108 protein-coding genes and 7 tRNA genes (2 of these 115 cut by a window edge) are annotated in these 113,234 nt (G+C 65.1%); 61 read left to right on the top strand and 54 right to left on the bottom strand.

Annotation, left to right across the window (positions count from 1 at the left end; all coding sequences use genetic code 11):
* On the top strand, positions 1–648 hold the 3' portion of the coding sequence (locus U5782_RS23375) for a CobD/CbiB family protein (RefSeq protein ID WP_322046244.1). It extends 291 nt beyond the left edge of the window; only the last 648 of its 939 coding nucleotides appear in the window; the start codon falls outside the window, past its left edge; its stop codon occupies positions 646–648.
* Positions 649–719: 71 nt separating this feature from the next.
* Here the strand turns inward: U5782_RS23375 and U5782_RS23370 are convergent, their stop codons facing one another.
* From U5782_RS23370 to U5782_RS23360, 3 genes are read right to left on the bottom strand one after another with little or no spacing between them, the layout of a single operon-like run.
* Positions 720–1,040: a DUF2007 domain-containing protein gene (locus tag U5782_RS23370; protein ID WP_322046274.1), complete on the bottom strand. Its 321-nt coding sequence runs from the start codon at positions 1,038–1,040 to the stop codon at positions 720–722.
* Between the two features lie 37 nt (positions 1,041–1,077).
* Positions 1,078–2,049, bottom strand: a complete 972-nt coding sequence (rsgA, locus tag U5782_RS23365) for a ribosome small subunit-dependent GTPase A (protein ID WP_322046243.1) — start codon at positions 2,047–2,049, stop codon at positions 1,078–1,080.
* Positions 2,046–3,317 (bottom strand): M48 family metallopeptidase, encoded by a 1,272-nt coding sequence (locus U5782_RS23360; protein WP_322046242.1) that lies wholly within the window; start codon positions 3,315–3,317, stop codon positions 2,046–2,048. The genes rsgA and U5782_RS23360 overlap by 4 nt, the downstream gene beginning before the upstream one ends.
* Before the next feature lie 120 nt (positions 3,318–3,437).
* Between U5782_RS23360 and orn the strand changes: the two genes are divergently transcribed.
* Positions 3,438–4,082, top strand: coding sequence for an oligoribonuclease (gene orn, locus U5782_RS23355; RefSeq protein ID WP_322046241.1), 645 nt, complete (start codon positions 3,438–3,440; stop codon positions 4,080–4,082).
* Between the two features lie 118 nt (positions 4,083–4,200).
* Here the strand turns inward: orn and mog are convergent, their stop codons facing one another.
* Positions 4,201–4,824, bottom strand: a complete 624-nt coding sequence (gene mog / locus U5782_RS23350) for a molybdopterin adenylyltransferase (protein WP_322046240.1) — start codon at positions 4,822–4,824, stop codon at positions 4,201–4,203.
* The gene (gene yjgA, locus U5782_RS23345) at positions 4,811–5,425 is read right to left on the bottom strand and encodes a ribosome biogenesis factor YjgA (RefSeq protein ID WP_322046239.1); all 615 of its coding nucleotides are present in this window, start codon (positions 5,423–5,425) and stop codon (positions 4,811–4,813) included. Before yjgA ends, mog begins: the two co-directional genes overlap by 14 nt.
* Positions 5,426–5,679: 254 nt before the next feature.
* On the opposite strand from yjgA, the gene pmbA reads away from it, so the two are divergent.
* Positions 5,680–7,050: a metalloprotease PmbA gene (gene pmbA, locus U5782_RS23340; protein WP_322046238.1), complete on the top strand. Its 1,371-nt coding sequence runs from the start codon at positions 5,680–5,682 to the stop codon at positions 7,048–7,050.
* 98 nt (positions 7,051–7,148) lie between these two features.
* Here pmbA and U5782_RS23335 read toward each other — a convergent pair whose 3' ends face one another.
* The 9 genes from U5782_RS23335 to U5782_RS23295 all read right to left on the bottom strand — a co-directional run bounded on the left by U5782_RS23335 (position 7,149) and on the right by U5782_RS23295 (position 16,050).
* Positions 7,149–7,646, bottom strand: coding sequence for a dihydrofolate reductase (locus U5782_RS23335; protein WP_322046237.1), 498 nt, complete (start codon positions 7,644–7,646; stop codon positions 7,149–7,151).
* A 163-nt stretch (positions 7,647–7,809) separates the two neighbouring features.
* Entirely contained in the window at positions 7,810–9,231 is a 1,422-nt protein-coding gene (locus U5782_RS23330; protein WP_415914394.1) for a sigma 54-interacting transcriptional regulator, read from the bottom strand.
* 266 nt (positions 9,232–9,497) lie between these two features.
* Positions 9,498–10,982, bottom strand: coding sequence for a hypothetical protein (locus tag U5782_RS23325; RefSeq protein ID WP_322046236.1), 1,485 nt, complete (start codon positions 10,980–10,982; stop codon positions 9,498–9,500).
* A gap of 180 nt (positions 10,983–11,162) precedes the next feature.
* The gene (locus tag U5782_RS23320) at positions 11,163–12,002 is read right to left on the bottom strand and encodes a peptidase C39 (RefSeq protein WP_322046235.1); all 840 of its coding nucleotides are present in this window, start codon (positions 12,000–12,002) and stop codon (positions 11,163–11,165) included.
* A gap of 14 nt (positions 12,003–12,016) precedes the next feature.
* The gene (locus U5782_RS23315) at positions 12,017–12,736 is read right to left on the bottom strand and encodes a C39 family peptidase (RefSeq protein ID WP_322046234.1); all 720 of its coding nucleotides are present in this window, start codon (positions 12,734–12,736) and stop codon (positions 12,017–12,019) included.
* Positions 12,737–12,812: 76 nt separating this feature from the next.
* A complete protein-coding gene (locus tag U5782_RS23310) occupies positions 12,813–14,210 on the bottom strand; it encodes a hypothetical protein (protein ID WP_322046233.1) in 1,398 nt (465 codons plus the stop codon).
* A 27-nt stretch (positions 14,211–14,237) separates the two neighbouring features.
* Positions 14,238–14,885 (bottom strand): hypothetical protein, encoded by a 648-nt coding sequence (locus U5782_RS23305; RefSeq protein WP_322046232.1) that lies wholly within the window; start codon positions 14,883–14,885, stop codon positions 14,238–14,240.
* Positions 14,882–15,376, bottom strand: a complete 495-nt coding sequence (locus U5782_RS23300) for a hypothetical protein (RefSeq protein WP_322046231.1) — start codon at positions 15,374–15,376, stop codon at positions 14,882–14,884. The genes U5782_RS23305 and U5782_RS23300 overlap by 4 nt, the downstream gene beginning before the upstream one ends.
* A gap of 128 nt (positions 15,377–15,504) precedes the next feature.
* A complete protein-coding gene (locus U5782_RS23295) occupies positions 15,505–16,050 on the bottom strand; it encodes a hypothetical protein (RefSeq protein ID WP_322046230.1) in 546 nt (181 codons plus the stop codon).
* Between the two features lie 583 nt (positions 16,051–16,633).
* Here U5782_RS23295 and U5782_RS23290 point away from each other — a divergent pair.
* Entirely contained in the window at positions 16,634–18,025 is a 1,392-nt protein-coding gene (locus U5782_RS23290; RefSeq protein ID WP_322046229.1) for a sigma-54 dependent transcriptional regulator, read from the top strand.
* A gap of 750 nt (positions 18,026–18,775) precedes the next feature.
* Positions 18,776–19,747, top strand: coding sequence for a thymidylate synthase (locus U5782_RS23285; RefSeq protein ID WP_322046228.1), 972 nt, complete (start codon positions 18,776–18,778; stop codon positions 19,745–19,747).
* Between the two features lie 80 nt (positions 19,748–19,827).
* Here the strand turns inward: U5782_RS23285 and U5782_RS23280 are convergent, their stop codons facing one another.
* On the bottom strand, positions 19,828–22,347 hold the full coding sequence (locus U5782_RS23280; RefSeq protein ID WP_322046227.1) for a DUF6600 domain-containing protein: 2,520 nt from the start codon (positions 22,345–22,347) through the stop codon (positions 19,828–19,830).
* 197 nt (positions 22,348–22,544) lie between these two features.
* Entirely contained in the window at positions 22,545–23,258 is a 714-nt protein-coding gene (locus tag U5782_RS23275; protein ID WP_322046226.1) for a helix-turn-helix transcriptional regulator, read from the bottom strand.
* A gap of 197 nt (positions 23,259–23,455) precedes the next feature.
* Here U5782_RS23275 and U5782_RS23270 point away from each other — a divergent pair, with 197 nt between their 5' ends.
* From U5782_RS23270 to U5782_RS23260, 3 genes are all read left to right on the top strand, one after another.
* The gene (locus U5782_RS23270; RefSeq protein WP_322046225.1) at positions 23,456–23,590 is read left to right on the top strand and encodes a hypothetical protein; all 135 of its coding nucleotides are present in this window, start codon (positions 23,456–23,458) and stop codon (positions 23,588–23,590) included.
* Positions 23,591–23,710: 120 nt separating this feature from the next.
* Positions 23,711–24,766: a GlxA family transcriptional regulator gene (locus tag U5782_RS23265; RefSeq protein ID WP_322046224.1), complete on the top strand. Its 1,056-nt coding sequence runs from the start codon at positions 23,711–23,713 to the stop codon at positions 24,764–24,766.
* Positions 24,767–24,913: 147 nt separating this feature from the next.
* Positions 24,914–25,417: an acyl-CoA thioesterase gene (locus U5782_RS23260; RefSeq protein WP_322046223.1), complete on the top strand. Its 504-nt coding sequence runs from the start codon at positions 24,914–24,916 to the stop codon at positions 25,415–25,417.
* Positions 25,418–25,527: 110 nt separating this feature from the next.
* Here U5782_RS23260 and fumC read toward each other — a convergent pair whose 3' ends face one another.
* Both fumC and U5782_RS23250 read right to left on the bottom strand, forming a co-directional pair.
* Complete coding sequence (gene fumC, locus U5782_RS23255) at positions 25,528–26,907, bottom strand: class II fumarate hydratase (protein WP_322046222.1); 1,380 nt, start codon at positions 26,905–26,907, stop codon at positions 25,528–25,530.
* A 250-nt stretch (positions 26,908–27,157) separates the two neighbouring features.
* Positions 27,158–28,822, bottom strand: coding sequence for a phospholipase D-like domain-containing protein (locus tag U5782_RS23250; RefSeq protein WP_415914387.1), 1,665 nt, complete (start codon positions 28,820–28,822; stop codon positions 27,158–27,160).
* A 280-nt stretch (positions 28,823–29,102) separates the two neighbouring features.
* Between U5782_RS23250 and U5782_RS23245 the strand changes: the two genes are divergently transcribed.
* Positions 29,103–29,471, top strand: a complete 369-nt coding sequence (locus U5782_RS23245; RefSeq protein WP_322046221.1) for a DUF2917 domain-containing protein — start codon at positions 29,103–29,105, stop codon at positions 29,469–29,471.
* Positions 29,472–29,490: 19 nt separating this feature from the next.
* Here U5782_RS23245 and panS read toward each other — a convergent pair whose 3' ends face one another.
* The 3 genes from panS to U5782_RS23230 form a co-directional block, all read right to left on the bottom strand.
* Complete coding sequence (gene panS / locus U5782_RS23240) at positions 29,491–30,459, bottom strand: ketopantoate/pantoate/pantothenate transporter PanS (protein ID WP_322046220.1); 969 nt, start codon at positions 30,457–30,459, stop codon at positions 29,491–29,493.
* A gap of 232 nt (positions 30,460–30,691) precedes the next feature.
* Entirely contained in the window at positions 30,692–32,110 is a 1,419-nt protein-coding gene (locus U5782_RS23235) for an MATE family efflux transporter (protein ID WP_322046219.1), read from the bottom strand.
* Between the two features lie 191 nt (positions 32,111–32,301).
* Positions 32,302–32,523, bottom strand: coding sequence for an RNA-binding S4 domain-containing protein (locus U5782_RS23230; protein WP_322046218.1), 222 nt, complete (start codon positions 32,521–32,523; stop codon positions 32,302–32,304).
* A 303-nt stretch (positions 32,524–32,826) separates the two neighbouring features.
* Between U5782_RS23230 and U5782_RS23225 the strand changes: the two genes are divergently transcribed.
* Positions 32,827–33,276 (top strand): hypothetical protein, encoded by a 450-nt coding sequence (locus tag U5782_RS23225; RefSeq protein ID WP_322046217.1) that lies wholly within the window; start codon positions 32,827–32,829, stop codon positions 33,274–33,276.
* Positions 33,277–33,439: 163 nt separating this feature from the next.
* Positions 33,440–35,641, top strand: coding sequence for an ATP-dependent helicase (locus tag U5782_RS23220; RefSeq protein WP_322046216.1), 2,202 nt, complete (start codon positions 33,440–33,442; stop codon positions 35,639–35,641).
* 78 nt (positions 35,642–35,719) lie between these two features.
* Here U5782_RS23220 and U5782_RS23215 read toward each other — a convergent pair whose 3' ends face one another.
* The 10 genes from U5782_RS23215 to fdxA all read right to left on the bottom strand — a co-directional run bounded on the left by U5782_RS23215 (position 35,720) and on the right by fdxA (position 40,817).
* Positions 35,720–36,469, bottom strand: coding sequence for a DUF4088 family protein (locus U5782_RS23215; protein ID WP_322046215.1), 750 nt, complete (start codon positions 36,467–36,469; stop codon positions 35,720–35,722).
* A 156-nt stretch (positions 36,470–36,625) separates the two neighbouring features.
* Positions 36,626–36,949, bottom strand: coding sequence for an AzlD domain-containing protein (locus tag U5782_RS23210; protein ID WP_322046214.1), 324 nt, complete (start codon positions 36,947–36,949; stop codon positions 36,626–36,628).
* A 20-nt stretch (positions 36,950–36,969) separates the two neighbouring features.
* The gene (locus U5782_RS23205; RefSeq protein ID WP_322046271.1) at positions 36,970–37,737 is read right to left on the bottom strand and encodes an AzlC family ABC transporter permease; all 768 of its coding nucleotides are present in this window, start codon (positions 37,735–37,737) and stop codon (positions 36,970–36,972) included.
* 133 nt (positions 37,738–37,870) lie between these two features.
* Positions 37,871–38,755: an AraC family transcriptional regulator gene (locus U5782_RS23200; RefSeq protein WP_322046213.1), complete on the bottom strand. Its 885-nt coding sequence runs from the start codon at positions 38,753–38,755 to the stop codon at positions 37,871–37,873.
* Between the two features lie 29 nt (positions 38,756–38,784).
* Positions 38,785–39,276 (bottom strand): CreA family protein, encoded by a 492-nt coding sequence (locus tag U5782_RS23195; protein ID WP_322046212.1) that lies wholly within the window; start codon positions 39,274–39,276, stop codon positions 38,785–38,787.
* Positions 39,277–39,333: 57 nt separating this feature from the next.
* Complete coding sequence (locus U5782_RS23190; RefSeq protein ID WP_322046211.1) at positions 39,334–39,675, bottom strand: type II toxin-antitoxin system RelE/ParE family toxin; 342 nt, start codon at positions 39,673–39,675, stop codon at positions 39,334–39,336.
* Positions 39,672–40,097 (bottom strand): type II toxin-antitoxin system ParD family antitoxin, encoded by a 426-nt coding sequence (locus U5782_RS23185; protein ID WP_322046210.1) that lies wholly within the window; start codon positions 40,095–40,097, stop codon positions 39,672–39,674. Before U5782_RS23185 ends, U5782_RS23190 begins: the two co-directional genes overlap by 4 nt.
* Before the next feature lie 12 nt (positions 40,098–40,109).
* Positions 40,110–40,185: transfer RNA gene (locus U5782_RS23180), tRNA-Asn, on the bottom strand.
* Positions 40,186–40,255: 70 nt separating this feature from the next.
* Positions 40,256–40,331 (bottom strand) — tRNA-Asn (locus U5782_RS23175).
* A gap of 162 nt (positions 40,332–40,493) precedes the next feature.
* Positions 40,494–40,817, bottom strand: a complete 324-nt coding sequence (gene fdxA / locus U5782_RS23170) for a ferredoxin FdxA (protein ID WP_205984216.1) — start codon at positions 40,815–40,817, stop codon at positions 40,494–40,496.
* A 399-nt stretch (positions 40,818–41,216) separates the two neighbouring features.
* Here fdxA and pncB point away from each other — a divergent pair, with 399 nt between their 5' ends.
* The 5 genes from pncB (at position 41,217) to U5782_RS23145 (ending at position 47,224) form a co-directional block, all read left to right on the top strand.
* Entirely contained in the window at positions 41,217–42,419 is a 1,203-nt protein-coding gene (gene pncB / locus U5782_RS23165) for a nicotinate phosphoribosyltransferase (RefSeq protein WP_322046209.1), read from the top strand.
* Between the two features lie 94 nt (positions 42,420–42,513).
* Complete coding sequence (locus tag U5782_RS23160; protein ID WP_322046208.1) at positions 42,514–43,176, top strand: lactate utilization protein C; 663 nt, start codon at positions 42,514–42,516, stop codon at positions 43,174–43,176.
* A 28-nt stretch (positions 43,177–43,204) separates the two neighbouring features.
* Entirely contained in the window at positions 43,205–44,626 is a 1,422-nt protein-coding gene (locus U5782_RS23155) for a sodium:proton antiporter (protein ID WP_415914386.1), read from the top strand.
* An 82-nt stretch (positions 44,627–44,708) separates the two neighbouring features.
* Positions 44,709–45,698: a D-glycerate dehydrogenase gene (locus U5782_RS23150; RefSeq protein ID WP_322046206.1), complete on the top strand. Its 990-nt coding sequence runs from the start codon at positions 44,709–44,711 to the stop codon at positions 45,696–45,698.
* A 14-nt stretch (positions 45,699–45,712) separates the two neighbouring features.
* The gene (locus U5782_RS23145; RefSeq protein WP_415914393.1) at positions 45,713–47,224 is read left to right on the top strand and encodes a DNA recombination protein RmuC; all 1,512 of its coding nucleotides are present in this window, start codon (positions 45,713–45,715) and stop codon (positions 47,222–47,224) included.
* 69 nt (positions 47,225–47,293) lie between these two features.
* Here the strand turns inward: U5782_RS23145 and U5782_RS23140 are convergent, their stop codons facing one another.
* The 7 genes from U5782_RS23140 to U5782_RS23110 all read right to left on the bottom strand — a co-directional run bounded on the left by U5782_RS23140 (position 47,294) and on the right by U5782_RS23110 (position 56,051).
* Entirely contained in the window at positions 47,294–47,791 is a 498-nt protein-coding gene (locus U5782_RS23140; RefSeq protein ID WP_322046204.1) for a GNAT family N-acetyltransferase, read from the bottom strand.
* Positions 47,791–48,066, bottom strand: coding sequence for a hypothetical protein (locus U5782_RS23135; RefSeq protein ID WP_027817320.1), 276 nt, complete (start codon positions 48,064–48,066; stop codon positions 47,791–47,793). The genes U5782_RS23140 and U5782_RS23135 overlap by 1 nt, the downstream gene beginning before the upstream one ends.
* Positions 48,067–48,153: 87 nt before the next feature.
* Positions 48,154–49,476 (bottom strand): gephyrin-like molybdotransferase Glp, encoded by a 1,323-nt coding sequence (glp, locus tag U5782_RS23130; RefSeq protein WP_322046203.1) that lies wholly within the window; start codon positions 49,474–49,476, stop codon positions 48,154–48,156.
* A gap of 159 nt (positions 49,477–49,635) precedes the next feature.
* A complete protein-coding gene (mobA, locus tag U5782_RS23125) occupies positions 49,636–50,274 on the bottom strand; it encodes a molybdenum cofactor guanylyltransferase MobA (RefSeq protein WP_322046202.1) in 639 nt (212 codons plus the stop codon).
* Positions 50,275–50,341: 67 nt separating this feature from the next.
* Entirely contained in the window at positions 50,342–51,460 is a 1,119-nt protein-coding gene (gene moaA / locus U5782_RS23120) for a GTP 3',8-cyclase MoaA (RefSeq protein ID WP_322046201.1), read from the bottom strand.
* Positions 51,461–51,680: 220 nt separating this feature from the next.
* A complete protein-coding gene (locus U5782_RS23115) occupies positions 51,681–55,052 on the bottom strand; it encodes an Rne/Rng family ribonuclease (RefSeq protein WP_322046200.1) in 3,372 nt (1,123 codons plus the stop codon).
* A gap of 870 nt (positions 55,053–55,922) precedes the next feature.
* Entirely contained in the window at positions 55,923–56,051 is a 129-nt protein-coding gene (locus tag U5782_RS23110) for a hypothetical protein (protein ID WP_322046280.1), read from the bottom strand.
* Here U5782_RS23110 and U5782_RS23105 point away from each other — a divergent pair.
* From U5782_RS23105 to U5782_RS23090, 4 genes are all read left to right on the top strand, one after another.
* Positions 56,004–56,948 (top strand): RluA family pseudouridine synthase, encoded by a 945-nt coding sequence (locus U5782_RS23105; protein ID WP_322046270.1) that lies wholly within the window; start codon positions 56,004–56,006, stop codon positions 56,946–56,948. The two genes, U5782_RS23110 and U5782_RS23105, sit on opposite strands and share 48 nt — an antisense overlap.
* A gap of 143 nt (positions 56,949–57,091) precedes the next feature.
* A complete protein-coding gene (locus U5782_RS23100; protein WP_322046199.1) occupies positions 57,092–57,751 on the top strand; it encodes an HAD-IA family hydrolase in 660 nt (219 codons plus the stop codon).
* A complete protein-coding gene (locus tag U5782_RS23095; RefSeq protein WP_322046198.1) occupies positions 57,748–58,140 on the top strand; it encodes a Rieske (2Fe-2S) protein in 393 nt (130 codons plus the stop codon). The genes U5782_RS23100 and U5782_RS23095 overlap by 4 nt, the downstream gene beginning before the upstream one ends.
* Before the next feature lie 15 nt (positions 58,141–58,155).
* Positions 58,156–59,163: a S49 family peptidase gene (locus U5782_RS23090; RefSeq protein ID WP_322046197.1), complete on the top strand. Its 1,008-nt coding sequence runs from the start codon at positions 58,156–58,158 to the stop codon at positions 59,161–59,163.
* A gap of 81 nt (positions 59,164–59,244) precedes the next feature.
* Here the strand turns inward: U5782_RS23090 and U5782_RS23085 are convergent, their stop codons facing one another.
* Positions 59,245–59,967, bottom strand: coding sequence for an SAM-dependent methyltransferase (locus tag U5782_RS23085; protein WP_322046196.1), 723 nt, complete (start codon positions 59,965–59,967; stop codon positions 59,245–59,247).
* Positions 59,964–60,614, bottom strand: a complete 651-nt coding sequence (locus tag U5782_RS23080) for a Maf-like protein (RefSeq protein ID WP_322046195.1) — start codon at positions 60,612–60,614, stop codon at positions 59,964–59,966. Before U5782_RS23080 ends, U5782_RS23085 begins: the two co-directional genes overlap by 4 nt.
* 429 nt (positions 60,615–61,043) lie before the next feature.
* Here U5782_RS23080 and U5782_RS23075 point away from each other — a divergent pair, with 429 nt between their 5' ends.
* The 22 genes from U5782_RS23075 to nagZ all read left to right on the top strand — a co-directional run bounded on the left by U5782_RS23075 (position 61,044) and on the right by nagZ (position 81,688).
* Complete coding sequence (locus tag U5782_RS23075) at positions 61,044–61,661, top strand: DUF177 domain-containing protein (RefSeq protein ID WP_322046194.1); 618 nt, start codon at positions 61,044–61,046, stop codon at positions 61,659–61,661.
* Between the two features lie 141 nt (positions 61,662–61,802).
* Positions 61,803–61,982: a 50S ribosomal protein L32 gene (gene rpmF / locus U5782_RS23070; protein WP_018441573.1), complete on the top strand. Its 180-nt coding sequence runs from the start codon at positions 61,803–61,805 to the stop codon at positions 61,980–61,982.
* 153 nt (positions 61,983–62,135) lie between these two features.
* Positions 62,136–63,308, top strand: a complete 1,173-nt coding sequence (gene plsX, locus U5782_RS23065; protein WP_322046193.1) for a phosphate acyltransferase PlsX — start codon at positions 62,136–62,138, stop codon at positions 63,306–63,308.
* The gene (locus U5782_RS23060; RefSeq protein WP_322046192.1) at positions 63,308–64,297 is read left to right on the top strand and encodes a beta-ketoacyl-ACP synthase III; all 990 of its coding nucleotides are present in this window, start codon (positions 63,308–63,310) and stop codon (positions 64,295–64,297) included. Before plsX ends, U5782_RS23060 begins: the two co-directional genes overlap by 1 nt.
* Before the next feature lie 153 nt (positions 64,298–64,450).
* Complete coding sequence (fabD, locus tag U5782_RS23055; RefSeq protein ID WP_322046191.1) at positions 64,451–65,389, top strand: ACP S-malonyltransferase; 939 nt, start codon at positions 64,451–64,453, stop codon at positions 65,387–65,389.
* Positions 65,390–65,419: 30 nt separating this feature from the next.
* Positions 65,420–66,169: a 3-oxoacyl-ACP reductase FabG gene (gene fabG, locus U5782_RS23050; protein ID WP_167058998.1), complete on the top strand. Its 750-nt coding sequence runs from the start codon at positions 65,420–65,422 to the stop codon at positions 66,167–66,169.
* A gap of 169 nt (positions 66,170–66,338) precedes the next feature.
* Positions 66,339–66,578 carry an acyl carrier protein gene (acpP, locus tag U5782_RS23045; RefSeq protein WP_014897657.1) on the top strand — a complete coding sequence of 80 codons (240 nt, stop codon included), beginning with the start codon at positions 66,339–66,341 and terminating at the stop codon, positions 66,576–66,578.
* Positions 66,579–66,768: 190 nt separating this feature from the next.
* Positions 66,769–68,010 carry a beta-ketoacyl-ACP synthase II gene (gene fabF, locus U5782_RS23040; protein ID WP_321843203.1) on the top strand — a complete coding sequence of 414 codons (1,242 nt, stop codon included), beginning with the start codon at positions 66,769–66,771 and terminating at the stop codon, positions 68,008–68,010.
* A gap of 150 nt (positions 68,011–68,160) precedes the next feature.
* Positions 68,161–68,532 carry a hypothetical protein gene (locus U5782_RS23035; protein WP_415914385.1) on the top strand — a complete coding sequence of 124 codons (372 nt, stop codon included), beginning with the start codon at positions 68,161–68,163 and terminating at the stop codon, positions 68,530–68,532.
* 224 nt (positions 68,533–68,756) lie between these two features.
* Positions 68,757–69,356: an RNA polymerase sigma factor RpoE gene (gene rpoE, locus U5782_RS23030; RefSeq protein WP_027795258.1), complete on the top strand. Its 600-nt coding sequence runs from the start codon at positions 68,757–68,759 to the stop codon at positions 69,354–69,356.
* Between the two features lie 85 nt (positions 69,357–69,441).
* Positions 69,442–70,101, top strand: a complete 660-nt coding sequence (locus U5782_RS23025) for a sigma-E factor negative regulatory protein (RefSeq protein ID WP_322046189.1) — start codon at positions 69,442–69,444, stop codon at positions 70,099–70,101.
* A 5-nt stretch (positions 70,102–70,106) separates the two neighbouring features.
* Positions 70,107–71,177: a MucB/RseB C-terminal domain-containing protein gene (locus U5782_RS23020; RefSeq protein ID WP_322046188.1), complete on the top strand. Its 1,071-nt coding sequence runs from the start codon at positions 70,107–70,109 to the stop codon at positions 71,175–71,177.
* A gap of 20 nt (positions 71,178–71,197) precedes the next feature.
* On the top strand, positions 71,198–72,727 hold the full coding sequence (locus U5782_RS23015) for a DegQ family serine endoprotease (protein WP_322046187.1): 1,530 nt from the start codon (positions 71,198–71,200) through the stop codon (positions 72,725–72,727).
* Between the two features lie 36 nt (positions 72,728–72,763).
* Positions 72,764–73,090 (top strand): glutaredoxin family protein, encoded by a 327-nt coding sequence (locus U5782_RS23010; RefSeq protein ID WP_322046269.1) that lies wholly within the window; start codon positions 72,764–72,766, stop codon positions 73,088–73,090.
* 209 nt (positions 73,091–73,299) lie between these two features.
* A complete protein-coding gene (gene lepA / locus U5782_RS23005; protein WP_322046186.1) occupies positions 73,300–75,093 on the top strand; it encodes a translation elongation factor 4 in 1,794 nt (597 codons plus the stop codon).
* A 21-nt stretch (positions 75,094–75,114) separates the two neighbouring features.
* Positions 75,115–76,011 carry a signal peptidase I gene (lepB, locus tag U5782_RS23000; protein ID WP_322046185.1) on the top strand — a complete coding sequence of 299 codons (897 nt, stop codon included), beginning with the start codon at positions 75,115–75,117 and terminating at the stop codon, positions 76,009–76,011.
* Positions 76,012–76,164: 153 nt separating this feature from the next.
* On the top strand, positions 76,165–77,316 hold the full coding sequence (gene rnc / locus U5782_RS22995; RefSeq protein ID WP_322046184.1) for a ribonuclease III: 1,152 nt from the start codon (positions 76,165–76,167) through the stop codon (positions 77,314–77,316).
* A 54-nt stretch (positions 77,317–77,370) separates the two neighbouring features.
* On the top strand, positions 77,371–78,276 hold the full coding sequence (gene era / locus U5782_RS22990) for a GTPase Era (protein WP_322046183.1): 906 nt from the start codon (positions 77,371–77,373) through the stop codon (positions 78,274–78,276).
* A gap of 43 nt (positions 78,277–78,319) precedes the next feature.
* Positions 78,320–79,345: a DNA repair protein RecO gene (gene recO / locus U5782_RS22985; protein WP_322046182.1), complete on the top strand. Its 1,026-nt coding sequence runs from the start codon at positions 78,320–78,322 to the stop codon at positions 79,343–79,345.
* Positions 79,342–80,109, top strand: coding sequence for a pyridoxine 5'-phosphate synthase (gene pdxJ, locus U5782_RS22980; protein ID WP_322046181.1), 768 nt, complete (start codon positions 79,342–79,344; stop codon positions 80,107–80,109). Before recO ends, pdxJ begins: the two co-directional genes overlap by 4 nt.
* A gap of 58 nt (positions 80,110–80,167) precedes the next feature.
* Complete coding sequence (acpS, locus tag U5782_RS22975; protein WP_322046180.1) at positions 80,168–80,575, top strand: holo-ACP synthase; 408 nt, start codon at positions 80,168–80,170, stop codon at positions 80,573–80,575.
* Between the two features lie 72 nt (positions 80,576–80,647).
* The gene (gene nagZ / locus U5782_RS22970; protein ID WP_322046179.1) at positions 80,648–81,688 is read left to right on the top strand and encodes a beta-N-acetylhexosaminidase; all 1,041 of its coding nucleotides are present in this window, start codon (positions 80,648–80,650) and stop codon (positions 81,686–81,688) included.
* A 102-nt stretch (positions 81,689–81,790) separates the two neighbouring features.
* On the opposite strand, the gene U5782_RS22965 is transcribed toward nagZ, so the two are convergent.
* The 4 genes from U5782_RS22965 to earP all read right to left on the bottom strand — a co-directional run bounded on the left by U5782_RS22965 (position 81,791) and on the right by earP (position 86,086).
* Complete coding sequence (locus U5782_RS22965) at positions 81,791–83,176, bottom strand: sigma-54 dependent transcriptional regulator (RefSeq protein ID WP_322046178.1); 1,386 nt, start codon at positions 83,174–83,176, stop codon at positions 81,791–81,793.
* A gap of 405 nt (positions 83,177–83,581) precedes the next feature.
* Complete coding sequence (locus U5782_RS22960) at positions 83,582–83,794, bottom strand: CsbD family protein (RefSeq protein WP_322046177.1); 213 nt, start codon at positions 83,792–83,794, stop codon at positions 83,582–83,584.
* A gap of 284 nt (positions 83,795–84,078) precedes the next feature.
* Entirely contained in the window at positions 84,079–84,636 is a 558-nt protein-coding gene (efp, locus tag U5782_RS22955) for an elongation factor P (RefSeq protein WP_322046176.1), read from the bottom strand.
* 151 nt (positions 84,637–84,787) lie between these two features.
* Positions 84,788–86,086: an elongation factor P maturation arginine rhamnosyltransferase EarP gene (earP, locus tag U5782_RS22950; RefSeq protein ID WP_322046175.1), complete on the bottom strand. Its 1,299-nt coding sequence runs from the start codon at positions 86,084–86,086 to the stop codon at positions 84,788–84,790.
* A 205-nt stretch (positions 86,087–86,291) separates the two neighbouring features.
* Between earP and uvrC the strand changes: the two genes are divergently transcribed.
* From uvrC to U5782_RS22920, 6 genes are all read left to right on the top strand, one after another.
* On the top strand, positions 86,292–88,538 hold the full coding sequence (gene uvrC, locus U5782_RS22945) for an excinuclease ABC subunit UvrC (RefSeq protein WP_322046174.1): 2,247 nt from the start codon (positions 86,292–86,294) through the stop codon (positions 88,536–88,538).
* A gap of 126 nt (positions 88,539–88,664) precedes the next feature.
* Positions 88,665–89,255 (top strand): CDP-diacylglycerol--glycerol-3-phosphate 3-phosphatidyltransferase, encoded by a 591-nt coding sequence (pgsA, locus tag U5782_RS22940; protein ID WP_322046173.1) that lies wholly within the window; start codon positions 88,665–88,667, stop codon positions 89,253–89,255.
* A gap of 173 nt (positions 89,256–89,428) precedes the next feature.
* Positions 89,429–89,504 (top strand) — tRNA-Gly (locus U5782_RS22935).
* 72 nt (positions 89,505–89,576) lie between these two features.
* Positions 89,577–89,652, top strand: a tRNA-Gly gene (locus U5782_RS22930).
* 73 nt (positions 89,653–89,725) lie between these two features.
* A tRNA-Gly gene (locus U5782_RS22925) sits at positions 89,726–89,801 on the top strand.
* A 131-nt stretch (positions 89,802–89,932) separates the two neighbouring features.
* Positions 89,933–90,006, top strand: a tRNA-Cys gene (locus U5782_RS22920).
* Positions 90,007–90,100: 94 nt separating this feature from the next.
* Here the strand turns inward: U5782_RS22920 and U5782_RS22915 are convergent.
* Both U5782_RS22915 and U5782_RS22910 read right to left on the bottom strand, forming a co-directional pair.
* A complete protein-coding gene (locus tag U5782_RS22915) occupies positions 90,101–90,445 on the bottom strand; it encodes a type II toxin-antitoxin system PemK/MazF family toxin (RefSeq protein WP_322046172.1) in 345 nt (114 codons plus the stop codon).
* Positions 90,446–90,453: 8 nt separating this feature from the next.
* Positions 90,454–90,726, bottom strand: coding sequence for an AbrB/MazE/SpoVT family DNA-binding domain-containing protein (locus U5782_RS22910; protein WP_322046171.1), 273 nt, complete (start codon positions 90,724–90,726; stop codon positions 90,454–90,456).
* A 257-nt stretch (positions 90,727–90,983) separates the two neighbouring features.
* Between U5782_RS22910 and U5782_RS22905 the strand changes: the two genes are divergently transcribed.
* Both U5782_RS22905 and U5782_RS22900 read left to right on the top strand, forming a co-directional pair.
* The gene (locus tag U5782_RS22905) at positions 90,984–91,256 is read left to right on the top strand and encodes a DUF2164 domain-containing protein (protein WP_322046170.1); all 273 of its coding nucleotides are present in this window, start codon (positions 90,984–90,986) and stop codon (positions 91,254–91,256) included.
* Between the two features lie 88 nt (positions 91,257–91,344).
* On the top strand, positions 91,345–91,875 hold the full coding sequence (locus U5782_RS22900) for a GNAT family N-acetyltransferase (protein WP_415914384.1): 531 nt from the start codon (positions 91,345–91,347) through the stop codon (positions 91,873–91,875).
* A gap of 32 nt (positions 91,876–91,907) precedes the next feature.
* On the opposite strand, the gene U5782_RS22895 is transcribed toward U5782_RS22900, so the two are convergent.
* Genes U5782_RS22895 through U5782_RS22885 form a run of 3 tightly spaced genes read right to left on the bottom strand, consistent with a single transcriptional unit; the run spans position 91,908 to position 93,959 of the window.
* Positions 91,908–92,789 (bottom strand): cytochrome c oxidase assembly protein, encoded by an 882-nt coding sequence (locus tag U5782_RS22895; protein WP_322046169.1) that lies wholly within the window; start codon positions 92,787–92,789, stop codon positions 91,908–91,910.
* 30 nt (positions 92,790–92,819) lie between these two features.
* Positions 92,820–93,281 carry a copper chaperone PCu(A)C gene (locus tag U5782_RS22890; protein WP_322046168.1) on the bottom strand — a complete coding sequence of 154 codons (462 nt, stop codon included), beginning with the start codon at positions 93,279–93,281 and terminating at the stop codon, positions 92,820–92,822.
* 30 nt (positions 93,282–93,311) lie between these two features.
* Positions 93,312–93,959 carry an SCO family protein gene (locus U5782_RS22885; RefSeq protein WP_415914392.1) on the bottom strand — a complete coding sequence of 216 codons (648 nt, stop codon included), beginning with the start codon at positions 93,957–93,959 and terminating at the stop codon, positions 93,312–93,314.
* A 356-nt stretch (positions 93,960–94,315) separates the two neighbouring features.
* On the opposite strand from U5782_RS22885, the gene otsB reads away from it, so the two are divergent.
* Positions 94,316–95,062 (top strand): trehalose-phosphatase, encoded by a 747-nt coding sequence (otsB, locus tag U5782_RS22880; RefSeq protein WP_322046167.1) that lies wholly within the window; start codon positions 94,316–94,318, stop codon positions 95,060–95,062.
* A gap of 98 nt (positions 95,063–95,160) precedes the next feature.
* Complete coding sequence (otsA, locus tag U5782_RS22875) at positions 95,161–96,555, top strand: alpha,alpha-trehalose-phosphate synthase (UDP-forming) (RefSeq protein ID WP_322046166.1); 1,395 nt, start codon at positions 95,161–95,163, stop codon at positions 96,553–96,555.
* A 90-nt stretch (positions 96,556–96,645) separates the two neighbouring features.
* On the opposite strand, the gene U5782_RS22870 is transcribed toward otsA, so the two are convergent.
* Entirely contained in the window at positions 96,646–98,481 is a 1,836-nt protein-coding gene (locus U5782_RS22870) for an ABC transporter ATP-binding protein (RefSeq protein WP_322046165.1), read from the bottom strand.
* Positions 98,482–99,192: 711 nt separating this feature from the next.
* On the opposite strand from U5782_RS22870, the gene U5782_RS22865 reads away from it, so the two are divergent.
* The 3 genes from U5782_RS22865 to U5782_RS22855 all read left to right on the top strand — a co-directional run bounded on the left by U5782_RS22865 (position 99,193) and on the right by U5782_RS22855 (position 102,087).
* The gene (locus U5782_RS22865) at positions 99,193–100,257 is read left to right on the top strand and encodes a glycosyltransferase family 4 protein (RefSeq protein ID WP_322046164.1); all 1,065 of its coding nucleotides are present in this window, start codon (positions 99,193–99,195) and stop codon (positions 100,255–100,257) included.
* Between the two features lie 285 nt (positions 100,258–100,542).
* Positions 100,543–101,499: a hypothetical protein gene (locus tag U5782_RS22860; protein WP_322046163.1), complete on the top strand. Its 957-nt coding sequence runs from the start codon at positions 100,543–100,545 to the stop codon at positions 101,497–101,499.
* 123 nt (positions 101,500–101,622) lie between these two features.
* Positions 101,623–102,087: a DUF2214 family protein gene (locus U5782_RS22855; protein WP_322046162.1), complete on the top strand. Its 465-nt coding sequence runs from the start codon at positions 101,623–101,625 to the stop codon at positions 102,085–102,087.
* A gap of 116 nt (positions 102,088–102,203) precedes the next feature.
* On the opposite strand, the gene U5782_RS22850 is transcribed toward U5782_RS22855, so the two are convergent.
* The 4 genes from U5782_RS22850 to U5782_RS22835 all read right to left on the bottom strand — a co-directional run bounded on the left by U5782_RS22850 (position 102,204) and on the right by U5782_RS22835 (position 104,400).
* Positions 102,204–102,278 (bottom strand) — tRNA-Val (locus U5782_RS22850).
* A gap of 49 nt (positions 102,279–102,327) precedes the next feature.
* The gene (gene dnaQ, locus U5782_RS22845) at positions 102,328–103,074 is read right to left on the bottom strand and encodes a DNA polymerase III subunit epsilon (RefSeq protein WP_322046161.1); all 747 of its coding nucleotides are present in this window, start codon (positions 103,072–103,074) and stop codon (positions 102,328–102,330) included.
* 58 nt (positions 103,075–103,132) lie between these two features.
* Entirely contained in the window at positions 103,133–103,582 is a 450-nt protein-coding gene (gene rnhA, locus U5782_RS22840) for a ribonuclease HI (protein ID WP_322046160.1), read from the bottom strand.
* Positions 103,579–104,400 (bottom strand): class I SAM-dependent methyltransferase, encoded by an 822-nt coding sequence (locus tag U5782_RS22835; RefSeq protein ID WP_322046159.1) that lies wholly within the window; start codon positions 104,398–104,400, stop codon positions 103,579–103,581. Before U5782_RS22835 ends, rnhA begins: the two co-directional genes overlap by 4 nt.
* 20 nt (positions 104,401–104,420) lie before the next feature.
* Here U5782_RS22835 and gloB point away from each other — a divergent pair, with 20 nt between their 5' ends.
* From gloB to U5782_RS22805, 6 genes are all read left to right on the top strand, one after another.
* Positions 104,421–105,275 (top strand): hydroxyacylglutathione hydrolase, encoded by an 855-nt coding sequence (gloB, locus tag U5782_RS22830; RefSeq protein WP_322046158.1) that lies wholly within the window; start codon positions 104,421–104,423, stop codon positions 105,273–105,275.
* Positions 105,276–105,429: 154 nt separating this feature from the next.
* The gene (locus U5782_RS22825) at positions 105,430–107,082 is read left to right on the top strand and encodes a transglycosylase SLT domain-containing protein (RefSeq protein ID WP_322046157.1); all 1,653 of its coding nucleotides are present in this window, start codon (positions 105,430–105,432) and stop codon (positions 107,080–107,082) included.
* Between the two features lie 628 nt (positions 107,083–107,710).
* Positions 107,711–108,853, top strand: coding sequence for a glutamine-hydrolyzing carbamoyl-phosphate synthase small subunit (gene carA / locus U5782_RS22820; protein ID WP_322046156.1), 1,143 nt, complete (start codon positions 107,711–107,713; stop codon positions 108,851–108,853).
* A gap of 151 nt (positions 108,854–109,004) precedes the next feature.
* Complete coding sequence (gene carB / locus U5782_RS22815; protein WP_322046155.1) at positions 109,005–112,259, top strand: carbamoyl-phosphate synthase large subunit; 3,255 nt, start codon at positions 109,005–109,007, stop codon at positions 112,257–112,259.
* A 208-nt stretch (positions 112,260–112,467) separates the two neighbouring features.
* Complete coding sequence (gene greA / locus U5782_RS22810) at positions 112,468–112,944, top strand: transcription elongation factor GreA (protein WP_322046154.1); 477 nt, start codon at positions 112,468–112,470, stop codon at positions 112,942–112,944.
* A gap of 78 nt (positions 112,945–113,022) precedes the next feature.
* A protein-coding gene (locus tag U5782_RS22805; RefSeq protein WP_322046266.1) for a DUF4149 domain-containing protein crosses the window boundary here: on the top strand, positions 113,023–113,234 show its 5' portion. Its footprint extends 247 nt past the window's final position; 212 of the gene's 459 nt are visible here — the first part of the coding sequence; its start codon is at positions 113,023–113,025; its stop codon lies beyond the right edge, outside the window.

The following is a 113,234-nucleotide window of genomic DNA, read 5'->3' as shown; positions in this document are numbered from 1 at the left end:
TTCACCGACATCCACCTCGCGCTCAATAACGACGACGTGCCGCGCGCGCGCGAAGTGCTCACCGAATGGACCGGCATCGACGCCGTGGACATGCCCGTGAGCGAGATCGTGCGCCATACGCTCATTCATGCCGTGGTGGCCTCGCATCGTCACGTGTTTGGCGTGTTCTTCTGGTTCCTCGTGCCGATCGGCCCGGCGGGCGCGGTGCTGTACCGAATCTCCGAATACCTCGCGCGTGAGTGGGCGCGTCCCGCAGAGGATCGCACCGAAGCCTTCTCGAACTTCGCGCAGCATGTGTTTTTCGTGATCGACTGGATTCCGGCGCGCCTGACGTCGATGGGCTTTGCCATCGTCGGCAATTTCGAGGACGCGATCTACGCCTGGCGCAATCATGCGAACCAGTGGCCCGATACCAACGAAGGCGTGCTGCTGGCCGCTGGCAGCGGCGCACTGGGTGCGCGCCTGTCGGGGCCGCTCGCCGAGCAGTCGAGCGTCGATGCGATCGCCCAGCCGGGCGAGGGTGGTCCCTACACGGTCGGCGACGACTGCACGCCGCGCACGCTGCAATCGGCTGTGGGCCTCGTCTGGCGCGCTGTGATCCTGTGGATGATCCTGCTGCTGATGCTGACGATCGCCGTCTGGGTTTAAGGCTCCGCGCGATTTCGCCCAAAGCAAACGGCCCGCTTCGAAGCGGGCCGTTTGCATTTCAGAGGGGGCTTTCAGTCGTCGCGTGGATCGCGCTCGCGTCCACACTGCCAGCAGACCGTGAATTGCGGCTCCAGCGTCTCGCCGCACTGCGGGCAGCGCCACGAAGGCGTGCCGGGCGCGGGGCCACGGGTTGCGTCGGCGATCAGCCTGCGCGCCAGTGCTTCGTCGCGCTCGTCGACGAGCCAGATCTCGGGCGCGCACTGCTCGGCCGGAATCTCGCCCATCGCACCGCTCAGATAGCGGTTGTGCAACTCGCTCGCCACGCCCGCCGTGGCCAGGATGTTCATCCAATGCTGGGCGATGACCACATTGGGCGCGCGCACGAGCTTGATCATGGGAGGCCGGGAGGATGCCGCCAAGGCGCGCGCGTCAGCGCACGACCTGGCTGATTTCGTGCACGAGCTGCGCATAGAGCGCGTGACGCTCCTCGGCGATACGGCCGTCCTCGACCGCTTCGAGCACCGCGCAGCCCGGCTCGTGCAGGTGATGGCAGTTGTAGAAGCGGCAATGCGCGAGCAGCGGCCGGAACTCGGGGAAGGCGCGCTCGAGCGTGCCTTCGGTGAGGTGATAGAGGCCGAATTCCTGGAAGCCCGGCGAATCGATCAGCGCGCCGCCTGCCGCCCCCACGCCCGGCAACTTGTAGAGCCGCGTGAAAGTGGTCGTATGCCGGCCGCTATTGAGCGCCGTGGAGATTTCGCGCGTGGCGGCTTCGGCGTCGGGAATCAGGAGATTCACGAGCGTCGATTTACCCATGCCCGACTGGCCGAGCAGGATGGTCTGATGGCCGTTCAGATGTTCGCTGAGGATCGCGCGCGCCTCCTCGGGATGTTTCTTCTCCGACACTTCCAGCACCGTATAGCCCAGCGCGCGATAGCGCTCGAGCCGCTGGCGCGCGAGCGGCAGCATGGCTTCCAGATCGATCTTGTTGAGCAGGATGATCGGTTTCAGGCCGTTGGCTTCGGCCGCCACCAGCGCGCGCCCGAGCAGATCCTCGCTGAAGTGCGGCTCGGTGGCGAGCACGATCAGCAACTGGTCGAGATTGGCCGCGAAGAGCTTCGACTTGTATTGATCCGAGCGATAGAGCAGGTTGCGCCGCTCGCCGATCGCGACGATCACGCCCTGGTCGGCCGAAGTCGATTGATAGTCCACGCGGTCGCCCACGGCGACCTCGCTCTTCTTGCCGCGCGGGAAGCACTGGAGCGGCACGCCGCCGTCATCCGGCGCGACCAGGTAGTGACGGCCGTGCGCGGCGATCACGACGCCGTGCAGCGTCGCGTTGCTTGCATTCGCTGCGCCCGTTTGCCCGGCTGCGCCGGCGCCCTTCGATGCGCGCCGGTTCATGCGTGCGCGAGCAGTTTGTCGATCCGCTGCGAAGCCGGCGGATGCGAGTAGTAGAACGCGGTGTAGAGCGGGTCGGGCGTGAGCGTCGACGCGTTGTCCTCATACAGTTTCACGAGCGCATTGACGAGCTGCTGCGCGTCGGTCTGGGTGGCGGCGAAGGCGTCGGCTTCGAACTCGTGTTTGCGCGAGCTCAGGCTGTTAAACGGCGTGATGAAGAACAGGAACACCGGCACGGCGAGGAAGAACAGCACGAGCGCGAGGCCCTCGTTGCCGCCGAGCAGCGACGGACGCACGCCCAGCCCCTCGTAGAACCACACGCGCTGCGTGAGCCAGCCGAGCAGACCGAGCAGCACGAGGCTGATCAGGAACGTGACGACCATGCGCTTGATGACGTGACGACGCTTGAAGTGGCCGAGTTCGTGCGCGAGCACAGCCTCGATCTCGCTGCCCGAGAGGCGCGCGAGCAGCGTGTCGAAGAAGACGATGCGCTTGGCCGCGCCAAAGCCCGTGAAATACGCATTGCCGTGTGCGGAGCGGCGGCTGCCGTCCATCACGAAGAGCCCCTTGGCCGCGAAGCCGCAGCGTTGCATCAGCGCTTCGATGCGCGAGCGCAGCGCTTCGTCCTTGAGCGGTTCGAACTTGTTGAAGAGCGGCGCGATGAAGGTGGGGTAGAGGATCAGCACGAGCATCTGGAAGCCGACCCACACCACCCAGGTCCACAGCCACCAGAGGCCGCCGGCCTGCTTCATGAGCCAGAGCACGACGAACAGCAGCGGAATGCCAAACGCGGCGCCGATCACGAGTCCCTTGATGCGGTCCATGAAGAAGATGCGCTTCGTCATGCGGTTGAAGCCGAAGCGCTCTTCGACCACGAACTGACGGTAGTAGTCGAGCGGCAACTCGATGATGCCGCTCACGGCAAGCACCGCGCCGATCAGCGCAATCTGGCCGACGTAGCCGCGCCCGAGCAGGTCGGAGACGCCCAGATCGAGCGCCTGCACGCCGCCAAGCAGCGTGAGTGCGATCAGCACGACAGCCGACAGCACGATCTCGACCATGCCGAGGCGGGTGCGCGCGACGGTGTAGTCGGCGGCACGCTGGTGGGCCGTGAGCGCAATGGTGGCCGCGAACTGGGCGGGCACCGCGTCGCGATGGGCCGCGACGAAGCGGGTTTGGCGCGACGCCAGCCAGAGTTTGGTCGCGACCATCGCGAGGACGGCGACCATGAAAAGCGCGCTGAAACTCAACGCAGGGGACAAGTTAGGCATCCGGGAAGTCCGTGGTATCTATGCGACAATTATATGTTCTCGGCGGCCCGGCCATCGCATCCCGATTCCGGGGTTGCGCAGGCCCTGCGCGCCGCCATCCTACCGTTTCAGGCGACCTTCATGACTGACATCACTTCTGCCGACCCGGCGGGCCAGGCGACTCCGGCAATGGAGCGCACCGACATGAACCTGATCTGGCTCGATATGGAGATGACGGGTCTCGACCCCGATAATGACCGGATCATCGAGATCGCCGTGGTGGTGACCAACTCCACGCTCGACAAGCTGATCGAAGGCCCGGTGCTGGCGATCCATCAGCCGGAAGCCGTGCTCGACCGCATGGACGAGTGGAACCGCAACACGCATGGCCGCTCGGGCCTGACCGAGCGCGTGCGCGCCTCGACGGTGACCGAAGAAAGCGCCACCGAACAGATCATGGCGTTCCTCGCCCAGTACGTGCCGCCGGGCAAGTCGCCGATGTGCGGCAATTCGATCTGCCAGGATCGCCGCTTCATGGCGCGCTGGATGCCGACGCTCGAGCGCTTCTTCCACTACCGCAACCTCGACGTGAGCACGCTCAAGGAGCTGTGCCGCCGCTGGCAGCCTGCCATCTACAAGGGCTTCCAGAAGCGCGCGATGCACACGGCGCTGGCCGACATCCACGAGTCGATCGACGAACTCAAGTACTACCGCGAGCATTTCCTGATTCCGTCGGCGCCGGCTGCCGATGCGATGCAGCCGCCTGCGGGCGACGCCGCGAAGTAAGGCGCGCGAGCCACACCGGGGCGCGGCTTGCCCCATGAAAGACGGCGCCCTCGGGCGCCGTTTTACGTTGCGGGGCGGCCGAACGTGGCCTGCCTGGCGTTTATGGTCCTTCTGGTGCTCAGGCGCGCGGCGGACGCTGTGCGTTCTTCGGCCGGAATGCCGCCACGACGGCGGGATCGGTCTCGATATACGGGCCGCCGATCAGGTCGATGCAGTAGGGCACCGCCGCGAAGATGCCGGGCACAGTGCTTTTGCCGTTCTCGTCGCGCAGCCCTTCCAGCGTTTCCTTGATCGATTTCGGCTGGCCGGGCAGGTTGATGATGAGCGCGGCGTGGTCGTCGGTTTCGCGAATTACCGCGACCTGGCGCGAGAGGATTGCCGTCGGCACGAAATTCAGGCTGATCTGGCGCATCTGCTCGCCAAAACCCGGCATTTCCTTCGTGGCGACGGCCAGCGTCGCTTCGGGTGTGACGTCGCGGCGCGCGGGGCCGGTGCCGCCCGTCGTGAGCACAAGGTCGCAGCCAAGGCCATCGACGAGCGCCGTGAGCGTGGCCGAGATAGTCGCCGCATCGTCGTGGATCAGGCGCGTTTCGGCGCGCCACGGCGATTTCAGCGCCGCGCCGAGCCACTCCATCAGCGACGGAATGCCCTTGTCCTCGTAGACGCCCGCGGTGGCGCGGTCGCTGACCGACACGAGGCCGATCACGAGTTCCTCAGGCTGGCGACGCTCAGGCTTCGTCATCTTCCTCGTCCTCGCCCGCGTGGTGCTTCGCGGGCGCGTCGGCCTCCTCGTTGCCCTGGCTGCTCACGTCCTTGATCCACTGGAACAGTTCGCGGAAGTACTTGGGCGGCTTGGCCTGCTGCTGCTCGCGGCGCGCGTTGCGGATCAGCGTGCGGCCTTCCTGCGGGTCGGCAGCCGGATACTCGCGGATAAAGGCGGTGAGCGCATCGTCGTTGGCCAGCAGCTTGTCGCGCGTGCGCTCGATCCAGTGCAGGCGCGCCGTGGCGGCCTTGTTCACGCCGCGATGCTCGTCCAGCGCCGTGCGCAGGGCGGCGACTTCGGCTTCGGTCAGACCGCGCATCATGCGGCCCACATACTGGAGCTGACGGCGACGGCCTTCGTGGTCGGTGATGCGGCGCGCTTCGCGCACGGCGTCGGCGACGTCTTCCGTCATCGGCATGCGTTTGAGCGCGTCCTTGGGCAGCTCGACGAGCGCGATGCCCAGCTGCTGGAGGGCTTCCATCTCGCGCTTGAGCTGCGATTTGCTCGGGCGATCGTAACCGTTGTCGTCGACTTCGGCGACAGCGTCGTTCATGGGTTGAATGCGGGTTTTGCGTTTCATGACGCATATTGTAGCGTGCGCGCGCGAGCCGGTCGGGCTGGAAGCCGGCGACCAGGGGCGGAAAGTGCGCGTCATGCGGCATTGCGGCACGCTCGCCCTCGGTGCGCGTTCGCATACCTTGCTATGATCGCGAAACGCGTCAAACGTCACGGCGCCACGCGCATCACTTGCGCAGCAAGCGCGCGACGCATCACGCGACACCTCCGACACACGACAAGCGGGCCGCACCGGCCCGAAACCGGACCGTAACGACAATGGCTGCAGACCTCGAAGCCCGGCAACGTTTTTTCCCGCACACCCAGGACGAACTGAAGGAGATCGCGTCGGACATCCTCCGCCACGCGAAGACCCTCGGCGCAAGCGACGCCGCGACCGAGATCTCCGAAGGCGATGGTCTTTCGGTGTCCGTGCGACGCGGTGAAGTCGAGACCATCGAGCACAACCGCGACAAGATGGTCGGTGTGACCGTCTATATCGGCAAGAAGCGCGGCAACGCGAGCACCTCGGACTTTTCCGCGCAGGCGCTCAAGGACACCGTGGCGGCCGCCTACAACATCGCGCGCTTCACCGCCGACGACGACTGCGCCGGCCTCGCCGAGCGCGAGTTGCTGGAAAACGCGCCGCGCGACCTCGATCTCTATCACCCCTGGAGCGTGACGGCCGACGAAGCCGTCGAGATCGCGCGCCGCGCCGAAGACGCCGCATTCGCCACCGACCGCCGCGTGACCAATTCCGAAGGCGCGAGCGTCTCGGCGCAGCACTCGCAATTCGTGCTGGCCACCTCCGGTGGTTTCATGCACGGCTATCCGTACTCGCGCCACTACGTGGCCTGCGCACCCATCGCGGGCACGGGCCGCAGCATGCAGCGCGACGACTGGTACACCTCGCGGCGCAACGCGAGCGAACTGGCTTCGCCCGAAGCGGTGGGTCGTTACGCCGCGGAGCGCGCGCTCTCGCGCCTGAACGCACGCGGCCTCGACACCCGCAAGGTGCCGGTGCTGTTCGAGGCGCCGCTGGCGGCCGGTCTGCTCGGCGCGTTCGTGCAGGCCACGAGCGGCGGCGCGCTCTATCGCAAGACCTCGTTCCTCGTCGATAGTCTCGGCAAGCCGGTGTTCGCGCCGCATATCCAGATCGTCGAAGATCCGCACGTGCCGCGCGCCGCGGGCAGCGCGCCGTTCGACGAAGAAGGCGTGCGCACGCAACGTCGCGAAGTCGTCAAGGACGGCGTGGTGCAGGGCTACTTCCTCTCGTCGTATTCGGCGCGCAAGCTCGGCATGCAGACGACCGGCAATGCGGGCGGCTCGCACAACCTGCAACTGCAAAGCTCGCTGACGAACCCCGAAGACGACTTCGAGGCCATGCTCAAAAAGCTCGGCACGGGTCTGCTGCTCACCGAATTGATGGGGCAGGGCGTGAACTTCGTGACGGGCGACTATTCGCGCGGTGCGTCGGGCTTCTGGGTCGAGAACGGCAAGATCCAGTATCCGGTCGAGGAAATCACGGTGGCGTCCACGCTGCAGGAGATGTTCCGCCATATCGTCGCGGTGGGCGCGGATACGCTCGCACGCGGCACGCGTCAAACCGGCTCGGTGCTGATCGAGCGCATGACGGTGGCGGGGCAGTAAAGCTTGCGCGCTTAACGCGTTAGCGGAAATGAAAACGGCACGCCCTGGCGTGCCGTTTTTTTTGAGCGCTTCGAGCGTGCTCGTGCGCAGCGATCGGCTCAATCCCGCCGCTCGTACGTCACAAACGCGAAATCGAAGTTATTGGGCGCGTTCGCGTGCAAGGTCTCGCGTGCCGTCTCGCGCCAGATCGCCGTGTCCGGCGCGGGGAAATGCGCGTCGCCGTCGAAATCGGCGGCGATCTCCGTGACGATGAGTTTCTGCGCGAGCCCGATGCCCTCGGCATAGAGTTGCGCACCGCCGATCAGGAACGCTTCGGGTGCCTGGTCCTCGCCCGCGAGCGCAAGCGCCGCTTCGAGGCTCGTCACCGTATCGCAGCCGGCAAAGCGCTTCGTGGCGTCGCGCGTGACGACGATGTTGCGCCGTCCGGGCAGTGCGCGGCCGATCGATTCGTGGGTCTTGCGGCCCATCACGATGGGCGCGCCCATGGTGGTGCGCTTGAAGAAAGCGAGGTCTTCGGGCAGCCGCCAGGGCAGCTCGTTGTCGCGGCCGATCACGCCGTTTTGGGCGCGAGCGACGATCAGGGTGAGCGTCGTCATCGAGAGGGTCGGAGAGAGTCGAATTGCGAAGGAATTGAAAGGTCGATCGCAGCGATTCTACCCGACGGCGCTTCGAACACCCGTTGCCCGTCCTGAGCCACTTGCGCCCGAACGCGCCGCCGCGGTCACACCTGGCCGCATCGGCGCGTCGGCCGCCATCCTCTCAAGCTTCGGGATCAGGCAGCGGACCCGTCACGGCCGCCAGGTTCTCGGCCTGATTTTCGGCTTCCGCGCCGAAGATGCTCTTTTCGTCGCGCAGCCCATGCGTGCCCATCAGCCGATAGAGCGTCACCCGCGAGATGCCGAGATCGGCCGCCGCTTCGGTCAGGCGGTGGCGGTGGCGCAGCAACGCCGCCTCGATCGCGCGCTTCTCGGCCGCTTCGCGCGCCTGCGCGAGCGTGACCGTCTGCTGCTCGGTGAACTGGCCGAGGTCGAGATCGTCCGCCGAGAGCAGCTTGCTTTCGGCCATCACGATCGCGCGCCGCACGCGGTTGATGAGTTCGCGCACGTTGCCGGGCCAGTTGTAGTTGTACATGGCCTCGATGGCGTCGGGCGTGAAGCCGCGGATCTTGCGCGCGCTGTCCATCTTGAACTTGTGCAGCACGTGATGCGCGAGGATCTCGATGTCCTTGCCGCGCGCGCGCAGCGGCGGTTCGTCCACGCGCAGCACGCACAGGCGGTGAAAGAGGTCCGCGCGAAAGCGCCCGTCGCGCATCGCCGCTTCGAGATCGACGTGGGTGGCCGAAATGATGCGCACGTCCACGGGAATCTGTTCGTGTCCGCCCAGGCGCTCGATCTTGCCCTCCTGCAGAAAACGCAGCAGGCTTGCCTGGCTTTCCATCGGCAGATCGCCGATTTCGTCGAGGAACAGCGTGCCGCCGTTGGCGGACTCGACGCGGCCGATCTTGCGCTGGTTCGCCCCCGTGAAGGCGCCACGCTCATAGCCGAATAGTTCGGATTGCAGAAGATGGTGCGGAATCGCGCCGCAGTTGATCGGCACGAACGCCGCCTTGCGGCGTGGCGAGCGTTCGTGGATCGCGAGCGCGGTGAGTTCCTTGCCGGTGCCGGACTCGCCCGAGATGAACACCGTCGCATCCGTGTTCGCTACCTTGCGGATGGTGCGAAAGAGTTGTTGCATCGCTTCGCAGGTGCCCACCATCTCGTCTTCGTCCTGGCTCGTCGCCGAGGCCGGGGCGTCGTCGAAGTCGCACAGCGTGACCATGCCGAAGGCGTGGCCCACGAGATAGTCGAGCGTCGCGGGCGCGACCGGCAGGTGCACGTAGTCGAAGCAGTAGTGGCGGATCAGGCGGCGCACTTCGGGGTCGGTCAGGCGCTGCGCGTCGGTGAGCGCGATCCAGCCTACCTGCTGTAGCCGCAGCGCGGCTTCGAGCCCGGCCAGATCGCGCGGCGCGAAGCCGGTCAGGTCGACGATGCCCGCGCAGGTCGGCTCCTGTTTGACGAGGCGCGTGGCTTCGTGCGCGGTCTTGGCGGTGGCGACTTCCCAGCCGCGGCTCTTCAGATACGCGCCGAGCTGGGCGTCCGGGGTGCGGGCGACGTAGAGCAGCATCCGGTCGATGTCCGCAATCGGCCTGCCGTCGCTCGCGCGTCCCGCCGCGCGCGGCGCGCTCGATGCCGCATCCGCCGACGTTGCGGACCTGGCCACGTCCGGCGCGTCGAGCCCGCGCGCCGTGGTGTCCGCTTTGCCTTCGGTCGCGCCATGCGTCGCGCCGTTTTCCGCATACGTGGCATGCGGCGGCTGTCCGACCACGGCGAGCCGCTGGCTCGCCCCGGCGAACGACGTTACGTTGGCGCTCAGATGTGAGGATTCGCGCACGATCAACCTCGCATTCATCAGAAGGTATAGGGGAACCGCACGCCGACAACGAAATTCGGCGCATCGGGCGTGAGACCGATCGCAACGGCGCCGTTGATCGTCAGGTGCTTGTTGACCACATGATTGAGCCCGAAGTTGAGCACCGAGGCAGTCGTTTCGCTGCCCGGCACGCCGGTCCAGCTGCCGCCGGGCGCCTTGGTCTTCGACTGCGGCTCGATGGCCATCGTGTAGGAGATGCTGGCCGAATCCTTGTCGGAGAAGGCGAGCGCGACGCCGCCTCCGAACTGCACGATGTCGCCGAGCTTCACGTCCGCAGGCTCGGTTTGCCCGACGACCGACGAGATGTCGGCGAACGAGCGCGAAATGTTGTACGTGTACGAGAGGCTGCCGAACAGCACGACCGGATCGTAGGTCTTGAGCACCGACAGACCCGCCGTGACATTCCAGAAGCCGGTGCCGGTGGGCAGCTTGCTCGGCGCGACGAGGTTGGTGTTGTCCTGCGTGAGTTGCTGCACCTTGATGCCGAAGGGCGAGGTGCCGGTCGGCGTCTTCACGCGCAGGCTGCCGACCACGTCGGGCAGGTTGTTGGTTTCCTTCAGGAACTGGTAGTAGATCCCGAAGTTCACATCGCCGATGGCGTTCGAGTTCACCGACGCATCGGACAGCGAACTCGCCGCGCCGCCCGCGCCGCCCACGATGAAGCTGCTGTGGCGGTAGATGTAGGGCACGTCGACGTCGATGCTCATGCGGTCGGTGATGCCGTACCGCGTGTCGAGATCGGCCATGATCTGGTGCGACTTGGTTTCGCCCAGATTGATGTTGCCGAGGAAAATCGCGTCCAGCGCAAGGAAACCCGAGAGCTGTAGCTGACGACGATCGTAGTACGTGTCGCTGATACCCCAGTCAAGCGTGAGCTTGTGGTCGAAGAGTGGCGCATGCTCGCGCTCCACGACGGCCTGCTCGGCCTGGGTGCGCTCGGGTGCGGCGTTCTTCTGGGTTTCGCCCACGGTCGGGCTGGCCGGATTCACGCCGACGGGCGCGCCCTGCTGCGGGCCGCTCGCCGCCGATGTGCCCGTCGCGGCGCCAGCCGTGCCGGCGTCGGGCGAGGGCGGATTCACCGGCACGCCGGTGGCGGTGCCCGTGAGGGCGCCGGGCGCATTGGCGCCAGGCAGCGCCTGCGCGAGCGGCGGCAGCGGGACGGGCAGGCCGTCCGCGCCGGGCTGTTCGGCGACGCTCGTGCCGGAAGAGGCGTCGGGCGCACCGGCGCCCGGCACGCCACGTCCGCGCTCGGACATTTCCAGGTTGGTCACCTGGCGCTCGAGAGACTGGATCTGGCGTTGCTGCTCGTCGACCACACGCATGAGCGTGTTGACCCGGTCTTCGAGCGATTGGCCTTGCAGCGCCTGCGCATGAGCGGTTTGCGCGAGCGTGAAAAGCAGGACTGCTGCTGGAATAGCACCCAGCCGCAATTGCGGCGCTGCCGTCTTGAATATCGTGTTCATTCTTCTTCCCCCGGATCGAAAGCGGGCGGATGACAGAACCCCCTGGTTCCGTGCCCGCGCACGTCGATGCATCTCCTCAATACGTCGCGCAGCACCTGCTCCTGCGCGTACGGCTCCTTCGGTCTCCTCTGTTTTCAGCCGCCCCTGGCGGAGGGCGGCGTGTCGTTGGCGGTTGGGTTGTCAGCGGATGTTGCGCAGAGCTTGTAGTACGCCGGTCTGCCGGATCATTTGCGCAGTCAGCTGCTGCGTTTGCAGACTGAGTTGCAACTGATTGGCGACCTGCTGGTTATTACCCGCGATCTGGAGCAGCTGGGCGATCGAGCCCGCCTGCGCCGTGTTGCTCGGCATGATGTTTTGCGTCGCCCTGCCGGCGGGTGTTTGCAACGTGACGTTGATACCGTTGTTGCCGAAGGCGATCCCGGCCGTGATGGTGCCGTTGGCGTTCGAGGCCGAGGCGCTCGGCGAATTCGCGCCCGTGAGTTGCTGCGTGGCGCTGTTGTTGTAGTCGATGGTCGCCGAGTTCATGCCGATGTTGCTGTTGCCGGCGACCTGGGTGACTTGCGAGACGCCGTTGACGGCCACGTTCTGTCCGCCCGAGACCGACGTATCCGGCGTGGCGCCGCTGTTGCGCCTCGTCGTGCCGCCCGGGACGGGGTCGGTGACCTTGGCGCTCGTCTGAACGCTCGCGCTCAGCTGATTGGACGTACTCTGCTCGACCGTGAGCGTGCCCTGGGCCGCGGCGGTGGCGCCGTTGGGCAGCTGCCATTGCGACAGCACGTTGAGAACCATGCCGGAAATCATGTCGTTGCCGGCGTATTTACCCGTTTGATGCGCAAGCACGTCGTCGTCGACGGCTTCGATCTGCACGGGGTGTGCGTCGGCGCCGCCCGCGGCGAGAAACGCGGGCGTGGCGGGTTGCGTGTCGGCAAGGCTCTCGGCGGCGCTTGCTCCGCTCGAATAAGCGCAGGCGAGCGCGCAGATCCCTGCTGCGATGCCAGTTTGTGAGAGGTTGCGATTCATGACTCTTGTGTACTTCAGAACATGACGGCCTTATCGAGGCCGTATTCGAAGAAGGGAGTCGCGGCCGTGCCGTTCAGCAGGGCGTTTTCGCGCATCTTCAACGCGATCGACTCGTTGTTCTGCAACAGCGGAGAGTCCTCCAGGAACGGTTTGCCGAGCACTGCGAAGACGAGTCCGTTCCAGGTCTTCGCGAAATCGTCCTCAGCGACGATTCGATTGCCGAGCGCGGGGTCCGCAATGAAGACGCGGCCGTTCTCGGCGTGCTTGACGATCACGAAGTGCTCATAGCCATCGATGTTCATCAGCACGAGCACGGGAATCTGCAAGTGGTACAGGGCGTCGGTGTTGACGCGGAAGCCGCGCCCGCGCAGGCCGATCGTTTCGACGAACTTCTTCATGTCGAGCATGGAGAAGCCGTTCTTCACGACGACATCGGGCGTGGAGAAGACCATCATTCGGCGGATCATTTCCGGTTCGGGAATGTCGATGCCATAGCCGTACTTGAGCAGCGTGGCGAGCGCGGCGGCGCCGCAGCTGTAGTCGTACTGCTGGCTGACGATGTTGCCGTAGCGAATGTCCCGCATCGAGTGGAGCGGTAACTTGATCGGCACGCCCACGAGATGGGTCGCATCGATACTCGACTGAGCACGGCAAGGCACAAAAGCCGCGGTGACGGCGAGCGTCAGCGCGACACAACACAGCCTTGACGCCGGGGACAAAACGGTCCCGGACATGGTGGTCTCCTGCTGTTAATCGCGCCGGCGGTTGCAGAAGCCGCCGGCGCGTGCACTACCCTTCGAACGGAGCAGATTACTTGCCGACTACCGGCACGCTCATGGCCGCGATGGCGAGGCCGTTGTGCTGCACGTTGCCGACGCCGCCGGCGATGTTCACGCCGATGTTGCCGGTTGCGCCAGCGAGCGCACCTTGACCGAGCATTGCCGTGCCACCGAAGCTGCCGGTGAACGACGTGTCAGCCTTCTGGCTGGTCTGATCGGTCGCGACCATCGCCCAGCTGTTGGCGCTGTCGCCACTCGTCGTGGTCGAAGCGGCCAGGCTGTTGTTCTGCGCGTTGCCCACGCCCGAGGCCACGTTCACGCCGATGTTGCCGGTTGCGCCCTTGAGCGCGTCCGTACCGACGCTCGCGTTGAGCATGTAGTTGTTGACCTTCACGTTGCCGCCAGCACTTTGCACGTTGAAGATCTGGGCATTGCCGAACACGTTGCCTGCGTCGACGGCGGCAAGCGAGGCGTCATTGCTTTGTGCGTTGTTCACGCCTTGGGCAATGTTCACGCCGATGTTGCCGGAAGCACCGCTGAGCGCGCTGCTGCCCGTGGTGGCCGTGAGGGTGGTGGCAGGCTGATTGTTATAGTGCTGCGTGATCGAGCCCGTTACCGTCACGTCGGTCTTGTCGAGCGTCGAGTCGAAGCCCCACTTGGCGGAGAAGCCGTTGTTGGTCTTCGAAGACGACGATTCGTAGCCCGAAGATTGTTCGGCAAACGCGCCATAGCCCGACCCTTCGGAAGCCTGATAGCCCCATTCCTTGCCCTGGCCAGAGCCTTGCGTCGCTTCGAAGTAGCCGCCGATGCCCGAGCCCTTTGCATAGCTCGATTCGTTGTAGCCAGCCGAGAAGCCGCCTTGCGCGTGGAACGCGTCGATGCCGGCGTGCGGGCCATTGAACGAGATATATTCGAGCGAGCCGCCGGCGTGGCCGCCTGCCGAGATATGTGCACCCTGGCTTTGCTGCGTGTTGTAGAAGTAGCCGCCGATGCCGGAGCTTTGCTGGCTATATTCATAGCCGCCGCCCTGGACTTGCGCGCTTTGCTGGCCATAGACATAGCCGCCCGAGGCCTCGTAGCCTTGTGCGCTATGCGACTTCGACGAACTCCACGTGGACAGATCGGCGTATGCCGAGCCGCCGCCCTTCACTGAGGAATACGAATTATTGAAGTGCGTGGTGACGGATCCGCTCGTGTAGTTGGAGGGGTTCGGGTTCAACGTGACATACGAGGTCACCGTCTGCGTGTTGTTCACGACGGCGCCTGCGGTGCTGCTGACACCCACGCAGCCGAACAGTGAGACCCAACCGACGATGCCCACTTGTTCTCCGACGATCGTGGCATTGAAGATGTACGGGTCAACCGGGCCATTGGCGAGGGCGCTGCCCGAGGCGGCGAGAACAGCTGCAGCAATGAGAGTGCGCTTCATGATTTCGCTCCGATACAGATCGTTCAGTTAGAAAAGAGTGCCCGCCGGGGGACGGAGCACAAAACTGTTTGCCGTAGCGTTACCGGCGCCAGCGGTCTGGTTCACCTGCACAAGACCCGTTGCATTCCTGAAAGCCGAGTTACTGATACTTGCCTCACGAATGCCACTGGTCTGCACCGTTTGACCCCTACCACCGTTCGTTGCAGCCGTCGCGGACAGGACGTTATCCGAGACGGTTTCAACACCCACCGCAGCAGTGCTGATTTGTGCACTGTTGCTCTGGAGATTGCCTACGCCCGCGGACTGGTTCACCATCACCGCTCCGGACGTATTCGCAAAGGCGTTGTCGCCGATGCCCGCAATGGCGCCCCGCAGCCGTGCGGCGGCGTTGGCCCCTTGCGAAATGAGGTTGTCGGTGCCGACCGTCGTGCCGCCGGTCGCGATCGACAACTGATTGGACTGCGCGTTATTCAGGCCCGCTGTTTCATTCACCGTCAGCGCGCCGCTCACGCCGGCGCCGGCGCCAGGGGCGATCACGGAGATGCCGCTCACCGCTGCCTGGGCGTGCGCCGCGCCGCTGGCGGCGAGGGTTGCGCACAGCGCGAGCGCCGCGGGCAGATGGCGCATCGCGGGCGCACGGCGGTTCTGGCCGCGCAACACGACGAACGTGCTCATTTGAGGGCTCCCAGTGCGCCCGTGAGTGGCGCGAGCGCGCCAGTCACGGAAGACGAGATCGTGGCGCCGATGCCGCCGGCGCTTTGCGCGCTACCGCCCATCGCGACGTTGCTGCCGGTCTGGCTGCCCGCGAGGATGCGCGTGACCGCCTGCAGGCCGGCAGCCGAGCCGTTGAGCACGCCGCCTGTGTTCACGCCGCTCGAGCCGTGCGCGTTGGTGAGGTCGGTGTCGGTGACGAGCTGGGCGATAGCCGGATCGAAACTGTTCTTCGGGAACGTCGTCGCACGCACCGAGACCGGATCCTGACTGGTCGGCACGGCGCTGAAGGCGCTGCGCGGGGTAATGTCACGCTCGACGATGATGTCGCCGGGGTTGCTGACCTGCTGGGCGCCAATGCCTGCCGAAAGTGTCGCTGCGAGTGCGCCGCAGACTGCGGCCGCGCACCGGCTGTAACGCCGGCGCGAGCCAGGCGTCAAAAGGCGAACTGTCATGTTGGTCTCCATTTCTTCCCCGGGGCGGCGTGTTTCCTGCGCTGCTCCCGAACCACACCGCGTGCGGCGCGGATCCTGTGTCTCTATGTCCCTTACTGCCTGTGTGCGGTCCCCCTCATCGGGGCGGCCTACTTTCTGATATAGCTGGCGATGTTGCTGCCCTGCGCCGCCTGGCCGGCGTCGACCGGAATCGGCAACGGGGTGGGCGGGGCGATTTCGTCCCAGAGGGTCACGCTGCCGCCGCGCATGAGCTGCGGGGTGGCCGCGACCATCAACATGCCCACGGCGCCGCCACGTTGGCGCGACATGGTCTGGTCGTCGATCGAGCCAACCCCGGCGATCAGCGGTTCGTCGCCGGCCGGGCCCGGATCGGCGGCGAGCGGCGCGGCACTCAAGTTGCCGCCGCTCGTGCCGTTGTCCACATTGGGCGCCGCGCTCGCGTCGAGCGCCGGTGCCGCGATGGCGGATTCAGCCGTGAGCGTGGCGGAAGTTGTTGCAGGAACGACATCGGCGTTCACGCTCGCCACCACCATCGGGGCGCTCGCCGCTTCATTGGCGGTTTGCGCGTACACCGACGGCGCGACGGCGAGGAGCGCAGCGGGAATCAGCACGGCCGCGAGAGCGCTGGCGTTGCCGATTCCACTGAGCCTGACGTTCGAAGGGATGAGTCGCATGGCTTGTCTCCTGGTGAGGGGACATTTAGCGAAACGTGTGCCATGTCTCGCAATCCATTGATACGCCGTGGGTCGGGATATTTTCTGCGGATTTTGAATTGCGGTTTTTCGCGAAAATGTTTCAGCGCTGAAACGTCGGCCTCTTTAAACCCCTGGAAATCGTTCAGGAGTTTCAACGGAGAACGTTTGCGCGATTTTTTGTGTTACGTAATGACGTTACGTAATGACCGGGAGCGGGAACGTGGGGAATGGAAACATTCGGAATAAATTTCCTCTTATGATTCAGTGCGCTGGGTAATGGAAACCTTTCCATCGCGCCCTTATCTATTCACGCCGCATATTTCCTATCCAACTCCCCGGTGCATATAGTAAGCTTCAGAAAAACGCGTAAAGCTCAAAAGAAAAAGCCCAGCCATGGGTAGGTTGTTGACTACACACGTCGCAGCTCGGGGATTCACAGTCAGCAAAAGCCCTTTTGTCGTCTGGTCCGTTGGTGCCGGACGCACGGTGCGTTTGCTGCGTGTCTGTACATCAGGAGCGTGCCGTCATTCCGCAACGATGTGTTGGCAAAAGGATCTGAATAATGGAATCCGCAACGCGGCAGTTGGTTTACGTGACGCGCAGTCCCAACGAAGCGCTGAACGAGCGGTTCCACGAGCGCGGCTGGCAGGTGGAGATCGTGGGCAACGCCCGGGACGCCCGGCGCGCGCTGCGCGCAGGGCTGCCTGCGGGCGGCCTGCTCGACCTGTCGAGCCAGTTCCATCTGCATGAAATCGGGGCCTTCGAGCCCTGCCTGACGTTGCCCAATGTGGGCTGGGTCGCTGCAACCACCACGGGCCAGTTGCAGGACGCGAATCTGCGCCGGCTGGTGCGCGACTACTGTTTCGACTACGTAACGGTGCCGTGGAGCGGCGAGCGCATCGTCGATTCCGTCGGTCACGCCTATGGCATGGTGTCGCTCGTCGAAGCCGCCTCCAACGACACCACGGGCGGCGCCGAAGGCGAAATGGTGGGCTCGTGCGAGGCGATGCTCGCGCTGTTCCGCTCGATCCGCAAGGTCGCGATGACCGACGCGCCGGTGTTCATTTCGGGCGAGTCGGGCACGGGCAAGGAACTCACCGCCGTCGCCATCCACGAACGTTCGTCGCGCCGTAATGCGCCGTTCGTGCCGATCAACTGCGGGGCGATTCCGCCGCATCTGCTGCAATCCGAACTGTTCGGCTATGAGCGCGGCGCCTTTACCGGCGCGAGCCAGCGCAAGATCGGCCGCGTCGAAGCGGCCAACGGCGGCACGCTGTTCCTCGACGAAATCGGCGATCTGCCGATGGAAAGCCAGGCGAGCCTGCTGCGCTTCCTTCAGGAAGGCAAGATCGAGCGCCTGGGCGGCCACCAGTCGATGCCGGTCGATGTGCGCATCATCTCCGCGACGCACGTGGACATGCGCGCGGCCATGGTGGAAGGGCGCTTCCGTCAGGATCTGTATCACCGCCTGTGCGTGCTGCAGATCGACGAGCCGCCGCTGCGCGCGCGCGGCAAGGACATCGAACTGCTTGCCCGGCACATGCTCGAACGTTTCAAGAAAGACGGTGCGCGCCGTCTGCGCGGCTTCTCGCCCGACGCCATCGCCGCGCTGCACAACTACAGCTGGCCCGGCAACGTGCGCGAACTGATCAACCGCGTGCGCCGTGCCATCGTCATGTCGGAAGGGCGCGCGATCACGGCGCGCGATCTGGAGCTAGGTGATTACGTCGAGGTGGTGCCGGTCTCGCTCGCGCAGGCGCGCGAGGCGGCGGAGCGCCAGGCGATCGAACTGGCGCTGCTGCGCCATCGCGGCCGTCTGGGCGATGCGGCGCAGGAACTGGGCATTTCGCGTGTGACCTTGTATCGGTTGCTGTGCGCGCACGGCATGCGGCATATGGAAAGTGATCCGCTCGCGCCTCATCCGGGCGGCATGGTGTCGGGGGGTGGGGCCTGAGTCGGCCTCATGGTGGGGACCAGATAGCGGCCGCGCACGATCGCCCAATCGTTGCACTCTGGCCGGATAAGCGCTGTTGAAGCGCCTTAAGAGGCAATGAGAGTGTCAGGGGTGCAAGCGGGTTTGCGCGGGGGCGCGGACTCGCGCGGATGGCGGCTCGCGCATGCGGGCCGCCTTGTCCGCGACACCTTCCCGATTTGGCCGCCGACGATGAACAACGACAACGCGGCTTTCTGTGGATTTTTCCCGCGTTTCTGCCGCTTTTTTCTCGCATATCTCTCCCCATTCCGCCGCTAGCTTCGCGCTTTCTCCTCTGTCGTTCGCGCATTCCGATCATTGCGATAATCCGGATTAAAAATGTGCCCTGCGCGTGTCACGCGCAATCGCTTTTATTTCACGTGTAATTTTTCACGCTATTTGATTCGCTGTCTCACATGGTGTTTTTGCTGCGCTGCGCGGGTTTTTGCGGATTATCGACATGGGAGTTGTCGGCATTATTTTCCGCTTTGTCATGCTAATGCGCTTGTGCGCAAATGACGCTCCTGTGTCGGTCAGTGTTTTCGCCAGGTTTCATAACATCGGATGAATGGATTCGCCGCGCGCCGCTCTGTGGCACGCCAGTATTTCAGGCGATACGACCGTTGTCGCGCGCAAGTCTGAAATCGGCCTCGATCAGCGATCGGCCGCTTGCTATAGAATCTCGCTTTTGAAGCCGCACGGGGCGTTGGCGCCCCCGTTCAGGAACTCCGCATGAAACAGTATCTCGAGCTCGTTCGCTCGATTCTCGACACCGGCAGCTGGCAGGAAAACCGCACGGGTATCCGCACGATCAGCATGCCCGGCGCGATGTTGCGCTTCGACCTCCAGCAGGGCTTCCCGGCTGTCACAACCAAAAAACTCGCGTTCAAGTCGGCCGTGGGCGAACTGATCGGCTTCATGCGCGCCTCGCGCAGCGCGGCCGATTTCCGCGCGCTCGGCTGCAAGGTCTGGGACGCCAACGCCAACGATAACGCCCAGTGGCTCGCCAACCCGTATCGCCAGGGCACCGACGATCTCGGCGATGTCTACGGCGTGCAGTGGCGTCAATGGCCGGCCTACAAGGTGCTCGACGCGCACGCGAGCGAGCAGATCGCCGATGCGCAGTCGCGCGGCTATGCGCGCGTGACGGAATTCACCGAGGACGGACAGCCCAAAGTGCTGCTCTACAAGGCGATTGACCAGCTGCGCCAGTGCCTCGACACCATCATGAGCAATCCCGCCGATCGACGGATTCTGTTTCATGCGTGGAACCCGGCCGTGCTCGAAGAGATCGCGCTGCCTGCCTGCCATCTGCTTTATCAGTTCCTGCCGAACGCATCGAAGCGCGAAATCTCGCTTTGCCTGTACATCCGCAGCAACGATGTGGGCCTTGGCACGCCGTTCAATCTGACCGAAGGCGCGGTGCTGCTGCACCTCGTTGCGCGTCTGACGGGCTATACGCCGCGCTGGTTTACGTATTTCATCGGCGATGCGCATATCTACGAGAACCAGCTCGACATGCTCAACGAGCAATTGCGCCGTGAGCCGTTCGAAAGCCCGCGTCTGGAGATCGCCGATCGCGTGCCGGACTACGCGAAGACCGGTGTCTACGAGCCCGAATGGCTGGAGAAGGTCGAGCCGTCGGACTTCTCGCTGGAAGGCTATCGACATCACCAGCCGCTGACGGCGCCGATGGCGGTGTAACGTTTTTGCTGCTCTGAATGAAAAAGCCCGCGAACGGTGACGTTCGCGGGCTTTTTTACGTGGGTGCGGCGTTGAGCGCGTTAGCCGTGACGGCGATCGTCGTGGCCGCCGCCGGCATGCTCCTGCTGATGTTGCTGAGGTTGCGGCTGCGGACGCGGTTCGGCGTGCTGTTGCGGCTGGGGCTGCGGGCGGGGTTCCGCGCGCGGCTGGGGTTGTGGCTGCGGGTGGAACTCCTGACGCGGCTGGGGTTGCGGCTGCGGATGAAATTCCGCACGCGCCTGCTGCTGGGGTTGCGGGCGGGGCTCGGGGCGCGGTTGGGCTTGCGGCTGCGGGTGGAATGCCTCGCGCGGCTGTGGCTGCTGGGCCGGTTGTTGCGGACGGACATCCGCATGAACTTGCGGCTGAGCCTCAGGGCGTTGCTCGGGGCGCTGTTCAGGCCGCGCCTGGGCTTCGGGGCCATGTTGCGGCTGGACGGCCTGCGCCTGCGGAGCGTGCTCAGGTGAGTGCTCAGGCGAACGGTCGGGCGCGCCTTCATGCGCCTGCTGCATCGCGAATGCCTGCTGGCGGCCAGCTTCGTTCGCGCCGGGCTGGCCGCGCATCGCCATCGGCGCATGCGGCTGGGTCCACGCCGGCTGATGGGCTTCGCCCTGGGAACCTGCGACCGGCGCATGACCAACGTTCATTGCAGCCTGCGGCTGACCGGCTTCCGGGCGGCCGCCGCCACTGAACTGCGGCGGGTGCGGCACGCCGTGCGCTTCGTTCGGCTGCGCGGCGGCAGGTGCATGGCCGTTGTTCGTCATCGCGGGCGCGAAATTCGGCTGGCCATGCGGGGCCATTGCCTCGTTCGGGCCGTGCGGCGCGTTCTGCATCGCCATGCCCGGCGTGCCGTTCGGCCGTCCCTCGGCACCGATCTGCGGCGAGTGCGGCGGCACGACGCGAACGTTCTGCTGCGGCCAGCCGCCATGCGACGCGGTCGAGAAGGGCGCGAACGACGCATGCGCGGGCGCCGACACCCGCACGACCGGCGCACCGGCGCCCGGCACCGTGCCGCCGCCGTGCGCAAAACGTTGCGCGAGGTTGTCATGGAACGCGGGCGGCGCGACCGGCGCGCGCGTCGCCACGACCTGGCGCTGGTTGAGCGAGGCGGGCGGACGATAGTCGGCGCGGCGCATATTCGCGCCGAAGCTGCCCTGGACCGGCGCGATGCCCGGCGTGCCCGGCTGGATGCGTGCGTTCTGCCATTGGCGCGGATCGACGTGCTGTGCGAAGCGCCCCGTCGGCTGACCATGCACGAAGGCCGTCGCCGGCACGGCGGTCACGGCGCCCGGCACACGGTAGTTCACATACGTGTTGTGAACGTTGATGTTCGTGATGTTGACGTTCTGGCGATAGTTATTGACGACCACCGTCTGGTTGACGCGCTGATAGTAGTGCGGGCTCCAGCCGCCCCAGCCCGGATGCCAGGCTTCGCCCGGCCCGAGCGCGAACCACGCGACACCTGCTGCCGCCGCGCCGCCGATGGCGAGATTCACCCCCCAGTCGCTGCCACCGCCACCGCCGCCGCCCACGAACGCGACCAGCGCCGGCGCGTAGACGGGCGGCGCGTCCTCGACCATCGGGCCGGGCACCCACGCCCACGAATCGTCGACGTGCGCCCAGCGGCCATAGTGATAGGGCGCGAAGCCCCAAGGGGCGTCATCCACCCATGTCCAGCCCCAAGGCGCCTGCCAGACCCAGTGACCGTCGTGGTAGGGCGCCCAGCCCGCCGGTTCGGCGTTCGGCACCCACACCTCGCCGTATTGCGGGCTCTCGCGCCACGTGCCGTTGGCGTCCAGATCCTGATAACCGGGTATGTCGCGCGACACGTAGCGCGCCGAGACCGAGCGGTCTTCGGCGTTGTCGCGTGCGAGCGCCCACTGGTCGAAGGCGTCGGGCGGCGGCGCGGCGTCGCTCGCGACCTGCTGCAAGGCCGTGCCCGTGAAACGGATCTGCTGACCCGCCTGCATCGGCATCTGGCCGTTCTCGCCGTAGACGGTCACGCTGCCGCTGCGCACGGTGACGGTGGTGGCGCTGCCATCGGGCGCGACATCCACGCGATAGTCGCCCGGGCCGTTCAGGCCGAGGGCGAGATTGGGTGTATCGATTTCGTACGAGGTCCCGGCGGGCAACGCGCGCACGCGCGTCGAGAGCGTGCCCTGCGCGACCTTGAGCTGGGTGCTCGCATCGTCGAGATTGAGCACGTTGAGGCTCGTCTGCGGACCCATGCGCACGGCCGTCGAGCCGATGTGCAGCTCCGAGCGCGCATTGGCGTCGTTCCAGAGCTGGTCGCCGGTCGTGAGCGGACGGTTGACCTGGGCGTAGGACCAGTCGCTTGCGCCGGCCGGCTCGGTCGTGACGTCGCCGGCCATGTAGTCGAGACGCGCGACACGCGCAGGCGGGTCGCCGGCCGGCGCTGTCGTCTGGGCGATGGCGCCGGTGCTGGCGAGATTGAACGCGAAGGCGGCGAACACGGCGCCGGCGATGAGCGTGCGGCGCGTGATGATGGATCTGCGGACGAAGCTGCGTGCGTCGTAGCGCTGGAATGTTTTGGGTGTTTTCATGGTGTCTCTCCACGGCACCTCGAAGAGATTTCGGGATGCCATGTGGCGCACTGTATCCGCCGAGGGTGTTTCCATGCGCTCGGATTTGTTAAGGCATATGCACGAGATGTAACAGAACGTGTGATAGCGACCCTAAACGCCGGATTTAGGGAGGTTTTAAATGAATTTGTCGGCTATTTGTCAGGAGGTTGACCGCTTTAGCCACGCTCGAAGGCGTCGAATTCACGCTGCCCAAGTGGCGTGATCCGCAGCACGCGCGGGCGGCTCGTGCGCTCGACCCAGCCATTCGAGGTGAAACGTTCGAGCAGCGCTGCGCCGAGCGCACCGCCCAGGTGCGAACGCCGTTCGCTCCAGTCGAGGCAGGTACAGGCAAAGCGGCGCCGGCGCGTGCGCAGCGCGCCGAGGTCGACGCCCCAACCGCCAAGTCGGGCGACGCCCGCTTCGGTGGGTTCCAGATCGTCGCCATGCAACACGAGCAGGCCGCCTGCGACAAGCCGGTCGAACACGCGCACCGCGACCTCGCCAGCCATATGGTCGTAACAGGTGCGCGCGTGGCGCATCTCCACGGGCACTGTGCGGGCCGGCCGCGGCACCGGTTGCACCGGCGCGGCGGCGTGCGCGACATTCATGAGCGCCTCGATGGTCTGGGCGATTTCCGGCGTGGCGATGCGGTAGTAACGGTGCCGGCCGCGCACCTCGGGCGCGAGCAGGCCGCCTTCCGCGAGCCGCGCGAGATGGGCGCTGGCGGCGGACGGCGAGAGGCCCGCGATCAGCGTGAGTTCGCCCGCCGGCCGGGCACTGCCGTCCATGAGCGCCCACAGCATAGCGGCGCGGCCCGGATCGGCGAGCAGCGCGGCGACGCGCGCGAGGCCGGGGAAATGGCGGGATTCGTCGGCGGTGGGCAGGGGCATGATCGGCTCTCTCGGTCGTGGCGGCGGCCGGCGCGCGGCGCGGCAGCCCATGTGTCTACTCTAGCGAAACGCGGCATTCGACGTTTCAGGCTGCCGTGAAATATCGCATGCAAAGGACTGCCCGGCCTGCGCCCGAATCCGTGACGCGCCAGGCCACCGGGCTAGAATGGGGCTCTTTCTGAAGTCAGCAGGTAGTCATGAAACGCATTCTGGCCCTAGCAGCCGTCGCGCTGCTCTGCGCGGCCTGCGCTGGCGGTACGCCGCCGTCGAGCAGTTCGAGCGGCATCACCATGTACGGCACCCTCGACGAAGGCATTACGTTCCACAAGTGAGCGTCAATGAGGCCATGCGGATGTGTGGCAGAAATTGAAGGTCGAATGACGAGACTGCCGGTCACGCGCATGCGATGATGGTCTGTCTCGTCCCGAAGGCCGTCACCGCCTGCCGCTTCCATGTCTGCCAGTCAGTCCAACGCACCCGACGCACCCATTGCCCGCCACGTGGTCTTCGCGGTCGCGCCTGATCTCGTGTTGCTCGACGCCTGTGGTCCGATGGAGGCGTTCTGGCGCGCCGAACTCACGATGCGGACGAGGGCGCTGGCATCGTCGAATTCTTCCGCTCCGCTTGACCCCTGCGCCTATCGCATCACCCTCGCTTCGATCGAAGGCGGCGTGTTGCCGACGTTCGCCGGCCTGCCCGTGGTCGCCGAGCGGCTCGATGCGCTCGATCCCGCCACCATCGACACGTTGATCGTCCCGGGCGTCCCCATCGACGATCACACCGTCCTGCAGCCCGAACTGGTCGCGTGGATCGCGGCCCACGCGCCACGCGTGCGGCGCGTCGCCTCGGTCTGCACCGGCGCGTTCTATCTCGCCGCCGCGGGCTGGCTCGATGGCCGCCGCGCCGCGACGCACTGGCGCAACGCGGCGCAGCTTGCACGGCGCTTCCCGCAAGTCGACGTCGACGACGAACCGATCTTCGTGCGCGACGAGCGCGACGGCCGCGTGGTCTGGACCTCGGCGGGCGTGACGGCCGGCATCGACCTCGCGCTCGCGCTGATCGAGGAGGATTGCGGCCACGCGGTCGCGATGCAGGCGGCGCGCCGCCTCGTGGTGTTCATGAAGCGCCCGGGCGGCCAGGCGCAGTTCAGCGAGGCGCTTGAGGCGCAGAGCGCGGCGGGCGGCGCGTTCGACGCGCTGCACGGCTGGATGGCCGCGAACCTGCATGCCGAGCTGAGCGTCGAGCGCCTCGCCGAAGCCGCGTGCATGAGCCCGCGCACCTTCGCGCGGCGCTACGTGGAAGCGATGGGGCGTACGCCCGCGCGCACGGTCGCGGCCATGCGCGTCGAGGCCGCCGCGCACGCGCTTGCGCAGTCGCGCCTGCCGGTCAAACGTATCGCCGCCGACTGCGGTTTTGGCACCGAGCAGAATCTGCGACGTGCGTTCGAGCGGCGCTATGGCGTCTTGCCCGGCGACTATCGCGCCCGCTTCAGCGCGATGAGCGCTTGATACGGTCGCGATGACAGCTTGATGGCAGTGAAAGCGGTGCGGGGGCGGCGCTGTGATTGACATTTGGCGCTCGTATAATCGACGGCACCTAGAACAGTGACCGCGCGCGTGAGCGCGAGGCGCACAACCCCACGAACCGGAGCCGATATGAGTACGCCTTCCCAGCCACTGGACCGTTCGGAAACGACGTTCCGCTTCCTCGCCGAGCCGACTTCGGTGAACTTCGGCGGCAAAGTTCACGGCGGCGCGTTGATGAAGTGGATCGACGAAACGGCCTACGCGTGCGCCGCCGTCTGGTCGGGCCGCTATTGCGTGACCGTGAGCGTGGGCAACATCCGCTTTCGCCGGCCAATCCTCGTCGGCAACATGGTCGAGCTGCGCGCGCGCGTGGTCGCCACGGGCCGCACCTCGATGCATATCCACATCACCGTGCATGCGGGTGACCCGAAGAGCGGCCAGTTGCGTCTCACGACCGATTGCCTGATCGTGTTCGTGGCCGTCGACGAAAACGGCAATCCGATTCCCGTGCCCACGTTCGTGCCCGAGACGGACGAGCAGAAGCGCCTCGCGAAATACGCGCTCGACGTGAAGGAAGCGCTCGACGCGATCGTCGAACTCAAACCCGAAGAAGTGGCGAAGGGCCAGGTCTGACGCCTTCACGGTCAACGTGGCCAGCATGAAAAACGGGCGGCGAGGCATCCATCCTCGCCGCCCGTTTTTGCGTTTTAGCCCTTCAGCAACGATGTTTTATTTCGGCATGATTACTTCGCATTGCCGACCATCTCGCCAGGCTTCACCCATTCGTCGAACTGCTGCTCGGTCACATGGCCGAGCGCGAGCGCGGCCGCCTTGAGCGTCGTGCCTTCCTTGTGCGCCTTCTTGGCGATCTGCGCGGCCTTGTCGTAGCCGATGTGCGGATTGAGCGCCGTCACCAGCATCAGCGATTCGTTGAGCAGCGTCTCGATACGCGAATGATTCGGCTCGATGCCCACGGCGCAGTGATCGTTGAACGAGAGCGCGCCATCGGCGAGCAGGCGGATCGATTGCAGCACGTTGTGCGCGATCATCGGGCGGAACACGTTCAGCTCGAAGTTGCCGCTCGCGCCGCCCATGTTCACGGCCACATCGTTGCCGAACACCTGGCAGCAGAGCATTGTGACTGCTTCGGACTGCGTGGGATTGACCTTGCCCGGCATGATCGAGCTGCCCGGCTCGTTCTCGGGAATCGACAGCTCGCCCAGACCGCAGCGCGGGCCGCTCGCGAGCCAGCGCACGTCGTTGGCGATCTTCATGAGGCTCGCGGCCACGGTCTTGAGCGCGCCGTGCGCGAACACGAGCGCGTCGGCGGCGGCCATCACCTCGAACTTGTTGGGCGCGGTCACGAACGGCACGCCCGTGAGCTTCGCGATGGTTTCGGCCACCTTCTGCGCGAACTGCGGATGCGCGTTCAGACCCGTGCCGACCGCCGTGCCGCCCTGGGCCAGTTCATAGAGATGCGGCAGCGACGATTCCACATGCTTGATGCCGTGATCGAGCTGCGCGACATAGCCCGAGAACTCCTGGCCGAGCGTGAGCGGCGTGGCGTCCTGCAGGTGGGTGCGGCCGATCTTGACGATGCCCGCGAACTGCTTCGACTTGTCGGCGAGCGTGTCGCGCAGCGTCTTCAGCGCGGGCAGCAGATGCTTGACGATGCCGTAGGCGACAGCCACGTGCATGGCGGTCGGAAACACGTCGTTGGACGACTGGCCGCGATTGACGTCGTCGTTCGGGTGGATCTTGCGCGACTCGCCGCGCTCGCCGCCCAGAATTTCGCTCGCACGGTTCGCGATCACCTCGTTGAGGTTCATGTTGGTCTGCGTGCCGGAGCCGGTCTGCCAGACCGCGAGCGGGAATTCGCCCGCATGCTTGCCTTCGACGATCTCGTCGGCGGCCTGGACGATGGCGCGCGCCTTGGCTTCGTCGAGCACGCCGAGCTGCTGGTTCACCTCGGCGGCCGCGCGCTTGATCCACGCGAGCGCGGTGATCAGCTCGGGCGACTGCTTCTCGGACGAGATGCGGAAGTTCTGCAGCGAACGCTGTGTCTGCGCGCCCCATAGCTGGGCGGCCGGCACGGCGATCTCGCCGAACGTGTCGCGTTCCATTCTGACATTCTCATTGCTGGCGGTCATGTTGACACTCCGATGTTGAAGGCGGCGCCGGTGTATCGGCGCGGCGCCGCGTATGACGGGTCGGGTCCGCGTGGTGGCTGGGGGCAGCGGCGCAGCGAGGCAGCGCCTGCGTGAGCGCCGCAAACGGGCTTCACGCCTGGCTAGAACGGCGGACGATCAGGTTGCTCTTGCCGACGGCGCAGCGCAGGAAGCGACGCGAGCAGGGCTCGCATTCATCGCTTGATCACAGCTGGCTGTCGACCGGCAACAGCAAGAATAGCCCGGTTAGCAGATTCCGGTAAAAACCCGCACCAGGATCGAGGTTGTAGGTGCGGATCATGCCGTCTTCCTCATCGGTCCAGATAAGCGGCGAGTTGGTCACGGTGCCGCGCTGCTGCGCGAGTTGGGCGGGCGTCGCGAGCGTCACGCGGTAGCTCGTTTTGGGCGATGTCGCATAGGCGAAATAGACGGCGACTTCGTGGGCGATGGGCGGGCTGTCGATGGTCAGCGCGAGTTCCGTGTTCAGGCGCGCGGAGCGGGGATCGAGATTGAGCGAGCCGATCACGAGCGTCTTTTCGTCGATCACATAGGCCTTCGCGTGCAGGCTCGCGCGGGAGCGCGAGCCCGTGATGCCGAAGTGGCGCGAGTCGCCGCCCGAATCCTGGGTGGGCTTGAACTCATAGAGATCGGCGCCGGCTTCGAGCATCGGCACGCGATAGGGGCTGTAGCCCGCCTGCACGGCGACGGCGTCGGTGGCCGCGAGCGAGTTGGTGAGGATCGCCACGCGCACGCCGTGCGCAGTGAGCGTGCGGATGGTCTGCACGCCCGCATCGTGCGGCACGAAGTACGGCGAGAACACCAGCACGCTGCTTTGCGCGGCCTGGATCCGGTCGAGCAGCGAGCGCATCGCGTCGCCCAGTTCGCCTTGCTGCGGGCCGCCGATCTTGCCCGGCGAATCGGCCACGAACTGGCACTTCGCCCACACGAGCCCGAGTTCGTTGCGCGTGATCTGCTGCGCGAGCGGCGTGGCGTTGAGCGGCTTGGCGTTATAGGGATCGGCGGTCTTGCGCCAATGCTCGCGCAGATCGTCGCGCGCGACGTCGAGATCGTGGGCGTCGAAGGTCTGATGATTGAGCACGTGAAGCGGGTACGACACGCTGCTGTTCCAGTATTCGTCGAAGCTCGCCGACACGCTCGCCGCGACCGGGCCCGCGCCGAGCACGTCGAGATCGCGGAACTGCAGCGTCGGGCTCGCGCTGAAATATTCGTCGCCCAGATTGCGTCCGCCTACGATCACGAGTTCGTTGTCCACGATCGTCGACTTGTTGTGCATGCGGCGCGTGAACTGATCGACGTTCGAGAAGAAGTTGCGCGTGCGCGTGAACATGCCTTCGCCCGCGCTGCCATACGGATTGAACACGCGGATCTGGATATTCGGATGGCTGTTGAGCGCGGCCATCAGGCGGTCGATGTCGTGGAAGTTCAGGTCGTCCACCAGCATGCGCACGCGCACGCCGCGATCGGCGGCGTAAAGCGCCGCGCCGAGCAGGAGCTTGCCGGTCGTGTCCTCGTTGGCGATGTAGTACTGCATGTCGAGTGTCTTCGTCGCCGCGCGGGCGAGCGCGACGCGCATCTGCAGCGAGTCGGTGCCGGTGGCGAGCAGGCGAAAGCCCGACTCGCCCGGATGCGCGGCTTCAGGCGCGGCGAGCGCGGCGCCAAGCGCCGTGGCGCTGGCTTGCGACGTGGGCAGCGCGGCGCTGTCCTCGCGCGGGTAGTCGGTCGCGGGCGGGCGCGTGGCGCAGGCCGCGAGGAGCGTCACGCACAGGAGCGCGAGGCTCGCGCGCTGGAGGCGTGGGCGGATGTGCGGGCCGGTGCGGCGGGACACGTTCAGAGCGGTAGGGGCGTGCAAGCGGATTCTCCTCGGCATTCGGCGCGGGGCGTCCCCGGGGCGTTCCCCATACCTGTCGTTCGCTGGGTCCGTCAGCAGAATCCGTTCCCGTGCTTCGCTTACGTTGCGCGCCGTCTACGGCCGATTCTATCGGCAAGCGGTGCAATGCGATCGGCTACGTGATGGCCGGACGATCTGCTCAGCGGCCGCGGTGATCGCTGGCGTCGTTTCACTTCGGGCGGAAACGTCGCGGGTATCGCCAGCGCGAAACTGCTTCCATCGTCAACGATGGGAGAACGCGATGAAGCCGACGACGCGAGTGGAACTAACGCAAGAGCAAGAGATTGGCGTGCCCAGAGGCGCCTGCCGACGGCTAAGGCGCGCACAGGGCGGCGTGGTGCGAGTGCTGGAAGGACGCGTGCTGATGACGGTCGAGGGCGATGCGCAGGATTACTGGCTCGCACCCGGCGAAGCGCTGCCGTTCGCGCCGGGCGAGCGGGTGTGGATCGGCGGATGGGACGAGGCCGTGCGCTGCGCGGTGAGCGTGCCGCAAGCGCCGTGGTCAGACTCCCGCCTTCTTGCGTGGCGCGCCTGGCTCGCGCGCTGGGCGGCGGCCCTGCTCAGACGGCCCGCGCGCATGCGAATGCGGTTGCGCGGGTTGCGAGGCTGACCCAGCGTGCCCGGCGCGCTTATCCGCGCGGGGTGGACGACGTAGCGGCGCGCGCTTCGTCGGCGTCGCGCTCGCTGCCGCGCGCGGGCTTGCCGGCCCAGTAGCCCGCGAGCAGCGATCCCGACAGGTTGTGCCACACCGAGAACAGCGCGCCCGGCAGGGCCGCGAGCGGCGAGAAGTAGAGCTTGCCGAGCGTCGCGGCCAGCCCCGAATTCTGCATGCCGACTTCGATGGCGAGCGTGCGGCAGACCGACTCGTCGAAGCCCAGCAGGCGCCCGCCCCAGTAGCCGCCCAGCAGGCCGATGCCGTTGTGCAGCACCACGCCCAGCGCCACGATCGGGCCGACCGTTGCGATGCTCGCGTGCGTGCCGCCCACCACGGCGGCGATGATTGCGAGGATCGACACCATCGACACGAGCGGCAGGATCGGCTCGACGCGCCGCACGAGGCCGCCCGCGAGGCGGTTGACGATCAGGCCGACCACGATCGGCAGTGCGACGATCTGCACGATGCTCATGAGCATGCCGTGTACGTCGACGACGATCGAGGCGTCCACGTAAAGGCGCGTGAGCAGCGGCGTCGCGAACACGCCCACGAGCGTGGAGAGCGCGCTGATCGTCACCGACAGCGCCACGTCGCCGCGCGCCAGATAGATCATCACGTTCGAGGCCGTGCCGCTCGCCACGCTGCCGACCAGCACCATGCCGGCGGTGAGATCGGCGCTCATGTGCAGCGCGTGCGCGATGGCCCACGCGGCCAGCGGCATCACCAGATAGTGCAGGACGATGCCGGCCAGCACCGGCGCGGGGCGCGTGAAGACACGCTGGAAATCGGCGAACGAGAGCGTCACGCCCATCGCGAGCATGATGATCGTGAGCAGCGTCGTGACGTGCGGCGTGATGGGCGTGACGGCGCCTGGATTGAAATAGGCGAAGAGCGAAACGAGGACGGCCCAGAGCGGGAACAGTCGGGTGATCGGGGCGAGCATGAGGGCGAGGGTCCGTGAGCGGGGAGGTTCGGGTACGAGCAGGTTTGTTTTGGAGGACGAACCGGAGCGGCCGTGCGCGGCCGGGGTGGCCGGCGGTGCGCATGGCGTGAGTCTCCGTTTTGCTGCTATGGAGTGCCCTCGTGGGACGGCTGGCGGGCAGACGCCAGCCGCGTATTCTAACCGCTCGCTCTCACGCGCCCGGACGGGCGCCGGGAGATGGGGCTGCGCGCGTTCAGCCCGCGTGCGTGGCGGCTTCGCGCTGCACGCGCCGGCTGATGCGATGGAAGCGCCAGGTCATGAGCGCGGCCACGCTCGCGAGCCCCGCCGCGAGCCCCCACCAGAGGCCGAGCGCGCCCAGCCCGAAGTGGAACGCGAGCGCGTAGCCGATCGGAAAGCCGATGCCCCAGTAGCCGAGCGTGGCGGCCAGCATCGGAATGCGCGTGTCCTTGAGGCCGCGCAGGCAGCCCGAGCCCACCGTCTGCATGCCGTCGACGATCTGGAAGATCGCCGCCACGCCCAGCAGCGAGGCTGCGAGCGCGACGGTCTGCGCGTTGGCAGGGTCGTCGAGCCGCAAATACAGGCCGACGATCCAGTGCGGCGCGAGCACCATCACGAGCGCCGACATCGACATGAAGCCCACGCCCAGACCCAGCGCGACGAAGCCCGCGTGGCGCGCCGCGCCCGGCTGGCCCGCGCCGATCCAGTAGCCCACGCGTACGTTGGCCGCCTGGCCGATCGAGAGCGGCACCATGAACATCACCGAAGCCACGTTCAGCGCGATCTGGTGTGCGGCCAGCGGCATCGAACCGAGCAGGCCCATGACGAGGCCGGTGGCGAGAAAGAGCGTCGCCTCGACCGCGTAGGTGATCGCCACAGGCCAGCCGACCGCGAACAGTTCGCCCATCATCGGCGCGGTGGGGCGGCGTGCGACCACGAAGTGCTGGTGCGAGGGCCGCAGATGCAGCAGGGCCATCAGCAAGAGCGTGGTTAGCCAGATGGTCACGGTGGTCGCCGCTGCCGAGCCGAGAAAGCCCAGGCGCGGCAGACCCCAGACGCCGTGGATCAGTCCGTAGTTGAGAAAGCCGTTGAAGAACACGCTGCCAATCGACACCCAGAGCAGCCGCCTGGCCGCGCCGATGGCGGGCAGGAACGCGCGCATCAGCCCGACGCCAATCAGGCTCGCGGGTGCGCCCCAACGCAGCACGGCCGCGTATTCGCCGACCTGATGGGCGAGCACGGACGGCTCGCCGAGCGCAACGAGCACGGGCGTGGCGAACGACAGCAGGAGGAACGCGGGCACGGCCAGCAGCAGCGAGAGCGCGAAACCGGTCCAGTAGATGTGCGGCACGCGGTGCAGATCGTCGGCGCCGCGCGCCTGCGCGACGCTCACGCTCACCGAGGTCAGCACGCCTTGCAACACCGTCACCACGACGAAGAACAGATTGGCGCCCAGGCCGCCCGCTGCGAGCGCACCCGCGCCCAGCGAGCCGAGCAGGACGGTGTCGGTCACGCTCATCGCCATCTGCGAAAGCTGGGCGATGGCGAGCGGCGCGGCGAGGCGCGCGGTGTCGGCGGCGTGGCGGCGCAGCGAGGGCGGGGCGATGGCGCGGCGCGCATCGTGGGCGCGCGTGGGGGCGGTGGATCGGGTCATGAAAGCAGACGCGGCGCGAATAATCGCGCCGCGTGTCCTGTGTGTGCGTTCGTGTCGGGGCTGAAAGCTTATGGCGAGATTACCCTGCTTTCGGACAAAAAGCACTTATCTGGTGCATTTGCTTTCGGAAGCGTTTCGGTAGAGCTTCGTCCGCGCTTCGCCGCCACCGGGGCCGAACGTGCCGGCGCGGGCTAATCCGCCTCCTGGATCGCGATGCGCGTATCCCCCAGCAGTACCGATTGACCCGCGCGGATCTTGCAGGTCTTGCGCAGCTCGACTTCGCCGTCCACCTTGACGGCGCCCGAGGCGACGATCTGCTTGGCCGAGCCGCCGCTATCGGCGAGACCCGTGATCTTCAGAAGGTTGTGGAGTTCGACGTAGTCGCCGGTCAGGGTGAAAGCGAGATTGGGCATGGCGTATCGGGAATCAGGAGCGCGCCGCGCGGGCGCGCGAAGGGTGAGCATCATAAGCGATCCCACGCTGGCGAGCGGTGGATACATCTCGGGGCCAGATGTTATGAAATCGTCAGAAAGTGAAACGGTGAGTAACGCTGCGGGACTTGGCAGGCTTCCTCAGACAAAAATGGATTCACCCCAGCCGGGAACGCTGCCTCACACCAGCATCACGTGAGGCAGCGGCTTTATCGAGCAAGACCGCGCCGCATGGGCACGCCCATTGCGGACCGGTCACTGGAACTACTGCAAAGAGGATATGCCATGACCCAGATTCGCAAGCTGCTTACCGCTACTGCTATCGCCACTGCTGCCGTCTTTGCGCAGAGCGCCTTCGCCCAGACCGCGGCGCAAGCAGGTGTCGAAGCACCGTCTGCCGCACCCAGCCAGGCACCGGCTGCCAACGGCATCGCGCAACCCGCGCCCGCCCCGCAGAACCTGACCGCGCCGCAATCGAATGATCCGCTGGTGCAAAAGCGTAGTGCCAACGCGCAGGCCAACGCGGAATACCGCAGCGCCAAGAAGTCGGCCAATGCCGAGTACAGCGACGCGAAGAAGCAAGCCAAGTCGCAGTACAAGTCGCAGGTCAAGGACGCGAAGATCAACCACAAGGCCGATCGTCAGGCCAATGATTCGGAAATGAAGGATCAGATGAACGGCCAGTCGGCCCAGCAGGCGGGCGCCCAGCAACAGGGCGGTACGGCCCAGCCGTAAGGCTCGTTTTTTTCGACTGCTTGAAGCGGCGGCGCCCGGAAACGGGCGTCGCCGTTTTTACATGGGTACGATGTTCAGGGGCTGATCGCGACGTTCGCATATAAATATCGCCAGATCACGGCAAGATCGACGCTTGCCGGGGTGAGGTGTATGGATATACAGTATGCGTCGCCGCGTCTCGTATAAGACGCGCTTCCATCTCTTGTCATCTGCTGCCGTGTCCACCGTCTCTCTCGCCGATTCCTCCCGCGCCGAAACGGGGTTGCCCGACGTGGCAGCCTACCTCGCGAAGCTTAACGACGCCCAGCGCGCCGCAGTCGAGCACGGCGGCCCGCAGGCCTTCGCGCCGGGTGCCGTACTGCCCGAGCCGCTGCTCGTGATCGCCGGGGCGGGGTCAGGCAAGACGAATACGCTGGCGCATCGCGTCGCGCATCTGGTCGTCAATGGCGCCGATCCACATCGCATCTTGCTGCTAACGTTCTCGCGCCGTGCGGCGCAGGAGATGACCCGGCGCGTCTCGCGCATCGCAGCGGGCGTGTCGGGCGCTGCCGCCACGCTCTCGCAAGGGCTCACCTGGGCAGGCACGTTTCACGGCGTTGGCGCGCGGTTGTTGCGCGAATACGCGGAGCAAATCGGCCTTTCGCCAGCGTTCACGATCAACGACCGCGAAGATTCCGCCGATCTCATGAACTTGGTGCGTCATGAGTTAGGATTGTCGGCGAAAGAGAAGCGATTTCCCGCTAAATCGACGTGTCTGGCGATCTACTCGCGCGTCGTCAACACCGGCGACTCGCTCGCGAACGTGCTTGCGCGCTCGTTCTCCTGGTGTCTCGAATGGGAGCCGCAACTGCGTGCCTTGTTCGCGGCGTATACCGAGGCCAAGCAGAAGCAGAACGTCCTCGATTACGACGATCTGTTGCTATATTGGGCGCATATGGCGGCAGAACCGGCTATCGCCGCCGATCTCGCCGCACGCTTCGATCACATTCTGGTGGACGAGTATCAGGACACCAACCGCCTGCAAGCGTCGATCCTGCTCGCGCTCAAGCCCGATGGCCGCGGCCTCACCGTGGTCGGCGACGATGCCCAGTCGATCTACGCGTTTCGTGGCGCAACGGTGCGCAACATCCTCGATTTCCCCGCGCATTTCGATCCGCCCGCGCGACAGGTGACGCTCGAACGCAACTACCGCTCGACCGAACCGATCCTCGCCGCGTCGAACGCGGTGATGGATGCCGCCACCGAGCGCTACACCAAGAACCTCTGGACCGACCGCGCCTCGCAGCAGCGTCCGCGTCTCGTTACCGTCGCCGATGAAGCTACCCAGGCGCGCTACGTGGTCGAGCAGATTCTCGAAGCGCGCGAGGGCGGCATGAGGCTCAAGCAGCAGGCCGTGCTGTTTCGCGCCGCGCACCACAGTGCGACGCTCGAAATCGAACTCGCGCGTCGCAACATCCCGTTCGTGAAGTTCGGCGGGCTGCGTTTTCTGGACGCCGCGCACGTCAAGGACGTGCTGGCGGTGCTGCGCTGGGCGGAGAATCCGCTCGACCGCGTGGCGGGCTTTCGCGTGACGCAACTGATGCCCGGCGTCGGGCCGGCCACGGCCGCGCGGCTGCTCGATCAGGTTGCAGCGTGCACGGGGGCTTACCGCGCCGCCCAGGCGCTCGCCGCCTTCGCGCCGCCGCCGCGCGCGGCCGAGGACTGGCCTGCGTTCACTTCGCTCATCGACACGCTCGGCGCGCGCGCCACGCCCTGGCCTGGCGAATTCGAGCGGGTGCGGCGCTGGTACGAGCCGCATCTGAAGCGCAATCACGAAGACGCTCAGGTGCGTCTGGCCGATCTTCTGCAGATGGAGAGCATCGCGAGCACCTATGCTTCGCGCGAGCGCTTCCTGACCGAACTCACACTCGATCCGCCCGACGCGACCAGCGCTGAATCGGCCGATCCGCTGCTCGACGAGGACTACCTGATTCTCTCGACGATCCACTCGGCCAAAGGCCAGGAGTGGCGCAACGTGTTCGTGCTCAACGGTGTGGATGGCTGCATTCCGTCCGATCTGGGCGCGGGCAGCGACGAGGAACTGGAGGAGGAGCGCCGCCTGCTCTACGTGGCGATGACGCGCGCGAAAGAGGATCTGCACATCGTCGTGCCGCAGCGCTTTTATGTGCACAACCAGGTGGCGTCGGGCGATCGCCACGTGTGGGCGTCGCGTACGCGCTTTATCGGCGCGCAGATGCTGCCGCTGTTCGAATCGTGCGCCTGGCCGCCCCCGCCCGTGATCAGCGCGCCGAGCGCCGCGGGGCTGGCCGCCGCGGCAAAAGCGAAGGTCGAGATCGGCGCGAAGCTGCGCAAGATGTGGGAGTAGGCGGGCGCCGCCCAAGACAAGCAAGACGCGGCGCGGCCGGGGCAGGCCGCGCCTGGGGCTTCGATGATGCGCCGACGCTCAGCGCGTCTGGTTTCGCGGCGGCGGCACGAAGAAGTTGCGCAGCCACGCGGCGAGGCGCGTGAATACGTCGTCGGGTTCCTCGACGAAGATTTCCGGCTTCAGCAGACGCAGATATTCCATGATCTGCTGCGCTTCCTGCTTCTGGAACGTGCCGTGCGTGATGCCCATGCGCAACAGGCCGCGCAGCTCGCCCAGACGCTCGCGCGCGAGACTGCCGGTCGCCTGTTCGCAGCCGATCTTCGCTTCGTAGACGCGCTGTCGCAGCGACTCCGCGAGACGCCAGGAGGGCGTCTGCATCTTTTCCTCCAGCGCCTGGATGTCCTGCACGCCCGACTTGATCTGCGCGGCGAGCGGGTCGATCAGCGTTTCTTCGCCCTGCGCCTCGTGCACGATCGCGGCAGCCCATTCGCGGCATTGCTTCGCCAGCTCCTCGGGCGTCCATTCGGAGCGCGCAGCAAAGCCGAAGCCGAACTCGCCGGCATGGCGCATCAGCATCGAAACGACTTCCGGAAACTCCTTGTCGAGCGTGCGCTTGGCCCACGCGTACTGGCCGCCCTGCAAGAGACGTTGCACGGCCTGCTCGGTGAGCGGCGTCATGTTGTCCAGCAGTTTCGCGCGCAGGAAGTCCTCAAACGACGGCGTCAGAAACTGCGGGTCGAGCTTGAGCGAGACGCGCAAAAACGCGTCGAAATCCTTGCGCAGCGACGCAAGCGTTTCTTCCTTGAGATTGAGGGTGATGTGCCCCATTGTGGTTGCCCCGGTGTATTCCTGGCGGTGCCTGGCTTCGCTTGGCCCGATGGCGCCAAAGCAGGCCTCGACGGTTTAACGGCGCATGGGGGCGAAACTTGAGCCTGGCGGGCCGAGGACCCGCTCGAAAGTGCCCGCAGGCGGGGCGCCCGGCGCTCAGCGCAGCACCACGCCCTGCCAGAAAAAGAACGCACCCAACCCGACGGCGATGGTGAGGAGCGGCCGCTTCGTGAGTGCGCTCACGCCAATGGCCGCGAGCGCGCCGACGAGCTGCGGATTGCGCCACGTCAGCTCGGCATTCTGGCCATGTGGCGAGACGGCCATCGGCACGATGATCGCCGTGAGCACCGTGACCGGCACGAAGCCGAGCGCCGTGCGCACGAGCGGCGGGAACACGAGACGCTCGCCCAGCACGAAGACGGCGGTGCGTACGACCCAGGTGATGAGGGCCATGCCGAGAATCAGGACGACGTAGTTCATGGCGTTGCTTGTCGCGTTGTTCATTGGCGGCCTGCGGCGATGGCGTGTTGATCGAGTTGATTCTGGCGAGGCTGGCGAGGCCTGTCCGGGGGCGTGGCGCTTGCGTTGGCCTCGCTGCGTTCAGCGGGGGCATCGTCTGCATCGAGTGGCTTGCGCGGCCGTGACAGTGCGACACCGACGGCCACACCCACGAGCACCGCGCCAAGCAGCCCGAGCTTGTACGGCCAGCCCTGCCAGAAGAAGGCAAGCGCGCCCGCCGTGAGGGCGGCGGCCAGATAGCGCACGGCAACGAGCTGCGGAACGACGATGGCGATGAAGGTGGCGACCATCGCGAAGTCGAGACCGAGCGACTGGAGCCCCGGAAACGCCGCGCCGAACAGCAGGCCGAGCGCCGTCCAGAGCTGCCAGTTCAGGTACATCGAGAGGCCCGAGCCGAGGAAGTGCCACGGCGACACGTCGCCGGGCGCGTGACGGCGGAAGTAAGCCCAGGCGACGGCGAACACCTCGTCGGTGAGCAGGCCGCCGAGCGCGAGGCGCCAGCGCAGCGGCAGATGCGAGACATAGGGCGCGAGCGTCGCGCTATAGAGCACGTGACGCAGATTGACGATGAGTGTGGTCGCCCAGATCACGGCGAAGCTCGCGTGCGAGGCGATCAGCCCGAGCGCGATGAACTGCGCAGAACCTGCGAACACGGCGAGCGACATCAACTGGCCGTGCCAGAGCGCAAGCGGCCCGGTGGCGACGAGCGTGCCGAAAATCATGCCGAAGGGCGCGGCGCCGACCATCATCGGCAGGGTGTCGCGCGCGCCCGCGACGAATTCCTTGAAACGGTGGGGATGCGTGGTCAAGCTGGTCTCCTCATACGGAAATCCAGCATAGCGAGCGGCCGCGCGCGTGGCTTGTACGATCTTGCGGTGAGGTTCAGGCCGTCTGCCAGCGTCCCGGCGGTACGCCGAACATGCGGCGAAAGTGCCGTGTGAAGTGGCTCTGGTCGGTAAAGCCCTGAGCGGCGGCCACATCGGCCACTGCGGCACCCGCGCGCAAGGGTGCGAGCGCGCGTTGCAGGCGCAACTGCGTGCGCCACGCATGCGGCGGCAGGCCGGTGGACTGGGTAAAGAGGCGCGTCGCGTGGAACGGCGAAAGGCCGACGGCCTGCGCGAGATCGGCCACACGCAGTGGCGTGGCGAGATCGGCGGCGAGCAGGGCTTTCATGGACTCGACGCGCGGCTCATTCGGCGCGGTGGCGAGTGGTGCCGCACGGGTGCGGGCATGACGGGTGAGAAGCGTCGACAGGGCGTCGATCAGGGCGTCTTCGGCCGTGAGCAAGTCGCTAGACGCGGGTGTCGGGTGGGTTTGCGCGCCGCTCGCTTGCCTGCGCGAGCGGTCGGTGGCCGTTTCCATCAGCTGATGTGCGCGGGAGAGGCGGCGCGCCAGATCGAGATCGCGGATCACCTCGGCGTCGAACCACGGCAGCGGCTGCGGGCAGCCCGCGATTTCGCCCGCGAGCGCCTGCAAATAGTCCACCGGCACGTACATCACGCGATAGCGCCAGCCTTCGTCGACGGCACGCGCGCCGGTATGAAGTTCGCCCGGGTTGATCACGGGCACGCTGCCCGCTTCCGCGACGTGGTGCGACCCGCTGTAGCGATAGCATTCGGCGCCTTCCTCGATCACGGGGACCGTGTAGGCGTCGTGCCAGTGAGGCGTGAACTCGTGATCGTGATACTCGGCCGTGAGCAACTCCGCGCCGGGCAGGAGCGGCGAGCGCCAGTAACGGGCGGAATCGCGAAAACGGGAGAGGGTCATGGCACGGGTCCGGCGGCGACCCTTGCAGTTTAGCGCACCGGGATGGTCGTGCCGGCCGGCATCGGAACGGCGGTGACGCTGTTCTTGGCGCTGCCGCTCACGACGCGGTCGCTGTAGGTCAGGTAGACGAGCGCGTTGCGCTTCGTATCGACCACACGGACCACGTGCAACGTCTTGAAGAGGAACGACATGCGCTCGTTGAAGACATCGGCTTGCTGTTTGAGCGGCGCGGCGAAGCTGATCGGCCCGACCTGGCGGCAGGCGATGGAGGCTTCGGTCGGATCTTCGGCAATGCCGAGCGTGCCTTTCACGCCACCGGTGCGCGCGCGCGAGACATAGCAGGTGACGCCTTGCACGGCGGGGTCGTCGTAGGCCTCGACGACGACCTTGTCGGAGCCGGTCACGCGGAAGTTGGTGTTCACGCTGCCGATCTGCTCGGCGTGGGCCGCGCTCACGAGGAGCGTGCTCGCGCAAACGGCCAGCGCGAGGCGCAGGCAGGCGGCGTAGCGGGTCGATTTCATGCGGATTCCCGAGAATGGTGAAGCCGTATTATCGGGCAGGGTGGGTGAGGATAACGGCTAAACGTGGATCGTCAGATCCATTGCATCGTGCAGGATGCGGAGCACGTCGATACTTCGCGATTCTTCGGAGAAGACGCGAAACATGACAAAGTGCCGCCCTTTGCGTCGATTGCGAGCGACGTGCAAGGTCATGAGGCCTCTGGCGATCTCGTCACGCCTGCGAACGCCGGGCAGATTCGGACCAGACGTCAGATCCTGCAATGTGCTCGAGAGCGTGCGCGCGTAGTCCTGCGCCTGGGCAGTGCCAAATTGTTCGGCCGTCCAACGCACGATGCTGCGGAAATCGTTCACGGCGAGGTCTGCAAGCCGGACGTGCCAATCGCCTTTGCGGGCAGTCATTGCGAGCGTTTTGCCGCGCTTGCAGGTGTGAGCACATCTTCGGTAATGGCATCGAGATATTCGGCCAACGCTTCGGAGGATGAAAAACTCTTCAGGCGTCCGGCGTCGGCGTCGGCAATACCCGCGTGAGCGGCGTCGCGCAACGTTTCAAGCTTCTCGTGCATTTCCACTTCTTCACGCTCGATCAAACGCAAGCCTGCGCGTAGCACTTCGCTTGCATTCTGAAATCGGCCCGAGTTGACGAGCGAGTCAACCAGGTGAGCCTGACGTTCGGTGAGTACGACGTTGCGAGTAGGCATGGCGGCAACCTTCGGCACAGTGCATATTGGCAGATTATGCCACTCGGACCCGGAAGCACTCGAAAGCGCGCCATAAAAATTTGCGCTGCGCCAAAAGAAAAAGCCGTTGCGTGATTCACGCAACGGCTTCGATTTTGGCTCCTCGACCTGGGCTCGAACCAGGGACCTACGGATTAACAGTCCGGCGCTCTACCGACTGAGCTATCGAGGAACAGCAGTACAACTTACAGCTATTAACTTCTTCAAAAAGCCCGTTTTGATTAACGGGCCTTTGCTAATTCTGGCTCCCCGACCTGGGCTCGAACCAGGGACCTACGGATTAACAGTCCGGCGCTCTACCGACTGAGCTATCGGGGATCTGCAAAAGCAGAGAACGAAATTCTATGGTGTCTGGAGCAGTCTGTCAACACCTGATCGTCATCTTATTTTAATTCCCGTCGAAAAATCGTTCGAGGGAGGGATGACGAGGCCGCAGCCGCTGCCCCAGACGCACGGGTTACCCGTGCGAGAGGCCTGCTATCAACGTGCGAGAAGCGCGAGCTTGTCCTTCACGTCCTTGAATTCTTCGGCTTCCGGCAGCGCGGGCTTGGTCTTGGTGATGCTCGGCCAGCTCTTCGCCAGTTCGGCATTCAGTTCGGTGAAGTGTTGCTGGTCGCCAGGCACGTCTTCTTCAGCGTAAATGGCGTTCACCGGGCATTCGGCGACGCAAACAGCGCAGTCGATGCACTCGTCCGGATCAATCGCGAGGAAGTTGGGACCTTCGCGAAAGCAGTCCACCGGGCACACATCGACGCAGTCGGTATAGCGGCACTTGATGCAGCTTTCGGTCACAACGTGGGTCATTCAGGCAGCTCCTGCATGCTTTGTATCGTGGGTTGGCGCGGGGATGGCCGGGGTTGGCCATTCGCCAAAAGCGGTATTGTAACTTAATGCGTTTTTTCCTAACCAGACGCCCGCAACGCTTCTTAGATCGTTTCGTGATTAGTTTATGCGCTGGGCGCGCGAGCAACCGGCGCGCGATTTTCGCGCGAATTTTGCGCGAGGTCCATGCATTTGGCCCTGGCGCCGACAGGGGCGTGCTGCATTGCCGGCTGCCGCCGCGCGGCTTCGGGTAACATGGGCGCACCGTCGGCGCACGCCGCCCGCAGCGCCGCAACCGCCTTATCTGCCTCACGAAGGCGAGGGCGCCGCGAGCGGGAGAGACAGGCGCGCGCCCTCCGATTGCAGTCCGGCTGGCCCATCATGATCATTACTTCGCTGCTCGATACCGATCTGTACAAATTCACGATGATGCAGGTGGTGCTGCATCATTTCCCCGCGGCCAATGTGGAATATCGCTTCCGCTGCCGCACGCCCGACGTCGATCTCGTGCCGTATGTCGACGAGATCCGCAGCGAGATCCAGAAGCTCTGCCGCCTGCGCTTTGCCGAGCCCGAGCTCGAGTATCTGCGCAAGATGCGCTTCATCAAGGGCGATTTCATCGACTTTCTCGCGCTGTTCCATCTGAACGAGAAGTACATCACGGTGACGCCTTCGGCCAAGGGCAATGGCGAGATCGACATCGAGATCAAGGGGCCGTGGCTGCACACGATCCTGTTCGAGATCCCGGTGCTGGCGATCGTCAACGAAGTCTATTTCCGCAACACACAGCATCATCCGCAGTACGACGAGGGCCGCGAGCGCCTGCGCCGCAAGATCGAGCTGCTCGGCGCGAGACCTGAGTTCGCCGACTGCAAGATCGCCGACTACGGCACGCGCCGCCGCTTCTCCAAGCGCTGGCACGAAGAGGTGATTCTCACACTCAAGGAAGATCTGGGCGAGCAGTTCACGGGCACGAGCAACGTGTACTACGCGATGAAGCACAACCTCACGCCGCTCGGCACGATGGCGCATGAGTATCTTCAGGCCTGCCAGGCACTCGGCCCGCGTCTGCGCGATTCGCAGATCTACGGCTTCGAGATGTGGGCGAAGGAGTATCGCGGCGACCTCGGCATCGCGCTCTCGGACGTCTACGGCATGCAGGCTTTCCTGCGCGACTTCGACATGTACTTCTGCAAGCTCTTCGACGGTGCGCGCCACGATTCGGGCGATCCGTTCGACTGGGGCGAGCGCCTGCTCAAGCACTACGAGGACAACCGCGTCGACGCCCGCACGAAGACCATGATCTTCTCGGACGCGCTCGATATTCCGAAGGTGCTGAGTCTCTACGAGCGCTTCAAGGATCGCTGCCGTCTCGCCTTTGGCGTGGGCACCAATCTGACCAACGACCTCGGCTACCAGCCGTTGCAGATCGTCATCAAGATGGTTCGCTGCAACGGCCAGCCCGTGGCCAAGCTGTCCGATTCTCCGGGCAAGAACATGTGCGACGACAAGGCCTATCTCGCCTATCTGCGCCAGGTGTTCGGCATCGAGCAACCCACGGAAGAGGAGAGCGCGGGCAAGTAATGGCCACGCCACCAGCCTCCTCCAGGCGGTAAGACACAAGGCGACGCGCCGTTATAATCGGCGCGTCGCCTTTCTTCATTTGACGAGGATGTTCATGGACACCACGGCCGCCCGCCGCAGCATACTCGCGCGCATCCGCGCGGCCCAGGGTCGCGATGCGACACCCACGCCGCACGAGCGGGAAGCCGTCGCCGACTACCTCGCGCGTCATCCCCAGGGGCCGCGCCCGCCGCTCGAAGGCGACCTCGTCGCGCGCTTCGTCGAACAGGCGAAGAGCATGGCCACCACCGTCGATGAAGTCGCGCAACTGGCCGATGTGCCGGCCGCCGCGGCGCGCTATCTGGCTTCGCTCGGATTGCCGACGCAGGCTGTTGCCTGGCAGACGCTCGAATCGTTCGACTGGAGCGGCGCGGGCCTGAGCGTCGAATTCCGCAAGCCCGAGGATCGCGATCTGGTCGGCCTCACGGGCTGCTTCTGCGCGACGGCTGAAACGGGCACGCTGGTGCTGCTGTCCGGCCCGCAGACCTGGGCCTCGGGCGCGCTGCTGCCCGAGACGCACATCGCCGTGGTGCCGGCCTCGCGCATCGTGGCGGGTCATGAGGATGCCTTCGCACTCATGCGTGCCGAGCGCGGCGAGCTGCCGCGCGCGGTCAATTTCGTGTCGGGGCCCTCGCGCACCGGCGATATCGAACAAACCATCGTGCTCGGCGCGCATGGGCCGTATCGCGTGCATGTCATCGTCGTACATGGCGCGTGACGTTCGCCAGTTGGCCGTGAAGATTGACGTGAAGCGCAACGCAGTGCGTGGCGCGATCACGGTGCTGGCAGCCTGTGCCGCCCCCGGCGCTCACGCAGCCGCCGTGAACGGCGCCACGCTCTCCGCGACCTGGGGCCTGCCATTCGCGTTGATGCTGTTGTCGATCGCGCTCTTTCCGATGTTCGCGGCCAGTTTCTGGCATCACCATTTCGGCAAGATATCGGCGGCCTGGGCGCTCGCGTTCCTGCTGCCGTTCGCGGCCACGCACGGTTTTTCGGCGACGTATCCGCTCTTCCTGCATGCGCTCGTCGACGAATACGTGCCGTTCATCGTGCTCCTCGGCGCCCTCTATACGATCGCGGGCGGGATCTGCATCTACGGCAATCTGCGCGGCTCGCCGCGCACCAATACGATCATCCTGCTGCTGGGCGCCGCGCTCGCGAGTGTGATGGGTACGACCGGCGCGGCGATGCTGCTGATCCGCCCGCTGTTGCGCGCCAACGACAACCGCCGCCACAACGTCCACGTGGTGGTGTTCTTCATCTTTCTCGTCGCCAACGCGGGCGGCTCGCTCACGCCGCTCGGCGATCCGCCACTTTTCCTCGGCTTTCTCAACGGCGTGAGTTTCTTCTGGACCACGCGACATCTCGCCGTGCCGATGCTGTTCGTCTGCGCCGTGCTGCTCGTCGTGTTCTGGCTGCTCGATACGTGGTACTTCCGGCGCGAAGGCGAAGCACGCGCGGCCGTGCTCGACCCGACGCCCGATACGGGGCGGCTCGCCATCGGCGGCAAGTTCAACTTCGTGCTGCTCGCGGGCGTGATCGCGCTCGTGCTGATGAGCGGCGTCTGGAAGCCGGGTATCGGCTTCGACATGCCGGGCGCGCGGCTCGAATTGCAGAACCTCGTGCGCGACGCGGGTCTCGTCGTGCTGGCAGCGATCTCGCTCTTTTGCACTTCGCGCACGGCACGCGCCGACAACGGTTTCGACTGGGCGCCGATCGCCGAGGTGGCGAAGCTTTTCGCGGGCATTTTCGTGACGATCACGCCGGTGATCGCGATGCTGCGCGCGGGCGAGGCAGGCGCATTCGCCTCGCTGATCCAGTTCGTGAACGACGCGCCGGGCCGTCCCAACGACGCGCTCTTTTTCTGGGCGACAGGGCTCCTGTCGTCCTTCCTCGACAACGCGCCCACCTGGCTCGTGTTCTTCAATCTCGCGGGCGGCGACGCGCCCACGCTCATGACGAGCGGCGCGCGCACGTTGGCGGCGATCTCGGCGGGCTCGGTGTGGATGGGCGCGATGACCTATATCGGCAATGCGCCGAACTTCATGGTCAAGGCCATCGCTCAGCAGCGCGGCGTGCGCATGCCGGGATTCTTCGGCTATCTTGGCTGGTCGTGCGTGGTGCTCACGCCCGTGTTCGTCGTGGCGACCTGGCTGTTCTTCGTCTAGTCTCGCGTCGCCTCGCGCGTTGAGGGAAAGCACGCGCGAGCGACAATGTAGCGAATCAACCTCAGAAGTGTGGAGAGCAACGATGCAAAAGATTCTCGTGGCGCGCCCGATCTTTCCGGAAGTGATCGACCGGCTCAAGCAGTATTTCGACGTCGACTGGAACAACGGCGAGACCTTGTCCGCCGACGCGCTCAAGGCGCGGCTCGCCGACAAGGACGGCGCGCTCACGATGGGCGATCCGGTCGACGCGGCGGTGCTCGCGGCCGCGCCGCGTCTGCGCGTGGTCTCGAACATGGCGGTGGGCTACAACAACTTCGACATGGCGGCCTTCAACGCGTCCAACGTGCTCGGCACCAACACGCCCGACGTGCTCAACGAAACCACGGCCGACTTCGGCTGGGCGCTGATGATGGCGGCCGCGCGCCGCGTGACCGAATCGGAACACTATCTGCGTGCGGGCAAATGGCAGAAGTGGTCGTTCGATATGTTCCTCGGCGCCGATATTCATGGCGCGACGCTCGGCGTGATCGGCATGGGTCGCATCGGCCAGGCGCTCGCGCGACGCGCGCTCGGTTTCAACATGCGCGTGATCTATCACAACCGCTCGCGCGTCGCGCCCGAGATCGAGCGCGAGCTGAACGCCGAATACCGCTCGAAGGCCGATCTGCTCAAGGAAGCTGATCACGTCGTGCTGGTGCTGCCGTACACGCCCGAGAACCATCACACGATCGGCGCGGCGGAACTCGCGCTGATGAAGCCCACGGCCACGCTCACGAACATCGCGCGCGGCGGCATCGTCGACGACGCCGCGCTTGCCGAGGCGCTGCGCACGCGTCGCATCGCTTCTGCAGGCCTCGATGTGTTCGAGGGCGAGCCCGCCGTGCATCCCGCTCTGCTCGAAGTCGACAACGTCGTGCTCACGCCGCATATCGCGAGCGCGAGCGAGGCCACGCGCCGCGCGATGGCGAATCTCGCCGCCGACAATCTGATCGCGGCACTGGGCGAAGGCCCGCGCGCAGGTCAGCCGGCCAATCCGATCAACCCCGACGTGCTGGGGAAAGCGCGTTCATGAGCGTCGAGTCGTTGATGGCGATCGCGTTACTGGTGCTGGCGATCGCGCTGGCCGTGTCGATCGTCGCGCTGCTACGCGCGCGACAGGGCGCACACGGCGATGAACACGCCGACGCCACGCTCGACGCGCTCGATCAGCTGAGCGATCGCCTGAGCGGTGCGAGCGAGACGCAGGCGCGCGCGGCCGAGCGCATCGAGCGCGAGTTGCGCAACGAAATCGCGCGCACGGCGCAGGCCTCGCGCAGCGAGTTCGGCGGCGGCTTCGCGCAAGTGCAGCAAGCGCTCGCGGCGCATCTCACGAGCATCGCGACCGTGCAGAACGGCCAGCTTGACAGCTTCGCACAGCAACTCGCGAAGCTCACCGAAAGCAACGCGCAACAGCTCGATGCCGTGCGCCAGAGCCAGCAGGTGCAGGCGCAGCAGGCGCGCGACGAACAGGGCGCCGCGCTGCGTCACTTCGGCACCTTGCTCGGTCAACAGGTCGCGCAACTGATCGAGGCGAACGATCGTCGCCTGAGCGAGGTGCGCGCGACGCTCGAACAGCGGCTCAAGGACATCGAGGCGAACAACGCGGCCAAGCTCGAAGAGATGCGCCGCACGGTCGACGAAAAACTCCACGCGACGCTGGAGCAGCGTCTGGGCGAATCGTTCAAGCTGGTCTCGGATCGCCTGGAGCAGGTGCATCGAGGCTTGGGCGAGATGCAGACGCTGGCGGCGGGTGTCGGCGATCTGAAAAAGGTGCTGACCAACGTGAAGACGCGCGGCACCTGGGGCGAAGTGCAGCTCGAAGCGTTGCTGGAGCAGATGCTCACGCCCGAGCAGTTCGCGAAGAACGTGGCGACCGTGCCCGGCAGCAGCGAGCGCGTGGAGTTCGCGATCCGCCTGCCGGGGCGCGGCATCACGGCGGGCCAGGCGGGTGGTGCGGACGCACCGGTCTGGCTGCCCGTCGACGCCAAGTTTCCGCGCGAGGACTACGAGCGGCTGATCGATGCGCAGGAGCGTGCGGATCTGGCGGGGATCGAGGAAGCGGGGCGGGCGCTGGAAGCGCGCGTGCGCGCCGAAGCCCGCACCATCGCCGAGAAGTACGTGGCGCCGCCGCATACCACCGATTTCGCGCTGCTGTTCCTGCCCACCGAAGGGCTCTACGCCGAGATCCTGCGCCGGCCCGGTCTCACCGATCTGTTGCAGCGCGACTATCGCGTGAGCATCACGGGGCCGACCACGCTGACGGCCCTGCTCAACAGTCTGCAAATGGGTTTTCGCACGCTCGCCATCGAGAAGCGCTCGAGCGAGGTCTGGCAGGTGTTGGGGGCAGTGAAGACGGAGTTCGGCAAGTTCGGCGACGTGCTCGCGCGCACGAAGTCGCAACTGGAGACGGTGACGCGCTCGATCGAAGCCGCCGAGGTGCGCACGCGCGTCATGAATCGCAAGCTGCGCGATGTGGAGGCGCTACCGGGCGAAGAGGCCACGAACCTGCTCGGCGAGGCGCTGCGCAACGGCGATGAGCTATCCAGCCGCGACGAGTAGTGCAAGCGTCGGCATCAAGAAAAACGGGACGCTCCAGGCGTCCCGTTTCTATTTGTGGCTCTGGACGGCTTAACCGATCGCCGGTTCAACGGGCGCGGCGAGTTTGTCGAGTGCGTCGCCCGTCACGCGCACGATGCGCCAGTCGGAATAGACCGTCGCGCCCATCTTCTCGTAGAAGCGGATGGCCGGTTCGTTCCAGTCGAGCACGCTCCACTCGAAGCGCGCGCAGTTGCGTTCGACGGCGATGGCCGCGAGCGCGCGCAGCATGGCGGTCCCGAGACCCGTGCCGCGCTGCGTCGGCTGCACGTAGAGGTCTTCGAGATACAGCCCGCGCCGCCCGAGGAAGGTCGAGTAGTTATGGAAGAACACCGCATAGCTGACGATCTTGCCGGCGTCCTCGGCCACCAGGGCTTCGGCGGCGGGATGCGCGCCGAACAGGGCGTCGGTGAGCAACTCCGGCGTGCCGGTGAACAGGTGCGTGAGCTTCTCGAAGTCAGCGAGCTCGTACATCAGCGCGTGGATCGCGCCGACGTCGGCGGGCGTGGCCGCGCGGATGGTCGCAGCCATCACGCTTCCTCGGGGACGTCGGAGAGATGGATCTCGATGCCCCCGAAGCGCGAGGCGACCCAGTTGTACAGATGGCAGGCGATCCACAGCAGCACGAAGCCGACGATCGCGTTGAGGATCAGCGCGCTGAACACGGTGCCCAGTTCGAAGGTGCCGTAGCGGAAGAACGCGACCACGGCGACGAGCAGCACCACCGGCACGCTGAAGGTGAGGTACACGAGGATGAGCGCCTTGGCGGTCTGCCCCGCGGCAATGAACGAGATCTGTTTTTTCATGTGAGTCGGTCCGTAGGTCGAGTGGACGTAGCGTAGCGTTGTCTGGTTAATAAGGCGAAACGGTGAAGGGCTCGTCGGCGCGGTGCGCTAGACGAGTCCGTCAAAAAGCATGATGTCGACGGCGTCCCCGGCATCGAGATCGGCGGCGTCATGGGCGAGCACGATAAAGCAGTTTGCCTCGCTCATGGTGCTAAGCGCGCCAGAACTTTGCGAACCGGTCGGGGTGACGCGCCACTGGCCTTGCGCGTCGCGTTCGGCGATGCCGCGCTGGAATTCGGTGCGGCCCGCGCGTTTGCGGATCGGGGCGTCGCAGCACGCCGGGATCAGCGGCATGGGTTGCGGCGTCGCGCCCGACATGGCGATCAGCGCGGGGCGCACGATCTGGTAGAAGCTGACCATCGTCGCGACCGGGTTGCCAGGCAGGCCGAACAACAGCGCCGCGCGGCCGGCTCCCGGGCGGCCGCCCGACCAGATGCGGCCGAACGCGAGCGGGCGGCCCGGGCGCATCGCGAGGCCCCAGAAGCTCACATCGCCGAGCGTTTGCAACTGGCTGCGCGTGAAGTCGGCCTCGCCGACCGAGACGCCGCCCGAGGTCAGTACGACATCGGCGCTTTCGGCGGCTTGCAGCAGCGTGGCGGTCAGCGCTTCGGGATCGTCGCGCACGACGCCGAGGTCGATCGGCTCGACGTTCAGGCGTTGTAGCATCGCGCCGAGCGTGTAGCGGTTGCTGTCGTAGATGCTGCCCGCGTCGAGCGGCTGGCCGGGCGAGCGCAATTCGTCGCCGGTCGAGAAGTACGCCACGCGCAGACGTCGTTTCACCCTGACATCGACGAGGCCGAGCGAGGCCATCAAGCCGATGTCGCTTGCGCGCAGCACGCGGCCCGCACGCAGCGCCACGCCACCGCGCGCGAGGTCTTCGCCCTGGCGGCGGCGGTTCGCGCCGGGCGCGACGGCGTTGGCAGCGAAGGAGATCGTTGCGGGGGCATCGGTTTCGCAGGCGTCGATCGTCACGCGCTCCTGCGGCACGATGGTGTCGCAGCCCACGGGAATCGGCGCGCCGGTCATGATGCGCACGCAACGATCTGACGCGACCGCATCGGTGTACGGATGACCCGCGAAGGCCTTGCCCGCCACCGTCAGCGTGAGCGTCTGCGCCGGGCGAGCCAGTGCGGCGCTGTCGAACGCATAGCCATCCATCGCCGAGTTGTCGTGCGCGGGCACGTCGATCGGCGAGATCACGTCAGCGGCGAGCACGCGCGCGAGCGCGTCGCGCAACGGCACGCGTTCGCCTTGTGCGAGCGGCGTCACCCACTGGAGCACGATGGCCTGGGCGGCACTGACGGGCAAGGCTTGGGGATCGAACTGGCTGAGGCTTCCGGCGATTGCGGGGAACGTGTTGGGCGTGGTCATGGGGTGGAGAAGCGTCGCGTCCGCACACTTTCGCACAATGGGTGCGGCGATCGTCCTGGCGAGGTGCCCGAGGCCGGCAGCATGCGGTGAGGCGGGTGACACAGGGGCTTTCGATCGCCTGGATCGCCTTTCACATCAAGCGGCGCTCGGCCGGGCCCGTCAGGCACGGTCGAAGTCGGCGAGTTCCTGTAGGGAGTTGACATTGTAAAACGCGCCTTCATCGGCAAAGTCGACTTCGGCCGCCGTGTGGCGTGCGTACCACGCGCGCACCTTGCGCTCGCCCGCGTCCAGAAAGGCCGCGAGATCGTCGGCGAGCGACGTGTGCAGCAGCGCGAAAACCGGGTGCAGGCTGACTTCGCCCGCAGCGTTCGTCGTCGTGGCTGTGGCGATGGCGGCGCCGTTCGCCACGGCGGCTTCGGCGAGTCGCAGTCCGAGGTCGGCGGGCAGCCACGGCGAATCGCAAGGCGCGCTCAGGAGCCACGGCGTGCGTGCGGCGCGCAGTCCGGCGAGCAGGCCCGCAAGCGGGCCGGGATAGTCGGGCAGCGTATCGGCGAGCACTTGCGCCTGCCACGGCGCGCCAAGCGACGCATACACATCATGATTACGGTTTGCGCTGATCACGAGCGTGCCGACCTGGGGTGCGAGACGGGCGAGCACGTGGGCGGCGAGCGGCTGGCCGTGCAGCCGTTGCAGGCCTTTGTCCGCGCCGCCCATGCGTTGACCGCGACCGCCCGCAAGTACGAGGCCGGTGAGGTCGGCAGCGGGGATGAAGGGGATGACGGGAGCGGTATCGGGCATCGGCGGGGACGGCGTGCGCGTGATGAAGGTGGAGCGTGTGGCGCTCCGGCTTGAAGCGGATGGCGGGTCAACCGCCGATATACGACATCTCGATGCGCCGCTCTTCGCTCGCGACTGGCGCCGCGTTGCTGCCGCGCAATTGCGAGTAACGGTCGGCGCGCTGTTCCCAGATCTGCGCGATGGCGGCGGAGATCGCCGCGTCGCTTGCCTCGCCGCGCACGAGCGAGCGCAGGTCGTAGCCCATCGAGGCGAACAGGCACAGGTACAGCTTGCCTTCGGTCGAGAGACGCGCGCGCGTGCAGTCGCCGCAGAAGGCGCGCGTGACGCTGGAAATCACGCCGATCTCGCCGGCTCCATCCGCATAGCCCCAGCGCTGCGCCGTTTCGGCTGCGTTGTGCGCTTCGAGCGGCACGAGCGGGAAGTGCTCGGCGATGCGCGCGACGACGTCGGCGGAGGGCAGCACTTCAGCCATATTCCAGCCGTTGGTCGCGCCCACATCCATGTACTCGATGAAGCGCAGTACCACGCCCGAGCCGCGGAAGTGGCGCGCGAGCGGCACGATCTCGCTGTCGTTGGTGCCGCGCTTGACGACCATGTTGACCTTGAGCGGCGCGAGGCCGACCGCCTGCGCGGCGGCGATGCCGTCGAGCACGTCGCCCACCGAGAAGTCGGCGTCGTTCATGCGGCGAAACAGCGAGTCGTCGAGCGCGTCGAGGCTCACGGTGACGCGCGTGAGCCCCGCGTCGCGCAGCGAGCGCGCCTTGCGGGCCAGCAGCGAGCCATTGGTCGTGAGCGTGAGGTCGAGTGGCGTGCCCTCGGGCGTGCGCAGCGCTGCGAGCCGCTCGATCAGGAATTCGATGTTTTTGCGCAGCAGCGGCTCGCCGCCCGTGAGGCGAATCTTGCTGACGCCGTGCGCGACAAAAAGCCGCGCGAGACGCTCGATTTCTTCGAGCGTGAGCAGGTCGGAATGCGGCAGGAACGGGTAGTCCTTGTCGAAGACCGCGCGAGGCATGCAGTAGACACAGCGGAAATTGCAGCGATCCGTCACCGAGATGCGCAGGTCGCGTAGCGGCCGCGCGAGCGCGTCGAACACCTCGCCGGACGGCGCGCGCAGGCTCGCTGCCACGGGCTTGAGGCTCGGCGGCAGGGTGCGGGCATCGGCAACGGGGATGATGCGTCGGGACATGGTTTCCAGGTTCGGCGTCTGACTTCTCGCGATATGTTGATTTTAGCCGAAGCACCTGGCACTCACCGACGAGAGTGGGGGCTGATATATCAAAAAAAAGCCCACCGATATGGTGGGCTTTTTTGCTGCACTGCGGTGATCCGCGCGGTTTTCGGTGCGCACCGGGAACGCCCGTAAGGGTGTTATCCAGTGCGCACCGAACCGCGTGGCCGCGTCAGGCTCAGGCCTGACGGGTCGTTTCGACCTGCTGCATCGGCGCGGCGTCGGACGCCGGCAACACCTTGCGCTCGCGGGGCACGCGCGCGGGCTTGATCACCTGGGCCGCCGCTTCCTGCGCAGCGCGCAGTTTGGCGGAGTCGGTGTTCACCCACACGAGGCCAGCCGATTCGAGCATCGGTGCCAGTGCCGCGCCCGTGGCTGCTGCCGGTGCAGCAACTACCGGAGCCGGTGCTGCCGGTGCTGCGGCAGCCGGCGCTGCGGTTTCCACCTGAGCGAGTGCTGCCACCGGTGCCGGCGCGACTTCAGCCGCTTCGACACGCGTTTCGACCGGTGCGGGCTGCGCGATGGCGGCCGGATCAACCGCTTCCGTGTGCGCTGCTTCGACGCGATCTTCACGCGCCGGAATTTCAGCAACGGGAGCTTCGATGGGCGCTGCCGGCGCTTCTGCGACCGGCGTTGCGACCGCGGGGACAGCTTCGACCGGTGCGACCGGTGCGACCGGTGCGACCGGCTCGACTGCCGGAGCAACGGCTTCAACCGGGGCAACCGGCGCGACGGTTTCAACCGGCGCAGCAGGTTCCACAGCAACCGGAGCCGCGGTTTCGACCGGTGTCGCGATTTCGACCGGCGTTGCGACTTCGACCGGTGTCGCGGGTGCAACCGGCGTTTCCGTGACTTGTGCGGGTTGGGCCGTTTGCGTGGCCTCGACCGCTGCGGCGGCAGCCGCAACCGGCAGCGCCGTCACGACGACCGCTTCTGCGACGGAGGTCTGCACCACAGCTTCCGACGCACGGGCTTCCGGTGCACGAACTTCGGCTTGCGCCTGAGCGTGTGCTTCGGTCGCTGCCGCTTCGCCAGCATTGTCGCCAGCCACTTCGCCTTCAGCACCTTCGAACGCTGCCGTACCTTCCGCATCGCGCTCGCGACGACCGCCACGGCGGCCGCGACGGCGACGACGACGCTCTTCACCTTGCGGCGATGCACCGTCTTCATCGAAACCGGCCTGGTTCACGCCATCGGTGAGGGCGGCCTGGGCGGCGTCGGCGGTTTGCGCATCGGCGTCGGCGCTGGCGGCTTCGAGGCGGGCTTCCTGAGCCTCGGCCTCGGCCGGCTGCTGACGACGGCGCTCACCACGTTCCGCACGCTCCTGACGCTCGCCACGTTCACGGCGTTCGCCACGTTCCTGACGCTCACCGCGCGGTGCAGCTTCCGCTGCCTCGTTGCGATCCTGACCACGCTCGACACGTTCGACGCGCTGTTCACGCGGCTCGCGCGGTTCACGCTCGGCACGCACTTCACGGCCTTCGCGTGCTTCACGCGGTTCGCGTTGCTCGCGCGGTGCGCGCGGTTCACGCGGCTCGCGTGCTTCGCGGGGCTCACGGCCTTCACGGGCTTCACGCGGTTCACGTTGCTCGCGCGGTTCGCGTTCCGCACGTCCCGGCTGAGCGGCGCGCGTGCCGGTCGCGGCTTCGCCACGGCCTGCTGCATCGCGCCCGCCGGTGCGGCGGTTGCGGTTACGGTCGCCCGAAGCGGCCTTGTCGCCGCGCTCCGTGCGCTCGCCACGCTCGGCGCGTGCCGGACGTGCTGCCTTGTCCTGCTGGGCAACCGGTGCCGGTGCGGGTGCCGCAGCCGGTGCGCCGCCGAACAGGCGCTTGATGAAGCCGAAGAAACCACCACCGGCGGGCGTTGCCGCGACCGGTGCGGCCACGGGTGCGGCCTCGACGGGCGGCTTGACCGGTGCCGACGGCGCCGGACGCTCCGGCGTGATGCCCTTCACCGCGGCTTCCTGCTTCGGCTTGGCTTCGGCGGTGCGCTTGCTGTAACCGGTTTCCGATTCCAGTTCGCGTGCCGCTTCCTCGGCCATCTTCCACGAGGCACGCGGATCGTCCAGACGTGCGTCGTCGTGGCGCAGGCGCTCGAGCTTGTAGTGCGGCGTTTCGAGATGCTTGTTCGGGATCAGCACGACGCCGACCTTGAAGCGCGACTCGATCTTGTTGATTTCCGAACGCTTTTCGTTGAGCAGGAAGGCGGTCACTTCGACCGGCACCTGGCAATGGATTGCCGCGGTGTTTTCCTTCATCGCTTCTTCCTGGATGATGCGCAGGACCTGAAGCGCCGACGATTCCGTATCGCGGATATGACCCGTGCCGTTACAGCGCGGGCAGGTGACGTGGCTGCCTTCCGAGAGGGCCGGGCGCAGACGCTGGCGCGACAGCTCCATCAGGCCGAAGCGCGAAATCTTGCCCATCTGCACGCGCGCGCGGTCGTGGCGCAGCGCGTCCTTCAGGCGCTGCTCGACTTCGCGCTGGCTCTTGGCCGACTCCATGTCGATAAAGTCGATCACGATCAGGCCGCCGAGGTCGCGCAGACGCAACTGGCGCGCCACTTCGTCGGCGGCTTCCAGGTTGGTGCGTGCGGCGGTTTCCTCGATGTCGGCGCCCTTGGTGGCGCGCGCCGAGTTCACGTCGATGGCAACCAGTGCTTCGGTGTGGTCGATCACGATCGCGCCGCCCGAGGGCAGCGGGACGGTACGCGAGTACGCCGTCTCGATCTGGTGCTCGATCTGGAAGCGCGAGAACAGCGGCACATCGTCGTGATACCGCTTCACCTTGTTGACATTATCCGGCATCACGATATCCATGAAGGCGCGTGCCTGGTCATAGATCTCGGTGGTGTCGATGAGGATTTCGCCGATGTCGGGCTGGAAGTAGTCGCGGATCGCGCGGATCACGAGGCTCGATTCCAGATAGATCAGCATCGGCTGACCCGACGTGCCGGCCTTCGAGGCGGCTTCGATCGCGTGCCACAGTTGCAGCAGGTAGTTCAGGTCCCACTGGAGCTCTTCGGCGGAGCGGCCGATGCCGGCCGTGCGCGCGATGATGCTCATGCCTTCCGGCAGTTCGAGCTGCGCCATGGTTTCGCGCAGTTCCTGACGGTCGTCACCCTCGATGCGGCGCGAGACGCCGCCGCCGCGCGGGTTGTTCGGCATGAGGACGAGGTAGCGGCCGGCGAGCGAGATGAACGTGGTCAGGGCCGCGCCCTTGTTGCCGCGCTCTTCCTTCTCGACCTGGACGATGAGCTCCTGGCCTTCGCGCAGGGCGTCCTGGATACGCGCGCCGCGCATGTCCACGCCGTCGCGGAAGTATTGGCGAGCGACTTCCTTGAACGGCAGGAAGCCGTGGCGGTCTTCGCCGTAGTTCACGAAGCACGCTTCGAGCGAGGGCTCGATGCGGGTGACGATCCCCTTGTAGATGTTGCCTTTGCGCTGTTCGCGACCGGCGGTTTCGATGTCGATGTCAATCAGCTTCTGTCCATCGACGATAGCGACGCGCAGTTCTTCCTGCTGCGTCGCGTTGAACAGCATTCGTTTCATTGAACGACTCCAGTGCGGCTTCGCGCGCCACCCTTGAAGGCGCCCGGCGCTTCGCCGGGCAGCACAGGGGCGGGCAGCGGCAAGCCGCGCCTTATTGTGTTTTCACAAGCACGCTGGAGCAGGAACGATGGCGGGGAGAATTGCCTTGAGGGCGACCGGTTTGGCGTTGCGTTGCCAGGGACGGGCCGCGTGGGCACATGCGAAATACGTCTTCAAGAAGCGAAGAGACGTGCCGCCGGGGCACGGTTTTTCCTGCGCCTCCCATCCGCCTGTTGCGTGCGCCGGCGGCAAACTGCGCCACGCACGACCGCAACAGGACAAAAACCGCAGCCGCGAACTACGCGCGCTGCTGGCTGGATCTGCTTCGCGGCCTTCGCCATCTGCTGAAGTGCCGCGTACGGGAAGCTATCAGGAAAGCCCGTCTTCCCCCTCGGGTGTCTCGCCACCTTTGACGTCGCCATGTCCCGCACGTTGCCGGGACGATTCGGGCGCTCGCCGTATTTTCGCCACCGTCGCGTCGTGTCGCGGCCGCTTCGTATCGATTCGGGCGCGCGGCGCGACGCGCCGGATCAATTCTTTATACCAATGTTCCGTTACCGTCGGAGCCCGGTGCGACCGAACGTGCCTGTGGGCGCCGTCCCTGCCGTCGGGTGTTCCGTGCGTGCAACTCGTTGCTTCTCTTAAGACAGGGTGAGCAACCAGCCCCGGGCACAAGTAAAATAACCGTTTATCGCTTGCCGCCTGCGCATGCCGCAAGGGTTAAGTTCCGGAAGAATGCCCTTGGATATCCATCGGGCGGATCGGGAACTATTTGGCCGTTGGGCCGACCGTTGCGTCAACGCTGGCCAAATTATATTCAGAATGAAAGGGTTAGGCAAAATATCCCAGAATCAGGTCGCAAGTGACCAGGTTTCGTTCGTCGAAATCGACGACGGCGCCGCTGGTCAGCGCATCGACAATTTCCTCCTGCGCGTCTGCAAAGGCGTGCCGAAGAGCCACATCTATCGCATTTTGCGCAGCGGCGAAGTCCGCGTGAATAAGGGCCGGGTCGATGCGCAGTACCGGCTCGAACTCGGCGACCTCGTGCGCGTGCCGCCCATCCGCATCGCCGAAAAAACCACGCCCGAAGCGGCGCCGGTCCCTGCCGCGCATTTCACCGTGCTCTACGAGGACGATGCGATGCTGGTGATCGACAAGCCCGCCGGCGTGGCCGTGCATGGCGGCAGCGGTGTGGCGTTCGGCGTGATCGAGCAGATGCGTCAGGCGCGTCCGCAGGGCAAGTTCCTCGAACTCGTGCACCGCCTCGACCGCGAGACCTCGGGCGTGCTGATGCTGGCGAAAAAGCGTGCGGCGCTGGTCGGCCTGCACGAGCAGATTCGCGACAACAAGACTGACAAGCGCTACTACGCGTGCGTCCACGGTGATTGGGCGAGCGACTGGGGCCGCCGTCGCGCGGTCAAGGAGCCGCTGCACAAGTATCTGACCCCGGAAGGCGAGCGCCGCGTGCGCGTGCAGCCGGACGGCATGCCGTCGCATACGGTGTTCAATCTCGTCGAGCGCTGGCCGGAGTACGCGCTGCTCGAGGCCGAACTCAAGACCGGCCGCACGCACCAGATTCGCGTGCATTTGGCGCATCTCGGCTTGCCGATCGTCGGGGACGCGAAGTACGGCGACTTCGCGCTCAACAAGGCGCTGGCGCGCACCGGCGCGAAGCCCGGCGTGAAGCGCATGTTCCTGCACGCTTACCGGCTCAAGCTCACGCATCCGATCACGGGCGTGCCGTTGCAGTTCGAGGCGCCTTTGCCGCCGGAACTGCGCAGCTTCGTCACCGAGTTGCGCGCGCAGTGCGAGTCGGCGGGCGAGGGCGAGAGTTCCGCCGCCGCGCAACCCGAGTGAGAATGCGATCCGGTCGAGGCGCGTGGGGGAGATGACGCCGCGGCCGCATTGTTCTGCCCGTTTGCACAATACGGGCACAATGGGCCGCAATACACCGGAAATGAAGCTGGACTCAAGAACAACAGTGTTTGGAGAAGGACCGTATGGCCCGAGAGCAATTTGACCTGATTGTGTTCGACTGGGACGGCACCCTGATGGACTCGACCGCCCACATCACGCGCAGCATCCAGGCCGCCTGCCGCGACCTGAGCCTGCCCGTGCCCGGCGACGAGGCCGCAAGCTACGTGATCGGTCTCGGCCTGCGCGAGGCGCTGCAAATCGCCGCGCCCACGCTCGACCCGGCTGACTACCCGCGTCTCGTGGAGCGCTATCGCATCCACTACCTTTTGAAGGATCAGGAAACCGAGCTGTTCGCAGGCGTGCGTGAGATGCTGACCGAGTTGCGCGACACGGGCTATCTGCTCGGCGTGGCGACCGGCAAGAGCCGCGTGGGCCTGAATCGCGCGCTCGCGGACGCGAACCTCACGAGTCTCTTCGACGGCACGCGCTGCGCCGACGAAACGTTTTCGAAACCGCATCCCGCGATGCTCCACGAGCTGACCCGCGAACTGGGGCAGGATCTGGGGCGCACGGTCATGATCGGCGACACCACCCACGACCTGCAGATGGCCGCCAACGCTGGTGCCGCAGGCGTGGGCGTGGGCTACGGCGCGCACTCGGCGGCGGCGCTGGAGGCGCTCGCACCCCAGTTCATCGCTTCGGATGTCGCGGCGCTGGCCGCCTGGCTGCGGGAGCACGCATGAGCGAGACCCGCCACGCCCCGGTGCGCGTGTGCGCGGCCGACGAGCTCGCCGACGGCGGCGCGGGCCAGCGCATGAACGCGACCTACGCGGGCGGCGACGCCGTGGTGTTCTTCGTGCGCTTCGGCGGCGACGTCTTTGGTTACCTGAACCGTTGCGCGCACGTGCCAATGGAGCTCGACTGGGTCGAAGGGCAGTTCTTCGAGTCGTCGGGACTCTATTTGATGTGCGCGACGCACGGCGCGATTTACCAGCCGGAGACGGGCAAGTGCGTAGGCGGCCCTTGCCGCGGCGGCCGACTGCGCCCGGTGCGCGTCGAGGAACGCGACACCCCCGATGGCCGTGCGGTATTCTGGCTGCCGGACGACGATCTGCTTCCGACCCCAACCTGATTTCATCGCTCACGCATGTCAGACAATCTAACCCCAGATTCGAACGAGCCGCCGCGCCCCATGCATTCGGGCAAGGTGGAGGCTGGCAATGGCGGCTGGGAGCGCGAAGCGCTCGAGCGCATCGCCATGGCCGCGATCACTGAGCAGCGCGCGGCGCGGCGCTGGAAGATCTTCTTCCGCTTCGCGTTCCTCGCGGTGCTGGTGCTGATTGCCTGGAGCGTGTTCGATTTTTCCGGTGCGCGCGTCGAGGGCGGCGGCCGTCACACGGCGCTGGTCTCGCTCGACGGCGAGATTTCGTCGGATACGCCCGCCAACGCGGAAGACATCAACAGCGCTCTCGACAGCGCCTTCGATGATGACGGCACGGCCGGCGTGATCCTGCACATCGACAGCCCCGGCGGCTCGCCGGTGCAAGCGGGCATCATCAACGACGAGATCCACCGGCTGCGCGCGAAGTATCCGGCTATCCCGCTGTACGTGGTGGTGGGCGATATGTGCGCGTCGGGCGGCTACTACGTCGCCGCGGCTGCCGACAAGATCTACGTGAACAAGGCCAGCATCGTCGGCTCGATCGGCGTGCTGATGGACAGCTTCGGCTTCACGGGCCTGATGGACAAGCTCGGCGTCGAGCGCCGCCTGCGCACTTCGGGTGAAAACAAGGGCTTTTTCGACCCGTTCTCGCCCGATACGCCGAAGATGGACGCGCATGCGCAGGACATGCTCGACCAGATCCACCAGCAGTTCATCGACGCCGTGAAGGCGGGTCGCGGCCAGCGTCTGAAGGATTCGCCCGATATCTTCTCGGGCCTGTTCTGGACCGGTCAGAAGAGCGTGGAACTGGGTCTCGCCGACGGTTATGGCGATACGGATTACGTGGCGCGCGAAATCATCAAGGCGCCGGACGTGGTCGACTACACGGTCAAGCAGAGCATCTCCGACCGCGTGGCGAAGCGCTTTGGCGCGAGCATCGGCTCGGCGGCCGTGCACTCGCTGATCTCGGGCGCGAAGCTTTCGGTGCGTTAATCAGTCGCACTGCGCCAGGTAAAAAGCCGCTGCGTGTCGCGCAGCGGCTTTTTGCATTTCTGCGTACTTGCCGCCAGGCCGTCAGTTCGCCAGCAGCAGGAAGATCGCGGGGCGCTTATGCAGATCCGGCACCGGCTTCTTCTTCCAGTCCGATACCGCGCGGCTCAGGATCGTCTCCGTCGGCAGCGTGAGATCGGCGGCCACGCACACGAGCGTCGAGGGCGCGCAGTTCGAGAGCAGCGTGTCGAGCATCGACTTGTTGCGATAGGGCGTCTCGATGAAGATCTGCGTCTGCTTCGCCTTGCGCGAGGTCTGTTCGAGCTCGCGCAGCTTCTTGGTGCGCTCGTTCGCATCAACGGGCAAGTAGCCGTGGAAGGCAAAGCTCTGGCCGTTCAGGCCCGAGGCCATCAGCGCGAGCAGGATCGAGCTCGGCCCCACCAGCGGCACGACCTTGATGCCGCGCTCGTGCGCGCGGCGCACCAGCAGCGCGCCGGGGTCCGCCACCGCGGGCACGCCGGCTTCCGACACCAGCCCCGTATCGATGCCGGCCAGCAGCGGCGCGAGCAGCTTGTCGACTTCGCCCGCGGGCGTGTTGACATTGAGTTCGCGGATCTCGATTTCCTGGATTGGCCGCGTGGTGCCGACGCGCTTGAGGAACGCGCGCGTAGTCTTGGCGTTTTCGCCGATGTAGCTCGCGAGCGTCCCTGCGCGCTCGCGCACGGGTGCGGGCAGGACATAGGCCAGTGCGGCTTCGTCGCCGTCGCCGAGCGTGTTCGGGATCAGATAGAGGGTGCCCTTGCTCACGATTGCGCCTCCAGCAGCGGATAGCCCGCGGCCAGCAGCATGCGCGTGAGCGCGATGAGCGGCAGGCCGATCAGGGCGGTGGGGTCGTCCGATTCGATGGCGTCGAGCAGCGCGATGCCGAGCCCCTCGGACTTGGCGCTGCCCGCGCAATCGTAGGGTTCTTCGGCGCGCAGATAAGCGTCGAGCGCGGCGTCGGACAGATCGCGAAAGCGCACTTTCGTCACGACATCGACGCTAGCCGTTTGGCCAGTCGACGTGTCGAGCAGGCTGAGTGCACTATGAAACAGGACTTCGCGCCCGCGCATGGCCTGCAACTGTTCGAGCGCGCGTTCGTGCGTGCCCGGCTTGCCGATCTGGCGGCCGTCGAACGTGGCGACCTGATCGGAGCCGATCACGAGCGTGCGGCCCGTACTGGCGGGCAGGGCGGCCGCGACCGCGCGGGCCTTTTCTTCGGCGAGGCGCAGCGCCGTGGCCTCGGGCGTTTCGCCGGGTTGGGGCGTTTCGTCGATGGCGGGCACAGCGGTGTCGAACGGAATGCGCAGACGCTCGAGCAGTTCGCGGCGGTAGCGCGAACTGGACGCGAGGATCAGCGCGGGGCGGCCCAGGGCTTGGGCGCTCGCTTGGGCGGGCGAAGAGTCAGGCTGCATGATCGGATGGTTGAGCTAAAACACTGAATAGGAGGCGGTTGCGGGCGCGGCCGCAGGAAACGGCAAAAAGAGGGGCGGATTTTGTCGCGGACCCTCGAAAAATGCCAGTCGTACCGCTGCTTGTGAGCGTGAGCTTAAGTGTTTGACTCACAAAGATAAAGGCGATATGATTTTGGGCTTTTCATCGGTACGTTCGCCTTGCACGCCCACTGCGGCGCAGATGCGTCACCCAAAAATGCGGCGTGAAAGCAGGCGAGGTCTGGGCGCTTTAGCCCAGCGCGCAAGTGTACGCGTCAGGCGCAACTATGCGACAGGCGACACGTGTGTGTGCGTAGCCGATGCAGTGGGATCAAGCAGCAGGATCGGGGCCGCTCAAGTCGACCGCCTTGCATCGCTTGCAGGTCGCATGTCTGAAGCAGGAGAGTTCACATGGCCGAACAGCTTAACCCACGCGATATCGATATTTTTGAATTCGCGCGCAGCGCTCGCGATGCCGCCGGCACGGTTCGCATCTCGCAGCTGCCGCGCATATTGAATGAAGTCCCGGCCGACTCGCCCGATCGCGATACCGCGTTCACATGGCAGGCCGAAGGCTTTACGCAGCCGGAATTGCAGGATGATGGCACCCATGCTCCGCAGCCGTATCTGCGGCTCGTGGTCCACGGCGGCGCCTGGCTCTCGTGTCAGCGGTGCCTCGCTCCCTACGAGCAGGCCTTCAATGCGGATGCGGTCTTCCGTATCGTCCAGACGGAAGAAGAGGCGGACGAGTTTCCGCTCGACGACGATGAAGTCGAAGTGATCGTAGGCTCGCGCCATTTCGATCTCGTCGACTTGATCGAAGAGGAGTTGTTGCTCGCCTTGCCGCTCGTGCCGAAGCACGAAGTCTGTCCGGAAATTCACGAAAGCCTCGCCTCGGGTCCCGATGGCGCGGACGGCGTGGACTCCGTGGACGACGTGCCGGAGCAGGAGATCGAGACGGAAGAGCGCATCAACCCTTTTGCGGCGCTCGAATCGCTCAAGAAGGACGGTCCCGGCAGCAAGCACTGAGCGCCAGTTTCTGGCAATCAGGCGGCCGCAGGGTCAGCAGTATCAGATACGTGGGCCTGAGCCCGGAGTCCGGCTACCCGCCCTGGGTGGCGGCGGCCGGATCGGGCTGTGTTAGAATTCGGAAAATTTTCAGGAGTTATCATGGCAGTTCAACAAAACAAGAAGTCGCCGTCGAAGCGCGGCATGCACCGCTCGCACGATTTCCTCACGGGCGCGCCGCTGGCTGTCGAGCCGAGCACGGGTGAAGTGCATCTGCGTCACCACATCAGCCCGAACGGCTACTACCGCGGCAAGAAAGTCGTCAAGACCAAGAACGACTAATCGTTCCAGCGTGCGGCGCAGCGGCCCCGGGTTCTCCTGGGGCTATCTTGCAGCGCCGCACATGGCGATTCCGTTCGCTTGACCATTGTTCGGCTCGGCAAAAAAGGCGGCATTCAACTGCCGCTTTTTTGTGCCTGAAATTCGTCGCATTCCATGACTGTTAAGCTCACGATAGATTGCATGGGAGGCGACCACGGCCCGTCGGTGACGGTGCCCGCCGCAGTCCATTTCGTCCGCTCACACCCCGACGCGCATTTGCAGCTCGTGGGCATCGAGACGGCGATCCGCGCCCAGCTCAAGAAGCTCAAGGCGCAGGACCTCCCCGCACTTTCCGTCGTTCCCGCCACCGAGGTCGTCGAAATGGACGATCCGGTCGAAGTCGCGCTTCGCAAGAAGAAAGACTCGTCGATGCGCGTCGCGCTCAATCGCGTCAAAGAGGGCGAGGCACAGGCCTGCGTGTCTGCCGGTAACACCGGCGCGCTGATGGCTGTCTCGCGTTATGTCCTCAAGACGCTGCCCGGCATCGAACGACCGGCCATCGCCTTCGCGCTGCCCAATCCGCGCGGCTACACGACGATGCTCGACCTCGGCGCGAACGTCGATTGCGAACCTCAGCATCTGCTGCAATTCGCCGAGATGGGCCACGCGCTCGTCGCCGCGCTCGAAGGCAAGGAGCGCCCGACCATCGGTCTCCTGAACATCGGCGAAGAAGTTATCAAGGGTAACGAGACCATCAAGCGCGCTGGCGAACTGCTGCGCGCGAGCACGCTGAATTTCCGCGGCAATGTCGAAGGCAACGACATCTACAAGGGTAGTGTCGACGTGATCGTCTGTGACGGTTTTGTCGGCAACGTCGCGCTCAAGACGTCGGAGGGCCTCGCGCAGATGCTCAACGACATGATCAAGGAAGAGTTCGGCCGCTCGTGGCTCACGAAGCTCATGGCGATCGCCGCCTTGCCGGTGCTCATGCGCTTCAAGAAACGCGTCGATCACCGCCAGTACAACGGTGCGGCGCTGCTCGGCCTGAAGAGCCTCGTCATCAAGAGCCACGGCTCGGCCGATGCCTACGCGTTTGAGTGTGCGATCAATCGCGGGTATGATGCCGTCAAAAATGGCGTGCTGGAGCGTCTTGCCCGCGCCATGGAAGACAACGCCGGTTCGTTCGAACAGGCGGCTGGCAGCCAGCATGGCATGGCCGGCGGCCCGAACGGCGCTGCCGCGTCGGCGACTCCCGACAGCCCGGCCGCGGGCGCTACCGGTCAGGCGGCGGACGACACTCCGCCCGCCACGGCACCCAGCTCGAAGGCATCATCCTCGAAGGCATAATGGCTCAATCGACTCTCTATTCCCGCGTGCTCGGCACGGGCAGCTTCCTTCCGCCTGAGCGCGTCACCAACCAGGATCTGGCCGAGCGCCTTGCAGCGAAAGGCGTCGAGACGAGCGACGAGTGGATCGTCGCCCGCACGGGCATCCACGCGCGCCATTTCGCGGCGCCGGACGTCACCACGAGCGATCTCGCGCTTGCTGCATCGCAGCGCGCGATTGCCGCCGCCGACGTCGATCCGCAGGCCATCGACCTCATCATCGTCGCCACCTCGACGCCCGATTTCGTGTTTCCGAGCACCGCCTGCCTGTTGCAGAACAAGCTCGGCATCCGCAATCACGGCGCGGCGTTCGACGTGCAGGCCGTGTGCTCGGGCTTCGCGTACGCCGTTTCGGTGGCCGACAGCCTGATCCGCAGCGGCCAGCACAAGACGGCGCTGGTGGTGGGCGCAGAAACCTTCTCGCGCATCCTCGACTTCAACGACCGCACGACTTGCGTGTTGTTCGGTGACGGCGCGGGCGCGATCGTGATGCAGGCCTCGGAAGAGCCGGGCGTGCTCGCGAGCGCACTGCACGCGGACGGCAGCTACGCACACATTCTGTGCACGCCGGGCAACGTGAACGGCGGCGTGATCGCCGGCAACGCGTTCCTGCACATGGACGGCCAGGCGGTGTTCAAGCTTGCCGTGAACGTGCTGGAGAAGGTCGCGCACGAAGCGCTCGAGAAGGCGCAGCTCACGGCTGACCAGATCGACTGGCTGATTCCGCACCAGGCCAACATCCGCATCATGCAGGGCACTTGCCGCAAGCTCGGCCTGCCCGCGGAGCGCATGGTCGTCACGGTGGGCGAGCACGGCAACACCTCGGCGGCTTCGATTCCGCTCGCATTCGACGTCGCGGTGCGCGATGGCCGCATCAAGCGTGGCCAGAACGTGCTGATCGAAGGCGTGGGCGGCGGTTTCACCTGGGGCGCCTCCGTCATCCGGTATTGATCCGCTACTGATTTTCGAGCGGGCTTTCGCGCTCCCGCCGCGCCGGCCGTCGTCGTCAGCCGCTCGCCTCCACGGCGGGTTGGCGGCGAATCGGCCCGTGGCGGTTCACCTGAGCGCATCGCCCATCTGTTTTGACCGAATTTTGGGGAAGTCATGAAATTCGCATTCGTTTTTCCGGGCCAGGGCTCGCAGGCCGTCGGCATGCTCGACGCCTTCGCCGACAACGCCATCGTGCGCGAGACGTTGCAGGAAGCGTCCGACGCGCTGGGCCAGGACATCGGCAAGCTGATCGCCGAAGGCCCGGCGGAAGAGCTCAATCTCACCACCAACACGCAACCGGTCATGCTCACGGCCGCCTACGCCGTCTATCGCGCGTGGCAGCAGGCAGGCGGCCCGGCTCCGTCCATCGTCGCGGGCCATAGCCTCGGCGAATACACGGCGCTCGTCGCTGCGGGCGTGCTCGCGTTCCGCGACGCTGTGCCGCTCGTGCGTTTTCGCGCCCAGGCGATGCAAAACGCAGTGCCGGTGGGCGAGGGCGGCATGGCCGCCGTGCTCGGCCTCGACGACGACACCGTGCGCGCAGTGTGCGCCGAAGCGGCTGCGGCAAGCGGCGGCGTGGTCGAAGCCGTCAATTTCAACGCGCCGGCGCAAGTCGTGATCGCCGGTCACAAGGCCGCGGTCGAGAAGGCCTGCGAAGTCGCCAAGGCGAAGGGCGCGAAGCGCGCACTGGCGCTGCCGGTGTCGGCGCCGTTCCACTCGTCGCTGCTCAAGCCGGCTTCGGACCAATTGCGCGAGTACCTCGCGAGCGTCACGTTGAACGCGCCGGTCATTCCGGTCGTCAACAACGTCGACGTGGCGTTCGAAACCGATCCCGCGAAGATTCGCGACGCGCTCGTGCGTCAGGCAGCCGGTCCGGTGCGCTGGGTCGAGTGTGTGAAGGCGATCGGCGCGCAAGGCGCGACGCATGTGATCGAGTGCGGTCCGGGCAAGGTGCTCGCGGGCCTCACGAAGCGCATCGACGGCAATCTGGTCGGCGCTTCGGTGGCCGATCCGAAGTCGCTCGAAGAGACGCTCGCGCTCTTCAACGCGTAATTCGCGCATAACTCGCAACGGATTCGAACGATGGAAAAGACTCTCGACAATCAAGCCGCAATCGTGACCGGCGCCTCGCGTGGCATCGGCCGTGCGATCGCGCTGGAACTGGCGCGCCAGGGCGCGACGGTGATCGGTACGGCGACTAGCGAAGCGGGCGCGCAAGCCATCACGGCTGCCTTTGAAGAGGCGGGCGTGAAGGGCCGCGGCGCGGTGCTCAACGTCAACGACGCCGCTGCGGCAGAAGCGCTCATCGACGCAACGGTCAAGGAATTCGGCGCACTCGCGATCCTCGTCAACAATGCAGGCATCACGCAGGACAACCTGGCGATGCGCATGAAAGACGACGAGTGGGATTCGGTCATCGACACCAACCTGAAGTCGGTGTTCCGCCTCTCGCGCGCGGTGCTGCGCCCGATGATGAAGGCCAAGGGCGGCCGCATCATCAACATCACGTCGGTGGTCGGCTCGTCGGGAAACCCGGGTCAGGCCAACTACGCGGCGGCCAAGGCCGGTGTCGCAGGCATGACGCGCGCGCTGGCACGCGAGATCGGCAGTCGCGGCATCACGGTGAACTGCGTGGCGCCGGGCTTCATCGATACCGACATGACCAAGGATCTGCCGGCCGAGCAACAGGCTGCGCTCAAGCAGCAGATTCCGCTGGGACGTCTGGGCAGCCCGGAAGACATCGCTCACGCGGTGGCTTTCCTGGCCTCGCCGCAGGCGGGCTATATCACGGGCACGACGATGCACGTGAACGGCGGCATGTATATGTCTTAACCGGATTCAGGTACTATCCGCGCCTTGAAGCGTCCAACGAAATGATTCGTTAGGCGTGGGCGCGGGCAGCCGTTCCGGAACCGCGGGTGCGCTACTTTTCTGCCAGGTCAAACCTGATAAAATGCGCGCACTCGCATTCATGAGCTAACTTTTTTCCCTTGGAGGGGTAATGGACAACATCGAACAGCGCGTCAAGAAGATCGTCGCCGAACAACTGGGCGTCGCCGAAGCTGAAATCAAGACCGAAGCTTCGTTCGTGAACGATCTGGGCGCAGACTCGCTCGACACCGTCGAACTGGTGATGGCCCTCGAAGACGAATTCGGCATGGAAATCCCGGACGAGGAAGCCGAGAAGATCACGACGGTCCAGCAAGCGATCGACTACGCTCGCGCGAACGTCAAGGCCTAAGCCTTCTCCCTGAGGGCCGTGCGCGCATTGCGCGCGCCGCTGGCCCACAAGGACGCTCGCCCGTGAAACCGCGTACGGCCGCCGCACTCGCTGCGAGGCATCTGCCGGTCAACTAGCCACAGGGCTCACAGGAGCATTTCCTGTGGCCTCTGTGGCTTTTGTTTTTGTCATCTATGGAAAAGGGGTTACCGTGAGCCGCCGTCGAGTTGTTGTTACAGGCCTGGGGCTGATTTCGCCTGTTGGCAATAATGTTGCCGACGGCTGGGCCAATCTGGTCGCCGGGAAGTCGGGCATTGCCAACATCACGAAGTTCGATGCGACGAACTTCTCGACCCGCTTCGCGGGCGAAGTGAAGGGCTTCAACGTCGAAGACTACATGCCGGCGAAAGAAGCGCGCCATATGGATACGTTCATCCATTTCGGCATCGCTGCGGGCATGCAGGCGCTCAAGGACAGTGGCCTCGAAGTCACCGAAGCCAACGCAGAGCGCATCGGCGTGAACGTGGGCTCGGGCATCGGCGGTCTGCCGATGATCGAAGTCACGCAAACCGAGCTGCTCAACCGCGGCCCGCGCCGCATTTCGCCGTTCTTCGTGCCGGCTTCGATCATCAACATGATCTCCGGCCATCTGTCGATCAAGTTCGGCCTCAAAGGCCCGAACCTGTCGATGGTCACGGCGTGCACGACCGGTCTGCACTGCATCGGCGAAGCGTCGCGTCTGATCGAATACGGCGACTGCGACGTGATGATCGCGGGTGGCGCGGAATCGACCGTGTCGCCGCTCGGTATCGGCGGCTTTGCGGCGGCGCGTGCGCTCTCGCAGCGTAACGACGATCCGGCAACGGCCAGCCGTCCGTGGGACAAGGACCGTGACGGTTTCGTGCTCGGCGAAGGCGCAGGCGTGATGGTGCTCGAAGAGTACGAACACGCGAAGGCGCGCGGCGCGAAAATCTACGCGGAAATCGGCGGCTACGGCATGAGCGGTGATGCTTATCACATGACCGCTCCGCTGGAAGACGGCGACGGCGCACGCCGCTGCATGCTGGCGGCGATGAAGAACGCCGGCGTGAATGCCAACGAAGTGAACTGGCTGAGCGCCCACGGCACCTCGACGCCGCTCGGCGACCTGGCGGAAACCACGGCGATCAAGCGCGCTTTCGGCGACCACGCAAAGAACATCGTCGTGAACTCGACGAAGTCGATGACGGGTCACTTGCTGGGTGGCGCGGGCGGTCTGGAGTCGGTGTTCACGGTGCTCGCCGTGCACAACCAGATCTCGCCGCCGACGATCAACATCTTCAACCAGGATCCGGCTTGCGACCTGGACTACTGCGCGAACACCGCGCGGGACATGAAGATCGACGTCGCGCTGAAGAACTCGTTCGGCTTCGGTGGCACGAACGGCACGCTCGTCTTCAAGCGTCACGCCTAAGCCTCTAGCGGGCCTGACGTGATCGCCTCGAGCGACACCGCGGCCGCGCCGGTGCAGTTGCATGCACCGGGCGGCCGCGATTCACATTCCCCTACGCGTCGCGTCCCAGCGCCGCGTATCGCCTTGCGCCCGTCCTGGGCGTTGCAGGCAGTGCTCCTTGCTGGTGTTCTGATCGCTCTGGCGGCCTTCTACACGACGCTCGCGCCGTGGCTCGGCGTCTGGCGGGCGTTGCCGCCGGTACTCGCTTTGGGTGCGGCGAGTGGCCTGGCCTATGTGGGCTGGCGTCGCGCGCAACCGGCTTTCATCGAGATCGGCACGGATCGCTTTGCCGCTTTTGCCCGCTCGGGCACTTGTCTCGTGGATGGCCGCTTGATCGGCGCTGCGCAGTGGGGCGGGGCGTTACTCTCGCTCGTCGTGCAGGCGGGCGCTCGCCGCCGCAGCGTGCTCATTGCCGCCGATTCGGTCGATGCCGAGTCGTTTCGCGTGCTCGCCGTCGCCGCACGCAGCGCATCCGGGCGCTAAATCCCAACTGAGTCCCAACTGAATCCAGCGGCTTTTTGCGCGCCAGCCTGATTCAGGCTCTTGCCGGCACTTGCCATTTGTCACGGCGTCCCCATTTAGCTCTGTTCCACCTCCAGCGGTGCGCTGTAAAGACTGTAACCGCTGTAACGCGCGTAACGTGGTGCCGTGGCGGTGACGCTACAATGAGGCCCCGCGTCCACTTCATGAGCTAACGGACTTTTCAGGTGAGCGAAAAAGAAATTGACCAGGTACTGGTCGAGCGCGTGCAAAAAGGTGACAAGGCCGCGTTCGAACTGCTGGTCTCCAAGTACCACCGCAAGATCATCCGCCTGATATCGCGCCTCGTGCGGGACCCCGCGGAGGTCGAGGACGTGGCCCAGGACGCCTTCATCAAGGCGTATCGGGCGTTGCCGCAATTCCGTGGCGAATCCGCTTTCTATACGTGGTTGTACCGGATTGCGGTCAATACGGCGAAGAACTACCTTGCGACCCAGGGAAGACGAGCCCCTACGTCGACCGAAGCAGATGCAGAAGAAGCTGAAACTTTCTCGGACGCCGATCAACTAAGGGATATCAACACGCCCGAGTCGATGTTGATGAGCAAGCAGATCGCCCAGACGGTCAATGCTGCGATGGCGGTTTTACCGGAAGAGCTGCGTACCGCCATTACTCTTCGGGAAATTGAAGGTTTGAGCTACGAGGAAATTGCCGAAATGATGGGCTGCCCGATTGGCACCGTCAGATCGAGAATTTTCCGCGCTCGCGAAGCCATTGCGGCAAAATTGCGTCCGCTGCTGGACACACCGGAAGGCAAGCGCTGGTAAAAAAGCCACGCTCGCGCCGGGCACGGACGCAAGTCATTAGAGTGAGTGTGTCACTGCGGGGCTCTGTAAGAAAATGGGGAGCATCATGGGGTCGGTTTCGATGCAATCGGTGTCAAGCTCGCACGGCGAGCGTTTGTCTGCCTTTGTCGACGGTGAATTCGCCGCTGAGGTCGACACGCAGGCGCATCTGAACGCAATTCTTTCTGGATTCGTCGACGAGGACCGCAAGGCCTGGTCGGCGTATCACCTGATCGGCGACGCACTGCGCTCGGACGACCTGGCGATGAGCCCGGCCGCGAGCCAGTCGTTCATGGCGGGTTTCGCCGCGCGCCTGGAAGCGGAGCCGCACGTGCTGGCGCCCGCCGCCGTGGCCGCCGGTGCTGTCGCAAGCACGCATAATGGCCGCGTCGCGCGCATCCTGTCGCTGCGCCGCCGCGTGATGCCGTCGCTGGCCGTGGCCGCCGCGGCTGCCACGCTCACGTGGATCGTCATGCCGCAGATGCACAGCGTCGGCATGGCCGGCGGCTCGCAACTCGCCGCCGTGCAGCCCGCGGGCGACAACGTACAGCGTGTGGCCATGAACGCCGTGCCCGTGCAGACGGCTGCCGTTCAGGACGGCAATATCATCCGCGACGCGCGTCTGGATGCCTATCTCGAAGCGCACCAGCAGTTCGCGCAGCAGCCGGTCATGTCGGATTCGATGCCGCTGATCCGCTCTGCCGCCCTTACCACGCAAGGCCAGTGAGTCTGATGCAGACATTGCGGTTGAATAAAAATACATTCTGGGGACGGTTGCCGGCATTGCTGTGCTGTGCAGCCGTTATGTTCACCGCTCTGTCTGTTGCCACGCGTGCACACGCGCAAGGTGCGTCGGCTGCTTCCGCTGCGGACCCGGCCACGCGCCAGGCCGCTGCGCAATGGCTCGACCGCATCCAGCAGGCCGCGCAGCAGCAAAATTACATCGGCACCTTCGTCTATCAGCGCGGCAACTTCGTGCAGTCGTCGCGCATCACGCATTACGCGACGAAGAGCGACGGCGAGTTCGAGCAGCTTGAAAGTCTCGACGGCAAGCCGCGCAAGATGCTGCGTCACAACGACGATCTCTACACCTTCGTGCCCGAGCGCAAGCTCTGCGTCGTCGAAAAGCGCCAGAACAAGGATGCTTTCCCGGCGCTGGTGGCCACGAGCGGCGACCAGGTGCTGACCGTGTATGACCCGAAGATGCTTGGCACGGATCGCGTGGCCGGCATCGACAGCCAGGTCATCGAACTCGATCCCAAGGACGCCTACCGTTTCGCCTACAAGCTGTGGGCCGACGCCAAAACGGGTCTGCTGCTGCGATCGCAGACGCTCGATCCGTCGACTGGCCAGGTGCTCCAGCAGTTGTCGTTCACGCAGGTGAGTATCGGCGTGCCGGTGGACAAGGCGCCGATCGTGGCCGGCATGCGCAATACGGCCGGCTGGACCGTGGTGCGCCCGCCGTTGCAAAGCGTCGATATGGAAGCCCAGGGCTGGACGTTCGCGCAGAGCGTGCCGGGCTTCAGCAAGATCCGCGAATTGCGCCGCCCGATGGCTGCGCGCGACGCGAACGAGCCGCCCATTCCGGTCGATCAGGCCGTGTTCTCGGATGGTCTCTCGGCCGTGTCCGTGTTCGTCGAGCCTGTCGAACACAACAGCCGCAAGGAAGGTGCGGGCAGCAACGGCGCCACGCACGTGCTCGTAAAGCGCAATGGCGACTACTGGATCACATTGCTCGGCGAAGTGCCCCAGGCCACGTTGCAGCAATTTGCGTCTGCCATAGAATACAAGGCTCCCAAGTAACTCCTACGGCCGATTTCGATATGACGATCCTCCCGCTGCGCAAATTCTTCGCGGCCGCGGTGGTGACGGTGTGCCTGCCGTTCGCCCCGCATGTGGCAATGGCTGCGCCAGCCGCCAATTTGCCGGACTTCACCGACCTCGTGGATAAAGTGGGGCCGTCGGTGGTCAATATCCGCACCACCACGCGCGTGACGCTTTCGCAGGGCGGCGGCTTGCCGCCGGGGATGGATAACGGCGACATGTCGGAATTTTTCCGCCGCTTCTTCGGCATTCCGTTGCCGCAAGGGCCACAAGGGCAAGGCCCGCAAGGCGGCGGCCAGACGCCGCGCGGCGGGCAGGGTGGAGGCCAGGGCGGGCAGGATTCCGGCCCGGACAGCGGCAGTGACGGCGAACAGAACAGCGGCGTCGGCTCGGGCTTCATCATGACGGGCGACGGCTACGTGATGACCAACGCCCACGTCGTGGACGACGCCGACAGCATCTACGTCACGCTCACCGACAAGCGCGAATTCAAGGCCAAGCTCATCGGCGTTGACGATCGCACCGATGTGGCTGTGGTCAAGATCCAGGCGAACAATCTGCCGGCCGTGACCGTCGGCGATTCGAACAAGGTGCGCGTGGGCGAGTGGGTCGTGGCGATCGGTTCGCCGTTCGGCCTCGAAAACACCGTGACCGCAGGCATCGTGAGCGCCAAGGGGCGCGACACCGGCGACTACCTGCCGTTCATCCAGACAGACGTGGCCGTGAACCCCGGCAATTCGGGCGGCCCGCTCATCAACATGCAGGGCGAGGTGATCGGCATCAACTCGCAGATCTACAGCCGCACGGGCGGCTTCATGGGCATCTCGTTCGCGATTCCTATCGACGAAGCGATGCGCGTGGCGGATCAGCTCAAGACCACGGGCAAGGTCACGCGCGGCCGTATTGCCGTGGCGATCGGCGAGGTGACCAAGGACGTGGCCGATTCGCTCGGCCTGCCCAAGGCGCAGGGCGCGCTGGTGTCGAGCGTCGAGCCGGGCGGCCCGGCCGACAAGGCGGGCATCCAGCCGGGCGACATCATCCTGAAGTTCAATGGCCAGTCGGTCGACACCGCGACCGATCTGCCGCGGATGGTAGGCGACACCAAGCCGGGCTCGAAGGCAACCGTGACCATCTGGCGCAAGGGCCAGACGCGCGATCTGCCGATCTCGATCGCCGAAATGCAAACGGACAAGGGCACGAAGGCCGACCAGAAGAAGGCGCCCGAGCCGAAGCCGCGTCCGGCGAATGCGCTGGGTCTGTCGGTGACGGATATCCCGGCTGACCAGCTCGGCCAGCTCAAGCTCAAGGGCGGCGTGGTGGTCGATTCGGTGGACGGTCCCGCAGCGCGTGCGGGTCTGCAAAAGGGCGACATCATCCTGCGCGTGGGCGACACCGATATCACGAACGCCAAGCAGTTCCAGGAAGTCAGCTCGCACCTGGACCCGCAGAAGATGGTCGCGATCCTGGTGCGCCGCGGCGACAACACGCAGTTCGTGCCGATCCGCCCGCGTAGCGCCGGCCAGAAGTAAGCCGGGAGGCGAGCCAGCATCATGCCCAACACGCCCATGCGTACCTCGACCGCCACCCAGCCGCGCGCGGTGGCGCGCGCGAGCGCGCATCTGGTGCTGTATGGCCGGGCGTGGTGCCATCTGTGCGAGGCCATGCGCGAGGCGCTCGAACCGCTCGCCGTGGCGGCGGGCGCGCGCCTCGACGTGATCGATGTCGATTCCGACCCTGAACTCGTCGCGCGCTATGACGAACTGGTGCCGGTGCTGGTCTGTGACGGCATCGAACTGTGCCATTACCACCTTGACGAGGCGCGCGTGCGCGCCACGCTGGGACTGAGCGCCGAAGCGCCTTACGTGCCCCAAAAGCCGCCGAGCGGAACCTGACGACGTCCTGCCAGGTAGCTGTTTAGGGGTCCAATATTCGCCGGTAATCCGGCTGTAACAGGGCGCCCGCGCGACGACACCCAAATGTCTTCACCGCGCGGGTCGCCCTTGACACCCCTTTTCGGCTAAAATAGCTCGGTTTTTCATCTGTTTACGAGGCGTGCCCAGCTTGTCGTTGGGGCGCGCCTTTTTCGCTTGATCGGTACTGAATGGATCATATTCGTAACTTCTCGATCATTGCGCACATCGACCATGGCAAGTCGACGCTCGCCGATCGCATCATCCAGCTGTGCGGTGGCCTGTCCGACCGCGAAATGGAATCGCAGGTGCTCGACTCGATGGATCTCGAGCGTGAGCGCGGCATCACGATCAAGGCGCAGACCGCCGCGCTCAGCTACAAGGCGCGCGATGGCAAGGTCTACAACCTGAACCTGATCGACACGCCGGGCCACGTCGACTTCTCCTACGAGGTCAGCCGCTCGCTGTCCGCATGCGAAGGCGCACTGCTTGTGGTCGATGCCAGCCAGGGCGTCGAGGCGCAGACCGTGGCGAACTGCTACACGGCGATCGAGCTCGGCGTCGAAGTGGTGCCGGTGCTCAACAAGATCGACCTGCCCGCCGCGAACCCCGAGAACGCCATCGCCGAAATCGAGGACGTGATCGGCATCGACGCGACCGACGCCACGCACTGCAGTGCGAAGACCGGCCTCGGCGTGGAAGACGTGCTCGAATCGCTCATCGCCAAGGTGCCACCGCCCAAGGGCGATCCGGAAGCGCCGTTGCAGGCGCTCATCATCGACTCGTGGTTCGACAACTACGTCGGCGTGGTCATGCTCGTGCGTATCGTCAACGGTACGCTGCGTCCGAAGGACAAGATCAAGCTGATGGCCACCGGCGCGCAGTATCCGGTCGAGCACGTTGGCGTGTTCTCGCCGAAGTCGCGCAACCTGGAATCGCTGTCGGCGGGTCAGGTGGGCTTCATCATTGCGGGCATCAAGGAACTCGCCGCCACCAAGGTGGGCGACACCGTCACGCTCGTGAACCGGCCTGCTACCGAACCGCTGCCGGGCTTCAAGGAAGTGAAGCCGCAGGTGTTCGCGGGCCTGTATCCGGTCGAGGCGAACCAGTACGACGCACTGCGCGAATCGCTCGAAAAGCTCAAGCTCAACGACGCCTCGCTCCAGTACGAGCCGGAAGTCTCGCAGGCGCTGGGCTTCGGCTTCCGCTGCGGCTTCCTGGGCCTTCTGCACATGGAGATCGTGCAGGAGCGTCTCGAGCGCGAGTTCGACATGGACCTCATCACCACGGCTCCGACCGTGGTGTACGAAGTCGTGCAGATGGACGGCACGCTGATCAAGGTCGAGAACCCGGCGAAGATGCCGGAGCCCTCGCGGATCGCCGAAATCCGCGAGCCGATCGTCACGGTCAACCTGTACATGCCGCAGGACTATGTGGGTTCGGTGATCACGCTCTGTACGCAGAAGCGCGGCAGCCAGATCAACATGCAGTACCACGGCCGTCAGGTGCAGCTCACGTACGAAATCCCGATGGCGGAAATCGTGCTCGACTTCTTCGACCGTCTGAAGTCGGTGTCGCGCGGCTATGCCTCGATGGACTACGAGTTCAAGGAATATCGCAACGCGGACGTCGTGAAGGTCGACATGCTGATCAACAGCGAGAAGGTCGACGCGCTGTCCATCATCGTGCACCGTTCGCAGTCGCAGTATCGCGGCCGTGAAGTCGCGGCGAAGATGCGCGAGATCATTCCGCGCCAGATGTACGACGTGGCGATTCAGGCTGCGATCGGCGCGCACATCATTGCGCGCGAAAACATCAAGGCACTGCGCAAGAACGTGCTGGCCAAGTGTTACGGCGGCGATATCTCGCGTAAGAAGAAGCTCCTCGAGAAGCAGAAGGAAGGCAAGAAGCGGATGAAGCAGGTTGGTACCGTGGAAATTCCGCAGGAAGCCTTCCTTGCGATTCTGCGCGTCGAAGACAAATAAGCCCGAACAACGGACCACTACATGAATTTTGCGCTGATCCTTTTTGTGCTCGTCGTTTTGACGGGCATCGCGTGGGTTGCAGACAAGCTGGTTTTCATGCCGCGCCGGCGCCTCGCCGCCGATGCGGCCGTCGCCGAGTTCGACCGGCAGCAGCAGCGGGTAGGCGAGCGTTTCGCCGACGAGAACGCTCCCGTCACGCGTCAGAACCTGCGTAACGAGAAGCTGCGCCAACCGTGGTGGCTCGAGTACACGGCAAGCTTTTTCCCGGTCATCCTGGTCGTGTTCCTCGTGCGTTCGTTCGTCGTGGAGCCGTTCAAGATTCCGTCGGGCTCGATGGTGCCGACGCTGCTGGTGGGCGACTTCATCCTCGTGAACAAGTTCGACTACGGCATCCGCCTGCCGATCACCAACACGAAGATCACGCAGGGCCGTCCGCTCGAGCGTGGCGACGTGGTGGTGTTCCGTTATCCGAAGGACGAGTCGGTCGACTACATCAAGCGTGTGATCGGCCTGCCGGGCGACGTGGTCGCGTATCAGGACAAGCAGCTGACGATCAACGGCAAGCCGGTGCCTGAAACGCCGCAGGCCGATTACTTCGACGAAGAGCGCATCGGCTACGCGAAGCAGTTCACGGAAGATCTCGGCAACGGCCGCACGAACAACATCCTGAACAATCCCGCGGTGCCGCCGTTCGTCGTTGGCGCGGACGATTATCCGTATCGCGACAACTGCCAGTACAACGCACGCGGCGAGATCTGCAAGGTGCCGCCGGGCCATTACTTCATGATGGGCGACAACCGCGACAACAGTGCGGACAGCCGCTACTGGGGCTTCGTGCCCGACGCGAACATCGTTGGCCGTGCCTTCTTCATCTGGATGAACTTCAGCAGTCTGAAGCGCATCGGTTCGTTCGAGTAACGCAACAGGCGATGAACGCGTGTCGAGCATTTCGATACGCGTCGCGCATTTTTCGCGTGACTTGAAGAACCTGCGGCAACGCCGCTTCTTCATGCTTTTTCGCCCGCCGCCCCGCGTTTTCGCTGGGGGCGGCGGGCGCGTTATACTCTCCCCATGCCCCAATCTCCGTTGGAAAGCCGTTTGCGCTACGAATTTCGCAATGCGGAATTGTTGCGCCAGGCTCTCACCCACCGCAGTCACAGTGCCACGCATAACGAACGCCTCGAATTCCTCGGTGATTCGGTTCTGAATTGCGCGGTGGCGGCCCTATTGTTCCAACGTTTTGGCAAGCTGGACGAAGGCGACCTCTCGCGCGTGCGCGCGAATCTGGTCAAGCAACAGTCGCTTTACGAGATCGCTCAGGCCCTGAATATTGCCGATGGCCTGCGCCTAGGCGAAGGCGAGTTGCGCAGCGGCGGCTTCCGCCGGCCGTCGATTCTCGCGGACGCGCTCGAAGCGATCTTTGGTGCGGTCTTCCTCGACGGCGGTTTCGACGCCGCCCAGACCGTCATCAAGCGTCTCTACGTGCCGATCCTCGATCACATCGACCCGCGCACGCTCGGCAAGGATGCCAAGACGCTGTTGCAGGAGTATCTGCAAGGCCACAAGATCGCGCTGCCGACCTACACGGTCGTAGCGACGCATGGTGCGGCGCACAATCAGCAATTCGAAGTCGAATGCACGGTACCCAAGCTCGACGTGAAGGTGTCGGGGGCGGGTGCGAGCCGTCGTGCAGCCGAGCAGGCCGCCGCAAAGAAGGCGCTTGACGAGGTGATGGCCGCTGCGCCCGCACTGGTGACCAAGCCGCGCCGTTCGAAGGGCGCGCGCGCGCCCAAGGTCGAGGTAGAGGTCGTGCCGGGCGTGACAGGCGTGCAGGGCGCGCTCGATCTGCGCTCGCCGGAGCGCCGTGCGCGCGGCGAGCGTCCGGCCCACGCGGCCACGTCGGCTGCAACGCCTGCCGATACCGCGCCGCTTGCACTGATTCGCGCGGCACACGTGCAGGAAAAGGGCGCCGATAAAAGCGAGCGCCCGGCATCCGAAAAAGCCGCTGAAAAGCCCGCCATCGACAAGCTCGACGGCGTGCCGTCCGCCGCGTCGATCGCGCCGCGCGCGTCGCGCAATCGCGAATCACAGCATGGTTCACAGCACGGTACGCAACATGGTGCGCAGGGCGACTCGTCGTCTAACGCATCGTCCGGCCCGGCCGAGGCGAGCAGCGACATCGGCGCGGCCGTGCCGGTGCGCGCCGCCGACGCCGGCCACTGATTCCACCCGGGTGCGCGGTCCGCGCGCGCCCCGTTTTATTTCTCCGGTCCGATCATGAACGCACCTATTTCCACTCCTGCCGGTTTCCGCTGCGGCATGGTCGCGATCGTCGGCCGTCCGAACGTCGGCAAATCCACGCTGATGAACGCGCTCGTCGGCCAGAAGATCAGCATCACCTCGCGCAAGGCGCAGACTACGCGCCACCGCATCACCGGCATCAACACGACTGAAGACGCACAGTACGTCTTCGTCGATACGCCGGGCTTCCAGACGCGCCATAGCACGGCGCTCAACCGCTCGCTGAACCGCGCCGTGACCTCGACGCTGAGTTCTGTCGACGCCGTGCTGTTCGTGATCGAAGCGGGCAAGTTCGGCCCCGACGACCAGAAGGTGCTCGACCTGATTCCGCCGGGCGCGCCCACGATCCTGATCGCCAACAAGATCGATCAGGTGAACGACAAGGCCACGCTTTATCCGTTTATCCAGGAAGTGCAGAAGCTGCGCGAATTCCGCGAGATCGTGCCGCTGTCGGCCAAGAATGCGGACGATATCAAGCGTCTGTTGGTGACGCTCAAGCCGTACCTGCCCGAAGGCGAGCCGATCTACGGCGAAGACGACCTGACCGATCGCAGCGAGCGCTTCCTCGCCGCCGAAATCCTGCGCGAAAAAGTGTTCCGCTGGACTGGCGACGAACTGCCGTATACGAGCACGGTGATCATCGAGAAATTCGAGCAGGAAGGCCGTCTGCGCCGCATTTTCGCGACCATCCTCGTCGAGCGCGATACGCAGAAAGCCATGGTGATCGGCCAGAAGGGCGCCAAGCTCAAGCAGATCAGCACCGAGGCGCGCCTCGACATGGAAAAGCTCTTCGACGGTCCCGTGTATCTCGAAACCTTCGTGAAGGTGAAGAGCGGCTGGGCCGACAACGAAGCGGGCCTGCGCGCCTACGGCTACGAGTAATCGGCAGCCAGCGACAGCAATCTCAAGGTGCGAGTGAGCGGGCATGAGTGACGGCGAAGCCGGAACCCTGAACGACGACTGGCCCGCGCCCGACGCGAGCGCCGCGGACGTCGACGCTGACGCCGACTTCGAAGCGCCCGGCGGCGGTGCTGTGCGCGCACGTCGTTCGACCGGCGGCACGAGCGGCACGAGCGGCACGCCAGCGCGCAGCCGCCGCGCGCGCCCCTCGGCGTCATCGGCGTCGAGCGAGCGCGACATGTCCGAAGGCGCCGACGCCACGCTCGAGCGCCGACCCACGCCGCGCAAGACCACCGCACGTTCGCAACTGCCGCGCGCAACGCGCAGCTCGACCCCCGACTATCGCGTGTCCGAGCAGCCCGCTTTCGTGCTGCACAGCTACCCGTACCGCGAAACCAGCCTGATCATCGACGTGCTGTCGCGCGATCATGGCCGCGTCGCGCTGGTCGCGAAGGGCGCCAAGCGTCCGCACTCCGCGTTGCGCGGCGTGCTGCAAACCTTCCAGCCGCTCGCCTTGTCGTGGACCGGCAAGGGCGAAGTGCGCACGTTGACCGGCGCCGAATGGGTGGGCGGCATGCTGCCGCTCACGGGCGACGCGCTCCTGTGCGGCTTCTACGTCAACGAACTGATGGTGAAGTTCTGCGCGCGAGAAGACCCGCATCCGTCGCTCTTTCGCCATTACGTCGTCACCATGACGCGCCTCGCACACGACGAGCCGCCCGTGCAGGTGCTGCGCTCGTTCGAGCGCGTGCTGCTGCGCGAGACCGGCTACGCGCTCGCGCTCAACCGCACCGTCAACCGCAAGACCGTGGTGGCCGAAGGCCGCTACGTGTTCGATCCCGAGCGCGGCGTGCGCGAGGCATCGGACGAATGGCCAGCTCTTTGGCCGGTCTTGTCCGGCCAGACATTGCTCGACATGGAAGAGGACGATTACCATCGACCCCAGACCGTCGCGCAGAGCAAGGCGCTGATGCGTTTCCTGCTGAACACTTACCTTGGCGGCACGCCGCTCGCGACGCGCCAGATCCTGATCGACCTGCAGAACCTATGAGCTTCTTCCTGACTTCGCCCAACGTGATCGACCTCGGCATCAACATCGACCACGTCGCCACGCTGCGCAACGCGCGCGGCACGTCCTATCCCGATCCGATCCGCGCGGCGCTGCTCGCCGAAGAAGCGGGCGCCGACGCGATCACGCTGCATCTGCGCGAGGATCGCCGTCACATCGTCGACGCGGACGTGCGCAACCTGCGCCCGCTGCTCAAGACGCGCATGAATCTCGAATGCGCGGTGACGGCCGAAATGCTCGACATCGCCTGCGAGATCAAGCCGCACGATGTCTGCCTCGTGCCCGAAAAGCGCGAAGAACTGACGACCGAAGGCGGTCTCGACGTGGCGGGCCAGTTCGAGGCCGTCGCTGCCGCTTGCCGTCAACTCGCCGATGCGGGCATCCGCGTGTCGCTCTTCATCGACCCGGACGAGACGCAGATCCGCGCCGCGCACGAAGCGGGCGCGCCGGTGATCGAACTGCACACGGGCCGTTACGCCGAGGCGCACGAAGCCGCCGAGCAGCAGCGCGAATACGAGCGCGTGGTCGCGGGCGTGAACTGTGGTCTGGGCCTCGGCCTCAAGGTGAACGCGGGCCACGGCCTGCACTACACGAACGTGCAGCCGATCGCCGCCATCGAAGGCATCCACGAACTCAATATCGGTCATGCCGTGGTCGGGCACGCGATCTTCGCGGGCTGGGAGAACGCGGTGCGCGAGATGAAGGCGATCATGGTCGCCGCGCGTCTCGCAGCCACGCGCGGCTGAGCGCGGCCAGGCATTTCGCTTTCACTGCACGCGCGGCAGAACAAACGACGAGGAACGCATGGCGATATACGGCATCGGCACCGACATCATCCAGATCAGCCGCGTCGCGGCGACGATGGAACGCACCGGCGGACGCTTCGCCGAGCGCATCCTCGGCCCTGAAGAGTTCAAGGTGTACGAGGCGCGTAAGGCGCGTTCCGAGGTGCGAGGACTCGCCTACCTGTGCACGCGTTTCTCCGCGAAGGAAGCGTTCTCTAAGGCGATTGGCCTGGGCATCCACACGCCGATGACCTGGCGCGGCGTGCAGACCCTCAACGCGCCCGGCGGCAAGCCTTATATGGTGGCCTCGGGCGACCTCGCGCTCTGGCTCGAAGAGCGCGGCATCACCACGCAGGTGACGATCACCGACGAACGCGACTACGCCGTCTCGTTCGTGATCGCCGAAACCGACCAGCCCCTGCGCTGAATTCCCTTCCGTCGCGCATGGCCGCTGAAGGCGCCGTGCGTGTTCATAACGTCCATAACGCTCGATTGATCGATGAAGAGAATCCCCGGACCGGTCATGCTCGACGTGGTCGGCACGACGCTCAACGATGACGACGTGCGCCGTCTCGCGCATCCCTCCACCGGCGGCGTGATCCTGTTTGCGCGCCACTACGAGAATCGCGCGCAGCTCGTCGCGCTCACCGATGCGATCCGCGCCGTGCGCGACGATCTGCTGATCGCCGTCGACCACGAAGGCGGTCGTGTGCAGCGCTTTCGCACCGACGGTTTCACCGTACTGCCCGCGATGGGCCGTATCGGCGCGCTGTGGGACAAGGACGTCCTGCTCGCGACCAAGCTGGCGACCTCGGTCGGCTATATCCTCGCCGCCGAATTGCGCGCGTGCGGCATCGACCTGTCCTTCACGCCCGTGCTCGATCTGGGCTACGGCCAGTCGAAGGTGGTGGGCGACCGCGCGTTCCATCGCGATCCGCGCGTCGTCACGCTGCTCGCCAAGAGCCTGAATCACGGCCTCGCGCTTGCGGGCATGGCGAACTGCGGCAAGCACTTTCCGGGACACGGCTTCGCGACCGCCGACTCGCATGTCGCGGTGCCGGTGGACGAGCGTCCGCTCGAATCGATTCTCGGCGAGGATGCGCAACCTTACGACTGGCTCGGTCTGTCGCTCGCGGCGGCCATGCCCGGCCACGTGATCTATCCGAAGGTCGACGCGAAGCCGGCCGGCTTCTCGCGCGTCTGGGTCCAGGAGATCCTGCGCGAGCGCCTGCGTTTCACCGGCGCGATCTTCAGCGACGATCTGTCGATGGAGGCCGCGCGCCAGGGCGGCACGCTGACCGAAGGCGCCCGCGCGGCGCTCGAAGCGGGCTGCGACATGGTGTTGATCTGCAACCAGCCGCACGAGGCCGAGAAGGTGCTCGACGCGCTGCGTACCGAGGAGCCGTCGCGCGAGCGCAAGGCTTCGGCGAAGCGCATCGGGAAACTGCGCGGTCGCGGCAAGGCGCTGCGCTGGGACAAGCTCGTGGCCGATCCGGCGTATCTCTCCGCCCAGGCGTTGTTGCGCAGCGTGATGCCCTGAGCGGCGGCGATTCGGACGCATTGACGCCAGCCTGAAAAAGAGAACGGCGGCCCCTTCATGCACGAAGGGGCCGCCGTTTTTTTGCGCTCAGCTTGCCGATGCTTAGTTCAAGCGCATCCGTTGCAGCTTGTTATAAAGCGTCTTCGGACTGATGCCGAGCAGCGACGCCGCGCGATGGCGCGTGCCGCCCACGGCGTCGAGCGTGGCGCGGATCAGCATTTCCTCGACGTCGGCGAGCGGCGTGCCGACCGTCACCTGCACGCGGCCGCCGTTCATGTCGCGCGCGGACGCGCCACTGCTTTCCTCCGCCTGCAACGTTTCGACGATGTCGCCCGACGCATGCCACGCACGCTTCACGCGCTCCTGCAACTCGCGTACGTTGCCGGGCCAGTCGTAGGCCAGGCATTCGCGCACGAACGAGGGCGCCACGAGCCGCGTCGTGCCGGTCAGGCCGCGCGCATGGGCTTCGAGATTGAGCTCGTCGACGCAGGCCGCGGCCAGCAGCGCCGCGTCTTCCTCACGCTCGCGCAGCGGCGGCAGTTGCAGCGAGGCGGCGTCCAGACGCAGCCACAGATCCTCGTGCAGCACGCCTTGCTGGACCGCGTCGCGCGGCACGGCGCGCGTGGCCGCGATGAGGCGGAAATCGGTGCCCACTTCGCTGTTGCCGCCCACGCGCATGAAGGTCTGCGAGTCGAGTGCGCGCAGCAACGCTTCCTGCTGCATGCGCGGCAGATCGGTGAGCTCGTCGATGAAGAGGGTGCCGCCGCTTGCGTGGTCGACGAGACCCGGCTCGCGTTGGTCGGCGCCGTTGAACGCACCGCGCTCGTGGCCGAACAGGATGCTCGCGAGCGGCCGGCCGCTGGCGGCTTCAGCCGCGACGGCGCGCGCGTCGCATACGACGAACGGCCCTTTGCGGCGCCGGCTCAACTGATGCAGCGTGCGCGCCGCGACTTCCTTGCCGGTGCCGGGCTCGCCGTGCACGAGGATCGCGGATTCGGTGGGCGCGAGTTGTTCGATGGCGTCGTAGACGTGCTGGATCGCACTGCTGCGCCCGAGCATCGGACCGAAACGGCCGAGCGTGCGCAACATCTCGCGTAGCGTGCGAACTTCCTCGGTCAGTTCGTATGGCCGCGGAATGCGTGCGAGCAGGCTGCGCAGGCGCGGAATATTGACGGGCTTGAGCAGATAGTCCCAGATGCCGTGACGCAGCCCTTCGATCGCGCTTTCGACCGTCGCGTTGCCGGTCATCACGATGACGGGCAACGCGCCGCCGGGCGGTTGGGCGGGCAGGTGGGGCAGCAACTCGAGACCGCCGCCGTCTGGCAGGTTCAGGTCGACGAGCACGACGTCTGGGATGAAGCGCGACAGAGCGGCGCGCGCGTCGGCCAGGGTGGCGGCCGTATCGACGGAGAAGCCGTCGGCGGCCAGGATAGCGGAAAGGCCTGACAGGCTATTAGGATCGTCTTCGACAATCAGGGCGTGTGGCATGGCGGAAGCGGCTTACGGATGGGCGCAATGCGGCCCGATGGACGTGCCAGTGCTCGCGCTGTCCCGGCCAAAGGCGACAGGCGCAACGTGGCGACGCGTCAGGGCGCGGCACGATACGGAAGTGGTCACCGAGATCACTTGCGTGTCTCGAGTCAGATTGTTCAGCTCCGGTCCTCCCCAGATTGGCGCGATGCAGACTCCACTGGCTGCGGCGTTCTTCGAATGATTTTTCGAATCCTGCGCGCGCAAGCCAGTCGCGCCGTGCTTACGCGCAGACCCGACAACGCCGCGTAATGCGACGCTCGGGGTACTACCCCCATGCTGCTGGAGATCCGTCGGCAGCCGGCTGGAGCCGCCGCGGATCGCCTTGATAGATGCTTTCTGATGCTGCTGTCACCGCCCTCGTCAATCGTCGAACGGGCGGTGGGCATCGAACCAGCGCCGGACTTCCAGTTCCGCCTCGTCACGCGTCTTGCCGTAACGTTCCTGGATCAATCCGGCGAGCCGATCAGCGTGTCCTTCGGCTTTGGTGAGTTCGTCGTCCGTCAGCTCACCCCATGCGGCCTTGGCCTTGCCGATCAACTGCTTCCACTTGCCTGTAGCGATGTCGTTGTTCATCGTGTCTCTCCTGGTTTCGGTGGAAGGGCGCTTGCGCGCTATCTCGAAACAAAACCAGCAGGAACCGTGCCATGGGTGCCTTGCCTTGCCGCAGCGATGTGCGGCAATTTTGCGCGTGCGCAAAACCGGTAAGGTTTTCCCATGCAGTCACAAACATACACGCTCGGGAAAAAAAGAAAAAGCGCCCCGAGGGGCGCTTTTACGATTGCATCCGCCACGCATGGAAATTCGCGTTGCGGCTGCTTACGCGCGGCCGCGCGGCGCGTCGAGCGCCGCCTCGCGCCTTACGCGCGGCTGCGGTACTCGTTGGTACGCGTGTCGATTTCGATCTTGTCGCCGATGTTGCAGAACAGCGGCACTTGCAGCTCGAAACCGGTGTGCAGCTTGGCGCTCTTCAGCACCTTGCCCGACGACGTGTCGCCCTTGACAGCCGGTTCCGTGTAGATGATTTCGCGCACGAGCACGGTCGGCAGTTCGACCGAGATGGCCTTCTCGTTGTAGAACACGACTTCACATGCCATGCCGTCTTCGAGGTAGTTCAGGGCGTCGCCCATCATCTCGCCTTCGACTTCGTACTGGTTGTAGTCGGCGTCCATGAACACGTACATCGGGTCGGCGAAGTACGAGTACGTCACTTCCTTGCGATCGAGCACCACGACTTCGAACTTGTCGTCGGCCTTGTACACGGTTTCCATGCCTGCGCCGGTCAGCAGGTTCTTGAACTTCATCTTGACGACGGCGGAGTTACGGCCCGATTTGTTGTACTCGGCCTTTTGCACGACCATTGCGTCGCTGCCGATCATCACGACGTTGCCGACGCGGAGTTCCTGTGCGGTCTTCATAAAAAACTGTCCTGTCCAGATTAAATAGCTTCGAGTGTGCGCGACGGCAAACGTCGCAAGCGGTTCGTGCGAGCCGTACTCTTGTTGGTCCCCGGTATTCGGGGAGAGAACGGAAGCGAAGCGCTTGAGACGGGTGCCGCCGGGTAACCGCTTATTTTAACTGAGTTTTTGCGAACCCGGCTAGATTTCCAGCGAGATCGCCAGCCTGCGCGAGTTCCGTCGCCCACGCCTGTGCACGGGCCTTGAGAGCGGGCAAATGCTGGGCGAATTCGGTCCAGTTCGCGGTCCCGTTCGCCGCTGAGTTCGTGGGCGGGTTCGCGGCTGGGTTCTTTGCACCGTCCGTGGCGGCCGTGTCTGCCGCCGTGTTGCCGGGGGCGCGGTTGCCGTTCCAGGCGTGCCAGAAGTGTTCGAGCGCGCGCCGCGGCGCTTCGCCGAGCGTGCTGGCGTAGTGGTCGAGCGCGGCGTCGAGTTTCGGCAGATGGGCGTCGTCCGCCTGCGGATAGATGTGCCAGACAAAGGGGCGTGCCGCCCATTGCGCGCGTACAAAGGAATCTTCGCCGCGCACGAAGTTCAGATCGCTGATCCAGAGAAGGGCGTCGTAGCCGCGCTGCTCCGTGAAGGCGAGACCGTGCGCGGTCAACGAACCGCGCTCGGCGCGCATGCCGGCGCCGAACGACTCGACGTCGAAAAAGCGCGCGAGCGCGCCCGAAATACGGCCTTGCGGCACCAGCAGGACGATCGGTGTCGGGCTGTCGCGCCATTGCGCGAGCAGCGCGTCCACGGCGGGATTCTCGTAGGCGAAGAGCGAGATCACCGTGGCCTCGGGGGCGGGCGGCGGCCCGCCCGTGACGCTTTGCCACCATGCGGCGCGCGCCTCGGGCGAGCTTTCGAACGCCGCGCGCGCAGCATCGAGATCGCGCTCTTTCAATACGCCACCCGTTCCCTTGCCGAGGCCGGGGAAGAAGAAGTGCTTGAGCAGCGGATAGCGCGGGTGCGGCGAGGGACGCAAATGGAAGTCCGCCACCCAGTCCTCGGCGCTCAGGTATTCGAGGTTGAACCACACCGGCTTGCGCTCGCGCTGCGCCATCGCCGCCACGTAGACGGGTGGCAGCTCGCACGCGAACGCCTCGATCACCACATCGGCGATCTGAAGCGTTTCGCCCGCATGCGTGGGTTCGTGCCAGTGCTCGACGACGACACCTTCGACGGTCTGTGTCGCGCGTTGCAGGTCGAGCGTGGGGCAAAGCCTGTGGAACGCCTGCAAGTCGTCGACGAACAGGCGCACCTCCCAGTCGTGCTCGTGCGCGAGCTGGCGCGCGAGACGCCAGCACACGCCGATGTCGCCGAAGTTGTCGATCACGGCGCAGAAGAGGTCGCAGGCGATACGGGCCGGGGCCTGGATCGGACTGTCGTGGCTGGCGGTGGCGGGGCGGCGTGAGTCGTGGGGCATGATGGCGGGGTAGTGTCGGGCGACGCAGGAGGCGCACAGGCGCAAGCGGCGAAGCGCAGCCGGCCGCAGACTGGCGAGGCGCCTGTCGGCAGGGCGGGCCGGCGGGTTCGGGGCTGCGCGGAATGATCTAAACTTGCGATTCTAAGACACCCGCATGACGGCGTCGCGTAGGCGGCGCGGCTTGCCACCCGACGCCCCACACTGGATGACCGCTTCCATCGAACCCGACGTTTTCGACCCGAAAGAGGTGCTCGCGCAGCTCCCGCATCTGCCGGGCGTGTATCGCTACTACGACGCGCAGAACGCGGTGCTCTACGTGGGCAAGGCGCGCGACCTGAAGAAGCGTGTTTCGAGCTATTTCACGAAGACGCAACTCTCGCCGCGCATCGCCATGATGGTGACGCGCATCGCGCGCATCGAGACCACGGTCACCCGCTCCGAGGCCGAGGCGCTGCTGCTCGAAAACAATCTCATCAAGGCGCTCGCGCCGCGCTACAACATCCTCTTTCGCGACGACAAGTCGTATCCGTTCCTGAAGATCACAGGTCACGCGTTTCCGCGCATGGCGTATTACCGCGGCGCGGTCGATCGCAACAACCAGTACTTCGGCCCGTTTCCGAGCGCTTATGCGGTACGCGAGAGCATCCAGATCCTGCAGCGCGTGTTCCAGCTGCGCACCTGCGAGGATTCGGTGTTCAACAACCGCACGCGGCCCTGCCTGCTGCATCAGATCGCGCGCTGCACCGCGCCGTGCGTGGGCGCGATCAGCGCCGAGGACTATGCGCGCGATGTGAGCAACGCGTCGCGCTTCCTGCTCGGCCGTCAGGGCGAGGTGATGAAGGAACTGGAGACGAAGATGCACGGGTTCGCCGCCGAGCTGAAGTTCGAGCAGGCCGCGGCGGTGCGCAACCAGATGAGTTCGCTTTCGACCGTGCTGCATCAGCAGGCGATCGAGACGGGCAGCGATAGCGACGTCGATATTCTCGCCGTCGTGGCGCTGGGCGGTCGTGTCTGCGTGAATCTGGCGATGGTGCGCGGTGGGCGCCATCTGGGCGACAAGGCTTACTTCCCGGCGCACGTCGAGCGCGCGCTGACGGACGAGGAAGGCGGCGTGGCCGAGGAGATCGCCGATGAAACGGTGGTGGCGGCAGCCGCGCTGAAGTCGCTGCCGTCGCTTGCGCGCAAGGCGCTGGTGGAGGGAGCTGGCGCCGCGGCCCAGGCTGAGGAGGAGCAAGAGGCGCAAGAGGCTGCCGACGAGGCCGATCTGCCCGATCCGCTCGCCATTGTCGAAGATCTGGCCGACGAATCTGAGTCGGCCGGTGACGCATCGCAGGCGCAGGGCACAGACGTCGCCGCGCCGGTTTCGACCTCGCGCAAGTCGCGCGCGGGCGGCATCGAATCCGAAGTGCTCGACGCCTTCATCGCCCAGCATTACTTCGGCAATCGCGTGCCGCCGGTGCTGGTGGTGAGCCACCCGCCGGCGAACCGCGAACTCGTCGATGTGCTGTCGGAGCAGGCGGGACACAAGGTCGCGCTGCTGCGTCAGCCGCAGGGGCAAAAGCGCGCCTGGCTCGCGATGGCCGAGCAGAACGCGCGGCTCGCGCTCGCGCGCCTGCTCTCCGAACAAGGCTCGCAACAGGCGCGCACGCGTACGCTTGCTCAACTGCTCGGGCTTGAACTCGACGACCTCGCGCACCTGCGCATCGAGTGCTTCGACATCAGCCACACGATGGGCGAGGCGACCCAGGCGTCGTGCGTGGTCTATCACCACCACAAGATGCAATCGAGCGAATATCGCCGCTACAACATCACCGGCATCACGGGCGGCGATGACTACGCGGCCATGCGCCAGGTACTCACGCGCCGCTACGAGAAGATGGTCGAGCAGGCGGCGCGCAACGAGGCCGACGAAGCGCAGACCGTGCAGGACGCCGATGCGGCCAGCGCCGAAGCGTCCGATGCCACGGCGTCGCCCGACGGCGCGCCGCCGGCCGCGACGGGCGGCATGCTGCCCAATATCGTGCTGATCGACGGCGGCAAAGGACAGGTCGAGATCGCGCGTCAGGTGTTCGACGAACTCGGACTCGACCCTGCCATGCTCGTCGGCGTGGCGAAGGGGGAAGGGCGCAAGGTGGGCCTCGAAACCCTCGTGTTCGCCGATGGCCGCACGGCGCTGGAACTCGGCAAGGAGAGCGCGGCGCTGATGCTGGTCGCGCAGATCCGCGACGAGGCACACCGTTTCGCGATCACGGGCATGCGCGCCAAGCGCGGCAAAACCCGCCAGACCTCGCGGCTCGAAGAGCTCGAAGGTGTGGGCGCGAAGCGGCGGCAACGCCTGCTCGCGCGCTTCGGCGGCCTGCGTGGCGTGATGGCCGCAAGCGTCGAGGATCTGGCGAGCGTCGAAGGCATTTCGCGCGCGCTTGCCGAGCAGATTTACCAGCAACTTCATTGATGCACCCGCTTCCTGCGTCTGCCTGCCTACGTTGGGTTCCTTACGTTTGCTTGTGGCAGGTGCAGCGAAGCGGCACAATTGCATCTCCCATAATTGCAATCTCCCCCTGACAGACTGCGCCAGCCGATGCCGTTCAATATCCCGATTCTCCTGACGTGGCTGCGGATCGTGCTGATTCCGCTTGTGGTTGGTGTGTTCTATCTGCCGCAGACAATGCTGAGCACGATGGACCAGAACACCTCGGCGATGGTGATTTTCGTGCTGGCGGCGCTCACCGACTGGTTCGACGGTTTTCTGGCGCGCAAGTGGAATCAGACCTCGTCGTTCGGCGCGTTCCTCGATCCGGTCGCCGACAAACTCATGGTTACCGCCGCGCTGCTCGTGCTCGTGCATCTGCAACGGCTCGACGCCGTGATCGCACTGGTGATCGTGGGGCGCGAGATCGCGATTTCGGCGCTGCGCGAATGGATGGCGCAGATTGGCGCATCCAGGAGCGTCGCGGTGAACCAGCTCGGCAAGTTCAAGACGGCGTGCCAGATGGTGGCGATTCCGATGCTGCTGTTCTACGCGCCGCTCACGATCGGCGGCGTCACGCTATTCGACGCGCGTGTCTGGGGTACGTGGCTTATCTATGTGGCGGCCGTGCTGACGATCTGGTCGATGCTGTACTACATGAAGCTCGCGTGGCCGCAGATCCGCGAGCGGGGCAGCCTCTAGCCTTGTCGGGCGCTCCCCGAAACTTTTTTCGAAAAGTTCATAGGTAGGGGTTGACACGTTTCAGCGGCTTATACATAATCTCACTTCTCCGCTGCACGACGGGTAGCAAACGAAGCAGATGCGGTGGAGTTAGCCTCAGATGAGTGGCAAATCAGAGGTGAAGCAGTAAATATGCGGGAGTAGCTCAGCTGGTAGAGCGCAACCTTGCCAAGGTTGAGGTCGCGAGTTCGAGCCTCGTCTCCCGCTCCATATTTTAAGGTGCAGCGTTTTACGTCAGCGTGAAACGAGGTGCCAGGCAGTTAAGTAGTACGGCAACAAAGTGCGGGAGTAGCTCAGCTGGTAGAGCGCAACCTTGCCAAGGTTGAGGTCGCGAGTTCGAGCCTCGTCTCCCGCTCCAGTTTTAAGGTGCAGCGTTTTGCGTCAACGTGAAACGAGGTGCTAAAGCAGTTAAGTAGTACGGCAATCAAAGTGCGGGAGTAGCTCAGCTGGTAGAGCGCAACCTTGCCAAGGTTGAGGTCGCGAGTTCGAGCCTCGTCTCCCGCTCCAGTTTTATCGGGGAAGCACAGCTTCCCCTTTTGTTTGGCGAGCCGCAAGGCCGTCGCAAAATCTGTCCGGTGATTGCGGGCGCAAGCAGTTGGATGCGTCAGGTAGTCAAGAAGCCGGAACAGTCCGCTTTTGGCGCGATAGCAAAGCGGTTATGCAGCGGCCTGCAAAGCCGTGTAGGCCGGTTCGACTCCGGCTCGCGCCTCCAGGTAAGATGAAAAAAGCCACCTTCGGGTGGCTTTTTTCTTTTCTGCGCGGGTTTTATTCGCGCCGCAAGCCGACAAATCAATGCCTATGCCCGGCTAGAGATTCAAGAAGACCTTGAGGCTTCGCCTGACTGCATCCAGTTCCGCTTCGCTGATACGCTCGCCTCTGAATTCGGCCCTGCGCTCGAACCAGTCGAGCGTCGTCAATTGATCGATCAAGGCAACACACGGCTTTGGCAGTGACTCGATCGGAATTTCCGTGGCTAATCCCTTGCTTTTGGTCGTGCAGGGTACGCCGACGATACGATGCGACGGACCGTTGTGTTCGGCCGGCGTCATTACGATCACGGGGCGTGGATATTTGCCACCCTGTTCGTGACCGACGACCGGTTCGAGATTGATCCATAGCACGTCACCGATATTGGGTCTGTCGCGGTTCATTGCACTCTTCACCAGTCGTCCTGGTTTTCGGGGTCGTGAAGCTCGGTTCCCACAGCGGCGCCTCGATCGAGGGTCGGTTGTAGTTCATCCGGCATGCTGGCCAGTTGCTCGCGATAGACATCCCAATTGAACGTCTTGATAGCGGGCTTGACCTCCAGGATGCCGTTGACCGCTTCCACCGAGACTTCCTGATCTTCGCGCAGGTGCAGTTCCTCCGCGACGCTGGATGGGATACGAATGGCAAGGCTGTTGCCCCACCGCTTGATTAACTGCAGCGCCATGTTTCGCTCCTGAACGGCAGCCTGTCTCTCGACAGAGAGTGTATCGACGTAGTTGATACATGGAAAATGCTAGCTGTCGCGAAGGTCCAAGTCAATCGCCCAGAATCTCAGGCGTCCGTTGGAGCAACTGTGCGCTACGAGCTTGGTCAATTCGAACGCAACCAGGTTTCGCGGCATGCGGCTCATGCTTGCGTCGTGTTTGTGCGACATCAAAGCCCTCGCGCACAATACGTGCATTCTCCCTTCCGGATTCCCCCATGCCCATCGAACTCCCCGAAGACGCCCGTGCCGCAGCGATCGCGTCGATCCAGCGCTACTTCGACGCCAACATGGAGGAGTCGATCGGCAATATCGCCGCCGGTGGCCTGCTGGCATTTTTCCTCGAAGAGATCGGTCCCGCTGTCTATAACCAGGCGATCGCCGATGCGCAGGAGCGCATGCAGGCCCGCATTGTCGAACTCGATATCGATCTGCATGAGGAGCCGTTCCAGTACTGGCGCAAGTTCGAGGCGCCACGTCGGCGTAAATAGCGCCCTACTGGAGCCGCCGGGCACGTTTGTGGGTCACGCGCGCGGCGAGGCATAATCAGCCTCTCAGCAAGCTTTTGACGGAAATTCCATGACTGCACAGGCTCCCGCCGTGTCCTCTGCCGCTTCTTCCACTTCTCCCGCTCTGCCTGCAATGTCGGCGGATCAACTCGACTGGCAGTGGTGCGCGTTCGACGCGCTCAAGACGCGCGACGTCTACGAGATGCTCAAGCTGCGTTCGGCGGTTTTCGTGGTCGAGCAGAACTGCGTCTATGGCGACGTCGACGGTCTCGATGATGACGCCTGGCACCTGTTCGCGTGGGGGCAGCGCGACGGCGTGCGCGAGCTGGCGGGCTATCTGCGTGTCCTGCTGCCGGATGCGAGCGACGCCGATGTGCGTATCGGCCGCGTGGTGACCGCACCGAACTTTCGTGGCATCAAGCTCGGCAACGGGCTGCTCGAACGCGCGATCGCTCACATCGCGCAGCAGTGGCCCGGCGTGCCGATGCGACTGCATGCCCAGGCGCATTTACAAAAGTTCTATGGTGCGTTCGGCTTCAAGCCGGTTTCGGAGATTCACGACGAGGACGGCATCCCGCACGTCTGGATGCGCTCGGAATAACGGGGCTTCGGGTACACGCTTCAGATACGCACTTAACGCTGCGATTCCCGCACCTGCGGCGCAACCGAAGCACCTGGCAGCGTGCGTCTGGGCCGCACGGCCTTGAGCCGTCCACGAGCGGAAAGCCGCATCCAGTGACGCAGCGCGATCAGCGCCCCAATCACGCTCATCATCGATCCCGGAATCCACAATAGCAGCCCGCCGATCTGTTGATCGCGCATCGGCGAAAGCCAGGTGAAGGCGCGGCCGCAGATCGAATAAACGGGATACAACTCGCGCGGCGTGAAAAAAATGAAGGCGCCGAGCACGATCTGCGGCGGGATCGCCGCAATCACCACCAGCACGCGCTTGCCGGGCGCGAGGCGCGCGGGCGGCGCGGGCCGCGGATCGAGCACGAGCCACCAGAACAGCAGCCCGTCGATCACCATGCTCCAGTTCATTACGCGATAGAGACGCCAGTCGAGCATCGCGATGAAGTGAATGGGCGAAAGCAGCCAGAAGTAGATCAGCCCGACGAAGAGCGCCACGGCCACGACCGGATGCATGACGATGCCGAGCGCAACGCGCACCGGTCGGGCGGAGAGTGCGGGCCGCACGACACGCTGCCGCCACATGAACGGAATGCCTGCGCGTAGTGCCGCGCCCGGATACGCGAGTGCGATGAAGAACGGCCCCAGGTGGTGCAGCACCAGATGCTGCGCGCGGTGCATGAAGAACTCGTGCTCGAAGAAATAATCGAGCCGCGTATGCAGCGCGACGTAGAGCGCGCCTAGGCCGAACCAGAACGAGAGCTGACGCGCGAGCGACACCCGCGCGTGACGCTTGCCGCGCGCAAAGAGAATCGCCGCGACGGCGATGGCGATCACGACGGTCGGCGAGGGCTCCCAGGGATCGAGCCAGTAGAGCGGGTTCATGGCGAGGACGGGCGAGCGTTCAGCGTCCGATTACTGTTGCGACGGCGGCTTCACCGCGAACGGCGCATCGAGCGCCGTGCCATCCGAGAATTGAAGCTTCACGTGCACCGTGTCGCCAGGCGCGATCTTGTGTTTCGCATGCTCCAGCATGAGGTGATAGCCACCCGGCGCAATCGCGAGCGTGCCGTGCGCGGGCACCGTCGCCTTGTGCACCATCACCATTTTCTGCGTCGAGCCGTTCGACACCGTCTGATGCAGCATCACCATGCCGTAGTCGTCGCTCGACACGTCGACGAGATCGACGCTCTGGTCGCCGTCGTTCTTCAGCGTGACGTAGCCCGCGGCCGGCAGGTCGTTCGGCAGCCAGCGCACCCACGCGTTCTGCGTGCTTACCGCCGCGCCTGCGGCCTCGGCCGATGGCGCAAACGCGGCCAGCGAGCAGACGAGGGCGCAACCGAGTGCGGCAGTGAGGGACTTCAGGTTCTTCGTCATGGCAGTTCCTGTTGCGGGTAGTACGGGAAATCAGGCAGGCGTGTCGATCACGCGGCGCACGTCGTGCGCAATCGCGTCCGGCGCATCCTTGTCGGTGGCGAGCAGGCGCGCACGGCCTTGCGCATCGAAGATATAGACCGCCGAGCTGTGCGTGACTTCATAGCTGCCGTCCAGGTCGCGCTTTTCCATCTGGTAGGCCACGCGATAGCGTTTCGCCAGCGATTCGATCTGCGCGTCGCTGCCCGTCAAGCCGAGTGCGTGCTGTGCGTCGAACGCACCCACATAGCTGTGCAGCGCCTGCGGCGTATCGCGTGCCGGATCGACGCTGATGAAGAGGATGCGCACGTGCTGCGCATCGGGGCCGAGATTTGCTAGTACCTGCATCAGACGCGCCATCGTTTCCGGGCAGACGTCCGGACAATGCGTGTAGCCGAAGTACACCAGCGCCGTTTCACCGCGCAAATCCGCCGCGCTCAGGCGCTGGCCGTTATCGGCGGTGAGGGTGAAGTTGAGATCGGGCAGGTGGCCGCTTACGTCCGTGAGTTGCCACGGCGCCGCGATTTGCGAGCAGGCGCCCAGCAGCGTCGAGCCGACAATGGCCGTCAGGAGCGCCGCGAGGATCGTCCCGTGGCGTGCCACCCGGAGGCGGGCAACGTATAGGGGACGCAGGGCGGACAACACGGCGAAGGCGGAAAACAAGGGCTGTCTCGGCGGCTCGATTTTCTGGGTGCGCGGCGCGGCTGGCTGCGACGGGTCGATGGACTGTAGCAAAATTGGACGTTCGCAGTCGCAGGCAGGCTGTTATGGCCGGATTTCGGGTCGATTTGCCGCAGCGCCTTGAGTCGCGCATCGCCGATGCCGCGATGCTCGCGAAAGCACGGCAAACGACGCTGTCAGGCCCCTAAAACGGCCTCGGCAGGCCTACTTTCTCGAAAATTGAAGGGATGCGCGGTAAGATGCGCACACTTTGGCCGGCGTGCGTTTGCCCGCCGGACGCTTACCCGGCCCACGCGCCGAGGGACGAAACGAACCTGATGCAAGAAGCTCCGCAAGATCTTCCGCTTGAGTTGCCGTTCGACAAAACGGCATTTTTCTTCGACTTCGACGGCACGCTCGTCGATCTCGCGCCCACGCCCGACGGCGTGCTGGTGCAGCCCGAGATGCTCGCGCTGCTGGCCGCGCTGCGACGCGCGACCCACGGCGCAGTGGCGATCGTCTCCGGTCGCGGCATCGACAGCATCGACGCCTTTCTCGGTATGCCCGATCTGCCCATCGCCGGTCTGCACGGCGCCGAGCGCCGTGACGCCAATGGCGACACGCAGCGCGTCGGCTTCAACGATCAGCGTCTGTTGCACATGGAGCAGGTGCTGGCGGAGGTGGTGCGCACGCACCCCGGCATGCTGCTGGAGATCAAGGGCGCCGCGGTCGCGCTGCACTACCGCAACGCGCCCGAGCACGAGAACACCGCGCGCGCGGTCACCGAAAAGCTCGCAGCCGAATTCGCCGATGCCTACGTGCTGCAACCGGGCAAGATGGTCTACGAGATCAAACCCAAGGACGTCGACAAGGGCCGCGCGCTGCGCGCCTTTCTGAACGAGCCGCCGTTCGCGGGCCGCACGCCCGTGTTCGCGGGCGACGATCTGACCGACGAAAAGGGTTTTGCCGTGGTCAACGAGCTGGGTGGCCTGTCGATCAAGGTCGGCGGGGGAGAGACGATCGCCCGCACGCGCGTCGAATCGGTCGACGCGTTGCTCGCGTGGCTGGCGGGCCTTGGCGCCTGATGGCCGCACGTCGTTCGGCTGATTCGTCGATTCAAGCGTTGCAGGCTGGCCACTTGCCTGTTCGCGCAGTCCTTTACCCAGTACGGAACCTGTAACTCATGAGCCGACTCATCATCGTGTCGAACCGGGTCGCGCCGATCTCCGAAGGCGGCCCGGCCGCCGGCGGTCTCGCGGTCGGCGTGTACGACGCGCTCAAGGAAACCGGCGGCATGTGGTTCGGCTGGAGCGGCGATGTGCTCTCCTCGGGCCAGCCGCAGATCCAGCTCGAGGAGCGTGGTCCGGTCACTTTCGCGACCATCGGTCTGCTGCGCCGCGATTACGACCAGTACTATCGCGGCTTCTCGAACGCCACGCTCTGGCCCGCGTTCCACTATCGCGCCGATCTTCTCCAGTACGACCGCCACGAATACGAAGGCTATTGCCGCGTGAATGCGTGGCTTGCGCAGCAACTCGTGCCGCTCCTGCGCGACGACGACGTCATCTGGGTCCACGATTACCACCTGATTCCGTTCGCCAAGGCGCTGCGCGCGGCGGGCGTGAAGAACCGCATTGGCTTCTTCCTGCACATTCCGTTTCCCGCTTCGCAGGTGCTGCTGGCGGTGCCGCCGCATCGCGAACTGGTCGAAGCGCTGTGCTCGTTCGATCTGCTCGGTTTCCAGACGAAGCCCGATCTGCGTGCGTTCTGCGATTACATCGTGAACGAGGCGGGCGGCACGGTCGAAAAACGCGCCGACGGCCTCACGCGCATCGACGCTTTCGGCAAGACGCTTTGCGCGAACGACTATCCGATCGGCGTCTATCCCGACGAAGTCGCGGAACTGGCCAAGGCCGGCGAGCGCGGCAAGCCGGTGCGCACGCTCAAGTCCACGCTGCATGGTCGCAAGGTCATCATCAGCGTGGACCGGCTCGACTATTCGAAGGGCCTCGTCGAGCGTTTTCGCGCCTTCGAGCGGCTACTCGAACACGCGCCCGCACAGCGCAACAAGGTCTCGTTCGTGCAGATCGCACCGCCCACGCGCGCCGATCTGCATGCCTATCAGGACATCCGCCTGCGTCTGGAAGCCGAATCGGGCCGTATCAACGGCCGCTTCGCCGAACTCGACTGGACGCCGATCTGGTACATCCACCGTCAGTACGAGCGGGCTGTGCTGGCGGCGCTGTTTCGTGCCTCGCACGTCGGCTATGTCACGCCGCTGCGCGATGGCATGAACCTGGTGGCGAAGGAGTATGTGTCGGCGCAGGACCCGGAGAATCCGGGCGTGCTGGTGCTGTCGCGTTTCGCGGGCGCGGCGCAGGAGCTGTCGGGTGCGCTGATCGTCAATCCGCTCGATATCGACGGCATGGCCGACGCACTGGCCACCGCGCTCGCGATGCCGCTCGCTGAACGGCTGGCGCGCTACCAGGACATGATGGTGCAACTGCGCGAGAACAATGTGTCGGTGTGGCGCGACCGCTTCATGCGCGATCTCACCGGGCTCACGGCTTCTGTTTGAAGATGGGCGCCTGACCTGACGCTGGAAATAAAAAAGCCGCTTCGAACGAAGCGGCTTTTTTGCTGGAGCGGGCTCTGAAGCGCGAACGCGTCAGGCGACGTGTTTTTCGTCGGCCTTCTTGTTGCCCAGATGCAGCGTGGAATGCTTGCCGTACTGCTTGGCGAGCAGATCGCGGTACAGGCCCGGGCGGTTGCGCAGTTCTTCAGGACTGCCATCGTCGATGACCTTGCCGGTGCTCATCACGATGATGCGGTCGAAGTTGTTCAACGTCGAAAGCCGGTGCGCGATCGCGATCACGGTGCGGCCTACCATCAGCCGGTCGAGCGCCTGCTGGATCGCTTCTTCCGACGCGCTGTCGAGCGCCGAGGTGGCTTCGTCGAGCAGCAGGATCGGCGCATTCTTGAGGATCGCCCGAGCGATCGCGATGCGCTGGCGCTGGCCGCCCGAGAGCTTCACGCCGCGGTCGCCCACGATCGTGTCGTAGCCTTCGGGCATCGCCTCGATGAAGTCGGCGCAGCGCGCTTCGCGGGCGGCCGCCATGACTTCTTCGCGGCTTGCTTCGGGGCGGCCGTAGGCGATGTTCTCGTAGATCGAGCGATGCAGCAGCGAAATGTCCTGCGGCACCAGCGCGATGGCGTGGCGCAGGCTCTCCTGGGTGACCTGGGCGATGTCCTGGCCGTCGATCTTGATCGCGCCGCCCTGGGTTTCGTAGAAGCGTTGCAGCAGCGCGAGCACCGTGGTCTTGCCCGCGCCCGATTTGCCGATCAGGCCCACGCGCTGCCCGGCCTCGATACGCAGATCGAAGTGATCGAGAATCGCCTTGCGGTGCGGATAGGCGAAGGTCACGCCCTCGAAGTCCACGCGGCCGCCTTGCGCGACGAGTTCCGTGGCGTCGTTGCGATCGGGCATGCCATGCGGCTCCAGCAGCGTCTGGACGGCTTCGGCCAGACGAGCGACGTGCTGCGTCACATCCACGAGCGCTACCGCGAGGTCGCGCGTGCCGTGCAGGATCGTGAAGCCGAGCGAGCTCACCAGCACGATGTCGCCCGACGTGGCCTTGCCCTGGTTCCAGAGCCACAGCGCCCAGCCGAGCAACCCGGCCGAGAGCATCGCCGTGATCACGGCATGCAGCAGGCGCAGCTTTTCCAGATAGAGCAGGCTGTCGCGGCGCGCATCGAGCTCGGCCTTGACGGTCGAGCCGAAGCGCTTTTGCTCGCGAAACGTCATGCCGAAGGCGCGCACGAGCGCCATGTTGCCGATCACGTCGACCAGTTCGCCGTCCACGGCGGCCGCCTTGGAGGCGAAGTTGTGGTGGCGTGCCGAGCCGCGCCCGGCCAGCTTGAACAGGATCACCGAGAGGACCGCCGAGCAGGTCAGCAGGCCTGCCGCCATCAGCGGATTGACCGAGATGATCATGACGATGGCGCCCGCCACGGCGATGCACGGTGGCAGCACGTTCCAGGCGGTGGTGTTCTCGGCGGTATAGACAGCGTTCGAGGTCGCGGTGATCCGGCTCGCGAGCGTGCCGGGCTGCTTCTCTGCGTAGTAGGTGGGTGAATGTCCGCTCAGATACTGGAAGAGGTCGCGCCGCAAGTCGCCCGTCACGGCGACGAAGGTGTGTGCGGCAAACCAGCCGCCGACGCGCCACAGCAGGTTATCGGCGGCGATCAGGCCGACGAGGATGGCGAAGGCGGTCCACAGCGGGCCCGGATGGTGCCGGCCCGCACCGAGCACGTCGATCAGATGCTTGATCGCGTATTGCGAGGCGAGTGCGCAGCCGACGGCCGCAAAGACACTCGCCAGCACGACGGCATGGGCGAACGGGTGGCGTTTGATGTACAGGAAAAGGAACGCGAGCGGCCGCCGCGCATAGCTCGCGAGCTTTGCGTTGTGGGCGTTACGCTGGGCGATGGTCAGATGTTCCAATTGTTCGGTGGTCGGTCTGACGGAGCTTGGTCCGTGCAAGGTAAAAAAGAAGAGGAAAGGCGCCAGCGGCAAACCTTGAAGGAATCCCCGCATTGTAAACACGCGTGGCGCATGGCGCATCGCCTGTGCCCGGCGGGAGGCGAATCTTATCGCGTGCCGGCGATGCAGCGTGTTCCTTCAGGACAGGGTGTCGCGCCGTAGGTTCAACAGGTTTTCAGGGCGCTTTTAGAGATACAATTACGGATTGCATTCAGGATTGCCGTGTGCTTGCGCATCTGACACTTTTCCGTCAGGGCAGTCCGCGATGGGCGTGGTCACAATAACGGCGCGCCGCCCGGAAAACGTACCCCCAATTTAGAACTGTCTTTGAAAACAGTGGGTTGCGGAGTGTTTCCGGTTTGTAACAACGTAAAGACTTTGAAATGTTCTAGCCGGTAAGGGGCGCAAGCCCGGATAATGCCGTCTCGAATAGCGTAGGGAATTTGACAGCTTGCATGTCAACGACCGCGAACCCTGCGCGTTTACCGCCTGAGCCGCCGCGAGTGTCAATTTAACACTTCCTAACTGCGTCGGTCTGTGTGCCGGGCTTCCGGCGCGGTTTAGCGGTACGGACGCCTGGTGGGGCGCGCGGCAAGGACGCCGCAGCACGCAAGGTCGATTGTCAAATTTGTAGTATTTGCCCGATTTATTACGAGGAAGGAGTTCACCACTATGCGAATCGCTCAAATCGCTCCGTTGCACGAGGCGGTTCCTCCCAAGCTGTACGGCGGCACGGAACGGGTGGTCTCCTACCTGACCGAAGCGCTGGTCGAACAGGGTCACGACGTTACGCTGTTCGCAAGCGGCGATTCGATCACCTCGGCGAAGCTCGAAGCATTCTGGCCGCAGGCACTGCGCCTCGACCCGACGATTCGCGACGTGATGGCTCCGCACATGCTGCTGCTCGAAGAAGTGCGACGCCGCGCGGACGAATTCGACGTGCTGCATTTCCACATCGATTACTACCCGTTCTCGCTGTTCCAGCGTCAGGAAGTGCCGTTCGTCACCACGATGCACGGCCGTCTCGACCTGCCGGAACTGCAACCGATCTTCAACGCGTTCAGCGACGTGCCGGTCGTCTCGATCTCGGACAACCAGCGCCTGCCGCTTCAGCAAGCCAACTGGCAGCAGACCGTTTATCACGGCCTGCCGGAAGATGTGCTGCGTCCGATCGAGAACGTCGAGCCGGGCTACCTGGCCTTCCTCGGCCGTGTTTCGCCGGAGAAGGGTCTGGACAAGGCGATCCGCATCGCCGGTCAGGCAGGCATGAAGCTCAAGGTCGCCGCCAAGATCGACAAGGCCGACCGTGCTTACTACGAAGAAGTCATCAAGCCGCTGATGGCGCAGTCGCACGTCGAGTACATCGGCGAAATCGGCGAGCACGAAAAGCGTGAGTTCCTCGGCAACGCGCACGCCCTGGTGTTCCCGATCGACTGGCCGGAGCCCTTCGGTCTCGTGATGATCGAAGCCATGGCTTGCGGCACGCCGGTCATCGCGTTCAAGCGCGGTTCGGTGCCGGAAGTCATCGACAACGGCGTGTCGGGTTTTGTCGTCGAAGACGAAATCAGCGCCGTCGCAGCGATCAAGCGCCTCTCGACGCTGTCGCGCGAGAAAGTGCGCGGTGCGTTCGAGTCGCGCTTCTCGTCGAAGGTGATGGCGCGCAACTACGTCGCCGTGTACGAAGAAATGCTGCGCCAGAAGCGCCGCACCGTGCTGCGCGAAGTCAACGCTGGCTAAGCCGGCAAGCTGTCCTGGGCGCGCGGTGCGCGTCCAGCGTCAGTTCAACGCCCCCGTGCCGTGCACGGGGGCGTTGTCGTATCTGCGCTACCTCAAGAACGACAGCGGCAAGCGGCGCATCGCGTGCGCCGGCGAGCGTGAGGGGTGCAGGCAATGTCCCTATAATGGCCGTTCCGCGCAACCTGCGGCGAGTTCATGAAATCAGCGCAAGACCACAGCGACAGCTTTGCATGGGACCCGAGTCAGCGGCGCAAGCCCCCACTCGGGCCGACACAGGAGAGAACCTTGGCGAGAACCCGTCCGACGCGCGCCGTCACCGTTCCTGGTGCCGGGACGCTATTCGCGCTGCGCGCGATCGGCCTCGTCATACTCGCCCGCTGGCTTCACTCGATGGGGGAGATGGACCATTTCCTCGCTTCGCTCGAGGCGATGGCTTCGTCGCCTGCCGCCTGCCTCAACATCGTCTTTCTGTTCCTCTTGATCGTGCTGCCCGGCGCGAAGGCGCGCGTCGAGCGCCCGTTCCATCCGCTGCCGCAATGGCTGCGGCAGGCGCTGCGTTTCTTTGGTTTGCTGGGCTGCCTGTTCGCGCTCTGGTCGATCGGCGCGTTCGTGTGGTTCGCCGGTTGGCGCAGCGCCGCGCACGCGGTCGCCGATACCAACGGCTGGCTCGTCGTGGCGCCCGCGCTCTATGGCGCCGTCGTGTGGATCTGCCGGCCGCGCGCGCTCTGGCGCACCAATATCGCGGCACGTCGCTTCGCGATCGGCCGCTATGCCGTGTCGATCGATGCGGCGACGCGCACGACCATCGTCTGGCTCGAAAGCCGCAAACTCGGGCAGTACGATGCGCGCGAATTGTCGATCCGCTGGCCCAAGGGCGAGCAGAGCGAGGTGGTGCCCGGTGGCGCGGTGCCAAGGCTGGTCAGTGACGTCGATGCAGTCGGCGTGGCGCCGGCTGAGCCCGTGCACGAGAGCGCCGCGCCGGTTGTTGCCGCCGCCGACGCAACGGTCGCGGCGGGTTTGCCGGGCCTGCCCGCATCGTCCGTCACGAGCCTCGTTCCCGTCGTTCCCGCGCGTGCGCAAACGCACACGCAGACGCACGAACGCCGTCCGAGAATCGAGTTGCTGTGGGACTCGCCTGCGGCGGCGGGCCATAACCGTCAGACCGTATTCCGCGTGCGTCTCGCGAGCGTGGGCGACCACGAGGCCGCGCGCGCACTCGATACCGCGCTGAGGCAGGCGTAATCCGTTACACCCCTTCTCCGTCACGGAGAAGGGCAGTCAGGCTGCACCGCTTCACGAGCCGTTCCTGCGCGCAGTTCGCTGCGCGCAGGCTTGCCGATCCGTCGTCATGCCGAAGGAGTCGCGATGCTCATCCGCTGGTTGCTTGCCGCTATCCACCTGCTCGCCTTCGGCTTTGCGCTCGCCTCGATCCTGCGGCGCACGCGCGGCCTGCGCCGCTGCACGTCCACCGAAGACTTGCCGATGATCTTCCGTGCCGATCATGGCTGGGGCGCCTCGGCCATCGTGCTGATCGTGACGGGCGCGATGCGCGCGTTCGGCGGCTTCGAGAAGGGCGCCGACTACTACCTGCACGAACCGCTCTTTCACGTGAAGATGGGCGTGCTCGTGTTGATCCTGCTGCTGGAGATTGCGCCGATGATGGCGCTGCTACGCTGGCGCGCGGCAGTGGGGCGAGGCGACGTGCCCGATCTGACCGGCGCGCCGAAGTATGCGCGTATCGGCCTGTGGCAGACGGTGCTGGTGGTGGTGATGGTGTTTGCCGCGACCGGGATGGCGCGGGGTATCGGCCTGGACACCGGAGGCGAGTGACGGGTTCGCACGGACGCATCACATTCGGTATCTGCGAATCGCAATGAAAAAAGCCCCGTTGCTTGCGCAACGGGGCTTTTTATCTTCGGTGCTTGTCTTTACCAACACCAGAATCCTGGTGGGTAGTACTGGGATCGAACCAGTGACCCCTGCCGTGTGAAGGCAGTGCTCTACCGCTGAGCTAACCACCCGAAGAGATTCAAATTATGCCGGGCGTTTTCGATCTTGTAAAGCCCTTTTTTAAGTATTTTGCACAGTCGCCGAAATTTCTTCGGCGGGCACCGGTTGGGTACGCCAGACCGAGGTGCCCTTGAGCGATTTGTCGAGGCCGTCGAGCAGCGCTTCGTGCGCGCTCAGTTCATCCGCGCTGGCGGCGATCACGGGCAGGGCGAGCGTGTCGAACTTTACGCGCGACACGGCGATTTCGCCCGCGGTCTCGGTGGTGCTCGACATGTCGATCACGAGGCTCTCCTGTCCGCGCGTCATCGCGAGATAGACCTCGGCGAGCAGTTCCGAGTCGAGCAGTGCGCCGTGCAGCGTGCGGTGCGCGTTGCTGATGCCGAAGCGGTCGCACAGCGCGTCGAGCGAATTGCGCTTGCCCGGGAACATCTGCTTGGCTTGCACCAGCGTGTCGATCACCTCGCCGCAATGCTCGAGGAAGCGAGGCTTGCCGAGCAGCCCGAGTTCGGCATCGAGAAAGCCGATGTCGAAGGGCGCGTTGTGGATGATGATGTCCGCGTCGCGAATGAAGTCGAGGATCTCGTCGGCGACTTCGGCGAACTTCGGCTTGTCCGCAAGAAACTCGGTCGTCAGGCCGTGCACGGCCAGGGCGCCCGGGTCGCTGTCGCGTTCCGGGTTCACGTAGAAATGCAGATTGTTGCCGGTCAAGCGGCGGTTCAGCAGTTCGACGCAGCCGATTTCGATGATGCGGTCGCCCGTGCGGGGATTCAGGCCGGTGGTTTCGGTGTCGAGGATGATCTGGCGCATGGCGATTCGGGCGTATTTAAAACGGGATTGCTAGAGAGGCGAGGGCGGCGTGCCCAGCTCAGAGTTCGGTCAGGGTCTCGACGCCGCGATTCGCAAGCGCGTCGGCGCGTTCGTTCTCCGGGTGGCCGGCGTGGCCCTTGACCCAACGCCATTCCATCTGATGCTGGCCGACGAGCGCGTCGAGCCGCTTCCACAGGTCGGCGTTCTTGACGGGCGTTTTCGCGGCCGTCACCCAGTTCTTCTTCTTCCAGCCGTGAATCCACTCGCTGATGCCTTTCTGCACGTACTGCGAGTCGGTGTGCACGACCACCTTGCACGGGCGCTTGAGCGCTTCGAGTGCGGCGATCACGCCCATCAGTTCCATGCGGTTGTTGGTCGTGTTGGCCTCGCCGCCGAACAGTTCCTTTTCCTGCGTGCCAAAGCGCAGCAGCGCGCCCCAGCCGCCGGGGCCGGGGTTGCCCTTGCAGGCGCCGTCCGAAAAAATCTCGACGAAATCGGGTGTGCTCATGAGTCCTTGTTGCGTGTAGGGGATGGCGTGGTGGCGGCGGCCTTCAGGCTCGGCGCCAGCACGGGTTTTTTGACCTTCAGCGGTCCGACGAGGCGCATGCCGCGCACGCGCTTGATCGCCGTCACCATATAGACGGCGCCGAAGATCGCCCACCAGCGGTCGCCGGCGGCCTCCATGAATTCATAACGGCTGAGCCACTTGTCGGTGGAAAGTGGCGGCCGGTAGCAGCCGAAACGGCCGCGTTCGAGCTCGAAACCGAGCAGTTTGATCCAGTCCTTCAGGCGCGTGAACGCGATCAGGTCCTGACGCGCGGGCAGGAACGGATGTCCCGTGATCTTGCCCGCCGATTGCCGTGCGCCCCAGAGCGACAGCGAGTTGAAGCCCACGATCACCAGTTGGCCCTCGGGCATCAGCACGCGTTCGGCCTCGCGCAGCAGGCGGTGCGGATCGCTCGTGAATTCGAGCGTGTGCGGCATCACGATCAGGTCGACGCTCTGCGCCTCGAACGGCAGATCGAGATAGTCGCACCAGACCGTGCTGCGGCCGGCGGGCGTGTGCAGCGCCGGCGCGCGCGGCGGCTCGGCGCCAGGCACCGTGTACGGTGCACTCGCGGCGCTGGCGGCGTCGAGCACGAGGCCGCGGCAGGACATGCGGTTCTCGCGCAGTGCGTCGAGCTGCGGCAGGCCGAGTTGCAGCGCATGGTAGCCGAATACGTTCGACACCATCCGGTCGAGCTGTTCCTGCTCCCAGTCGAGCACATACCTTCCGGCCGGCGAAGCGGTCCAGGCGGGCCAGTCTATAATCGTTCGGTCAGACATGTCGAAGAATACGTCGCCCCATGAAGAGTCCGCTTGAGCACGCGCCAGCGCAGGCCAACCTGGCCGCTACACCCGCCGCTGCACTCGAATACGTACCGGTTCCGGCTTTTGAAGATAACTACATCTGGGTCGTGTCGGACGGCCGCAATGCCGTTGCCGTCGATCCGGGCGACGCCGCGCCGGTTCGCGCGTATCTGGCGAAGCGAGGCTGGCGGCTCGCCGCTATTTTACTCACCCATCATCACAACGACCACGTCGGCGGGGTCGCCGATCTCCTTTCGGATGAGCGCGTGCCCGTGTACGGCCCAGCCGGCGAGGCGCTCGGCCCGCTCGACGCCTTCGTCACACGCGTAAAGGGCGGCGACGCCGTGCATCTGGGCGCGCCTGCGCTCGATTTCAAGGTGATGGACGTGCCGGGCCACACGCGCGGGCATATCGCTTATTTTCAGGACGCGGATACCCTCGGCACGCCGCACCTGTTTTGCGGCGACACGCTGTTCGCGTGCGGCTGCGGACGTCTCTTCGAGGGCACGCCGGCGCAGATGCTGACGTCGCTCGACTCGTTCGCCGCGTTGCCGGGTGCCACCCATGTGCATTGCGCGCACGAGTACACGCTCTCGAATATCCGCTTTGCGCTCGCCTGCGATCCCGACAACGCCGCGCTGCGCGACTGGAGTCGCGAGGCGGCGGCGCTGCGCGAGCGCGGTGTGCCGACCTTGCCCACCACGATCGCGCACGAGCGTGCGGTGAATCCGTTTTTGCGCGCCGACGACCCGGCCGTACAGGCGACGCTTGCCGACGCGCTGCACGAATCGGTGCCCGACCGGCTGGCGGCATTCACGCTGATGCGGGAGTGGAAAAACCGCTTCCGCTGACCCGCATGGTTGCGGGGGTATGCTCAACCCAAACGTATGGAACGTTATCCAAGCTGCGGATTTTGATGGTTTTTTTCCAATTAATCCGATTGACGGAAACGTGTGCGTTCCGTACTATCGGCTGCAAATTCCAGCCATTTGCAAGTAGACGTTCATGCGATTTATCCTAAGCGCGCTGCTGGTCCTGACCCTCGCCGCCTGCGCGAGCGGAGGACCATCCGCGAATTCAGCCAGCTCACTTTCCCCGGCCGATCCCCAGGCGCGTGCCGACGCCATCCGCAAAACCTCCGCAGCGAAAGAAACGATCAACGTCGATAAAGGCTCGGTCGATCAGCTCACGAGTCCGGATGCCGACCTTTGGGGCCGTATCCGCCGCGGCTTTCAGATGCCCGATCTGCAAAGCGATCTCGTCGACATGAACGCCCAGTGGTATGCGGAGCGTCCCGACTACGTCGCGCGCATGACCGAGCGCTCGCAGAAATATCTGTACCACATCGTCGAAGAGCTCGAGGCGCGTCATATGCCAACCGAGCTCGCGCTGCTGCCGTTCATCGAATCGGCCTACAACCCGCAGGCGCTGTCGGTCGCGAAGGCGGCGGGCATGTGGCAATTCGTCCCGGGCACGGGCAAGACTTACAACCTCAAGCAGAACATGTGGCAGGACGAGCGCCGCGACGTGCTGGCCTCGACCAGCGCCGCACTCGATTACCTCTCGCGCCTGCATGACATGTTCGGCGACTGGTATCTCGCGCTTGCCGCTTACAACTGGGGTGAGGGCAACGTGCAGCGCGCCATCGCGCGCAACCAGGCGGCGGGTCTGCCGACGGACTACCAGAGCCTGCGCATGCCCAACGAGACGCGCAACTACGTGCCCAAGCTCCAGGCGGTCAAGAACATCGTGATGAACCCGCAGCAGTACGGTCTCACGCTGCCGAGCATCCCGAATCACCCGTATTTCGTCACCGTCACCACTTCGCACGACATCGACGTAGACGTCGCCGCGAAGCTGGCGAACATGACGCCCGACGAGTTCCGCACGCTCAATCCGTCCTTCAAGAAGCCGGTCATTCTGGGTGCAACCGATCCGCAGATCCTGCTGCCGTTCGACAACGCGAGCGCATTCGAGCGCAACTTGAAGTCGTATTCCGGCCAGCTGTCGTCGTGGACCGTGTACACCACGGACGCGCGCACGACGCCTTCGGCCATCGCGCAGAAGATCGGCGTGGACGCCGACACGCTCATGTCGGTCAACAAGATTCCGGCGGGCATGCGTCTGAAGCCGGGCTCGACGCTGGTGGTGCCGCGCACCGAAGACGGCGACGACGAAGACATCAGCGCCGATGTGGCGGAAAGCGCCGTGCTCGCGATGGAACCGGACGTGCCCGATACGCGCAAGATGTTGATTCGCGTGCGCCGCAAGCAGTCCATGGATATGGTGGCGAGCCGTTACGGCGTCTCGGTTGGCCAGCTCAAGGCGTGGAACAAGACGCGCCGCGACGCGGTCGCGCCTGGCCAGGTGCTGGTGCTGCACGTGCCGGTCGGCAAGGCGATGCCGAGCGAGCCGGGGCCGGAACGCATCGCGGCCAGCGTCTCTGGCGGCGGTGTGGAGCGTATTGGCACTCGCGTCGCGGAATCGGGCTCAAAGTCGCGCTATGATAAGAGACACGGTCGCGCACGCACGGAAGTCGTCAAGGTATCCGAGCCGGTCAAGGAGAAGTCTTCCAGCGCAGCGCCCAGCAAGGCGTCGAAGGGTGCGGCAAGCCGCCCGAAGGCCGAAACCCACACGCAGAAGCACAAGTCCAAATAGCGGCTGGCAAAGGGTGCTCAGCCGTACATTGCGGGGGCAATGTACGGTGGTTTCGCTCCGATCACTTCAGCTATTTTTACGCCGTCACCCCGCCAGGTGACGGCGTTTTCATTTGCGCGGCCCGAAAGAAGGGGAGGCGTGAACTGTCCCCAACTTGCGGCGCGGCGCCGGGGGCCTATAGTGAAAGGCGCGGTGCCGGGCCCTGGGTGCTGGTCGTCGATGGTCGATGCCGGCCGCGGTGCTGGCTTTGGCAAGTCCGACTGGGATCGCGGACCCGTCAGCCGCGGCTGCTGTCTCGAAATTTGAAAGAAAGGGCATTTTCGCGCTATAATTTCAAGGTTTGAGCTTATCAACCCGCACCCTAGCGCCTACCTCCCCCCATCCGTTCATCCGCCGCCCGCGCTTTCTCCATCAAAGGCTGGCTGCCGCCCGATCGAGCGTCACAAACGCTTTATTCTGGCAGGCGCCCGACGCAGTCCACTGCGAGCCCTGTGACACGGAATAGCCGCGCAAGGTGCGAGCCGCGCGCGCATCGCCCCACGATGCCGACGCCGCAGCCGCACCCAGGTCGCAAGATCGCAACGTCGGACAACAGGTCGGCACAGGGTGCTCCCCCAAGGAGTCTCCCGTGTTGCCGTCTTTTTCTCCCGCTCTGCTCGCGCTCGCCGACGGCACGGTCTTTCGTGGTTACTCGATCGGCGCGCCGGGTCATACGATCGGTGAAGTCGTGTTCAACACGGCCATCACCGGTTATCAGGAAATCCTGACTGACCCGAGCTACGCTCGCCAGATCGTTACCCTCACGTATCCGCATATCGGCAACGTCGGCGTCAACGCCGAAGACGTCGAAGCCACGAAAGTCCATGCCGCCGGTCTGATCATCCGCGACCTGCCCGTGCTCGCCTCGAACTTCCGTATGGATCGCACGCTCGGCCAGTATCTGAAGGACGAAGGCGTAGTCGCCATCGCAGGTATCGACACGCGCAAGCTCACGCGTATCCTGCGCGACAAGGGTGCGCAGGCTGGCGCAATCCTCGCCGGTTCCGACGACGAAGCGAAGGCCATCGAACTCGCGCGCTCGTTCCCGGGTCTCGCGGGCATGGACCTCGCCAAGGTTGTCTCGACCGACAAGTCGTATCCGTGGAACACCACGGAATGGCGTCTGGGCGAAGGCTACCGCACGCAATCGGCGCCGAAGTACAAGGTCGTCGCATTCGACTTCGGCGTGAAGCAGAACATTCTGCGCATGCTGGCCGAACGCGGCTGCGACGTCACGGTGCTGCCGGCGCAATCGACGGCTGAAGACGCGCTCGCGCTGAACCCGGACGGCGTGTTCCTCTCGAACGGTCCCGGCGATCCGGAACCGTGCGACTACGCGATCAAGGCGGCGCAGGCATTCATCGAGCGCGGCATCCCCACGTTCGGCATCTGCCTCGGTCATCAGATCATGGGCCTCGCCGTTGGCGCGAAGACCCTGAAGATGAAGACGGGCCACCACGGCGCGAACCATCCGGTCAAGGATCTGGGCGATGGCCGCGTGGTCATCACGTCGCAGAACCACGGCTTCGCGGTGGACGCCGACACGCTGCCTGCGAACGCGCGCGTCACGCACGTGTCGCTGTTCGACGGCACGCTGCAAGGTTTCGAGCTGACCGACAAGCCCGCATTCTGCTTCCAGGGTCACCCGGAAGCCTCGCCGGGGCCGCAGGACATCGGCTATCTGTTCGACCGCTTCACGGCGTTGATGGACAAGTCGAAAGCGGCAGCGTAAGCGCTGCATCGAGCGCCAGGCGAAAGAGCAGAGCAGGGTGCGCAGCGAGCCGGTTTGAAAAACATCGGCCCACGCGCGCACCCGTGCGGCAAGCGAAGACATCCGCTTGCCGCAAGACGTAAAAGACACAGGAATATTTAGCGAGAGCGTTATGCCCAAGCGGACAGACATCAAGAGCATTCTTATCATCGGCGCGGGTCCGATCATCATCGGCCAGGCGTGCGAGTTCGACTATTCGGGCGCGCAGGCATGCAAGGCGCTGCGTGAAGAAGGCTACAAGGTCATCCTCGTCAACAGCAATCCGGCGACGATCATGACCGACCCGAACACGGCCGACGTCACCTACATCGAGCCGATCACGTGGGAAGTGGTGGAGCGCATCATCGAGAAGGAGCGCCCCGACGCGATCCTGCCGACGATGGGCGGCCAGACCGCGCTGAACTGCGCGCTCGACCTGCATCACCACGGCGTGCTGACGAAGTACAACGTCGAGTTGATCGGCGCATCGCCGGAAGCGATCGACAAGGCCGAAGACCGCCAGAAGTTCAAGGACGCGATGACCAAGATCGGTCTCGGTTCGGCGAAGTCGGGTGTCGCGCACTCGATGGAAGAGGCGCTCAAGGTGCAAGGCGAAATCGCCGAAGCCACCGGCACGGGCGGCTACCCGGTCGTGATCCGTCCGTCGTTCACGCTCGGTGGTTCGGGCGGCGGTATCGCGTACAACCGCGAAGAGTTCGAAGAGATCTGCAAGCGCGGTCTCGACCTCTCGCCCACGCGCGAACTGCTGATCGAAGAATCGCTGCTCGGCTGGAAGGAATACGAGATGGAAGTGGTCCGCGACAAGGCGGATAACTGCATCATCGTTTGCTCGATCGAAAACCTCGACCCGATGGGTATCCACACGGGCGACTCGATCACGGTGGCGCCGGCACAGACGCTGACCGACAAGGAATACCAGATCCTGCGCGACGCCTCGCTGGCCGTGCTGCGCGAGATCGGCGTGGATACGGGCGGCTCGAACGTCCAGTTCTCGATCGACCCGAAGACGGGCCGCATGATCGTGATCGAAATGAACCCGCGCGTGTCGCGTTCGTCGGCACTGGCTTCGAAGGCTACCGGTTTCCCGATCGCCAAGGTCGCGGCGAAGCTGGCTGTCGGCTACACGCTCGACGAGCTGAAGAACGAAATCACGGGCGGCGCAACGCCGGCCTCGTTCGAGCCGACGATCGACTACGTCGTCACGAAGATTCCGCGTTTCGCATTCGAGAAGTTCCGCGAAGCCGACCCGCGCCTGACGACGCAGATGAAGTCGGTGGGCGAAGTGATGGCGATTGGCCGTACCTTCCAGGAGTCGTTCCAGAAGGCGCTGCGCGGTCTCGAAGTCGGCGTCGACGGTCTGGATGAAAAGACCACGAGCCGCGACGAAATCATCCGCGAAATCGGCGAAGCCGGCCCGGATCGCATCTGGTTCGTGGGCGACGCATTCCGCGTGGGCATGACGCGCGAAGAGATCTTCGAAGAAACCGCGATCGACCCGTGGTTCCTCGCGCAGATCGAAGAGATCATCAAGAAGGAAGCGGCGGTTCGTGGCCGCACGCTCGAGAGCCTTTCGAAGGACGAGCTGCGCTACCTCAAGCAGAGCGGTTTCTCCGATCGCCGTCTGGCGAAGCTGCTCGGCGCGAACGCGGCCGACGTGCGCAAGCGTCGTATCGAGCTGAACGTGCGCCCGGTCTACAAGCGCGTGGACACCTGCGCGGCCGAGTTCGCGACGAAGACCGCCTACATGTACTCGACCTATGAGGACGAGTGCGAGGCCAACCCGACCAACAACAAGAAGATCATGGTGCTGGGCGGCGGCCCGAACCGGATCGGTCAGGGTATCGAGTTCGACTACTGCTGCGTGCACGCCGCGCTCGCCATGCGCGAAGACGGCTACGAAACCATCATGGTCAACTGCAACCCGGAAACGGTTTCGACCGACTACGACACGTCCGACCGCCTGTACTTCGAGTCGCTCACGCTCGAAGACGTGCTCGAAATCGTCGACCTGGAAAAGCCGGTTGGCGTGATCGTGCAGTACGGTGGCCAGACGCCGCTGAAGCTCGCGCTCGACCTCGAGGCGAACGGCGTGCCCATCGTCGGTACCTCGCCGGACATGATCGACGCGGCCGAAGACCGCGAGCGCTTCCAGAAGCTGCTGCAGGACCTGGGCCTGCGCCAGCCGCCGAACCGCACCGCGCGCGCCGAAGACGAAGCGCTCAAGCTCGCCGACGAAATCGGCTACCCGCTCGTCGTGCGTCCGTCGTACGTGCTGGGCGGCCGCGCCATGGAAATCGTCCACGAGCCGCGCGACCTCGAGCGCTACATGCGCGAGGCCGTGAAGGTGTCGAACGATTCGCCGGTGCTGCTCGACCGCTTCCTGAACGACGCAATCGAATGCGACGTGGACTGCATTTCCGACGGCGATGACGTGTTCATCGGCGGCGTGATGGAGCACATCGAACAGGCAGGCGTGCACTCGGGCGACTCGGCTTGCTCGCTGCCGCCGTACTCGCTGTCGAAGGAAACGGTCGACGAACTCAAGCGTCAAACGGCCGCGATGGCCAAGGCGCTGAACGTGGTCGGCCTGATGAACGTGCAGTTCGCGATCCAGCAAGTGCCGCAGGACGATGGTTCGAAGAAGGACATCATCTACGTGCTGGAAGTGAACCCGCGCGCTTCGCGTACGGTGCCGTACGTCTCGAAGGCGACCAGCCTGCCGCTCGCGAAGATCGCGGCGCGTGCGATGGTCGGCCAGAAGCTCGTGCAGCAGGGCGTGACGAAGGAAGTCGTGCCGCCGTACTTCAGCGTGAAGGAAGCGGTGTTCCCGTTCATCAAGTTCCCGGCGGTCGACCCGGTGCTCGGACCCGAAATGCGTTCGACCGGCGAAGTGATGGGCGTGGGCAAGACCTTCGGCGAAGCGCTGTTCAAGTCGCAGCTCGCAGCGGGTTCGCGTCTGCCGGAGTCGGGCACCGTATTCATCACCGTGATGGATTCGGACAAGCCCAAGGCGGTCGAAGTCGCAGCCATGCTGCATGAGCTCGGCTACGCGATCGTCGCGACGCGCGGTACGGCCGCGGCCATCGAAGCGGCCGGCGTGCCGGTCAAGGTCGTCAACAAGGTGAAGGACGGCCGTCCGCACATCGTCGACATGATCAAGAACGGCGAGATTTCGCTCGTCTTCACGACCGTCGACGAAACCCGCGCGGCGATTGCCGATTCGCGTTCGATCCGCATGAGCGCACAGGCGAACAAGGTCACGTACTACACCACGATGTCCGGCGCACGCGCTGCCGTCGAGGGTCTGCGCTACCTGAAGAACCTGGAAGTCTATGATTTACAAGGCCTCCACGCTCGCCTAAACTAAGGCTTCGATTGTCTGTCCAATACGAACGAGGCAGGCAAACATAGCTGAATGTGCCGCGGTTAAGCGGCGTCCCAACAGGGTTTTCAGGCTGCGCCAGCATGCGCCGCCACCCTTGCGGGATGCACTTAACCGCGGTGATTTTTTTTATGGCCGCAATGTATATTGCATGCGGCATCAATACGGCCCCAAGCGGCCGAACGAGTTGTTTATGAGCACGATTCCCTTGACCAAGCGCGGTGCAGACCAGCTTCGCAGCGAACTGCAACGCCTGAAATCCGTCGAGCGTCCGGCGGTCATCAATTCGATCGCCGAAGCGCGCGCCCAGGGCGACCTGTCCGAAAACGCCGAATACGATGCGGCGAAGGAAAAGCAGGGCTTCATCGAAGGCCGCATCGCTGAAATCGAATCGAAGCTGTCGGCTGCGCAGGTCATCGACCCGTCCACGCTCGAAGCGGACGGCCGCGTCGTGTTCGGTTCGACCGTCGATCTCGAAGACCTCGAATCGGGCAAGACCGTGACGTACCAGATCGTCGGCGATGACGAAGCCGATCTCGAACACGGCCTGATCTCGGTGAGCTCGCCCATCGCGCGCGCGCTGATCGGCAAGTCGGAAGGCGACGTCGCCGCCGTGCAAGCCCCGAGCGGCGTGCGCGAATACGAAGTCATCGAGGTTCGCTACGTCTGACGAGGCGCGATCATGGGTCACGATGTGAAAAATGACGTGAGCGCCGAGATTCGCGCGGCTGCGCCGGGCACATCGCTCGTGGCGCATCGTTTGTTCGCGCTGATCGCCATGCTGTGGGTGGGCAGCCAGTTGACTATCGGCTATGCCGTGGCGCCGGTGCTGTTCACGTCGCTCGACCGCATGTCGGCGGGTGCGCTCGCGGCGCAGTTGTTCCGCATCGAAGGCATGATCGGCCTGGTGGGTGGCGTCGTGCTGCTCGTGCTCGCGAACGCGTTCGTGCGGCGCGGGGA

Source organism: Paraburkholderia sp. J67, assembly GCF_905220265.1.
GTDB lineage: Bacteria > Pseudomonadota > Gammaproteobacteria > Burkholderiales > Burkholderiaceae > Paraburkholderia.
Note: the sequence above shows the minus strand (reverse complement) of the source record. Positions and strands in the feature narration are given on the sequence as shown.

Coding starts and splice junctions, on each gene's coding strand:
- U5782_RS22855 (WP_322046162.1), top strand. CDS start 101,623: ATGCTCATCCGCTGGTTGCTTGCCGCTATCCACCTGCTCGCCTTCGGC.
- U5782_RS23320 (WP_322046235.1), bottom strand. CDS start 12,002: ATGAATCGCAACCTCTCACAAACTGGCATCGCAGCAGGGATCTGCGCG.
- U5782_RS23305 (WP_322046232.1), bottom strand. CDS start 14,885: ATGAGCACGTTCGTCGTGTTGCGCGGCCAGAACCGCCGTGCGCCCGCG.
- U5782_RS22960 (WP_322046177.1), bottom strand. CDS start 83,794: ATGAACAACGACATCGCTACAGGCAAGTGGAAGCAGTTGATCGGCAAG.
- U5782_RS23220 (WP_322046216.1), top strand. CDS start 33,440: ATGCGTCGCCGCGTCTCGTATAAGACGCGCTTCCATCTCTTGTCATCT.
- rpmF (WP_018441573.1), top strand. CDS start 61,803: ATGGCAGTTCAACAAAACAAGAAGTCGCCGTCGAAGCGCGGCATGCAC.
- U5782_RS23315 (WP_322046234.1), bottom strand. CDS start 12,736: ATGTCCGGGACCGTTTTGTCCCCGGCGTCAAGGCTGTGTTGTGTCGCG.
- U5782_RS22865 (WP_322046164.1), top strand. CDS start 99,193: ATGCGAATCGCTCAAATCGCTCCGTTGCACGAGGCGGTTCCTCCCAAG.
- panS (WP_322046220.1), bottom strand. CDS start 30,459: ATGCTCGCCCCGATCACCCGACTGTTCCCGCTCTGGGCCGTCCTCGTT.
- U5782_RS23290 (WP_322046229.1), top strand. CDS start 16,634: ATGGAATCCGCAACGCGGCAGTTGGTTTACGTGACGCGCAGTCCCAAC.
- uvrC (WP_322046174.1), top strand. CDS start 86,292: ATGACCGCTTCCATCGAACCCGACGTTTTCGACCCGAAAGAGGTGCTC.
- rnhA (WP_322046160.1), bottom strand. CDS start 103,582: ATGAGCACACCCGATTTCGTCGAGATTTTTTCGGACGGCGCCTGCAAG.
- efp (WP_322046176.1), bottom strand. CDS start 84,636: ATGAAGACCGCACAGGAACTCCGCGTCGGCAACGTCGTGATGATCGGC.
- U5782_RS23280 (WP_322046227.1), bottom strand. CDS start 22,347: ATGAAAACACCCAAAACATTCCAGCGCTACGACGCACGCAGCTTCGTC.
- U5782_RS23285 (WP_322046228.1), top strand. CDS start 18,776: ATGAAACAGTATCTCGAGCTCGTTCGCTCGATTCTCGACACCGGCAGC.
- U5782_RS23025 (WP_322046189.1), top strand. CDS start 69,442: ATGGGGTCGGTTTCGATGCAATCGGTGTCAAGCTCGCACGGCGAGCGT.
- acpS (WP_322046180.1), top strand. CDS start 80,168: ATGGCGATATACGGCATCGGCACCGACATCATCCAGATCAGCCGCGTC.
- fumC (WP_322046222.1), bottom strand. CDS start 26,907: ATGGAACGCGACACGTTCGGCGAGATCGCCGTGCCGGCCGCCCAGCTA.
- U5782_RS23090 (WP_322046197.1), top strand. CDS start 58,156: ATGTCAGACAATCTAACCCCAGATTCGAACGAGCCGCCGCGCCCCATG.
- U5782_RS23160 (WP_322046208.1), top strand. CDS start 42,514: ATGGACACCACGGCCGCCCGCCGCAGCATACTCGCGCGCATCCGCGCG.
- U5782_RS23270 (WP_322046225.1), top strand. CDS start 23,456: ATGAAACGCATTCTGGCCCTAGCAGCCGTCGCGCTGCTCTGCGCGGCC.
- U5782_RS23295 (WP_322046230.1), bottom strand. CDS start 16,050: ATGCGACTCATCCCTTCGAACGTCAGGCTCAGTGGAATCGGCAACGCC.
- U5782_RS23335 (WP_322046237.1), bottom strand. CDS start 7,646: ATGACGACGCTCACCCTGATCGTCGCTCGCGCCCAAAACGGCGTGATC.
- U5782_RS22915 (WP_322046172.1), bottom strand. CDS start 90,445: ATGAACCGCGACAGACCCAATATCGGTGACGTGCTATGGATCAATCTC.
- U5782_RS23230 (WP_322046218.1), bottom strand. CDS start 32,523: ATGCCCAATCTCGCTTTCACCCTGACCGGCGACTACGTCGAACTCCAC.
- U5782_RS22910 (WP_322046171.1), bottom strand. CDS start 90,726: ATGGCGCTGCAGTTAATCAAGCGGTGGGGCAACAGCCTTGCCATTCGT.
- U5782_RS23140 (WP_322046204.1), bottom strand. CDS start 47,791: ATGGCTGCGACCATCCGCGCGGCCACGCCCGCCGACGTCGGCGCGATC.
- nagZ (WP_322046179.1), top strand. CDS start 80,648: ATGAAGAGAATCCCCGGACCGGTCATGCTCGACGTGGTCGGCACGACG.
- U5782_RS23310 (WP_322046233.1), bottom strand. CDS start 14,210: ATGAAGCGCACTCTCATTGCTGCAGCTGTTCTCGCCGCCTCGGGCAGC.
- glp (WP_322046203.1), bottom strand. CDS start 49,476: ATGACCACGCCCAACACGTTCCCCGCAATCGCCGGAAGCCTCAGCCAG.
- U5782_RS22890 (WP_322046168.1), bottom strand. CDS start 93,281: ATGACGAAGAACCTGAAGTCCCTCACTGCCGCACTCGGTTGCGCCCTC.
- orn (WP_322046241.1), top strand. CDS start 3,438: ATGACTGACATCACTTCTGCCGACCCGGCGGGCCAGGCGACTCCGGCA.
- carB (WP_322046155.1), top strand. CDS start 109,005: ATGCCCAAGCGGACAGACATCAAGAGCATTCTTATCATCGGCGCGGGT.
- U5782_RS22835 (WP_322046159.1), bottom strand. CDS start 104,400: ATGTCTGACCGAACGATTATAGACTGGCCCGCCTGGACCGCTTCGCCG.
- era (WP_322046183.1), top strand. CDS start 77,371: ATGAACGCACCTATTTCCACTCCTGCCGGTTTCCGCTGCGGCATGGTC.
- fdxA (WP_205984216.1), bottom strand. CDS start 40,817: ATGACCCACGTTGTGACCGAAAGCTGCATCAAGTGCCGCTATACCGAC.
- pncB (WP_322046209.1), top strand. CDS start 41,217: ATGATCATTACTTCGCTGCTCGATACCGATCTGTACAAATTCACGATG.
- U5782_RS23265 (WP_322046224.1), top strand. CDS start 23,711: ATGTCTGCCAGTCAGTCCAACGCACCCGACGCACCCATTGCCCGCCAC.
- U5782_RS23075 (WP_322046194.1), top strand. CDS start 61,044: ATGGCCGAACAGCTTAACCCACGCGATATCGATATTTTTGAATTCGCG.
- yjgA (WP_322046239.1), bottom strand. CDS start 5,425: ATGAAACGCAAAACCCGCATTCAACCCATGAACGACGCTGTCGCCGAA.
- acpP (WP_014897657.1), top strand. CDS start 66,339: ATGGACAACATCGAACAGCGCGTCAAGAAGATCGTCGCCGAACAACTG.
- U5782_RS23245 (WP_322046221.1), top strand. CDS start 29,103: ATGAAGCCGACGACGCGAGTGGAACTAACGCAAGAGCAAGAGATTGGC.
- otsB (WP_322046167.1), top strand. CDS start 94,316: ATGCAAGAAGCTCCGCAAGATCTTCCGCTTGAGTTGCCGTTCGACAAA.
- U5782_RS23150 (WP_322046206.1), top strand. CDS start 44,709: ATGCAAAAGATTCTCGTGGCGCGCCCGATCTTTCCGGAAGTGATCGAC.
- U5782_RS23015 (WP_322046187.1), top strand. CDS start 71,198: ATGACGATCCTCCCGCTGCGCAAATTCTTCGCGGCCGCGGTGGTGACG.
- U5782_RS23235 (WP_322046219.1), bottom strand. CDS start 32,110: ATGACCCGATCCACCGCCCCCACGCGCGCCCACGATGCGCGCCGCGCC.
- U5782_RS23275 (WP_322046226.1), bottom strand. CDS start 23,258: ATGCCCCTGCCCACCGCCGACGAATCCCGCCATTTCCCCGGCCTCGCG.
- U5782_RS23215 (WP_322046215.1), bottom strand. CDS start 36,469: ATGGGGCACATCACCCTCAATCTCAAGGAAGAAACGCTTGCGTCGCTG.
- gloB (WP_322046158.1), top strand. CDS start 104,421: ATGAAGAGTCCGCTTGAGCACGCGCCAGCGCAGGCCAACCTGGCCGCT.
- mobA (WP_322046202.1), bottom strand. CDS start 50,274: ATGCCCGATACCGCTCCCGTCATCCCCTTCATCCCCGCTGCCGACCTC.
- fabD (WP_322046191.1), top strand. CDS start 64,451: ATGAAATTCGCATTCGTTTTTCCGGGCCAGGGCTCGCAGGCCGTCGGC.
- earP (WP_322046175.1), bottom strand. CDS start 86,086: ATGCCCCACGACTCACGCCGCCCCGCCACCGCCAGCCACGACAGTCCG.
- dnaQ (WP_322046161.1), bottom strand. CDS start 103,074: ATGCGCCAGATCATCCTCGACACCGAAACCACCGGCCTGAATCCCCGC.
- recO (WP_322046182.1), top strand. CDS start 78,320: ATGAGTGACGGCGAAGCCGGAACCCTGAACGACGACTGGCCCGCGCCC.
- U5782_RS22825 (WP_322046157.1), top strand. CDS start 105,430: ATGCGATTTATCCTAAGCGCGCTGCTGGTCCTGACCCTCGCCGCCTGC.
- U5782_RS23010 (WP_322046269.1), top strand. CDS start 72,764: ATGCGTACCTCGACCGCCACCCAGCCGCGCGCGGTGGCGCGCGCGAGC.
- U5782_RS23060 (WP_322046192.1), top strand. CDS start 63,308: ATGGCTCAATCGACTCTCTATTCCCGCGTGCTCGGCACGGGCAGCTTC.
- U5782_RS22965 (WP_322046178.1), bottom strand. CDS start 83,176: ATGCCACACGCCCTGATTGTCGAAGACGATCCTAATAGCCTGTCAGGC.
- U5782_RS23210 (WP_322046214.1), bottom strand. CDS start 36,949: ATGAACTACGTCGTCCTGATTCTCGGCATGGCCCTCATCACCTGGGTC.
- U5782_RS23020 (WP_322046188.1), top strand. CDS start 70,107: ATGCAGACATTGCGGTTGAATAAAAATACATTCTGGGGACGGTTGCCG.
- U5782_RS23260 (WP_322046223.1), top strand. CDS start 24,914: ATGAGTACGCCTTCCCAGCCACTGGACCGTTCGGAAACGACGTTCCGC.
- U5782_RS23190 (WP_322046211.1), bottom strand. CDS start 39,675: ATGACTGCCCGCAAAGGCGATTGGCACGTCCGGCTTGCAGACCTCGCC.
- U5782_RS23080 (WP_322046195.1), bottom strand. CDS start 60,614: ATGCAGCCTGACTCTTCGCCCGCCCAAGCGAGCGCCCAAGCCCTGGGC.
- U5782_RS23205 (WP_322046271.1), bottom strand. CDS start 37,737: ATGATGGTCGGCGCCGCGCCCTTCGGCATGATTTTCGGCACGCTCGTC.
- U5782_RS23225 (WP_322046217.1), top strand. CDS start 32,827: ATGACCCAGATTCGCAAGCTGCTTACCGCTACTGCTATCGCCACTGCT.
- U5782_RS22895 (WP_322046169.1), bottom strand. CDS start 92,789: ATGAACCCGCTCTACTGGCTCGATCCCTGGGAGCCCTCGCCGACCGTC.
- greA (WP_322046154.1), top strand. CDS start 112,468: ATGAGCACGATTCCCTTGACCAAGCGCGGTGCAGACCAGCTTCGCAGC.
- plsX (WP_322046193.1), top strand. CDS start 62,136: ATGACTGTTAAGCTCACGATAGATTGCATGGGAGGCGACCACGGCCCG.
- rsgA (WP_322046243.1), bottom strand. CDS start 2,049: ATGAACCGGCGCGCATCGAAGGGCGCCGGCGCAGCCGGGCAAACGGGC.
- U5782_RS22900 (WP_415914384.1), top strand. CDS start 91,345: ATGACTGCACAGGCTCCCGCCGTGTCCTCTGCCGCTTCTTCCACTTCT.
- U5782_RS23115 (WP_322046200.1), bottom strand. CDS start 55,052: ATGAAACGAATGCTGTTCAACGCGACGCAGCAGGAAGAACTGCGCGTC.
- lepB (WP_322046185.1), top strand. CDS start 75,115: ATGAATTTTGCGCTGATCCTTTTTGTGCTCGTCGTTTTGACGGGCATC.
- U5782_RS23360 (WP_322046242.1), bottom strand. CDS start 3,317: ATGCCTAACTTGTCCCCTGCGTTGAGTTTCAGCGCGCTTTTCATGGTC.
- U5782_RS23195 (WP_322046212.1), bottom strand. CDS start 39,276: ATGAAATCGACCCGCTACGCCGCCTGCCTGCGCCTCGCGCTGGCCGTT.
- pgsA (WP_322046173.1), top strand. CDS start 88,665: ATGCCGTTCAATATCCCGATTCTCCTGACGTGGCTGCGGATCGTGCTG.
- U5782_RS23300 (WP_322046231.1), bottom strand. CDS start 15,376: ATGACAGTTCGCCTTTTGACGCCTGGCTCGCGCCGGCGTTACAGCCGG.
- U5782_RS22905 (WP_322046170.1), top strand. CDS start 90,984: ATGCCCATCGAACTCCCCGAAGACGCCCGTGCCGCAGCGATCGCGTCG.
- moaA (WP_322046201.1), bottom strand. CDS start 51,460: ATGTCCCGACGCATCATCCCCGTTGCCGATGCCCGCACCCTGCCGCCG.
- U5782_RS23325 (WP_322046236.1), bottom strand. CDS start 10,982: ATGAACACGATATTCAAGACGGCAGCGCCGCAATTGCGGCTGGGTGCT.
- U5782_RS23145 (WP_415914393.1), top strand. CDS start 45,713: ATGGCGATCGCGTTACTGGTGCTGGCGATCGCGCTGGCCGTGTCGATC.
- fabG (WP_167058998.1), top strand. CDS start 65,420: ATGGAAAAGACTCTCGACAATCAAGCCGCAATCGTGACCGGCGCCTCG.
- pmbA (WP_322046238.1), top strand. CDS start 5,680: ATGGCTGCAGACCTCGAAGCCCGGCAACGTTTTTTCCCGCACACCCAG.
- U5782_RS23095 (WP_322046198.1), top strand. CDS start 57,748: ATGAGCGAGACCCGCCACGCCCCGGTGCGCGTGTGCGCGGCCGACGAG.
- U5782_RS23100 (WP_322046199.1), top strand. CDS start 57,092: ATGGCCCGAGAGCAATTTGACCTGATTGTGTTCGACTGGGACGGCACC.
- lepA (WP_322046186.1), top strand. CDS start 73,300: ATGGATCATATTCGTAACTTCTCGATCATTGCGCACATCGACCATGGC.
- rnc (WP_322046184.1), top strand. CDS start 76,165: ATGCCCCAATCTCCGTTGGAAAGCCGTTTGCGCTACGAATTTCGCAAT.
- mog (WP_322046240.1), bottom strand. CDS start 4,824: ATGACGAAGCCTGAGCGTCGCCAGCCTGAGGAACTCGTGATCGGCCTC.
- U5782_RS23135 (WP_027817320.1), bottom strand. CDS start 48,066: ATGAAAAAACAGATCTCGTTCATTGCCGCGGGGCAGACCGCCAAGGCG.
- U5782_RS23200 (WP_322046213.1), bottom strand. CDS start 38,755: ATGACCCTCTCCCGTTTTCGCGATTCCGCCCGTTACTGGCGCTCGCCG.
- otsA (WP_322046166.1), top strand. CDS start 95,161: ATGAGCCGACTCATCATCGTGTCGAACCGGGTCGCGCCGATCTCCGAA.
- pdxJ (WP_322046181.1), top strand. CDS start 79,342: ATGAGCTTCTTCCTGACTTCGCCCAACGTGATCGACCTCGGCATCAAC.